Annotated in this window: 101 protein-coding genes, 1 pseudogene and 2 riboswitches (1 of these 104 running past the window's edge); of the genes and pseudogenes, 38 read left to right on the top strand and 64 right to left on the bottom strand. The window is 70.6% G+C overall.

What is annotated here, in order from left to right; all coding sequences use genetic code 11:
• A protein-coding gene (locus ACWD02_RS31105) for a purple acid phosphatase family protein (RefSeq protein ID WP_451216281.1) crosses the window boundary here: on the top strand, nt 1–163 show its 3' portion. It extends 1,451 nt beyond the left edge of the window; the window shows 163 of its 1,614 coding nt (coding positions 1,452–1,614); the start codon falls outside the window, past its left edge; the stop codon is at nt 161–163.
• 4 nt (nt 164–167) lie between these two features.
• Here ACWD02_RS31105 and ACWD02_RS31100 read toward each other — a convergent pair whose 3' ends face one another.
• Entirely contained in the window at nt 168–296 is a 129-nt protein-coding gene (locus ACWD02_RS31100; RefSeq protein ID WP_344520127.1) for a hypothetical protein, read from the bottom strand.
• Between the two features lie 195 nt (nt 297–491).
• Nucleotides 492–1,394, bottom strand: coding sequence for a LysR family transcriptional regulator (locus tag ACWD02_RS31095; protein ID WP_451216278.1), 903 nt, complete (start codon nt 1,392–1,394; stop codon nt 492–494).
• Nucleotides 1,395–1,492: 98 nt separating this feature from the next.
• On the opposite strand from ACWD02_RS31095, the gene ACWD02_RS31090 reads away from it, so the two are divergent.
• Nucleotides 1,493–2,482 carry a zinc-binding dehydrogenase gene (locus tag ACWD02_RS31090; RefSeq protein WP_451216275.1) on the top strand — a complete coding sequence of 330 codons (990 nt, stop codon included), beginning with the start codon at nt 1,493–1,495 and terminating at the stop codon, nt 2,480–2,482.
• Here the strand turns inward: ACWD02_RS31090 and ACWD02_RS31085 are convergent.
• Nucleotides 2,479–3,084 carry a GNAT family N-acetyltransferase gene (locus ACWD02_RS31085; protein ID WP_451216272.1) on the bottom strand — a complete coding sequence of 202 codons (606 nt, stop codon included), beginning with the start codon at nt 3,082–3,084 and terminating at the stop codon, nt 2,479–2,481. The genes ACWD02_RS31090 and ACWD02_RS31085 overlap by 4 nt on opposite strands.
• Here ACWD02_RS31085 and ACWD02_RS31080 point away from each other — a divergent pair.
• From ACWD02_RS31080 to ACWD02_RS31065, 4 genes are all read left to right on the top strand, one after another.
• The gene (locus tag ACWD02_RS31080) at nt 3,083–3,679 is read left to right on the top strand and encodes a CDP-alcohol phosphatidyltransferase family protein (protein WP_451216269.1); all 597 of its coding nucleotides are present in this window, start codon (nt 3,083–3,085) and stop codon (nt 3,677–3,679) included. The genes ACWD02_RS31085 and ACWD02_RS31080 overlap by 2 nt on opposite strands.
• The gene (locus ACWD02_RS31075) at nt 3,676–4,539 is read left to right on the top strand and encodes a phosphatidate cytidylyltransferase (RefSeq protein WP_451216266.1); all 864 of its coding nucleotides are present in this window, start codon (nt 3,676–3,678) and stop codon (nt 4,537–4,539) included. Before ACWD02_RS31080 ends, ACWD02_RS31075 begins: the two co-directional genes overlap by 4 nt.
• A gap of 122 nt (nt 4,540–4,661) precedes the next feature.
• A complete protein-coding gene (locus tag ACWD02_RS31070) occupies nt 4,662–5,873 on the top strand; it encodes a lysophospholipid acyltransferase family protein (protein WP_451216263.1) in 1,212 nt (403 codons plus the stop codon).
• Nucleotides 5,874–5,892: 19 nt separating this feature from the next.
• The gene (locus ACWD02_RS31065) at nt 5,893–6,600 is read left to right on the top strand and encodes a nitroreductase family protein (protein ID WP_451216260.1); all 708 of its coding nucleotides are present in this window, start codon (nt 5,893–5,895) and stop codon (nt 6,598–6,600) included.
• On the opposite strand, the gene ACWD02_RS31060 is transcribed toward ACWD02_RS31065, so the two are convergent.
• Nucleotides 6,579–7,706, bottom strand: coding sequence for an alkene reductase (locus ACWD02_RS31060; protein WP_451216257.1), 1,128 nt, complete (start codon nt 7,704–7,706; stop codon nt 6,579–6,581). The genes ACWD02_RS31065 and ACWD02_RS31060 overlap by 22 nt on opposite strands.
• Nucleotides 7,707–7,780: 74 nt before the next feature.
• On the opposite strand from ACWD02_RS31060, the gene ACWD02_RS31055 reads away from it, so the two are divergent.
• Nucleotides 7,781–8,149, top strand: a complete 369-nt coding sequence (locus tag ACWD02_RS31055; RefSeq protein ID WP_451216254.1) for a MerR family transcriptional regulator — start codon at nt 7,781–7,783, stop codon at nt 8,147–8,149.
• 129 nt (nt 8,150–8,278) lie between these two features.
• Nucleotides 8,279–9,160, top strand: coding sequence for an alpha/beta fold hydrolase (locus tag ACWD02_RS31050; protein ID WP_451216252.1), 882 nt, complete (start codon nt 8,279–8,281; stop codon nt 9,158–9,160).
• Nucleotides 9,161–9,237: 77 nt separating this feature from the next.
• Here the strand turns inward: ACWD02_RS31050 and pruA are convergent, their stop codons facing one another.
• Nucleotides 9,238–10,869, bottom strand: coding sequence for an L-glutamate gamma-semialdehyde dehydrogenase (pruA, locus tag ACWD02_RS31045; RefSeq protein WP_451216249.1), 1,632 nt, complete (start codon nt 10,867–10,869; stop codon nt 9,238–9,240).
• Between the two features lie 50 nt (nt 10,870–10,919).
• Nucleotides 10,920–11,846, bottom strand: a complete 927-nt coding sequence (locus ACWD02_RS31040; protein ID WP_451216246.1) for a proline dehydrogenase family protein — start codon at nt 11,844–11,846, stop codon at nt 10,920–10,922.
• Nucleotides 11,847–12,026: 180 nt separating this feature from the next.
• Between ACWD02_RS31040 and ACWD02_RS31035 the strand changes: the two genes are divergently transcribed.
• Nucleotides 12,027–13,196, top strand: coding sequence for a PucR family transcriptional regulator (locus ACWD02_RS31035; RefSeq protein ID WP_451216240.1), 1,170 nt, complete (start codon nt 12,027–12,029; stop codon nt 13,194–13,196).
• A gap of 93 nt (nt 13,197–13,289) precedes the next feature.
• A complete protein-coding gene (locus ACWD02_RS31030) occupies nt 13,290–13,670 on the top strand; it encodes a hypothetical protein (protein ID WP_344522952.1) in 381 nt (126 codons plus the stop codon).
• 171 nt (nt 13,671–13,841) lie between these two features.
• On the opposite strand, the gene serA is transcribed toward ACWD02_RS31030, so the two are convergent.
• The 6 genes from serA to ACWD02_RS31000 form a co-directional block, all read right to left on the bottom strand.
• The gene (gene serA / locus ACWD02_RS31025; protein WP_365823957.1) at nt 13,842–15,446 is read right to left on the bottom strand and encodes a phosphoglycerate dehydrogenase; all 1,605 of its coding nucleotides are present in this window, start codon (nt 15,444–15,446) and stop codon (nt 13,842–13,844) included.
• 227 nt (nt 15,447–15,673) lie between these two features.
• Nucleotides 15,674–16,672, bottom strand: a complete 999-nt coding sequence (gene ilvC, locus ACWD02_RS31020; protein WP_451216236.1) for a ketol-acid reductoisomerase — start codon at nt 16,670–16,672, stop codon at nt 15,674–15,676.
• A 109-nt stretch (nt 16,673–16,781) separates the two neighbouring features.
• Nucleotides 16,782–17,309: an acetolactate synthase small subunit gene (gene ilvN, locus ACWD02_RS31015; protein WP_160507374.1), complete on the bottom strand. Its 528-nt coding sequence runs from the start codon at nt 17,307–17,309 to the stop codon at nt 16,782–16,784.
• Between the two features lie 27 nt (nt 17,310–17,336).
• Nucleotides 17,337–19,184: an acetolactate synthase large subunit gene (locus ACWD02_RS31010; RefSeq protein WP_451216233.1), complete on the bottom strand. Its 1,848-nt coding sequence runs from the start codon at nt 19,182–19,184 to the stop codon at nt 17,337–17,339.
• Nucleotides 19,185–19,417: 233 nt separating this feature from the next.
• Nucleotides 19,418–22,351 (bottom strand): putative bifunctional diguanylate cyclase/phosphodiesterase, encoded by a 2,934-nt coding sequence (locus ACWD02_RS31005; RefSeq protein ID WP_451216807.1) that lies wholly within the window; start codon nt 22,349–22,351, stop codon nt 19,418–19,420.
• A gap of 301 nt (nt 22,352–22,652) precedes the next feature.
• On the bottom strand, nt 22,653–23,603 hold the full coding sequence (locus tag ACWD02_RS31000) for a 2-hydroxyacid dehydrogenase (RefSeq protein ID WP_451216230.1): 951 nt from the start codon (nt 23,601–23,603) through the stop codon (nt 22,653–22,655).
• 97 nt (nt 23,604–23,700) lie between these two features.
• Here ACWD02_RS31000 and ACWD02_RS30995 point away from each other — a divergent pair, with 97 nt between their 5' ends.
• The gene (locus ACWD02_RS30995; protein ID WP_451216227.1) at nt 23,701–24,693 is read left to right on the top strand and encodes an aldo/keto reductase; all 993 of its coding nucleotides are present in this window, start codon (nt 23,701–23,703) and stop codon (nt 24,691–24,693) included.
• A gap of 135 nt (nt 24,694–24,828) precedes the next feature.
• Nucleotides 24,829–26,010: a PQQ-dependent sugar dehydrogenase gene (locus ACWD02_RS30990; protein WP_451216804.1), complete on the top strand. Its 1,182-nt coding sequence runs from the start codon at nt 24,829–24,831 to the stop codon at nt 26,008–26,010.
• Nucleotides 26,011–26,045: 35 nt separating this feature from the next.
• On the opposite strand, the gene ACWD02_RS30985 is transcribed toward ACWD02_RS30990, so the two are convergent.
• The 17 genes from ACWD02_RS30985 to ACWD02_RS30905 all read right to left on the bottom strand — a co-directional run bounded on the left by ACWD02_RS30985 (nt 26,046) and on the right by ACWD02_RS30905 (nt 48,096).
• A complete protein-coding gene (locus ACWD02_RS30985; protein ID WP_451216224.1) occupies nt 26,046–26,306 on the bottom strand; it encodes a DUF6191 domain-containing protein in 261 nt (86 codons plus the stop codon).
• A 79-nt stretch (nt 26,307–26,385) separates the two neighbouring features.
• On the bottom strand, nt 26,386–29,496 hold the full coding sequence (locus tag ACWD02_RS30980; RefSeq protein ID WP_451216221.1) for a helix-turn-helix transcriptional regulator: 3,111 nt from the start codon (nt 29,494–29,496) through the stop codon (nt 26,386–26,388).
• Nucleotides 29,497–29,573: 77 nt separating this feature from the next.
• Complete coding sequence (locus ACWD02_RS30975; RefSeq protein WP_451216218.1) at nt 29,574–29,759, bottom strand: hypothetical protein; 186 nt, start codon at nt 29,757–29,759, stop codon at nt 29,574–29,576.
• Between the two features lie 239 nt (nt 29,760–29,998).
• A complete protein-coding gene (locus ACWD02_RS30970; RefSeq protein ID WP_451216215.1) occupies nt 29,999–30,589 on the bottom strand; it encodes a hypothetical protein in 591 nt (196 codons plus the stop codon).
• 35 nt (nt 30,590–30,624) lie between these two features.
• On the bottom strand, nt 30,625–31,215 hold the full coding sequence (locus ACWD02_RS30965; protein WP_451216212.1) for a GNAT family N-acetyltransferase: 591 nt from the start codon (nt 31,213–31,215) through the stop codon (nt 30,625–30,627).
• A complete protein-coding gene (locus ACWD02_RS30960) occupies nt 31,184–33,427 on the bottom strand; it encodes an MMPL family transporter (RefSeq protein WP_451216209.1) in 2,244 nt (747 codons plus the stop codon). The genes ACWD02_RS30965 and ACWD02_RS30960 overlap by 32 nt, the downstream gene beginning before the upstream one ends.
• Nucleotides 33,428–33,641: 214 nt before the next feature.
• Nucleotides 33,642–35,747 carry a phosphocholine-specific phospholipase C gene (locus ACWD02_RS30955; protein WP_451216207.1) on the bottom strand — a complete coding sequence of 702 codons (2,106 nt, stop codon included), beginning with the start codon at nt 35,745–35,747 and terminating at the stop codon, nt 33,642–33,644.
• Nucleotides 35,748–35,891: 144 nt separating this feature from the next.
• Nucleotides 35,892–37,145, bottom strand: coding sequence for an SLC13 family permease (locus tag ACWD02_RS30950; protein ID WP_451216801.1), 1,254 nt, complete (start codon nt 37,143–37,145; stop codon nt 35,892–35,894).
• A 134-nt stretch (nt 37,146–37,279) separates the two neighbouring features.
• Complete coding sequence (gene gatB, locus ACWD02_RS30945; protein ID WP_451216204.1) at nt 37,280–38,791, bottom strand: Asp-tRNA(Asn)/Glu-tRNA(Gln) amidotransferase subunit GatB; 1,512 nt, start codon at nt 38,789–38,791, stop codon at nt 37,280–37,282.
• Between the two features lie 16 nt (nt 38,792–38,807).
• Nucleotides 38,808–39,050 carry a hypothetical protein gene (locus ACWD02_RS30940; protein ID WP_451216201.1) on the bottom strand — a complete coding sequence of 81 codons (243 nt, stop codon included), beginning with the start codon at nt 39,048–39,050 and terminating at the stop codon, nt 38,808–38,810.
• Complete coding sequence (gatA, locus tag ACWD02_RS30935) at nt 39,047–40,552, bottom strand: Asp-tRNA(Asn)/Glu-tRNA(Gln) amidotransferase subunit GatA (RefSeq protein ID WP_451216198.1); 1,506 nt, start codon at nt 40,550–40,552, stop codon at nt 39,047–39,049. The genes ACWD02_RS30940 and gatA overlap by 4 nt, the downstream gene beginning before the upstream one ends.
• A gap of 5 nt (nt 40,553–40,557) precedes the next feature.
• The gene (gatC, locus tag ACWD02_RS30930) at nt 40,558–40,854 is read right to left on the bottom strand and encodes an Asp-tRNA(Asn)/Glu-tRNA(Gln) amidotransferase subunit GatC (RefSeq protein ID WP_016642027.1); all 297 of its coding nucleotides are present in this window, start codon (nt 40,852–40,854) and stop codon (nt 40,558–40,560) included.
• A 123-nt stretch (nt 40,855–40,977) separates the two neighbouring features.
• Nucleotides 40,978–43,374 (bottom strand): putative bifunctional diguanylate cyclase/phosphodiesterase, encoded by a 2,397-nt coding sequence (locus ACWD02_RS30925; RefSeq protein ID WP_451216195.1) that lies wholly within the window; start codon nt 43,372–43,374, stop codon nt 40,978–40,980.
• Nucleotides 43,375–43,623: 249 nt separating this feature from the next.
• Nucleotides 43,624–45,807 carry an NAD-dependent DNA ligase LigA gene (gene ligA / locus ACWD02_RS30920; protein ID WP_451216192.1) on the bottom strand — a complete coding sequence of 728 codons (2,184 nt, stop codon included), beginning with the start codon at nt 45,805–45,807 and terminating at the stop codon, nt 43,624–43,626.
• 30 nt (nt 45,808–45,837) lie between these two features.
• A complete protein-coding gene (locus ACWD02_RS30915; protein ID WP_451216189.1) occupies nt 45,838–46,833 on the bottom strand; it encodes a methionine synthase in 996 nt (331 codons plus the stop codon).
• On the bottom strand, nt 46,830–47,519 hold the full coding sequence (locus tag ACWD02_RS30910) for an SDR family oxidoreductase (RefSeq protein WP_451216186.1): 690 nt from the start codon (nt 47,517–47,519) through the stop codon (nt 46,830–46,832). The genes ACWD02_RS30915 and ACWD02_RS30910 overlap by 4 nt, the downstream gene beginning before the upstream one ends.
• Before the next feature lie 31 nt (nt 47,520–47,550).
• Nucleotides 47,551–48,096, bottom strand: coding sequence for an LOG family protein (locus ACWD02_RS30905; RefSeq protein WP_365823920.1), 546 nt, complete (start codon nt 48,094–48,096; stop codon nt 47,551–47,553).
• 75 nt (nt 48,097–48,171) lie between these two features.
• Between ACWD02_RS30905 and ACWD02_RS30900 the strand changes: the two genes are divergently transcribed.
• Nucleotides 48,172–48,522, top strand: a complete 351-nt coding sequence (locus ACWD02_RS30900) for a DUF427 domain-containing protein (RefSeq protein ID WP_451216798.1) — start codon at nt 48,172–48,174, stop codon at nt 48,520–48,522.
• 13 nt (nt 48,523–48,535) lie between these two features.
• On the opposite strand, the gene mnmA is transcribed toward ACWD02_RS30900, so the two are convergent.
• Entirely contained in the window at nt 48,536–49,672 is a 1,137-nt protein-coding gene (gene mnmA, locus ACWD02_RS30895) for a tRNA 2-thiouridine(34) synthase MnmA (protein ID WP_451216182.1), read from the bottom strand.
• A gap of 61 nt (nt 49,673–49,733) precedes the next feature.
• On the opposite strand from mnmA, the gene ACWD02_RS30890 reads away from it, so the two are divergent.
• Nucleotides 49,734–50,411, top strand: coding sequence for an N-acetylmuramoyl-L-alanine amidase (locus tag ACWD02_RS30890; RefSeq protein ID WP_451216179.1), 678 nt, complete (start codon nt 49,734–49,736; stop codon nt 50,409–50,411).
• A gap of 12 nt (nt 50,412–50,423) precedes the next feature.
• Here the strand turns inward: ACWD02_RS30890 and ACWD02_RS30885 are convergent, their stop codons facing one another.
• The 4 genes from ACWD02_RS30885 to ACWD02_RS30870 form a co-directional block, all read right to left on the bottom strand.
• Nucleotides 50,424–51,713 (bottom strand): cytochrome P450, encoded by a 1,290-nt coding sequence (locus ACWD02_RS30885; RefSeq protein WP_451216176.1) that lies wholly within the window; start codon nt 51,711–51,713, stop codon nt 50,424–50,426.
• 219 nt (nt 51,714–51,932) lie between these two features.
• Nucleotides 51,933–53,096, bottom strand: a complete 1,164-nt coding sequence (locus tag ACWD02_RS30880) for a cysteine desulfurase family protein (RefSeq protein WP_451216173.1) — start codon at nt 53,094–53,096, stop codon at nt 51,933–51,935.
• 48 nt (nt 53,097–53,144) lie between these two features.
• Nucleotides 53,145–53,456, bottom strand: a complete 312-nt coding sequence (locus tag ACWD02_RS30875) for a DUF4190 domain-containing protein (RefSeq protein WP_451216170.1) — start codon at nt 53,454–53,456, stop codon at nt 53,145–53,147.
• 53 nt (nt 53,457–53,509) lie between these two features.
• The gene (locus ACWD02_RS30870) at nt 53,510–53,665 is read right to left on the bottom strand and encodes a hypothetical protein (protein WP_451216167.1); all 156 of its coding nucleotides are present in this window, start codon (nt 53,663–53,665) and stop codon (nt 53,510–53,512) included.
• Between the two features lie 116 nt (nt 53,666–53,781).
• Between ACWD02_RS30870 and ACWD02_RS30865 the strand changes: the two genes are divergently transcribed.
• Both ACWD02_RS30865 and ACWD02_RS30860 read left to right on the top strand, forming a co-directional pair.
• Complete coding sequence (locus tag ACWD02_RS30865) at nt 53,782–54,423, top strand: TetR family transcriptional regulator (protein ID WP_451216164.1); 642 nt, start codon at nt 53,782–53,784, stop codon at nt 54,421–54,423.
• A gap of 68 nt (nt 54,424–54,491) precedes the next feature.
• Nucleotides 54,492–55,334, top strand: a complete 843-nt coding sequence (locus ACWD02_RS30860) for an alpha/beta fold hydrolase (protein ID WP_451216161.1) — start codon at nt 54,492–54,494, stop codon at nt 55,332–55,334.
• Here the strand turns inward: ACWD02_RS30860 and ACWD02_RS30855 are convergent.
• Nucleotides 55,306–56,283, bottom strand: coding sequence for a helix-turn-helix transcriptional regulator (locus tag ACWD02_RS30855; RefSeq protein WP_451216158.1), 978 nt, complete (start codon nt 56,281–56,283; stop codon nt 55,306–55,308). The genes ACWD02_RS30860 and ACWD02_RS30855 overlap by 29 nt on opposite strands.
• A gap of 52 nt (nt 56,284–56,335) precedes the next feature.
• Here ACWD02_RS30855 and ACWD02_RS30850 point away from each other — a divergent pair, with 52 nt between their 5' ends.
• The 3 genes from ACWD02_RS30850 to ACWD02_RS30840 all read left to right on the top strand — a co-directional run bounded on the left by ACWD02_RS30850 (nt 56,336) and on the right by ACWD02_RS30840 (nt 59,012).
• On the top strand, nt 56,336–57,241 hold the full coding sequence (locus ACWD02_RS30850; RefSeq protein ID WP_451216155.1) for a LysR substrate-binding domain-containing protein: 906 nt from the start codon (nt 56,336–56,338) through the stop codon (nt 57,239–57,241).
• Nucleotides 57,242–57,393: 152 nt separating this feature from the next.
• Nucleotides 57,394–57,963 (top strand): cysteine dioxygenase, encoded by a 570-nt coding sequence (locus ACWD02_RS30845; protein WP_451216152.1) that lies wholly within the window; start codon nt 57,394–57,396, stop codon nt 57,961–57,963.
• Nucleotides 57,963–59,012: a YeiH family protein gene (locus tag ACWD02_RS30840; RefSeq protein WP_451216149.1), complete on the top strand. Its 1,050-nt coding sequence runs from the start codon at nt 57,963–57,965 to the stop codon at nt 59,010–59,012. Before ACWD02_RS30845 ends, ACWD02_RS30840 begins: the two co-directional genes overlap by 1 nt.
• 120 nt (nt 59,013–59,132) lie before the next feature.
• Here the strand turns inward: ACWD02_RS30840 and ACWD02_RS30835 are convergent, their stop codons facing one another.
• The 11 genes from ACWD02_RS30835 to ACWD02_RS30785 form a co-directional block, all read right to left on the bottom strand.
• On the bottom strand, nt 59,133–60,002 hold the full coding sequence (locus ACWD02_RS30835; protein WP_451216146.1) for a thioesterase family protein: 870 nt from the start codon (nt 60,000–60,002) through the stop codon (nt 59,133–59,135).
• A gap of 51 nt (nt 60,003–60,053) precedes the next feature.
• Nucleotides 60,054–60,722, bottom strand: a complete 669-nt coding sequence (locus tag ACWD02_RS30830) for a trimeric intracellular cation channel family protein (protein WP_451216143.1) — start codon at nt 60,720–60,722, stop codon at nt 60,054–60,056.
• 75 nt (nt 60,723–60,797) lie between these two features.
• Complete coding sequence (locus ACWD02_RS30825; protein ID WP_451216140.1) at nt 60,798–62,189, bottom strand: M1 family metallopeptidase; 1,392 nt, start codon at nt 62,187–62,189, stop codon at nt 60,798–60,800.
• A 108-nt stretch (nt 62,190–62,297) separates the two neighbouring features.
• Complete coding sequence (locus ACWD02_RS30820) at nt 62,298–63,554, bottom strand: ABC transporter ATP-binding protein (protein ID WP_451216795.1); 1,257 nt, start codon at nt 63,552–63,554, stop codon at nt 62,298–62,300.
• Between the two features lie 35 nt (nt 63,555–63,589).
• Entirely contained in the window at nt 63,590–64,687 is a 1,098-nt protein-coding gene (locus ACWD02_RS30815; RefSeq protein ID WP_451216137.1) for an ABC transporter ATP-binding protein, read from the bottom strand.
• Nucleotides 64,684–65,685, bottom strand: a complete 1,002-nt coding sequence (locus tag ACWD02_RS30810; protein ID WP_451216792.1) for an ABC transporter permease — start codon at nt 65,683–65,685, stop codon at nt 64,684–64,686. The genes ACWD02_RS30815 and ACWD02_RS30810 overlap by 4 nt, the downstream gene beginning before the upstream one ends.
• Before the next feature lie 128 nt (nt 65,686–65,813).
• Nucleotides 65,814–67,583 (bottom strand): ABC transporter substrate-binding protein, encoded by a 1,770-nt coding sequence (locus ACWD02_RS30805; protein WP_451216135.1) that lies wholly within the window; start codon nt 67,581–67,583, stop codon nt 65,814–65,816.
• A gap of 102 nt (nt 67,584–67,685) precedes the next feature.
• Nucleotides 67,686–68,690, bottom strand: coding sequence for an ABC transporter permease (locus ACWD02_RS30800; protein WP_451216132.1), 1,005 nt, complete (start codon nt 68,688–68,690; stop codon nt 67,686–67,688).
• Nucleotides 68,691–69,054: 364 nt separating this feature from the next.
• Complete coding sequence (locus ACWD02_RS30795) at nt 69,055–69,828, bottom strand: enhanced serine sensitivity protein SseB C-terminal domain-containing protein (RefSeq protein ID WP_451216129.1); 774 nt, start codon at nt 69,826–69,828, stop codon at nt 69,055–69,057.
• A 125-nt stretch (nt 69,829–69,953) separates the two neighbouring features.
• Nucleotides 69,954–70,757: an enhanced serine sensitivity protein SseB gene (locus ACWD02_RS30790; RefSeq protein WP_451216126.1), complete on the bottom strand. Its 804-nt coding sequence runs from the start codon at nt 70,755–70,757 to the stop codon at nt 69,954–69,956.
• Between the two features lie 61 nt (nt 70,758–70,818).
• A complete protein-coding gene (locus ACWD02_RS30785; protein ID WP_451216789.1) occupies nt 70,819–71,493 on the bottom strand; it encodes an AAA family ATPase in 675 nt (224 codons plus the stop codon).
• Between the two features lie 153 nt (nt 71,494–71,646).
• A riboswitch (glycine riboswitch) is annotated at nt 71,647–71,752 on the top strand.
• A riboswitch (glycine riboswitch) is annotated at nt 71,753–71,863 on the top strand.
• 36 nt (nt 71,864–71,899) lie between these two features.
• On the opposite strand from ACWD02_RS30785, the gene gcvT reads away from it, so the two are divergent.
• From gcvT to ACWD02_RS30765, 4 genes are all read left to right on the top strand, one after another.
• Nucleotides 71,900–73,033 carry a glycine cleavage system aminomethyltransferase GcvT gene (gene gcvT, locus ACWD02_RS30780; protein ID WP_451216123.1) on the top strand — a complete coding sequence of 378 codons (1,134 nt, stop codon included), beginning with the start codon at nt 71,900–71,902 and terminating at the stop codon, nt 73,031–73,033.
• A 58-nt stretch (nt 73,034–73,091) separates the two neighbouring features.
• On the top strand, nt 73,092–73,469 hold the full coding sequence (gene gcvH / locus ACWD02_RS30775) for a glycine cleavage system protein GcvH (RefSeq protein WP_363314537.1): 378 nt from the start codon (nt 73,092–73,094) through the stop codon (nt 73,467–73,469).
• A 30-nt stretch (nt 73,470–73,499) separates the two neighbouring features.
• Nucleotides 73,500–74,759, top strand: coding sequence for a serine hydroxymethyltransferase (gene glyA, locus ACWD02_RS30770; protein WP_451216119.1), 1,260 nt, complete (start codon nt 73,500–73,502; stop codon nt 74,757–74,759).
• A gap of 161 nt (nt 74,760–74,920) precedes the next feature.
• Entirely contained in the window at nt 74,921–76,291 is a 1,371-nt protein-coding gene (locus ACWD02_RS30765) for an L-serine ammonia-lyase (RefSeq protein WP_451216786.1), read from the top strand.
• Nucleotides 76,292–76,313: 22 nt separating this feature from the next.
• Here the strand turns inward: ACWD02_RS30765 and ACWD02_RS30760 are convergent, their stop codons facing one another.
• Nucleotides 76,314–76,973 (bottom strand): GNAT family N-acetyltransferase, encoded by a 660-nt coding sequence (locus ACWD02_RS30760; protein ID WP_451216116.1) that lies wholly within the window; start codon nt 76,971–76,973, stop codon nt 76,314–76,316.
• 81 nt (nt 76,974–77,054) lie between these two features.
• Between ACWD02_RS30760 and ACWD02_RS30755 the strand changes: the two genes are divergently transcribed.
• A complete protein-coding gene (locus ACWD02_RS30755) occupies nt 77,055–77,270 on the top strand; it encodes an EF-hand domain-containing protein (RefSeq protein WP_363212409.1) in 216 nt (71 codons plus the stop codon).
• Nucleotides 77,271–77,328: 58 nt separating this feature from the next.
• On the opposite strand, the pseudogene ACWD02_RS30750 reads toward ACWD02_RS30755, so the two are convergent.
• Nucleotides 77,329–77,589, bottom strand: a pseudogene (locus ACWD02_RS30750) (ABC transporter ATP-binding protein); the annotation flags it as partial.
• Here ACWD02_RS30750 and ACWD02_RS30745 point away from each other — a divergent pair.
• Nucleotides 77,479–77,850, top strand: coding sequence for an FCD domain-containing protein (locus tag ACWD02_RS30745; RefSeq protein ID WP_451216783.1), 372 nt, complete (start codon nt 77,479–77,481; stop codon nt 77,848–77,850). The pseudogene ACWD02_RS30750 and the gene ACWD02_RS30745 sit on opposite strands and share 111 nt — an antisense overlap.
• Nucleotides 77,851–77,892: 42 nt before the next feature.
• Here the strand turns inward: ACWD02_RS30745 and ACWD02_RS30740 are convergent, their stop codons facing one another.
• On the bottom strand, nt 77,893–78,543 hold the full coding sequence (locus ACWD02_RS30740) for a MerR family transcriptional regulator (RefSeq protein ID WP_451216113.1): 651 nt from the start codon (nt 78,541–78,543) through the stop codon (nt 77,893–77,895).
• Nucleotides 78,544–78,695: 152 nt separating this feature from the next.
• On the opposite strand from ACWD02_RS30740, the gene ACWD02_RS30735 reads away from it, so the two are divergent.
• Both ACWD02_RS30735 and ACWD02_RS30730 read left to right on the top strand, forming a co-directional pair.
• Entirely contained in the window at nt 78,696–79,682 is a 987-nt protein-coding gene (locus ACWD02_RS30735) for a hypothetical protein (RefSeq protein ID WP_451216110.1), read from the top strand.
• Nucleotides 79,679–80,134: an ABA4-like family protein gene (locus tag ACWD02_RS30730; protein WP_451216107.1), complete on the top strand. Its 456-nt coding sequence runs from the start codon at nt 79,679–79,681 to the stop codon at nt 80,132–80,134. Before ACWD02_RS30735 ends, ACWD02_RS30730 begins: the two co-directional genes overlap by 4 nt.
• Here ACWD02_RS30730 and ACWD02_RS30725 read toward each other — a convergent pair.
• Genes ACWD02_RS30725 through ACWD02_RS30715 form a run of 3 tightly spaced genes read right to left on the bottom strand, consistent with a single transcriptional unit; the run spans nt 80,098 to nt 82,877 of the window.
• Nucleotides 80,098–81,213 carry a CU044_5270 family protein gene (locus tag ACWD02_RS30725; RefSeq protein ID WP_451216104.1) on the bottom strand — a complete coding sequence of 372 codons (1,116 nt, stop codon included), beginning with the start codon at nt 81,211–81,213 and terminating at the stop codon, nt 80,098–80,100. The genes ACWD02_RS30730 and ACWD02_RS30725 overlap by 37 nt on opposite strands.
• Nucleotides 81,210–81,878, bottom strand: coding sequence for an RNA polymerase sigma factor (locus ACWD02_RS30720; protein WP_451216101.1), 669 nt, complete (start codon nt 81,876–81,878; stop codon nt 81,210–81,212). The genes ACWD02_RS30725 and ACWD02_RS30720 overlap by 4 nt, the downstream gene beginning before the upstream one ends.
• A 45-nt stretch (nt 81,879–81,923) precedes the next feature.
• Nucleotides 81,924–82,877, bottom strand: coding sequence for an AraC family transcriptional regulator (locus tag ACWD02_RS30715; RefSeq protein WP_451216098.1), 954 nt, complete (start codon nt 82,875–82,877; stop codon nt 81,924–81,926).
• Nucleotides 82,878–82,978: 101 nt separating this feature from the next.
• On the opposite strand from ACWD02_RS30715, the gene ACWD02_RS30710 reads away from it, so the two are divergent.
• Nucleotides 82,979–84,013, top strand: a complete 1,035-nt coding sequence (locus tag ACWD02_RS30710) for a zinc-dependent alcohol dehydrogenase family protein (protein ID WP_451216095.1) — start codon at nt 82,979–82,981, stop codon at nt 84,011–84,013.
• A gap of 98 nt (nt 84,014–84,111) precedes the next feature.
• Nucleotides 84,112–84,771, top strand: a complete 660-nt coding sequence (locus ACWD02_RS30705) for an NADPH-dependent F420 reductase (RefSeq protein WP_451216092.1) — start codon at nt 84,112–84,114, stop codon at nt 84,769–84,771.
• 27 nt (nt 84,772–84,798) lie between these two features.
• On the opposite strand, the gene ACWD02_RS30700 is transcribed toward ACWD02_RS30705, so the two are convergent.
• The 7 genes from ACWD02_RS30700 to ACWD02_RS30670 form a co-directional block, all read right to left on the bottom strand.
• Nucleotides 84,799–85,350: a glycoside hydrolase family 25 protein gene (locus ACWD02_RS30700; RefSeq protein WP_451216089.1), complete on the bottom strand. Its 552-nt coding sequence runs from the start codon at nt 85,348–85,350 to the stop codon at nt 84,799–84,801.
• Between the two features lie 95 nt (nt 85,351–85,445).
• Nucleotides 85,446–86,633 (bottom strand): YncE family protein, encoded by a 1,188-nt coding sequence (locus tag ACWD02_RS30695; protein WP_451216086.1) that lies wholly within the window; start codon nt 86,631–86,633, stop codon nt 85,446–85,448.
• On the bottom strand, nt 86,633–87,460 hold the full coding sequence (locus ACWD02_RS30690; protein WP_451216083.1) for a polysaccharide deacetylase family protein: 828 nt from the start codon (nt 87,458–87,460) through the stop codon (nt 86,633–86,635). Before ACWD02_RS30690 ends, ACWD02_RS30695 begins: the two co-directional genes overlap by 1 nt.
• Before the next feature lie 395 nt (nt 87,461–87,855).
• The gene (locus ACWD02_RS30685) at nt 87,856–88,359 is read right to left on the bottom strand and encodes an ATP-binding protein (protein ID WP_371527060.1); all 504 of its coding nucleotides are present in this window, start codon (nt 88,357–88,359) and stop codon (nt 87,856–87,858) included.
• 275 nt (nt 88,360–88,634) lie between these two features.
• Nucleotides 88,635–89,405, bottom strand: a complete 771-nt coding sequence (locus ACWD02_RS30680; protein WP_451216080.1) for an enoyl-CoA hydratase/isomerase family protein — start codon at nt 89,403–89,405, stop codon at nt 88,635–88,637.
• Between the two features lie 67 nt (nt 89,406–89,472).
• Nucleotides 89,473–90,717 (bottom strand): L,D-transpeptidase, encoded by a 1,245-nt coding sequence (locus ACWD02_RS30675; RefSeq protein ID WP_451216077.1) that lies wholly within the window; start codon nt 90,715–90,717, stop codon nt 89,473–89,475.
• A gap of 157 nt (nt 90,718–90,874) precedes the next feature.
• Nucleotides 90,875–92,089 (bottom strand): Ig-like domain-containing protein, encoded by a 1,215-nt coding sequence (locus ACWD02_RS30670; RefSeq protein ID WP_451216074.1) that lies wholly within the window; start codon nt 92,087–92,089, stop codon nt 90,875–90,877.
• Between the two features lie 206 nt (nt 92,090–92,295).
• Between ACWD02_RS30670 and glgX the strand changes: the two genes are divergently transcribed.
• The 3 genes from glgX to ACWD02_RS30655 all read left to right on the top strand — a co-directional run bounded on the left by glgX (nt 92,296) and on the right by ACWD02_RS30655 (nt 97,215).
• Nucleotides 92,296–94,632, top strand: coding sequence for a glycogen debranching protein GlgX (glgX, locus tag ACWD02_RS30665; protein ID WP_451216071.1), 2,337 nt, complete (start codon nt 92,296–92,298; stop codon nt 94,630–94,632).
• A 68-nt stretch (nt 94,633–94,700) separates the two neighbouring features.
• Nucleotides 94,701–95,654, top strand: coding sequence for a LysR substrate-binding domain-containing protein (locus ACWD02_RS30660; protein ID WP_451216068.1), 954 nt, complete (start codon nt 94,701–94,703; stop codon nt 95,652–95,654).
• A 196-nt stretch (nt 95,655–95,850) separates the two neighbouring features.
• The gene (locus tag ACWD02_RS30655) at nt 95,851–97,215 is read left to right on the top strand and encodes a carbohydrate-binding protein (protein ID WP_451216065.1); all 1,365 of its coding nucleotides are present in this window, start codon (nt 95,851–95,853) and stop codon (nt 97,213–97,215) included.
• A gap of 68 nt (nt 97,216–97,283) precedes the next feature.
• Here ACWD02_RS30655 and ACWD02_RS30650 read toward each other — a convergent pair whose 3' ends face one another.
• Genes ACWD02_RS30650 through ACWD02_RS30635 form a run of 4 tightly spaced genes read right to left on the bottom strand, consistent with a single transcriptional unit; the run spans nt 97,284 to nt 100,891 of the window.
• Complete coding sequence (locus tag ACWD02_RS30650) at nt 97,284–97,913, bottom strand: response regulator (RefSeq protein ID WP_451216062.1); 630 nt, start codon at nt 97,911–97,913, stop codon at nt 97,284–97,286.
• Nucleotides 97,906–99,141, bottom strand: coding sequence for a sensor histidine kinase (locus ACWD02_RS30645; protein ID WP_451216780.1), 1,236 nt, complete (start codon nt 99,139–99,141; stop codon nt 97,906–97,908). Before ACWD02_RS30645 ends, ACWD02_RS30650 begins: the two co-directional genes overlap by 8 nt.
• A 56-nt stretch (nt 99,142–99,197) precedes the next feature.
• Complete coding sequence (locus tag ACWD02_RS30640; protein ID WP_451216059.1) at nt 99,198–99,992, bottom strand: ABC transporter permease; 795 nt, start codon at nt 99,990–99,992, stop codon at nt 99,198–99,200.
• On the bottom strand, nt 99,989–100,891 hold the full coding sequence (locus ACWD02_RS30635; protein ID WP_451216056.1) for an ABC transporter ATP-binding protein: 903 nt from the start codon (nt 100,889–100,891) through the stop codon (nt 99,989–99,991). Before ACWD02_RS30635 ends, ACWD02_RS30640 begins: the two co-directional genes overlap by 4 nt.
• Nucleotides 100,892–101,098: 207 nt before the next feature.
• On the opposite strand from ACWD02_RS30635, the gene ACWD02_RS30630 reads away from it, so the two are divergent.
• The 4 genes from ACWD02_RS30630 (at nt 101,099) to ACWD02_RS30615 (ending at nt 109,325) form a co-directional block, all read left to right on the top strand.
• Nucleotides 101,099–103,000 (top strand): ABC transporter ATP-binding protein, encoded by a 1,902-nt coding sequence (locus ACWD02_RS30630; protein WP_451216053.1) that lies wholly within the window; start codon nt 101,099–101,101, stop codon nt 102,998–103,000.
• Nucleotides 102,997–104,970 carry an ABC transporter ATP-binding protein gene (locus ACWD02_RS30625; protein WP_451216050.1) on the top strand — a complete coding sequence of 658 codons (1,974 nt, stop codon included), beginning with the start codon at nt 102,997–102,999 and terminating at the stop codon, nt 104,968–104,970. Before ACWD02_RS30630 ends, ACWD02_RS30625 begins: the two co-directional genes overlap by 4 nt.
• Before the next feature lie 358 nt (nt 104,971–105,328).
• Nucleotides 105,329–107,386, top strand: a complete 2,058-nt coding sequence (locus tag ACWD02_RS30620; RefSeq protein ID WP_451216048.1) for a M4 family metallopeptidase — start codon at nt 105,329–105,331, stop codon at nt 107,384–107,386.
• 304 nt (nt 107,387–107,690) lie between these two features.
• The gene (locus ACWD02_RS30615; protein ID WP_451216045.1) at nt 107,691–109,325 is read left to right on the top strand and encodes a M4 family metallopeptidase; all 1,635 of its coding nucleotides are present in this window, start codon (nt 107,691–107,693) and stop codon (nt 109,323–109,325) included.
• A gap of 117 nt (nt 109,326–109,442) precedes the next feature.
• On the opposite strand, the gene glgP is transcribed toward ACWD02_RS30615, so the two are convergent.
• Nucleotides 109,443–112,073 carry an alpha-glucan family phosphorylase gene (gene glgP / locus ACWD02_RS30610; protein ID WP_451216042.1) on the bottom strand — a complete coding sequence of 877 codons (2,631 nt, stop codon included), beginning with the start codon at nt 112,071–112,073 and terminating at the stop codon, nt 109,443–109,445.
• A gap of 335 nt (nt 112,074–112,408) precedes the next feature.
• Here glgP and ACWD02_RS30605 point away from each other — a divergent pair, with 335 nt between their 5' ends.
• Nucleotides 112,409–113,623, top strand: a complete 1,215-nt coding sequence (locus tag ACWD02_RS30605) for a S8 family peptidase (protein WP_451216039.1) — start codon at nt 112,409–112,411, stop codon at nt 113,621–113,623.
• A 353-nt stretch (nt 113,624–113,976) separates the two neighbouring features.
• Nucleotides 113,977–114,788, top strand: an 812-nt coding sequence (locus ACWD02_RS30600; RefSeq protein ID WP_451216036.1) for a maltotransferase domain-containing protein, incomplete at its 3' end; no start/stop codon positions are given.

The raw sequence follows: 114,788 nt of genomic DNA, 5'->3' as shown, positions 1-114,788 counted from the left end.
CACGGTGGAGTGGTCACGGGTGCGGTACACCGGCTTCTCGTTCCTCGCGGTGGAGGTGACGGCCGGCGCCCACCCGAAGCTGACGGTCTCCGCGCTCGCCGAGAGCGGAGAGCGCGTGGACCACTTCGAGGTGGTGCGCGGTGAGCAGGGGCTCAGGGACTGACGGGTCAGTGCCCTGTCTCGCCGCCGTTGTCCCTGCGGTCGAGTGCGCGCTGCAGGGCCGCCGCGGCGTTCTTGCGCTCGGAATCGGTCTTGCGGGAGGCGTGTCGGACTCGGCGTGCGGTCGTCTCGGCCATGAGGGATCCACTCCTTGAGGGGAAGGGTGATTCGTGTTTACGAGACGCCGGGGGCGGGGAGCGGCGGGGCCACAGGGGTTGCCTGCACGGGGCTCCGGCTCACGACCGCCATTCGCTTGATCGAGCGAGACGTTCGGCTCCTACAAAGCTAAGCGAGGACGGAGCGTCTGTCTCCACAATTACTCGGACTTCCTACTATCTGAGACGGCCTTCGCTTCCGGCCCCTCCTCCGGCGGCCCTGAGCTCGCGGATGAGGGCGCGGACAGCGACGGTGGAGGCCAGCTCAGGCGTGGTGACGTAGCCCACGGAACGCGACGGGCGCTCCGGACCGAGATCGGTGATCCCGATTCCGTCCGGTGCTCCGTTCAGCGAGAGCGCGGGCATGATCGCCATGCCGTGTCCCCTGCTCACCATCGAGAGCACCGCTCCGTCGTCCTCGGTCAGCACGGTCGCCTTCGGGATCCAGTCCTGTCCGGCCCACCACTGCCGGGTGTAGGAGCCGCAGTTCTCGTGCCAGTCCACGAGGGGCAGGGAGCGCGGGTCGGGGTGCCCCGCCGGGTGCACCAGCGAGTAGGGCTCCTCGATGAGTACGTCACCGATGAGCCCGGCGGGCACCGGCGAGGTCGCCCCGATCGTCGCGATGCCGACGTCCGCGCGCCCCTCCGCGACCTCCCCCGCGGTGCCCGCGCCCAGCTCACGGACGACGCGTACCTCCGGCTCGATTCCGGGATGGCGGGCGGTGAGGCGCTCCAGGACGGGCGGCAGCAGGTGCAGGGCCACGCTGCGGAACGCGGCGATGCGCAACACTCCCGCGACCGTGCCCTGTGCGGCGCCCCGGGCCTCGGCGGCCAGCGCGTCAAGGAGCCGCAGGACGCGCCGGGCGTGCGCGGCGGCGACCACGCCGGCCGGGGTCGCACCCTTGCGGCCACGCTCGAAGAGCACCGCCCCCACCTTGCGTTCCGTCCCGCGGATGGAGTGCGAGACGGCCGACTGGGTCACCCCGAGCGCCTCGGCCGCCGCCGAGAACCCGCGCTCGCGGTCGACGGCGACGAGGATGCGCAGTTCGTGCGGTGCGAGGTCGGTGGCAGCGGCCATCATGGGTCCCACCTGCTTCTATGAGGGCTCTTCATGGTTCGGGGCGTTCCATGAGCGCAACCCACTCCCCGGCCCCCGCATTCCTCCGTACGGTCACCGCCATGACCGAGACCGCGCTCACCGTGCACCAGACCGCCCGCCCCCACGGCTACCCCACCCGCGAGCACTTCGCCTTCGTCGAGTCGGCGCCGCCCCGGCCCACGCCGGGCACCGCCCTGGTGGAGAACCTGTACTGGTCGGTGGACCCCTACCACCGGGAAATGATGGACGGGGACTTCGCCCTGAACGCTCCCCTGGAGGGCCGTACCCTCGGCCGCGTCACCGAGTCCCGCGACCCCGCGCTCCGCGAAGGCGAGATCGTCTTCCACCGGCAGGGCTGGCGCACCCACACCGTCGTCACCCCCGGCGAGACACGCGCCGTCCCCCGCTTCGAGGGCGTACCGCTCTCCGCGCACCTGAGCATCCTCGGCGGCACGGGCCTCACGGCCTACGTCGGTCTCACCCGCATCGCCGAACTCCGCGAGGGACAGGACGTGTTCGTCTCCGCGGCGGGCGGCGGCGTCGGCACGGCCACCGGGCGGCTCGCCCGGCTGATGGGCGCGGGACGGCTCGTCGGCAGCGCGGGAACAGCGGCGAAGGCGGCGTACCTGACGGAACACGTCGGCTACGACGAGGTCTTCGACCACCACGCGGGCCCGACGGCCGAGCTGCTCGCGAAGGCGGCGCCGGACGGGATCGACCTCTACATGGACAACGTCGGCGGCGAGCACCTCGAAGCGGCGATCTCCTCGCTGCGCGCGTACGGACGGATCGTACGCATCGGCACGATCGCCCAGTACAACAGCACCGGCACGCCATACGCCCTGCGCAACCTCCCCGACATCGTCGAGAAGAGCCTGCGCATGGAGGGCTTCCTGGTCAGCAACTACCGCGACGTACAGGAGGAGTTGTACGAGTTCGTGGTGCCGCATCTGCAGAGCGGGCGCATCGGGCTCGACGAGACCGTGGTGGGAGGCTTCGGCTCCATCGTGGACGCGTTCCTGGGGATGCTGCGGGGCGAGAACCTCGGCAAGATCATCGTCGCCGCCTAGAAGACGTCCCCGTCACGCCAGTCGATGAGGATCTCGTGCGCCGGATCGAGGTCGGCGCCCCACAGGAGCGGGGGTTCCTCGTCCGGCATCGGGACCACGCCCCGCGGGCCGAGGGTGCCGACCGCGCCCTTCCACTGCTGCCAGCCGCGCCCGAGGTACAGCCGCTCCCCCTCGTCGGACGCCGACAGCGCGCCCAGGACGTACGCCCGGTCGATCACCCGCTCCAGGGCGCCCATCACCTGCCCGCCCAGACCCTGCCGCTGCCGGTCCGGGAGGACGGCGACCGCTTCGACGTAACCGATGCGCAGCGAACGGCCGTCGTGCACGATCCGGCGCTGGACCACGGAGCCGTGCGCGAGGAGGAGGCCGGAGTCGTCGTGCACCAGGGCGTGCATGCCGCCGAGGCCGTGCTCCCAGTCCTGGTCGCTGAAGTCCCCGTCGAACGCCTCGTCCATCAGGGCGCGGGCGGCACGGAGTTCGGTCGGGTCGAGATCGCAGGTGTGGGCCGTACGCAGCGTGGTCACCTCTCCACCGTACTCAGGCCATATCTGAGTACGCACGCCGATTTCCCCGCGGCGGGGCGGCGGCAGAGTCAGTGCCATGAACGGCCTCTACGCTCTCAAGCCCTGGTACGCGGACCGGTTGTCCGGCGTACGCGGCGCGCTCGCCCGCCGCGAGGTGTCGCCCGACACCCTCACCGCGGCGGGTGTGCTCTGCGCGGCGGGCGCGGCCGCGGCGCTCGCCTGGCTGCCGGCGCCGCTCGCGGCGCTCCCGGTGGCCGTGCTGCTCGCCGCGCGTCTCGCCTTCGCGAACCTCGACGGAGCGCTGGCCCGTGACACGGGCCGCACGTCACGGCGTGGCGCGCTCCTGAACGAACTGGGCGACCGGGCGGCCGATCTGGTCATGCTCGCGGGTTTCCTGACCCTGGCGCCGCTGTGGCTGGTGGCGACGGCGGGCCTCGCGGCGACGCTCCCTTCCTGGGTGTCCCTCGCGGGCGCGGCGGCGGGCGCGCCCCGCCTGAACGGGGGCCCGGTCGGCAAGACGGAGCGCTGCGCCCTCGTGGTCCTCGCGGCGGCTTCCGGGTGGTTCGTGCCGGTGCTCGTGGTGATCGCGGCGGGCTCGGCGCTGACGGCGGGGCTGCGACTCGCGGGGCTGTGGCGGGAGTTGGGGCAGCAGCACCCGGAGGCCCTGCGATGAGCGCCGCGTTCATCGCCGGGGAGGCCGCCGGGCGTGCCGTGCCCGTGGTGGCCGGGGTGCTCGGCGTCGGCGGAGTGGCCGTCGCCGCGCTGCCCTCGCGGGTGCGGATGCGGGCCGAACTGCGCAAGCGGTGGCGTACCTGGGCGCTGGCCGCGCCGCTCTTCCTCGGGGCCTTCTTCCTTGGCCGGGCGGGGGCGTTCGCGCTCGCGGCCGGGCTCGGAGTGGTCGCCGTGGGCGAGTACGCGCGGATGGCGGGGCTCCCGCGGGGTGAGCGGTCCGTGCTCGCGGTGTCCGCCGTGGCGGTGCCGGGCATCGCCTGGGGGGCGCCCGATGCCCTCGACCTGCGGACGGCGGGTGCGCTGCTGATCGCCGCCGCCGGGGTGGCCCTCTTCCGCGGGGACGCCGCGCAGGGGTTCACGCGGGCGAGCCGTACGGTTTTCGGGCTGCTCTGGATCCCCGTCTCGCTGAGCGGTCTCGTGCTGCTCGGCGACACGGCCGTGGCGGTGGGCGTGGCGGTGGCGTTCGGGGACGTGGGGGCGTGGTGCGGGGGTACGGCACTGGGCCGCAGGGGGCTTCTGTCCCGGCCGCTCTCGCCCCTCTCCCCCAACAAGACCTGGGCGGGCGTCGCGGGAGCCGCCGCCGCGACCGGCGCCGCGCTGGCCGCGGTCGGCGCGTTCTCCCCGGTGCTGTGGGCCGCGGTGCTCGTCGGCTGCGTGCTCGGGGATCTCCTGGAGTCGATGGTCAAGCGGGAGGCCGGCGTGAAGGACGCGGGGAGCTGGTTGCCGGGGTTCGGCGGCCTGCTCGACCGGATCGATTCGTTGTTGGTCGCGCTGTTGCTGACGATGGTGGTGACGCTGTGAGGGTTCGTCCAAGGACTCGTTCGACCGGGCTCTGCCGCAACCGGCGGCGGACCGCCCCGCCCCGGGCCTCCGCCCCAGACCCCGCGGGACACACGCCGAGCGGGCCCAACTCTCCTGGCCGGATGCCGGATCACACCGACGGGGGCGAACTCGGCGGAGCCGGTGTCGAACGGCGGCCGAAGCCGGGCGCGGTCCTGCGACGTGCCCTGTGGTGGACCCTGCTCACCCTCACCGGCGGAGTCGAGCGGCGCGGCCGGCTGCCGCGCGGCGGTTGCGTGGTCGTGGCGAACCACTCGTCGCACGCGGACACCGCCGCCCTGCTCGCCGCACTGGACGCCCGCCACGCGCCCGCGATCGGCGCGGCCGCGGACTACTGGTTCGCCTCCCCCTGGCGGCGGCGGATCTGCAGCCGCCTGGCCGCGGGCTTCCCCGTACGCCGCACGGGAGGCGGCACGGACGACCTGCTGTCCAGGGCGGACGCCCTGCGCGCGGGCGCAGCCGTCGTCCTCTTCCCCGAGGGCACCCGCGCACGGGCGGGCGAACTCGGCGCCTTCCACAAGGGCGCTCTCGTCCTCGCGCGGCAGGCGGACGTGCCCGTCGTCCCGGTCGCCATCGACGGCACCGCCCGCCTCCTGCCCAAGCACGGAAAACTCCGCCCCACCCTGGTCAGGGTCCGCATCGGAGCCCCGCTGCCGCCGGACACGACCCCCGAGGCGGCCCGTGACGCGGTGGTCGAGCTGCATCGCCGTACGGCGCGGGAGCCCCTCAGGGACTCCGTCACCCGCAGGCGCGTCGCGGCTTTCATCAGCTCACGCCGGGGTCTCGCGGCAGCCTTCGCCTGGGCCTTCGCGGAGGCGCTGAGCTGGCCCCTGATGCCGGAGCTGTTCCTGGCGATCGCCTGCGTGGCGGTACCGCGCCGGGCCCTGAAGCTGTCCCTCACGGCACTCGCGGGCAGCCTGGCGGGCGGCCTGCTTGCCCTGCAACTGGCCGCCTCCGGAGCCCAGTTGCCGCACCCCCTGACCACGGACCGGATGCGCGCCGAGGTACGCGCCGAGCTCGCCGTCGAAGGCGCGGCGGCCGTCCGACACCAGCCCTGGAACGGCATCCCCTTCAAGGTGTACGCACGCGAGGCGGGCCGCGCCGACATCGCGCCGCAGGACTGGCTGGCCCACTCGGCACTCTCGCGCGGCTCCCGCACCCTCACGGTGGGCCTCGCCTTCGGGGCCTTCGGGTTCCTCGTGCACAGGCTCCGGCGGTTCTACGGGCTGTATCTGGCCTTGCTGGGTGGCGGATTCACGCTCGGGCTCTCATTGATCGTGACGGGATGGAGCTGACCGGGGCACACTCGGCAACATGGCTGACGAGACCGCACAACGGCCCTGGACCCCCATCCACGGCGAGCCCTACCGCTCCGTTCCGTACCGCCCGGAGCGCATGCCCGAGCCCGCATCCCTCGCGCAGGCGGCCGAGTTGAGGGCACGGATGCAGGAGCGCCGTACGGTACGGCAGTTCGCGCCCGACCCCGTGCCCGCACAGGTCGTGCGGGACGCCATCGCGTGCGCGGCGACCGCACCGTCCGGCGCGCACCAGCAGCCGTGGACCTTCGTCCTCGTCCAGGACCCGGAGGTACGCCGCCGCATCCGCGAGGCAGCCGAGCACGAGGAGCGCGTCTCGTACGACGGCCGTCTCGGCGAGGAGTGGCTCGCGGCCCTGCGCCCGCTCGGCACGGACGAGGTGAAGGCGCACCTGACGGACGCGCCCGCGCTGGTCGTCGTCTTCCAGCAGCGCTACTGGCTGGGCGAGGACGGCACCAAGCACAAGCACTACTACGTCGACGAGTCGGTGGGCATCGCGGTGGGGATGCTGCTGTCCGCGCTGCACCTGTCGGGTCTCGCCGCGCTGATCCACACGCCGAGCCCGATGCGGTTCCTGTCGCAGGTGCTCGGCAGGCCGGAGAACGAGAAGGCGTTCGCGGTGATCCCCGTGGGCTATCCGGCTCCGGACTGCCAGGTCCCCGACCTCGTACGGAAGTCCCTTGATCAGGTGCTCGTGGAGGTCTGAGCGGAGACCAACCGGCTCTCCAGGGACGGGTAGTCGGTGTAGCCCTCGGCACCGTGCGTGTAGAGGTGTGCCGCGTCGATCTCCTGGAGCGGCGCGTTCACCGCGAACCGCTCCGGCAGGTCGGGGTTGGAGATGAAGGCACGGCCGTACGAGACGAGGTCCGCGAGGCCCTCGGCCAGGACCGCCTCGCCCGCCTCGCGCGTGGTCGGGTCGCCGTTCTCGCCGACGTTGCCGATGAGCGTGCCGTGCCAGTGGGGGCGCAGATCGGTGAGGGCCGGGTAGCTGTCGTTGTCGGTGAGGTGGAGGTAGGCGAGGCCCAGGCCGTCGATCTCGTCGAGCAGCGCGCGGTAGACGGGGCCGGGGTCCGCCTCCGCCATGCCGAACTGCGGGTTGCCCGGCGACAGGCGCAGGCCGAGCCGCTCGGCACCGATGGCGTCGGCGACGGCGCGTACGACCTCCACGACGAAGCGGATGCGGTCGGCGATCGTGTTTTGGCCGTACTCGTCGTCGCGGAGGTTGGAGTTGTCCGCGAGGAACTGGTGGATCAAGTAGCTGTTGGCGCCGTGCAGTTCGACGCCGTCGAAGCCCGCGGTGACGGCGTTGCGGGCGGCGGTCGCGAAGTCCCGGACCGCCGTGTGGATCTCGTCGACGCTCATCTCGCGCGGGGTCACCGGGTCGGCCTTGCCGCCGTCGCGCACGTGGACGCGGCTCGGGTCGACGAGCACGGCGGACGGCGCGGCGGGCACGTCCTCGTCGATCCGGGACAGCGGGTGCCCGTGCCGGCCGCCGTGCATCAGCTGGGCGTAGATCCGGCCGCCCGCGGCGTGCACGGCCTCGGTGACCCGCCGCCATCCCTCGATGTGCGCGGCGGTCTCCAGGCCGGGGAAGCGCCAGCCACTCTGGCCCCGGCTGCTGGGCCAGATGCCCTCGGTGACGATGAGGCCGGCGCTCGCACGCTGGGCGTAGTGGTCGGCGACCACGGGCAGCGGGGTGCCGTCCTCGGTGGCGCGGTGGCGGCTCATGGGGGCCATGACGATGCGATTGGGCAGACGCAGGCCGTGGGCGGTGGGCGCGGAATACGGTGTGAGGAGCTTGGTGTTCGTCATGCCGGAACGGTAGAAGCTGACACCGGTGTCAGATTCAAGTGCGGAGGCGCTTCGAGTGCGGAGGTACGTGTGACATGAGGATCGGCGAGCTGGCGAAGCGTACCGCTGTGAGCGAGCGGTCCCTGCGCTACTACGAGAAGCAGGGCCTGCTGTACGCGGACCGCACACCGGGCGGCCACCGCGAGTACCCGGAGGCCGCGGTCGACCGGGTCGTGCACATCCAGGAGCTGTTCGCGGCGGGCCTGTGCAGCGCGAAGATCGTGCAGCTGCTGCCCTGCATGCGGGACCAGGACGGCGGCCCGTCGAAGACGGCGACCCCCTGGCTGGTGGAGGAGCTTTCGGTGGAGCGGGCCCGGATCGACGGCATGGTCGAGGAGTTGCTGCGGGCAAGAGACGTGCTGGACGAGGTGATCACCGCGGCGGCGGGCGGGAGCGACGCCTGACTGCTCCTCCGACTCCGCGAGTTCCCACCCCTTGACGTTCTAACCCCTTAACGCGCATTGACCGGTTAGGTTGACGCGTGCTCTACTCATTCCTGAGGCAACCACCAAAACGCGCCTGAGAGGTTAGACATGAGCAGCAGGACCCACCACCGCTCCATCACCGTCCGCGGCCACGAGATCGCCTACCGCGAGGCAGGCCCCGTCGACGCCCCCGTCCTCCTCCTGCTGCACGGCTTCCCCTCCAGCTCGCACATGTTCCGCGACCTCATACCGCTCCTGGCCCACCGCTACCGCGTCATCGCCCCCGATCACCTCGGCTTCGGCCGCTCCGCCGCCCCGTCCGCACCCGACTTCACGTACTCCTTCGCCGAACTCGCCGAACTCACCGCGGAGTTCACCGAGGAACTGGGCCTGACGCGCTTCGCGCTCTACATCCAGGACTACGGCGCTCCCATCGGCCTGCGCCTGGCCCTCGCGCACCCTGAACGCGTGACCGCGATCGTCACGCAGAACGGCAACGCCTACGAGGAAGGTCTCGGCACCGAGGCCTGGGCGCCCGTCCTCGCGTACATCGCGGACCCGACCGAGAAGACCGCCGCGCCCGTACGGGAGATCCGCTCCCTCGAAGGCATCAAGTGGCAGTACACGCACGGCGTTGTGGACCAGACCCTGGTCAGCCCCGACGCCTGGCTGCACGACGCCGCGCTGATGGCACGCGAGGGCCAGGACGAGATCCAGCTCTCCCTGATCGGCGACTACGGCAGCAACATCGCGCTGTACCCCGCGTTCCAGGAGTACTTCCGCGCCTCCCAGGTCCCGCTGCTCGCCGCCTGGGGTGCCCACGACGAGATCTTCGTGCGGGGCGGCGCCCTCGCCTTCCTCCGTGATCTGCCGGAGGCCGAGGTGCACCTCCTGCCCGCCGGCCACTTCGCCCTGGAGACCCACGCGGCGCAGATCGCCGCCCTGATCGACGACTTCCTGACCCGGCGCCTCGACGCACCGGCGCGGTGAAACAGCACCGCCTCCGACCGGGGTGGGGCCCAGGTCGGAGGCGGGGTTCAGAGGGGGCGTCGAAGCCCCGGGGGGCGTCAGCCCATGTGCGGGTACGGGTAGTCCGTCGGCGGGACCAGCGTCTCCTTGATGGCGCGGGTCAGCGTCCAGCGCTGCAGGTTCTGCGGGGCGCCGGCCTTGTCGTTGGTGCCGGAGGCGCGGCCGCCGCCGAAGGGCTGCTGGCCGACGACGGCGCCGGTCGACTTGTCGTTGATGTAGAAGTTGCCCGCCGCGTAGCGGAGCTTCTCCATCGTGTACGCGGCAGCGGCGCGGTCGCCCGCGATGACCGAGCCGGTGAGGGCGTAGTCCGAGGCCGACTCCATCTGGGTCAGCATCTCCTCGTACTTGTCGTCCTCGTAGACGTGGATCGCCAGGAACGGGCCGAAGTACTCGGTCGTGAAGACCTCGTTGGCCGGGTCCGAGCACTCTACGACGGTCGGGCGCACGAAGTAGCCCACCGAGTCGTCGTACGTGCCGCCCGCGACGATCGTGCAGGTCGGATCGGCCGCGGCGCGGTCGATGGCCGCCTTGTTCTTGGCGAACGCGCGCTCGTCGATGACGGCGCCGATGAAGTTCGACAGATCGGTGACGTCACCCATCTTGATGCCGTCGACCTCGGCCGCGAACTCCTCCTTGAAGCCGTCGTTCCAGATCGAGGCGGGAACGTACGCACGCGAGGACGCGCTGCACTTCTGGCCCTGGAACTCGAAGGAACCGCGGGTCAGGGCCGTCTTGAGGATCGCGCGGTCGGCGCTGGGGTGCGCGACGACGAAGTCCTTGCCGCCGGTCTCGCCGACCAGGCGCGGGTACGTGCGGTAGTTGGCGATGTTCTCGCCGACCGTCTTCCACAGGTGCTGGAAGGTCGGGGTCGAGCCGGTGAAGTGGATGCCCGCCAGGTCGCGGTGGGTCAGGGCCACCTCGGAGACGGCGATGCCATCGCCGGTCACCAGGTTGATGACGCCCTTGGGAAGACCGGCTTCCTCGAGGAGCTGCATGAGCAGCACGGCGGCGTGCGTCTGCGTCGGGGACGGCTTCCACACGACCACGTTGCCCATGAGGGCCGGGGCGGTGGGGAGGTTGCCCGCGATGGCGGTGAAGTTGAAGGGGGTGATCGCGTAGACGAAGCCCTCGAGCGGGCGGTGGTCCAGGCGGTTCCAGACGCCGGTCGCGTTCGCCGGGGGCTGCTCGGCGAGCAGGTCACGGGCGTACTTGACGTTGAAGCGCCAGAAGTCGATGAGCTCACAGGGCGTGTCGATCTCGGCCTGCTGGGCGGTCTTCGACTGGCCGAGCATCGTCGAGGCGGCGAGCGTCTCGCGCCACGTCGTGGAGAGCAGCTCGGCGGCGCGCAGGATGATCGCGGCGCGGTCGTCGAAGGACATCGCGCGCCAGGCCGGGGCGGCGGCCAGGGCGGCGTCGACCGCGTCCTGGGCGTCCTGCTTCGTGGCACCGCGGCCGGTGCCGATGACGGCCTTGTGGTTGTGCGGCTGCACGACCTTGAAGGGCTCACCGCCACCGAGGCGCTTGACGCCGCCGATGGTCATCGGCAGCTCGATGGGGTTCTCGGAGAGCTCCTTGAGCTTGGTCTCGAGGCGGGCACGCTCCGGGGAACCGGGGGCGTAGCCGTGCACCGGCTCGTTGACCGGCGCGGGGACCTGGGTCACAGCGTCCATGAGTTCCGTATCTCCTTGGGGGGGGTCGGGGGAAGTCGGGAAAGGAGCGCTCAGCCCTTGGTGAGGATGGAGCGGGCGAAGAAGAGCAGGTTGGCCGGCTTCTCCGCGAGGCGGCGCATGAAATATCCGTACCAGTCGGTGCCGTAGGCGGTGTAGACGCGCATCCGGTGGCCCTCGGCCGCGAGCCGCAGGTGCTCGTCGCTGCGGATGCCGTACAGCATCTGGAACTCGTACTCGTCCAGTTTGCGCCCCGCACGCCGACCGAGCTCCTGCGCGATGGAGATCAGACGCGGGTCGTGGGACCCGATCATCGGGTACCCGTCGCCCTCCATCAGGATGCGCATGATCCGCACGTACGCCTTGTCGATCTCCGCCTTGTCCTGGTACGCGACCTCGGCGGGCTCCTTGTAGGCGCCCTTCACGATGCGCACGCGGCTGCCCGCGGCGGCCAGGCGGCGGGCGTCGTCCTCGGTGCGGAAGAGGTAGGACTGGATGACGCAGCCGGTCTGCGGGAAGTCCTTCCGCAGCTCCTCGTGGATGGCGAACATCGAGTCGAGGGTGGTGTGGTCCTCGGCGTCCAGGGTGACCGTGGTGCCGATGGCGGCGGCGGCCTCGACGACGGGCCGGACGTTGGCGAGGGCCAGCTCGTGGCCGCCTTCGAGCGCCTGGCCGAACATGGACAGCTTGACGGACATCTCGGCCTTGGTGCCGAGGCCGAGGTCCTTGAGGCGCTCGACGAGCTCCAGGTAGGCGTCGCGCGCGGCGGCGGCCTGCTCGGGCGTGGTGATGTCCTCACCGACGACGTCGAGGGTGACCTCGAGGCCCTTGTCGGCGGCGTCCGTGATGATCGGCACGACCTGGTCCACCGTCTCACCGGCGATGAAGCGGGCGACGACCTGCTTGGTGCCCGGGGCCGCCGAGACGAATCGGCGCATCTGGTCGCTGCGCGACGCGGCGAGGATCACGGGACCCAGCACGGGCACCTCCACGGAGAGTAGAAACAGGGCCGTACCTGGATATGCGTAACGAAGCGGTACGGCACGGAGAACCACCGTGAAACCTAAGGATCCCTCCGATCCGGTGCCATCGACACCTGTCACGCATCCGTGCCCTGGATCTCAGACATCTGTCTGAAGCAGGGGGCGAACTACGTCAGAATGGACAACGTGAAAGGCGATTACCAGGAACTGGTCGATGAGATCTCAGCCCTGCTCGGCGCGCCCGCGACGCTGGAGAACCGCGATTTCGAGCTGATCGCCTTCGGCGCGCACGACAGCGGGGGCGACAGCGACTTCGACGCGGCGGCGCTGGACCCGGTGCGCACCCGCTCGATCCTCACGCGCCGCTCGACGGCGGGGGTCCGCACCTGGTTCGAGAGCTTCGGCATCACGCGCGCCACGGCCCCGGTCCGCATCCCGCCCACTCCGGAGGCGGGCGTCCATCGCGGGCGGATCTGCCTTCCCGTACGGCATCGGGGGTTCGCCCTGGGGTACGTATGGCTGCTCGACGACGATCCGGGCCCCACGGACGCCCAGCTGACCGCCGCCATGGAGGTCGCCGCCCGCATCGGCGCACTGCTGGCCGACGAGGTGCAGGCGGGCGCCGATCTGACCCGGGAGTTCCGGGCCGTCCTGACCGCCGAGCGCGGCTGGCAGCGGGACATGGCCGTGGCCGACCTGCGCACGGCACTCGGCCCGCGCGGCGAGGGCCTGCACGCGGTGGTGTGCGTGGCCCCCTGGCCCTCCGCCGACCCGGACTCCGCCCCCTCGGTCCGTACGGTGCAGGGGGCGACCGCCCTGTGCACGGTGCCGTGGGGCACCGCGGGCCAGAGCCTCGCGGTCCTGGTCAGGCTGCGCTCGGCGGACGTGACGACCCCGGCGGTGTCGGCGGCCACGCGGCTCCTGGAGTCGGCGAAGGACGCGGCGGCGGGCATCGCGAATGCCCGCCGCGGCCTGGACGAGCTGGGCGCCGCCTGGTGGGAGGCGTCGACGGCGGCCCGCGCTGCCCGGGCCGAACCCCGCTTCGCTCCCGTGGCCCAGTGGTCGGATGTGGGCCCCTACCGCCTCCTGACCTCGCTGCCCGCGGAGGCGGCCGAGGACCCGGCGGCCCGCGCCCTCCTCTCCCCCGCCCACCGCGAACTCGCCCGTACCGCCGAGGTGTTCCTGGACTGCGCGGGCCAAGCGGGCCGCGCGGCCGCGGAGTTGGGAATCCACCGCCAGACGCTCTACTACCGCCTCTCCCGCGTGGAGCAACTCACGTCCCTGGACCTGGACGACGGCGAGGACCGCCTCCTCCTGCACATGGTCCTGAAAGCGTCACGACTGTAAGGGCACGGACACAGAAGGCGAGTGACGTGATCATGGCGAGGTAGCGTCTCACCCGACCACGCACGCAACTCCACAGGGGAGAACTGACACCCGATGAAATTCAAGTTGTTGGGACCCGCCGTCGCCGCCGCAGCCCTCGTCGGCACCACCCTCACCGGCGGCATCGCCGTGGCGCAGACGCCCTCCGCGCCGGTGTCCGCCGCCGCGGCGCCCAGCTGCCTCAACGGACTCACGAACGTTCCCGCCAAGCAGACCGTGAAGGTGCGCACGCACGCGAAGGTGAACGCCACCGCCAAGGGCCAGTGGAACAAGGGCAAGAAGGGCTTCCTCTGCAACGACGGCAAGTCGATCACGGGGCAGAAGTACACCCTCTGCGGCAAGACGAGCACCAAGTGGCAGTACGGCATCACGAACGGCACGAACGTGAAGGGCTACGTCCCCGAGGCGTGCCTCAAGTGGGGCATCGGCGCCTGATCTGAAGGCATCTCCCCAGGTGGTGCGGGTGGCGCGACGCCACCCGCACCACTGACGTTCCAGGCCTCCGACGCCGGAAAACGCCGGACGGGCTGGAGATCTCCAGCCTGTCCGGCGTTTGAGGACGAACTCGGCGCAGTCGGTGATGGCGGCGCCCAGGGCTCTGGAGCCCTAGTCCGTGAGGTTCACCGCGCGAGCGGACTCCGCACCGATCTCCTCGGCCAGTTCGTTGAGGACCGCCTGCGGCACGGTGTCGTCCACCGTGAGGACGGCGAGCGCCTCCCCGCCGACGTCGGCGCGAGCGACCTGCATGCCGCCGATGTTGATGCCCGCCTCGCCGAGGACACGGCCGACGGTGCCGACGACACCGGGACGGTCCGCGTAGCGAAGGACGACCATGTGCTCGGCGAGCGCCAGGTCCACGTCGTACCCGCCGATGGCGACGATCTTCTGCAGGTGCTTCGGGCCGGCCAGCGTGCCGGAGACCGAGATCTCCTCGCCGCCGGTGAGCGTGCCGCGCACCGTCACGACGTTCCGGTGATCCGGGGACTCCGAGCTCGTGGTGAGGCGGACCTCGACACCGCGCTCCTGGGCGAAGAGAGGCGCGTTCACGTAGGACACGGTCTCGTCGACGACGTCCTCGAACACGCCCTTGAGCGCGGACAGTTCGAGCACCTTCACGTCGTGCTGGGTGATCTCGCCGTACACCTCGACGTCGAGACGGGCCGCCACCTCGCTCGCGAGGGCGGTGAAGATGCGGCCGAGCTTCTCGGCGAGCGGCAGACCGGGACGCACGTCCTCGGCGATGACGCCGCCCTGGACGTTCACGGCGTCCGGGACCAGCTCGCCCGCGAGCGCGAGACGCACGGACTTGGCGACGGCGATGCCGGCCTTCTCCTGCGCCTCGTCCGTCGAGGCACCGAGGTGCGGGGTGCAGACGACCTGGTCGAACTGGAACAGCGGGGAGTCCGTGCAGGGCTCCTTCGCGTACACGTCCAGACCGGCGCCCGCGACGCGGCCCTCCTTGAGCGCCGAGTACAGCGCCTCCTCGTCGACGATCCCGCCGCGCGCGGCGTTCACGATGCGGACGGCGGGCTTGACCTTGTGCAGGGCCTCGTCGCCGATCAGACCGACCGTCTCCGGGGTCTTGGGCAGGTGCACGGTGATGAAGTCCGAGACCTCGAGCAGCTCGTCGAGCGTGAGGACCTTGACGCCCATCTGCGCGGCACGCGCGGGCTGGACGTACGGGTCGTAGGCGACGACCTTCATGCCGAAGGCGCTCATGCGCTGGGCGACCAGCGCGCCGATGCGGCCGAGGCCGACGACGCCGAGGGTCTTCTCGGCGAGCTCGACGCCCGTGTACTTCGAGCGCTTCCACTCGCCGGCCTTCAGGGCCTGGCTGCCCTGGGGGATGTTGCGGGCGGTGGCGATGAGCAGGCCACAGGCGAGCTCGGCTGCGGTGACGATGTTCGAGGTGGGTGCGTTCACCACCATCACGCCGGCCTTGGTGGCGGCCGACACGTCCACGTTGTCCAGACCGACGCCCGCACGGGCGACGACCTTCAGCTTCTTGGCGGCCGCGATGGCCTCGGCGTCGACCTTGGTCGCGGAGCGGACCAGAATCGCGTCGACGTCGGCGATGGCGGGCAGCAGCTCGGCGCGGTCCGCGCCGTTGCACTGCCGGATCTCGAAGTCCGGGCCCAAAGCGTCGACAGTGGCGGGCGACAGCTCTTCAGCGATGAGTACGACCGGTTTGCCGTTGGCAGCAGTGCTCACGTGAGTCCTCACAAGTCCAATGCGGACGGCCGTCCCGACGGCCGCATGCGGTGTCGCTTAGCCGCGTGGAAGACGCACGACGCTGTGGGCCCGACGCGAATGTTGAAAGCAGTCTAGTGGCGTAGTGACGAGTGTCTTACGCCACTGCGGAAGGATCACCCGTCCGTGGCTGGACGAGGTGGACAACGCCGGAGGGAGAGCGCCCCCTCCGGCGTTTCCGGGGTGCCTCAGGCCTCGTCGTTGACCCACGACATGAGCTTGCGGAGCTCCTTGCCGGTGGTCTCCAGGAGGTGGTTCTCGTCCTGCGTCTTGTACTCGTTGTACTTCTTCAGACCGCCGTGGTACTCGTCCATCCACTGCTTGGCGAAGGTGCCGTCCTGGATCTCGGTCAGGACCTTCTTCATCTCGGCCTTGGTGGCGTCCGTGATGATGCGCGGGCCGGTGACGTAGTCGCCCCACTCGGCGGTCTCGGAGATCGACCAGCGCATCTTCTCCAGGCCGCCCTCGTACATGAGGTCGACGATGAGCTTCAGCTCGTGGAGGCACTCGAAGTACGCGATCTCGGGCTGGTAGCCGGCCTCGGTCAGCGTCTCGAAGCCCGCCTTGACCAGCGCGGCGGTGCCGCCGCAGAGCACGGCCTGCTCGCCGAACAGGTCGGTCTCGGTCTCCTCGGTGAAGGTCGTCTTGATGACGCCCGCACGCGTGCCGCCGATGCCCTTGGCGTACGAGAGAGCCAGCGCGAAGCCGTTGCCGGTCGCGTCCTGCTCGACGGCCGCGATACACGGAACGCCGCGGCCCTCCTCGTACTGACGGCGGACCAGGTGGCCCGGGCCCTTGGGGGCGACCATGCAGACGTCGACGCCCTCGGGGGCCTTGATGAAGCCGAAGCGGATGTTCAGGCCGTGACCGAAGAACAGCGCGTCGCCGTCCTTGAGGTTGTCCTTGATGGACTCCTCGTAGACCTGGGCCTGGATCGGGTCCGGGACCAGGATCATGATGACGTCGGCCTCGGCGGCGGCCTCCGAGGGGGTCACCACGCGCAGGCCCTGCTCCTCGGCCTTGGCCTTGGACTTGGAGCCCTCGTGCAGACCGACACGGACGTCGACACCCGAGTCACGGAGCGACAGCGCGTGGGCGTGGCCCTGGCTGCCGTATCCGATGACCGCGACCTTGCGGCCCTGGATGATGGACAGGTCGGCGTCGTCGTCGTAGAACAGCTCGGCCACTGGAAATCTCCTATGTGTGCTGGTGTTGCGACCCACCGTACGGCGGTCTTGCGGAAGAAAGTTTTCAGGTCTCGCCATACGGGCGGGCCCTGCGGCTCGTGCGGGTTGTTCAGGCCGAGCGGTCGAGCGCCCGCAGGCTGCGGTCCGTGATGGAGCGGGAGCCGCGGCCGATGGCGATGGTGCCGGACTGGACGAGTTCCTTGATGCCGAAGGGTTCCAGCATCTTGAGCATCGCCTCCAGCTTGTCGCTGGATCCGGTGGCCTCGATGGTGACCGCCTCGGGCGAGACGTCCACGGTCTTGGCGCGGAACAGCTGGACGATCTCGACGATCTGCGAGCGCGTCTCGTTGTCGGCGCGGACCTTGGCGAGGACCAGTTCGCGCGCCACGGCGCCGGCCGGCTCCAGTTCGACGATCTTCAGGACGTTGACGAGCTTGTTGAGCTGCTTGGTGACCTGTTCGAGCGGCAGGTCCTCGACGTTCACGACGATGGTGATGCGTGAGATGTCGGGGTGCTCGGTGACGCCCACGGCCAGGGAGTCGATGTTGAAGCCGCGGCGGGAGAACAGTGCGGTGATCCGTGCGAGGACACCGGGCTTGTTCTCGACCAGGACGGAGAGCGTGTGCTTGGTGGACATGACTCGTGGTCTCTCTTTCGCTCTCGCCTAGTCGTCTTCGTTGTCGCCGAAGTCGGGGCGGACCCCGCGGGCGGCCATGACTTCGTCGTTCGAGGTGCCGGCGGCGACCATCGGCCACACCTGGGCGTCCTCGTGGACGATGAAGTCGACCACGACGGGGCGGTCGTTGATGGCGTTGGCCTCGGCGATGACCTTGTCGAGGTCCTCGGGACGCTCGCAGCGCAGCGCCACGCAGCCCATCGCCTCCGACAGCTTCACGAAGTCCGGGACGCGGGTGCCCTTGTTGGGGCCGATGTCCTCGGGGCCGCTGTGCAGGACGGTGTTGGAGTAGCGCTGGTTGTAGAACAGCGTCTGCCACTGGCGGACCATGCCGAGGGCGCCGTTGTTGATGATGGCGACCTTGATCGGGATGTTGTTCAGGGCGCAGGTGGTCAGTTCCTGATTGGTCATCTGGAAGCAGCCGTCACCGTCGATCGCCCAGACCGTGCGGTCGGGCGCACCGGCCTTGGCGCCCATCGCGGCCGGGACCGCGTACCCCATCGTGCCCGCGCCGCCGGAGTTGAGCCAGGTGGCGGGCTTCTCGTACTGGATGAAGTGGGCGGCCCACATCTGGTGCTGGCCGACGCCCGCCGCGAAGATCGTGCCTTCGGGGGCGAGTTGCCCGACGCGCTCGATGACGTGCTGCGGGGAGAGCGAACCGTCCTCGGGCTGGGTGTAGCCGAGGGGGTAGGTGTCGCGCCAGCGGCTGAGGTCGGCCCACCAGGCGGAGTAGTCGCCCTGCACTCCGGCGGTGTGCTCGGCCTGGACTGCCTGGATCAGGTCGGCGATGACCTCGCGGGCGTCTCCGACGATCGGCACGTCGGCGGCGCGGTTCTTGCCGATCTCGGCCGGGTCGATGTCGGCGTGGACGATCTTCGCGAAGGGCGCGAAGCTGTCCAGCTTGCCGGTGACGCGGTCGTCGAAGCGGGCTCCGAGGGCGACGATCAGGTCGGCCTTCTGCAGCGCGGTGACGGCGGTGACCGCTCCGTGCATGCCCGGCATTCCCACGTGCAGCGGGTGGCTGTCGGGGAATGCGCCGAGCGCCATCAGTGTGGTGGTGACGGGCGCTCCGGTGAGTTCCGCGAGGACCTTCAGCTCTGCGGTGGCCTGGGCCTTCAGGACGCCGCCGCCGACGTAGAGGACGGGCCGCTTGGCGGTGGTGATCAGCTTGGCGGCCTCGCGGATCTGCTTGGCGTGCGGCTTGGTCACCGGGCGGTAGCCGGGCAGGTCCTGGGTGGGCGGCCACTGGAAGGTGGTCTGCGCCTGGAGCGCGTCCTTGGCGATGTCGACGAGGACCGGTCCGGGGCGGCCCGTGGAGGCGATGTGGAAGGCCTCCGCGATCGTCGCCGGGATGTCCTCCGCCTTGGTGACCAGGAAGTTGTGCTTGGTGATCGGCATCGTGATGCCGACGATGTCCGCCTCCTGGAAGGCGTCCGTGCCGATCGCCTTGGAGGCCACCTGGCCGGTGATCGCGACCAGCGGAACGGAGTCCATGTGGGCGTCGGCGATCGGGGTGACGAGGTTGGTGGCACCGGGGCCGCTCGTCGCCATGCACACCCCGACCTTGCCGGTGGCCTGCGCGTAACCGGTGGCGGCGTGGCCCGCGCCCTGCTCGTGCCGGACGAGGACGTGACGGACGCGGGTGGAGTCCATCATCGGGTCGTACGCGGGAAGGATGGCACCGCCGGGAATGCCGAATACCGTGTCGGCCCCGACTTCCTCGAGAGAACGAATGAGGGACTTCGCACCCGTGACGTGCTCGACGGGTGCGGACTGCTGTCCTGAGGATCGGGGCCGCGGCTGCGGATGGTGGGCCCCGGTGGCCTGCTCGGTCATCGGCATTCTCTTCTCGAAGCTGAGGGTTTTTGCGGGGTGTTTGCGGGGATTTGGCAGGTGCCTGTGCAACAAAAAACCCCTCGTGCCGTGAGGCAAGCGAGGGGAGCGCGTCGGAGCGGGTGCAGGGATTCCGGAGTTCGGACCGGTGAGTCCCAGCTTCAGCCGACGCGCTTTCCAAGTACGAGAATTCGGGTGCGCATGGCATTGACCCTCTCCCCGGCGCACTGTGCCTGTCAAGTAGGTGGGACGGGGGTCTCATTATGTGAGCGGGCGAAGGACTCGACACCTCCTCCGTACGCCACCGGCGGACCGCCCGCGAGGACCGGCTCCGCGGGCCCGTGCGGGACCGGATACTGCCCGATCGACAGCGCGCGGCGCAGGCGGTATTCGTCGAGCGGCCCGGAGAACGCCATGCCCTGCCCGTGCGTACAGCCCATCGCGCGCAGGGCGATGACCTGCTCCGGGAGGTCGACGCCGTCGGCCACCGAGCACAGCCCCAGATCGCCGGCGATGCGCAGCAGGCCAGAGGTGATCTTGTGCAGCCGCGCGGACTCGACGACGCCCTCGATGAGACCGCGGTCCAGTTTCAGTACGTCGACGGGGAGCCGCCGCAGCGCGGTGATGGCGGCATAGCCGCTCCCGAAGCCGTCCAGGGCGATCCGTACACCGAGCCTGCGCAGGGAGGTGAGCCTGCGCTCCAGGTCGTCGAGCGACACACGGGGGTCGCTGTCGGCGAGCTCGATGATGAGCGCCCCGGAGGGCAGTCCGTAGCGCGTGAGGAGCGCTTCGATGGACCCGAGCGGCATGGAGCGGTCCAGGAGGCGGCGCGCGCTGATGCGGACCGCGACGGGCGTCGTATGACCCGTACGGCCGCGCTCGGCGGCCTGCTGGACGGCTTCCTCGATCACCCAGCGGCCCAGCTCGGCGGTGCGGGCGCCCTCCTGGGCGTCCGAGGAGTCGGCCACGCGCAGGAACTCGGCGGGCGTGAAGAGGATGCCCTGCGCCGAGCGCCAGCGCGCCTGGGCGGCGACGGAGGTGATGCGGCCGTCGTCCAGGGAGACCACCGGCTGGTGCAGCAGCGCGAACTCGCCGTCGTGCAGGGCGGTGCGCAGCCGTGTCGCCAGCTCCGCCTTGCGCACGACGTCGGCCTGCATCTGGGGTGCGTACAGCTCGACGCGGCCCTTTCCGGCGGCCTTGGCGCGGTACATCGCGAGGTCGGCGTTGCGCAGCAGCTCGCCCGCGCCGATGCCGGGTTCGGCGAAGGCCACGCCGATGGAGGCCGCCACGCGTACGTCGTTCCCGTCGATCGCGTAGGGCTGGGAGAGGGTGATTCTGAGACGGTCGGCGAGTTCGTAGATGTGCTGCTCGCGTGCGGCCTGGTCGCGGGTGCCGTCACCCACGATGAGCGCGGCGAATTCGTCGCCGCCAAGCCGGGCCGCGCAGTCCCCGGACCTGACGGCCTCCTGAAGGCGGCGGGCCGCCTGGATCAGGAGTTCGTCTCCTGCTTGGTGGCCGATGGTGTCGTTGACCGCCTTGAAGCCGTCCAGGTCGATGAAGAGCACGGCCGTGCCCCGGTCGGTGACTCTGCGGCCGGTGAGCGCCTGGCCCACCCGGCGGGTGAACAGGGAGCGGTTGGGCAGGTCGGTGAGGGGGTCGTGCTCGGCGTTGTGCTGCAACTGAGCCTGGAGGCGCACCCGTTCGGTGACGTCGCGGCTGTTGAAGAGGAGCCCGCCCTGGTGGCGGTTGACCGTGGACTCCACGTTCAGCCAGTCGCCGTGGCCGGACTTGAAGCGGCACTCGATGCGGGTCGTGGGCTCTTCGGCGGGGTTCGCGGTGAGGAATCTGCGGACCTCGTGGACCACGCGGCCCAGGTCCTCGGGGTGCATGAGCGAGGCCAGTTCGGAGCCGACGAGCTCTTCGGCCTCGCGGCCGTAGACCCCTGAGGCGGCCGGGCTGACGTAGTGGAGTATGCCGTTCGGGGCGGCGATCATGATGACGTCGCTCGAACCCTGGACCAGGGAGCGGAAGTGGTTCTCCTTCTGGGCCAGTTCCTGGGTGAGGGTGATGTTGTCCAGGAGCATGATGCCCTGGCGCACGACCAGGGCGAGCACGACCGTGCCGGCGGTGAAGAGGACCACTTCGTCGACGCTGCGGCCGCTTAGCACGTTGTAGAGGATTCCCAACGTGCAGACGGCCGCGGCCAGATAGGGGGTCAGCGCGGCCAGCGACCCGGCGATGGGCCGGGTGGCGGCGGACCGCGCGTCCTTGGGGACGTCGTCGTGCCGCACGCGCGCGTGCTGTTGCGCGTCGTCCCCCTGCTTGTGCCAGGGCACCGCCCAGGGCGCGTACGCGAGGAGCAGTGAGCCGGCGAACCAGCCCGCGTCCAGCATCTGCCCCGAGCGGTAACTGGCGTGCAGGAGGGGCGAGGTGAACATCGCGTCGCACATGACGGTCAGCGCGAGGGCGCCGATCGCCGTGTTCACCGCCGTGCGGTTGGCGGACGACCGTCTGAAGTGCAGCGCGAGCACCATGCTGACCAGCGCGATGTCGAGAAGCGGATAGGCGAGCGAGAGCGCGGCGTGCGCGACGCTCTGGCCCTCGAACTGTGCCGTGTGCGCGAGCGCGAGGCTCCAGGAGAGCGTGAGCAGTGAGCCGCCGATGAGCCAGGCGTCCAGTGAGAGGCAGACCCAGCCGGCCTTGGTCACCGGGCGCTTGGCGAGCACGAGCAGGCCGATGATGGCGGGCGGCGCGAAGCAGAGGAAGAAGAGGTCGGCGAGGCCCGGGCTCGGCACCGGCTGCTCCAGCACGACCTCGTACCAGCCCCATACGCCGTTGCCCAGGGCCGCCATCGCGGAGGAGAGCGCGAACAGCAGCCATGCGGGTCGAAAGCGGCTGCGCCGGGTGCGTGAGTAGCGGAAACAGGAGACCGCGGCGGCCGCCGCCGCGATGCTCAGACCGAAGTCGCCCATGATCAGGGCGGCCCGGGGTGATCCCCAGCCGAACGCGGCCCCGGTGGCATACCCGCCGCAGACCACGAGGAGCGCGATCTGCGAGACCAGGCCCGCGCCGGAGGCGGGGCGCCGGGTCAGCGGCGAGCCGGTCGGCATCTGCGCCGCCAGCCCTCCGCCGCCCTCCAGGGCGGTGGCGGGTGACGGGCGGGTGCTCACCGGGCCGCCCTGATCCGTGGCGCCGGTCCGCGTGAGTGTCGTCGTCGGCGGCCTCGCCGCGTCGGATGGTTCGCCCATTGGCCGTCCATCGCCCGTCGCCCCCCTCGCGTCTGCTGTCTCGTCCCCGGCGCCGACGAACTCTCCACGGCGCAGCCCCTGTCGGGACGATACACCAGTCTCGTCACTCAGGGACATAGCTTCTCTACGCTCCGTGACTGTCGGAGGTGTTGTGGACACGGGGCGCACACAAACAGGTGCGGAGTGTGCTCGAACGGTCCCGGAGTGATCGTGACTTGGTGGCCTACTCGGTCGTCAGGACGACGTTGCCGAGGGGTTCCCCGGCCACGTAACGGGTCAGCTGGGCGGCGAGCAGGCGCTTGGCGCGTGGCTGGAAGGCGGAGGTCGATCCGCCCACGTGCGGGCTGATGAGCACTCCAGGAGCCTGCCACAGGGGGTGACCTGCGGGCAGCGGTTCCGGGTCGGTGACATCGAGGGCGGCGGTGATCCGGCCGCTCTCCAGTTCGGCCAGCAGCGCCTTGGTGTCGACGACGGGGCCGCGCGCGACGTTCACGAGCAGTGCGCCGTCCTTCATGCGGGCCAGGAAGTCGGCCCCCACCAGGCCTCGGGTGGTGTCGGTGAGGGGCGTGGAGAGGATGACCACGTCGGCGTCGGGCAGCAGCGACGGCAGTTCGGCGAGCGGGTGCACGGGGCCGCGCTCCGTGGCACGGGCAGAGCGCGCGACGCGCGCCACCCGCGCGCACTCGAAGGGGGCGAGCCTGTCCTCGATGGCGGAACCGATCGATCCGTATCCGACGATCAGCACGGACTTGTCGGCGAGCGCGGGGTAGAAGCCGGACCGCCAGTCCTCCTGCCGCTGTCCTTCGACGAACCGGGGGATGCCCCGCAGCGACGCGAGGACCAGGGCGAGCGTCAGCTCTGCCGTACTGGCCTCGTGCACCCCCTTGGCATTGCACAACTGCACGCCGGGCGCCAGGAATCGGAGTCCGGAGCGCATCTGGTCGACGCCCGCGGAGAGCGTCTGTACGGCGCGTACGGATGTCATCTCCGGCAGCGGTCGTACGGCGACCTCAGGACCCTTCAGATAAGGCACCACATAGAACGCGCAGTCGGCCGGGTCCGCTGGGAAGTCCGGGCCGCCGTCCCAGAAGCGGTAGTTGATCCCCGCTTCGGCCGCCCGGGGCAGGCCTTCGATCTCGTCCTCGGCATAAGGGAGCCATACATCTGTCGTCATGGTCAGGAGGCTAATGCGCGGAGGCCGCACGCCGTGTGGAGGGAGGCAGAGGTTACGTTGGGGGCCGCTCGGACATGAGGTGGGAGGGCACGGCCAGGTGGACCGCAGGACGATCGGCGCCGCAGCGCTCGAGGTGGGTGCGGTCGGGCTCGGCTGCATGCCGATGAGCTGGGCGTACACCGGCTCACGGCAGCGGGGCGAGGAGTCGCTGCGCACCGTGCACGCCGCGCTCGACCAGGGCTCGACCCTCCTCGACACCGCGGACATGTACGGGCCGTTCACCAACGAACTCCTTGTGGGCAGGGCGTTGAAGGAGCGGCGGGCCGAGGCCTTCGTGTCCACCAAGTGCGGGCTGTTGGTGGGCGAGCAGCACATCGTCGCCAACGGCCGCCCCGGTTATGTGAAGCGGGCCTGCGACGCGTCGCTGCGGCGGCTGCAGACCGAGACGATCGACCTGTACCAACTGCATCGCGCCGATCCCGAGGTGCCTGTCGAGGAGACGTGGGGCGCGATGGCCGAGCTCGTCGCCGCCGGGAAGGTACGGGCGCTGGGGCTGTGCGCGGTGGGGGCGCGGGCCTCGCGGCGCGAGGGCAGGGGGTTGCACGAGGGGACGATCCGGCAGCTGGAGCGGATCCAGCAGGTCTTTCCGGTCAGCGCCGTGGAGGCGGAGCTCTCGGTGTGGTCGCGCGAGGCTCTGGAGACGCTGCTGCCGTGGTGTGCGGCGCGTGGGATCGGCTTCCTCGCGGCGATGCCGCTGGGGAACGGTTTCCTCACGGGGACGCTGACGCCGGGGCAGGGCTTCGAGCCGGACGATCTGCGGGCCCGGCACCCGCGTTTCACCGCCGAGATGATGGCCGCCAACCAGCCGCTGGTGGTGGGCCTGCGCCGGGTGGCCGAGCGGCATGGGGCGACCCCCGCGCAGGTGGCGCTGGCGTGGGTGCTCGCGCAGGGCCGCGATGTGGTGCCGATCCCGGGGGCCAAGCGGGAGCGGTGGGCGGTGCAGAACGCGGGGGCCGCGGAGGTGCGGCTGACCGGGGCGGACCTGGCCGAGATCGCGGCGCTGCCGTCGGCGATGGGATCCTGGGAGTGACGTCCGCTCGTCAGTGAGGTCCGCTCGTCGGATACGGCCGCGCGTCTGTGCCGGTCGTGAGTCGGTGGAGCGGGGTTGGGAACCTGCGGGGGCCGAGCGGTGTATGAACAGTAGAAGCGCTGCGTCGAAGGGAACCTGATCGTGCAACGACCTGCTGTCACGGCCGCATTGGCTGCCGCCGCCCTCGTGCTCACGGCCGGTTGCTCGTCCGGGGGCTCGGACACGCCGGACAACGGAAAGAGCGCCGAGTCCGGCCCCGCGAAGTCGGAGGGGGCGGACGGGACGCCCTCGAGCAAGTCGCGGGCCGGCGACGCCCCGCCGGAAAAGGGTTCGGCCTCGGTCACCAAGACACTCACCGAGAACCTGAAGTCACCATGGGGTCTGGCGCCGCTGCCGGGCGGGGACCTGCTGGTGTCCTCGCGCGACGAGGGGACCATCACCCGCGTCGACGGCGAGACGGGCAAGAAGACGGAGCTGGGCGAGGTCCCCGGCGTCTCCCCTGCGGGCGAGGGCGGCCTGATGGGCCTGGCCGTCTCTCCCTCATACGCATCGGACCACATGGTCTACGCGTACTTCACCACCGAGTCGGACAACCGCATCAGCCGCATGTTGTACGACGAGAAGAAGCCCTCCGGCAAGCAACTGGGCGCGCCCGACACGGTTTTCAAGGGCATCCCCAAGGGCGTGGTCCACAACGGCGGCCGGATCGCCTTCGGCCCGGACAAGATGCTGTACGCGGGCACGGGCGAGACAGGTGACACCGGTCTGGCGCAGGACAAGAAGTCGCTGGGCGGCAAGATCCTGCGCCTGACCGCGGACGGAGACCCGGCCCCCGGCAACCCCTTCGACGACTCCCCCGTCTATTCGTACGGCCACCGGAACGTGCAGGGACTGGCCTGGGACGAGGAGAAGCGGCTCTGGGCGGCGGAGTTCGGCCAGGACACCTGGGACGAGCTGAACGAGATCAAGGCCGGCGACAATTACGGCTGGCCGGAGGTGGAGGGCAAGGGCGACGAGGAGGGCTACAACGACCCGGTGGCCCAGTGGAAGACCTCGGACGCCTCTCCCAGCGGCATCGCCTACGCCGAGGGGTCGGTCTGGATGGCGGGCCTGCGCGGCGAGCGCCTCTGGCGCATCCCGGTGCGCGGCGTGGAGGGCACCGTGGAGCCGCAGTCCTTCCTGGAGGGCAAGCACGGCCGCCTGCGCACGGTCGTCGCCGCGGGCAAGGACAAGCTCTGGCTGGTGACGAACGAAACGGATTCCCGGGGCACCCCGGAGAAGGGGGACGACAAGATCCTTGAGGTGAAGGTGAAGTAGGTGAAGGCGAAGCAGGGGTGAAGCAGGACGCGGGGCTAGCGCTCGTGCGCGGTGTCCGCCGGGGAGTCCGCCCCGGTGTCCGGGGTCGTGTCGCCGGCCTTGGCGGGAGCGGCCACGTCGGCCGATCCCTGAATCGGCTGCTGGGGCACCCTCACCACCACCTTGCCGGAGGTCAGGTCTATGGGGCCACGGCTCGGGTCGCCGTCGGCCACGTCGACCCGGCTCAGCTCCAGCCGCTTCTGCTCGTCGTCCGTGTGTTTGCGGCCGGGCTGGAAAAGCTCGATCGGGTTGAACACTGCGCCTCCTGGCGGCCGGGTTCCTCCTTCCAGCGTAAGCGAGCGCCCGCGAAACCCTTCGGAGACGGGAAAGCGCAGGTCAGCCCGTGGACTGGACGCGTTCCGCGGGGAACAGGCGCAGGCGGTGGGCCAGGGCCGCCGCCTCGCCCCGGCCGGCGACGCCCAGCTTGGCGAGGATGTTGGAGACGTGGACGCTCGCCGTCTTCGGGGAGATGAAGAGCTCCTCGGCGATCTGACGGTTGCTGCGGCCCGCGGCGACACGGCGGAGCACGTCGCGCTCCCGGCTGGTGAGGCCGAGTGCCTCGGCGGGGTCGACCGGCGTGAGGTGCGGGTTCGCGGTGTGGTGAGCGTCCTCGTTCAGGACGAGGCGGGCACGCTGGGCGAGCCCGGCGACGGACTCGGCGAGGGGCCGGGCCCGCAGCCCCTCGGCAGCCTCGAGTGACTGCCGCAGCAGCCCGGCGGCGCGCTCGCGATCCGCGTCGGTGCCCGTCCCCGCGGTGCTGGCGAGGAGGGACTCGGCGAGGCGGAGGCGGACCCGGGCCAAGTCGTAGGGGCGGCCGAGGGGTTCGAACGCGGTGACCGTGGCGGACCAGTCGTCGGGGGTGTCGCGGTCCTCGGCGCGCAGGAGTTCCGCGCGTACCCACTTCTCGTGGGCGACCCAGACCGGCACGGGTGAGGGGAGGTTCTTGGCGACCCGGCGGATGCTGTCGATGGCCTCGGCCCGGCCGGGCTCGGCGGCGGGCAGGCCGCGCGTATCGGCCTCCGAGGTGGCGGCGGCGAGCAGCACGAGCCAGGTGTAGCGCTGGGTGCCGGGCGGGAAGCCCACGGCCAGGGCCCGTTCGAGTTCGGCGCGGGCCTCGGCGACGCCGGCCGCGCGGTCGGGGTCGGCGGCCGCGATGCCGATGGCGGCGGTGACCATGGGCAGGGAGTACTGCGGCATGAGGTCGTGCGAGCCGTAGTGCGCGCGGGCCGTGGCCAGTTGGGCGGCGGCTTCGCCCATGTCACCGCGGCCGAGGGCGACGGAGGTGATCTGCAGGGCCGCGCCGCCCCGCGGTTTGACGCTGAGCGCACCGCGGCGGGCCGCCTCTGACGCGTCGACGGCCTCGTCCCAACGGCCCAGCGAGACAAGGGTCTCCGCCTTGTTGACCTGGACCCAGCTCTCGGTGTCCGTGAGGCCGTACTTCCGGCAGAGCGCGAGGCCCTGATCGCTGACCTCCAGGGATTCGAGGGAGCGGCCCGCTCCTTCGAGCACGGACGGCAGGTTGACGTGGATGTGCGGGATGCGGGAGACGAGGCCGGGCGGCGCCACGCAGCGGTCCCGCACCTCGTACATCTCCGCGAGGCCCTGCTCGACGTCGCCCGCGTCGACCATGAGGCCGCCGAGGATGAGCCGGGCGTTGAGTTCGATCTCCTCGGCCTTGACCATCCGGGCGTATTCGACGGCGCGTTGGGCCGCGGCCAGGGTCTCCGCGCCGGGGTTGTGGAGCATGCCCCAGGAGGCGACGTTCGTGAGGACCTCGGCGTGCACCTCGGACGGCGGCAGGCCGCGGACCAGGTCCTGCGCGGTGGCGATCTCCGCCCAGCCGTCGCCGCGGGCGAGCGTCGAGGTGAGCCGGGAGCGCTGGATCCAGAACCAGGCGGCGCGCAGGGGGTCCTGCTCCTCCTCGAGGAGCCGCAGCGCACGCTTGGTGATCTTCAGGGCGCGTTCCCGCTCCCCGCAGAGGCGGCCCGCGACGGCGGCCTCCGCCATGAGATCGAGGTAGCGCAGAGGGGTGGTGGCGGGGTCGCAGCCGCAGGGAGGGTAGACCTCGGCGTAGTCGAGGGGGCGCAGCGCGAGGCGGATGTCCTCGGGGGCGTCGTCCCACAGTTCCATCGCCCGTTCGAGGAGGCGCAGTTGCTCGGAGTACGCGTAGCGGCGGCGGGCCTCGACGGAGGCCCGCAGGACCGCGGGGAGCGCCTTCGCCGCGTCGTGTGCGTGGTACCAGTAGCTGGCGAGGCGGGCGGCGCGCTGGTCGGCGGCGACGAGTGAGGGGTCGGCCTCGAGGACCGTGGCGAAGCGGCGGCTGATACGGGAGCGCTCGCCGGGCAGCAGGTCGTCGCCCACGGCCTCGCGCACCAGGGAGTGCCGGAAGCGGTAGCCGTCCCCGTCGGGCGACGGCAGCAGGATGTTGGCGCCGACGGCGGCCCGCAGCGCCTCGATCAGGTCGTCCTCCGCCAGCCCCGCGACGGCGGCGAGCAGCGGGTACTCGACGGTCGAGCCGCCCTCGGCGACGATCCTGGCCACGCGCTGGCTGTCCTCGGGCAGCTCTTCGACGCGTACGAGCAGGAGGTCGCGCAGGGAATCCGTGAGGCTCGCGCAGCTGCCGCCGTGCGAGGCGACCGCGAGCTCCTCGACGAAGAAGGCGTTGCCGTCCGAGCGGTCGAAGATGTCGTCCACCAGGGTCTGCGCGGGCTCGGCGCTGAGGATTCCCGCCATCTGGCGGGCGACCTCGCCCTTGCTGAAGCGGGACAGTTCGATGCGCCGCACCGTGCGCAGGCGGTCGAGTTCGGCCAGGAGCGGGCGCAGCGGGTGGCGGCGGTGGATGTCGTCGGCGCGGTACGTCGCGACGACGACGAGGCGGCCGCTGCGCAGCGTGCGGAAGAGGTAGGCGAGGAGGTGGCGGGTGGAGGCGTCGGCCCAGTGCAGGTCCTCCAGGGCGAGGACCACCGGGCGGTCGGTGGCCAGGCGCTCAAGGAGGCGGACTGTCAGCTCGAAGAGGCGGGCCATGCCTTCCTCGTCGTGATGCGCGTCGGTGCCACGGCGGCGCTGCGGTGCCTCGCCGAGTTCGGGCAGGAGCCGGGCGAGCTCGCCCTCCTGGTCGGCGGCAGCGGCGTCCACCTCGTCGGGCAGCTGGCGGCGCAGGGAGCGCAGGGCGCTGGAGAAGGGGGCGAAGGGCAGGCCGTCCGCGCCGATCTCGACGCAGCCGCCGAGGGCGACGACCGCCCCTTCCGCGCACGCGGCCGCCGTGAACTCCTCGATGAGGCGGGTCTTGCCGACACCGGCCTCGCCGCCGAGCAGCAACGCCTGCGGCTCGCCCGTGCCGGGGGTCGTCCCCTTGGCACGGGCGAGTGCGTCTTTCAGTACGCCCAGCTCGTCGGAACGGCCGACGAACACGGGGCTTACGGACCTGGTCTCCACAGCGGTGAGCATTGCACAGAGTGAGTGCTTGGTGGCAGCGGATATCCCGAGGGCAGAAACCGGGGCTCCGTTCGCCCCCGCCGCGCTCATCACGCGGCCCGGGAGAAGCGGCTTCTCCACTGGGCCTCGCTCACCCGCCCCTCGGTTCCTTGGCGGGCGGAGCGGCGGGCGGCGCGGGCCGCCTTGGCCTGGCGGGCCTCGCGCAGGAGGCGGCGGCGGTCGGCCTCACGGATGAGGTCGGCGGCGCGCAGCTGGTGCATCTCGTACTCGAACATGAGAACTCCCTGGCTTTGACTGGCTTCTGGCCGGCTGCCGACTGGCTGCTGCCTTCGTTCTGACCGCTACTTTCGTCTGCCAGGGAGGGGTGGCACATCGGGAGAGTGCCGCATCTTGAGGGGTTGGGGGGCCTTAGGAGGGTGGGAGGGGGCCTTAGGGCTCTCGTTCCTCAGGTACGCAAAAACGCCGGAGGGGCTGCGATGCAGCCCCTCCGGCGTTCTGAGTACCCAGCGCGCCATCAACTCGTCGACGGCAGCCCGTAAATCAGGTCCGAGTACTTGGCGATGGCCAGCAGCAGGCCGATGACGCCCAGGGCGACACCCGCCCACGCGATCGACTTGATCCACGGTGCCTGCACCTGGTCGGGCGCACCGAACGCGGGCCTGACAAGGACGACGAACCCGACGACCAGCGCGGCGAGCGCGAAGGCTCCGGCGATCAGCGCCGTGACCTGCCAGGAGTCGGCGTACAGGGCCTGGACCTGGTCAGCGACACCAGCCGACTGGTTCTTCTGCAACTCCAGCTGCCCGACGATGTTCGAACGAGCCGCGGCGACCGTGCCGAGCCAGCCGCCGGACAGGCCGATCACGCCGAGAGCGGCGGAGACGACGGCCGCGGCGCCCTGGAACACGCCGGTGGACTTGGCCGGAGCGACCTCTTCCACCACGACGAGCTCATCGGCGTCGTCGGCGTCATCGGCCTCGACGGCGTCCGCCTTGGTGGCGTCCACCTTCGTGACGTCCTTGGTGTCAGCGGTGTCCGCGGCCTCCGGCTCTGCGGGCTTCGCGGCCGCCTCGGCCGCGGTCTCGTCCTCTGTCTTAGTTCCCATGCCCCGCACCGTACGGACGGAGTCTGAGAGCTTTCTTAACGAGCCGCCGAGTCCCCGGCACCCGCTGTGTCACGTGCCTCTCGCGCCTTGCGCCACTCCGGCGCGAGCACCGACCACACCTCCATGTCGTGCCGCACTCCCTGCCAGGGGAAGCTCTCCCGCAGCACGCCGTCCTTGGTCATCCCGAGCCGCTCGGCCACCGCCTTGCTGCGGTCGTTGGCCGTGGAGACCAGCCACTCCACGCGGTGCATGCCGCGCTGGTCCACGGCCCAGTCGATGAGGATCCGGCTCGCCTTGGTGATCAGACCGCGCCCGGCGGCCGAGGGCTCCAGCCAGACGCCCACCTCGCAGCTCTCCATGGCCGTGTCGAAGATCCGGAAGAGCACTCCCCCGACGAGCGTGCCGTCCAGCCAGATGCCGTACAGGCGCCCCGTGTCGGCGGCCTGCCTGTCCGCGAACATCTGAAGCAGCTCCCGGGCCGAACCGAGGTCCTTCGTCCGCACGGTCAGGGGCACCCACGGCCCCGCGTACTCGCGCGCACGCTCCACGTGCGCGAGGAACTCCTCCGCCTGCCACGGTTCGATCGGCCGCAGCTCAGCGCCCTCGCCCAGCGATATCGCGAACATCCCGCTCCTTCAGTCCGTCCGGCAGTACGGGGATCCTCGCACCGGGGACGGAATTACTCGACCGACATTCCGGCGGCTCGATGCTGATGCGCGGGAGCCAGCGGTCGACGCCACGCGGCAGCCACCAGTTGGCGCCGCCGAGCATGTGCATCAGGGCGGGCACGAGCAGCGTGCGCAGGACGAAGGCGTCAAGGGCGACCGCGGCGGCGAGGCCGATGCCGAACATCGCGATGACCCGGTCGCCGCTCAGGACGAAGGCGAGGAAGACCGAGATCATGATGACGGCCGCGGAGTTGATCACGCGGCTGGTCTCGGCGAGGCCGACGCGGACGGCCCGCCGGTTGTCACCGGTCTCCAGCCACTCCTCGTACATCCGGCTGACCAGGAAGACCTGGTAGTCCATGGAGAGCCCGAAGAGGACCGACACCATGATCACGGGCAGGAAGGGTTCGATCGGTCCTGCCGAGCCGAGTCCGAGCAGCTCGCTCCCCCAGCCCCACTGGAAGATCGCGACGACGACCCCGAAGGCGGACGCCACCGCCGCCACGTTCATCGCGGCGGCCTTCAGGGGGATGCCGATGGACCGGAAGGCGAGCAGCAGCAGGACGCAGCCGAGGCCGATGACCACGCCCACGAAGAGCGGCAGCTTGCCGACGATGATCTCCGCGAAGTCGTCGTAGCTCGCCGTGACACCGCCGACCTGAAGGTCGAGCGAGGTGTCGGCCTCGGCCCGCGGAAGCACGTCGTCGCGCAGCCGGTCGACGAGGTCGCTGGTCCGCTGCGACTGGGGGGACGAGTCCGGCAGGACGGTGACGTGGGCGACCGTGCCGTCGGCGCCGTACGTGACGGGGCTGACGGAGGCGACGCCCTGGGTCGATTGGAGGGTGTCGCCGAGGTTGGTGAGGGCGAGCCGGTCGCCCGCTCCGTCGACGTCCGTGACGAGCGTGAGGGGGCCGTTCACGCCGGGGCCGAAGCCGTCCGCGAGCAGGTCGTAGGCCTGCCGGGTGGTGGCGGAGGCCGGGTTGTTGCCCTGGTCGGACGTGCCCAGGTGCAGGGAGAGCGTGGGCAGGGCGAGCAGCGCCATCACGGCGACGGCGACGCCGCCGAGCAGCTTCGGGTGCCGCTCGACGAAGGCGGACCAGCGGGCGGCGAGCCCGGTGGGCAGCTCCGGTGCCGGGCCGTGTTCGGCGAGGGCACGGCGCTCGCGGCGGCTGAGCGCGCGCGGTCCGATCCAGGACAGGAGCGCGGGCAGCAGGGTCACCGAGGCGGCGACGGTGAGGAGCACGGTCAGCGATCCCGCGATGGCGACGCCGTTGAGGAAACTGAGCCGCAGGATGAGCATGCCGAGCAGCGCGATGCACACCGTGGCGCCCGCGAAGACGACCGCGCGCCCGGTGGTGGCGACCGCGCGTTCGGCGGCGACGGCCACCGGAAGGCCCTGCTTGAGGCCCTTGCGATGTCTGGTGACGATGAACAGCGCGTAGTCGATGCCGACGCCGAGCCCGATCAGCGTGCCCAGCATCGGCGCGAAGTCGGCGACGGTCATGACGTGCCCGAGCAGCACGATGCCCGCGTACGCCGTGCCGACCGACACCAGCGCCGTGGCGATGGGCAGGATCGAGGCGGCGAGCGAGCCGAAGGCGAGGAAGAGCACCACGGCGGCGACGGCGACCCCGACGATCTCGGCGGTCTGCGCGCTCTTGGACTCGGTGAGGGCGACGGCGCTGCCGCCGAGCTGGACGTCCAGGCTGTCCGAACCGGCGGCCTTCGCGGTGTCGACGAGGGCCTGCGCGTCCGCCTTGTCGATGGCGTCGGCCTGTGCGTGGAAGGTGACGGTCGCGTACGCGATGCGCGCGTCGTCGCTGATCTGGGCGGCGCCTCGCTCCCCGTACGGACTGCTGACGGAGGCCACCGCCGGCATCTTCTCGATCTTGTCGAGGGCGCCGGTCATCGTCTGCTCGACGTCGGCGGCGCGCACCGTCGTGCCCGCCTCGGTCCGCCAGACGACGGTGTTGCTGTCGCCGCCGAGACCCTCGAACCCCTCGTTCAGGAGCTCGGTCGCCCGGCCGGACTCGGTGCCCGGCACCTCGTAGTCGTTCGAGTACGCGGACCCGGCGAGCGCCGCGGCACTCGCGGCACCGGAGAGGGTGATGAGCCAGAGCAGTACTGCGAGGAGGCGGTGCTTCACACACCACCGTGCGAGTGCTGCCACTGACCGGCTCCCTGGGATGGTTCGTGGATCTTTATCGGGAACAGTCGTGAATGAACTGAACAGCCCGCAAAGAACGCATGAGCGACGACATATGCGCCAGAGACACTTTGACAGGGCCTGGAGATCGTTGGTCCGGTTCGTGGGTTTCCTCACAAGGGCACAAAAGGTGTGCGAGGCCCCACCGGGACCTCGCACACCCTGAGAACTGAGGGCTTCAGCCCGATACGCTCGCGCGTCCGTTCTCTATGTGCCCCATCAGACGGCGCCGAAAGGCGGGCTCGCCCGCGGACGTGACCTGGAAGTCGTACCAGCCGTGCTCGTCGTCCGTGTGCCAGGCGATCGTGCGGCTGCTGCCCGCCTTCACCCGGACGGTCCTGGTGCGCTTCCTGACGTCGTCCTCGTCCACGTAACCGAGCGGCTTGACCGTGAAGACGAGCTCCTTGCGCCCCCGGTTGGCCAGCGTCACGTGGAGCTCACGGCGGGTGATCGCGGAAGCGAGCTGCGCGCCCCCGTCCTTGCCGCCCGCGAACTCGCGCCGGAAGCCGTTCGGCCCCGTGACCGTGAAGGCGTACGCGTCCTTGGCCACCGGCACGGTCCAGGAACCCTCGCGCACGACGTCCTGGTGCTGCGGGACCGCGAACTCGCCGGCGTACGGATAGAGCGCGAAGTGCGCGCTGGAACGCCCGCCGTTGCGCAGCCGCACGGAGAGGGCGCCGTCACGCCCCGGCTTCACGTAGGCGTCGGGCTGGTAGGGCAGCGGGCGGGCGCGGCGGCTGCCCGGCTCCTGGACCGGCATGGACTGCTTCAGGGGCGGCTGCGGGGACCAGCGGCCGCTGAACTCCGGGATGGCGCCGGGCTGTTCGACCTCGGGCTGCCGGTGGCCGCGCTTGAAGTCGAAGGCGCCGGTGAGGTCGCCGGTGACCTTGCGGCGCCAGGCGCTGATGTTGGGTTCCTTGACGCCGGTCCACTTCTCCAGGAAGCGCACGACAGAGGTGTGGTCGAAGACCTCGGACGTGACGTAGCCGCCGACGGTCCAGGGCGAGACGACGAGCATGGGGACGCGCACGCCGAGGCCGGTGGGCTTCCCCTCCCAGCGCTCCTCCTGGTCCTCGGGGGAGTCGGTGCCGGGCACGGGCGGCGGGACGTGGTCGAAGAAGCCGTCGTTCTCGTCGTAGTTGATGAAGACGGCGGTGCGCCGCCAGACCTCGGGGTGCGAGGCGAGGGCGTCGAGGACCTTGTAGACGATGGTCGCGCTGTGGATCGGCGAGGAGACGCTGGGGTGCTCGGAGTCCAGGGCGGACGGCACCAGGTAGCTGACCTTCGCGAGCTTGCCGCCCGCGACGTCCTTGGCGAACTCCTCGGCGAGCTTGCCGGTGGGCACGCGCCGCAGGCCGCGCTCGAACAGCGACTTCTCCGCCTTGGTGAGGGTGGCGACGCCCTCCTCCAGGGTGGCGAGCAGCTTCGCGCGCTCGGCCTCGTCCTTGGCGTCGCGCACCTTGGCGTAGAAGGCCTCCATGAAGGTCAGGCCGGTCTTGGCGAGGACCTTGCGGGCGATGGTCTTGAAGGTGGTGAAGAACTCGATCTGGTTGTCGGTGAAGTTCTCCCACTCCGTGTACGTCTGCCAGCTCACGCCCGCCTTCTCCAGGCGCTCGGCGTACGTCCCCCAGTCGTAGCCGGGGTGCTTGCCCTCGTCGTACGCGTCGTTGCCGACGGCGCGCTTGCCGTTCGCCTCGTAGCCCGTCCTGCCGCTCCACAGGTGGTTGCGGTTGGGGCTCGTGGAGGTGTGGACGGACGAGTGGTAGGCGTCGCAGACGGTGAAGGTGTCGGCGAGTTCGTAGTGCAGCGGGATGTCGTCGCGCGTGTAGTACGCCATCGTCGCGGCGGTCTTGGCGGTGATCCAGCCGTCGTTCCAGCCGTCGTGCCAGGCCTTGGCGCCGCCGCTCCAGGAGTGGTCGAGGGCGCCGATGTACTGCAGGTCCTTCTTCTGCGCCGCCGCGGCCTCGCGGACGGGGAAGGGCATGACGGTGCGCAGCGCGCCCGGCTGCTCGAACACGGACTTGCCGCTCGGGAGCCGGATGGCGTTGCGGTCGCCGAAGCCGCGTACGCCGCGCAGGGCGCCGAAGTAGTGGTCGAAGGACCGGTTCTCCTGCATCAGGATGACGACGTGCTCGATCGAGTCGAGCCCGCCGCTGCCGGGTTTGTGCCGGTCCTGTGCCAACGCCTGCTGCAAGGACGGCGGCAGGAAGGATCCGGCGGCGGCGACGCCGAGTGCGCCACCGCCGACTGCCATCAGCCGCCTGCGTGAAATCTCCGGGGACACGTAACGACCTCCAGTCGACAGCCAATGGTTCTCTGCTGATCCATTGACCTGCTCCGCCGGGACGGTAGTGAAGTCTGGTTTCCCTGTGAAGACTTGGGGACGAAGTCGACGTGAACGGCTGTACGAGGCAGCGGGGACCGGTGCTCAGGCGCCGATCCGCAGCCCCGCCCAGAGGGCCACGGTGGACGCGGCGAGCGTGAGGGGCACGGTCAGCAGACCGAGGCGGGTGAAGGTCCCCAACTCGGCGTCCGTGCCGTGGTCGTGCAGGATGCGGCGCCACAGCAGGGTGGCCAGCGAGCCGACGTACGTCAGGTTGGGGCCGATGTTGACGCCGATCAGCGCGGCGAGGACGGGGCCGGGACCGGCGGGCGCGACGGCGGGCAGGAGGGCCAGGATCGCGGGCAGGTTGTTGATCAGGTTGGCGAGTACGGCGGCGACGGCCGCCACGGCGAGCAGCGCGGGCAGCGAGTCGCCGTCCGGCAGGATCCACTCGATGCCGGAGCCGAGGCCGTTGTCGACGACCGCCTTGACGACGATGCCGAGCGCGAGCACGAACAGGCAGAACAGCGGACTCGCGGAGCGGACGAGTGCGGTGGCGCTCGTACGTTTGCGCAGCAGCGCGCGGCCCGCGAGCACCGCGGCCCCCGCGAGAGCTGCCCACAGGGGTTCGAGGCCCGCGAGCGAGGTGCCGACGAACCCGGCGAGCGTGAGGCCGAGGACGGTGAGGGTGAACACCGGCACGGGCGTCGGCTCGGTCTCCTTGGGCTCCAAGGCGCCCGCGTCCAGATCGGCGGCGAAGTACCGCCGGAAGGCGACGTACTCGATCCCGATGGCGACCAGCCACGGCAACGCCATGAGCAGCGCGAACCGCGTGAAGCTCAGCCCGCCGGCGGTGAGGGCGAGGAGGTTGGTGAGATTCGAGACCGGCAGCAGGAGCGACGCCGAGTTGGCCAGGTGGGCGGTGGCGTAGACGTGCGGGCGCGGTCTGGCCCCGACGCGGGCGGCGGTGGCGAAGACGACCGGCGTGAGCAGGACAACGGTGGCGTCCAGGCTCAGCACGGCGGTGATCGCCGCGGCCACCCCGAAGACCCCGCCGAGCAACGCCCTGGTCCGCCCACCGCAGAGCCTGGCGACGAGATCCCCGGCGGCGGCGAAGAGGCCGTCGTCGGCGCAGAGTTGAGCGAGCACGAGGACGGCGGCAAGGAACCCCACGACCGGCAGCAGGCTCTTGACCTCGGCGAGCGCGTGCTCCGGCGAGACGGCCCCGAGCCCCACGACGATCCCGGCGGCGGGCAGCGCGGCGGCGGCCTCCGGCCACTTCTTGGGCCGTATGACGGCAAACGCGAGCACGGCGAGCAGCAGGCCGACGGAGAGGATCTCGGCGGGGAGGGTGTTCAGGGGAGGCTCCGGGGCCCGGTGGGGGGGCGAACAGCACCCCGCCCACCCACTCGATCGCTCCGGGGCAATCGGGTGGGTGGGCGCGGGGCAGATCCGCCGCGAAGCGGCGGTTCAGGCCGTACCGGCGAGAGGGCTCAGCCCTCCACGCCCAGCTTCTGAAGGATCAGCTCCTTGACGCGGGCGGCGTCGGCCTGACCCCTGGTGGCCTTCATGACCGCGCCAACCAGTGCACCCGCCGCAGCGACCTTGCCACTGCGGATCTTGTCCGCGACCCCGGGGTTACCGGCGATCGCTTCCTCCACGGCAGTGGACAGCGCGCCCTCGTCCGAGACGACCTTCAGGCCCCGCTTCTCGACGACCTCGTCCGGCGTGCCCTCACCGGCGAGGACGCCCACGAAGACCTGCCGGGCCAGCTTGTCGTTCAGGTCGCCCTTGGCGACGAGCTCGGCGACCCTGGCGACCTGCGCCGGGGTGACCGGGAGCTCGTCGAGCGCCTTGCCCGACTCGTTGGCACCGCGGGCCAGTTCGCCCATCCACCACTTGCGCGCGGCGGCCGAGTCGGCCCCCGCCTCGATCGTGGCGACGATCGGGTCGACCGCACCCGCGTTCAGGATCGACTGCATGTCGTGCTCCGAGACACCCCACTCCTCGCGGAGGCGGTTACGGCGCACGCGCGGCATCTCGGGGAGGCCGGCCCGCAGCTCCTCGACCCACGTACGGGCCGGGGCGACGGGGACGAGGTCGGGCTCCGGGAAGTACCGGTAGTCCTCGGCGTTGTCCTTGATGCGGCCCGACGTCGTGGAGCCGTCCTCCTCGTGGAAGTGACGGGTCTCCTGGATGATCGTGCCGCCGCCGTTCAGGACGGCCGCGTGACGCTGGATCTCGAAGCGCGCCGCACGCTCCACGGAGCGGAGCGAGTTGACGTTCTTCGTCTCCGAGCGCGTGCCGAACTCCTCGCGCCCGTGCGGACGCAGCGAGAGGTTCACGTCGCAGCGCATCTGGCCCTTGTCCATCCGGGCCTCGGACACGTCGAGCGCCTTGATGACCTCGCGCAGCTCGGCGACGTACGCCTTGGCGACCTCGGGAGCCCGCTCGCCCGCACCCTCGATCGGCTTGGTGACGATCTCGATGAGCGGGATGCCGGCGCGGTTGTAGTCCAGGAGCGAGTGCGAGGCGCCGTGGATACGGCCCGTCGCGCCACCGACGTGCGTGGACTTGCCGGTGTCCTCCTCCATGTGGGCGCGCTCGATCTCCACGCGGAAGACCTCGCCGTCCTCCAGCTGGACGTCCAGATAGCCGTTGAAGGCGATCGGCTCGTCGTACTGAGAGGTCTGGAAGTTCTTCGGCATGTCCGGATAGAAGTAGTTCTTCCGGGCGAAGCGGCACCACTCGGCGATCTCGCAGTTCAGCGCGAGACCGATCTTGATGGCGGACTCGACGCCGATCTCGTTGACGACCGGCAGCGCGCCGGGCAGTCCGAGACAGGTCGGGCAGGTCTGGCTGTTGGCGTCCTGCTTGAGCTCGGTGGAGCAACCGCAGAACATCTTGGTCTTGGTGCCCAGCTCGACATGGACCTCAAGGCCCATGACGGGGTCGTACGTCGCGAGGGCATCCTCGTACGACACCAGGTCAGTCGTGACAGTCACGGTGAAACTTTCCCTCTCAACCCAGCAGGACGTCGTCGTCGCCGAGCTTCTTCAGCTCGCGATAGAGCAGAGCAAGACCGGTGACGATGGCGGCGGCGGAGACAGCGGCGTCGATGAGACGGAGCGTGTCGTTCTCCTTGCGGGCCAGCCTGGCCTGCTTGACGACGGAGATCGCGCCGAAGGCGGTGGTGCCCATCGACAGGTACGCGCCGGGCTTCGACTTCCTGAAACCCTGGGCCTTGGCGGTCATAGGACTCATAGTGACGGTGCCTCCTCAAGCAGCGGGTGACCCCACTTTTGCACGAAGGCTGCCTCTACGGCGGCTCCCACCTTGTAAAGGCGGTCGTCCTTCATGGCGGGGGCGATGATCTGCAGTCCGACGGGCAGGCCGTCCTCCGGTGCGAGACCGCAGGGCAGCGACATGGCGGCGTTGCCGGCCATGTTCGACGGGATGGTGCACACGTCCGCGAGGTACATCGCCATCGGGTCGTCGGCGCGCTCGCCGATCGGGAAGGCGGTGGTGGGCGTCGCGGGCGAGACGATCACGTCGACCTGCTCGAAGGCCTTCTCGAAGTCCTTCGTGATCAGGGTGCGGACCTTCTGGGCGCTTCCGTAGTACGCGTCGTAGTAGCCGGAGCTCAGTGCGTACGTGCCCAGGATGACGCGGCGCTTGACCTCGTCGCCGAAGCCGGCCTCGCGGGTCAGCGCGGTGACGTCCTCGGCGGACTTCGTGCCGTCGTCGCCGACGCGCAGGCCGTAGCGCATGGCGTCGAAGCGGGCCAGGTTGGACGAGCACTCGCTCGGCGCGATCAGGTAGTACGCGGAGAGCGCCAGGTCGAAGGACGGGCAGTCCAGCTCGACGATCTCGGCGCCGAGCTCCTTGAGCAGGGCGACCGACTCCTGGAAGCGCTGGACGACACCGGCCTGGTAGCCCTCGCCCGCGAACTGCTTCACGACACCGACGCGCATGCCCTGTACGGAGCCGTTGCGCGCCGCCTCGACGACCGCCGGGACCGGGGCGTCGATGGACGTCGAGTCGAGCTCGTCGTGCCCGGCGATGGCCTCGTGCAGGAGGGCCGCGTCCAGGACGGTGCGGGCGCAGGGCCCGCCCTGGTCCAGGGAGCTGGAGAAGGCGACCATGCCGTAGCGCGAGACGCCGCCGTAGGTGGGCTTGACGCCGACCGTGCCGGTGACGGCCGCGGGCTGGCGGATGGAGCCGCCGGTGTCCGTGCCGATGGCGAGGGGGGCCTCGTACGACGCGAGGGCGGCGGAGGAGCCGCCGCCGGAGCCGCCGGGGATGCGGGTGAGGTCCCACGGGTTGCCGGTGGGGCCGTACGCGCTGTTCTCGGTGGAGGACCCCATGGCGAACTCGTCCATGTTGGTCTTGCCGAGGATGACGACGTCGGCTTCCTTCAGCCTGCGCGTGACGGTCGCGTCGTACGGCGGGATCCAGCCCTCGAGGATCTTGGAACCGACCGTGGTCGGTACGCCCTCGGTGGTGAAGATGTCCTTGAGCGCGAGCGGGACGCCGGCCAGCGGGCCGAGCTTCTCGCCGTTCTCCCGCTTGGCGTCGACGGCGCGGGCCTGCGCGAGGGCGCCCTCTCGGTCGACGTGCAGGAAGGCGTGCACCTTCTCGTCGACGGCCTCGATGCGGGCGAGGTGGGCCTCGGTGACCTCGACGGCCGTCAGCTCGCCGGAGGCGACCTTCGCGGCGATGTCGGCGGCCGTGAGCCTGATGATGTCGATCTTGCTGTCCGTCATGGTGGTTAGTCCTCCCCCAGGATCTGCGGCACCTTGAAACGCTGCTGCTCTTGGGCCGGGGCGCCGGAGAGCGCCTGCTCGGGGGTGAGCGACGGACGGACCTCGTCCGCGCGCATGACGTTCGTCAGCGGCAGCGGGTGGGAGGTCGGCGGTACGTCTTGGTCGGCGACCTCGGAGACGCGGGCGACCGCGCCGATGATGTCGTCGAGCTGTCCGGCGAAGTGGTCGAGCTCCTCGTCCTTCAGCTCAAGACGTGCTAGGCGGGCGAGGTGGGCGACCTCCTCGCGCGTAATGCCAGGCATGCGGCGATCCTCTGGGGGTGAGTGTGTGGTTTGTGGCCCCAATCCTATGGGGCCACACCCCATGCCCGTGAAACGGATTGCCCCGGCCGGGCCGGGGCGCTGTCTCGCGGCGTCCGCCCCGGCCTACTTCGCGATGTCGGCCCCGGCCTCGGCGGCCGCCGCTGCGGCCGCCTCCTCGGCTGCGACATCCACCGGGCGGCGCCACCCACGGGAGCCCCGGGCCCGCAGCCAGGCGGTGGTCTCGTCCGGCGGCATCGCGGCGGCGACCAGCCAGCCCTGCACCGCGTCGCACCCCAGGTCGCGCAACCGCTCCCACGTCTCGTCGTCCTCGACGCCCTCGGCGACGACGAGCAGGCCGAGGGAGTGCGCGAGGTCGACCGTGCAGCGGACGATCTCCGCGTCCTCGTTGTCGACGGCCAGCCGCGCGACGAACGAGCGGTCGATCTTCAGCTCGCTCACCGGCAGCCGCCGCAGGTGCACCAGGGACGAGTACCCCGTGCCGAAGTCGTCCAGCGACATCTTGACGCCATGGCCGGTCAGGCCGGCGAGTGTGTCCGCGGCCCGCTGCGGGTCCTCCAGGAGGACGTGTTCCGTTATCTCCAGTTGGAGCGCTCCCGCGGGGACTCCGTGGCGGGCCAGGCGTGCGGCGACGGCGCCCGCGAAGCCGGGCGTGTGCACGTCACGCGGCGAGACGTTCACGGCGACGGGGACCTTGAGGCCCATCGCCTGCCACTTCGCCACCTGGCAGAGGGCCGTCTCCAGGACGTACTCCGTGAGGTGCGGCATGAGGCCGGAGGACTCCGCGATGGCGATGAACTCGTCCGGCGGCACCTTCCCGCGCTCGGGATGCACCCAGCGCACCAGCGCCTCCAGCCCGGCCACCCGTCCGTCGAACTGGACCTTCGGCTGGTAGTGGAGCTCCACGTCGCCCGCGTCGAGCGCCCGGCGCAGATCGCCCAACAGGCCCAGGCGGTCGGGGGTGTTGGAGTCCCGCTTGGACTCGTACACCTCGACGCCCGTGCGGTCCCGCTTGGCCTGGTACATCGCGACGTCCGCCCGGCGGAGCAGTCCTTCGGCGTCCATGGCGTGGTCGGGGAAGACGGCGAGTCCGGCGCTGGCCTCCAGGACCAGCGACAGGCCGTCGAGGTCGAGGGGTGAGCCGAGGGCGGCGACGAGGGACCGTGCCACGCGGGTGGCGGACGTCGTGGAGTCGGCGACGGGCAGCAGGACGGCGAACTCGTCACCGCCGAGCCGCGCGGCCTCCGCACCGCGCGGCAGGGCGAGCCGCAGCCGGTCGGCGATCTGCAGCAGTAAACGGTCGCCCGCGAGGTGACCGAGGGTGTCGTTCACCGACCGGAAGCGGTCCATGTCGATCAGCATCAGGGCCGACCGGGCCCCGATGCGCTCGGCGTCGTCCAGTGCCGTCCAGGTCCGTTCGAGGAGCCACTGGCGGTTGGGCAGGCCGGTGAGCGGGTCGCGCAGCTGCTCCTCGGCCCTGGCCCGCGCTATCCACAGCGTCGAGTCGAGCGCGACGAGAGGGATCGCGAAGAGCGGCAGCAGTATGGGCGTCGAGGCGGCGACCACGCAGATCAGCGGCGCGATGCCGAGCAGCGCGACGCCGACGAGTCCTTGCCGGACCAGGGCCGTACGGGTGACCGTGGGCAGGGCGCCGGTGCGCGGCGCGTGGACGTACCAGAGCAGGACGCGGGTGACCACGAGGTAGGCCGCGGCGGCGAGGGCCACCTCGGGGGCGGAGTACAGGTCCCAGGTCTCGGGCAGCCAGGGCGACTCGGTCGTCGGGGCGGTGCCGAACGCGGCCATGGCGAGCGCGCCCGCGCCGATGCCGAGGATGTCGACCGCGCCGTGCAGGATGCCCTGGCGCCAGCGGTGGCGGCGCGCGACGCCGACGAGGACGACGACGGTGAGGCTGACCATTCCGGCGGGCACCCAGCCGTACAGCAGGAGCACGGCGACCGTGAGCGCGCCGCCCGATCCCGTGCCGCCCCACCAGCGGTCGCGGCCGAGCGCCACGAGATGGCCGACGATGAGCCCCGTGAGGATGGCGAGGGACCAGCCGACCGTGCCGGAGGGGAACAGGTCGCCCCGTCCGGTGAAGGCGTGGAAGAAGCCCGTGCCGAGCACCACCGCGGCGATCGTCACGACGACAACCGGAAGCACCGGCCAGGGGTCGCGATCGCCCGATCCGTCATCCGGGCCGTGTGCCTCGGCGCCGCGCCAGAGCGGCCTGCGGCGTCCCTCGACGCCCGTCTGGGTGGAACAGGGCCCCGCGTCCCGCCCGCCCGCGCTCTCCCCCACACCGAGCTCCTGCGTGCCGTACCCGCCGACGGTGCTCCATGCGCGTTCGCGCCGCTCAACTGCCGTGCTCGGGACGGCGGGGCGCTCTCTGTCCGCTTCGCGCGTCCCCCGTGCCGCTCTGCGTCCGCTGAGCCACGCGCCCGGTCCGCGCCGCAGGCGCGCGCGCAGCCGGGAGTCCGGTGCGGCGCTCTCGGTCGGTTCCATTCCCGTCCCTCTCACAGCCGGCGGTGCCCAAGCCACGCGGACTCGCTCCAGAAGTCAGCCGCGTCTGAAACTCCTTCCCCGTGCTCCCAATGAGCAGGGGATACCCCAATCGCAGCGGGGCACGGCAGGCGCACACCTCAACAGTAGGCCGCAGAAGGCTTCTACGGGCAGCGGTCCACAACGGTTGCCCGAATGCGACCCGGCCACCCGTATGCATCTGGTATGCGCTGAACGGGTGGCCTTCAACCGCTACTCCTCGGTCGGAAGCGCAACTTCCGCTGCCGCGTCCGGTCCTTGTTCCAGCAGGACGGCGAAGCCTTCCTCGTTGAGAACCGGAACCTTCAGCTGCATCGCCTTGTCGTACTTCGAGCCGGGATTGTCACCCACGACCACGAAGGCCGTCTTCTTCGAAACGGAACCGGTGACCTTTGCTCCCCGGCTCTGCAACGCATCTTTTGCGCCATCCCGCGTGTGGTGCTCGAGCGTTCCGGTCACGACGACGGTGAGGCCTTCGAGCGGTCGCGGCCCCTGGTCCTCTCCCCCGCCCTCTTCCTCCATGCGGACCCCGGCGGCGCGCCACTTGCGCAGGATCTCCCGGTGCCACTCCTCCTCGAACCACTGCTTCAGGGAGGCGGCGATGGTCGGGCCCACACCCTCGACGGCGGCGAGCTCCTCCTCCGTGGCCTGCTCGATCCGGTCGATGGACCGGAACTCGCGGGCCAGGGCCTCGGCGGCGACCGGACCCACGTGGCGGATGGACAGGCCCGTGATGACGCGCGCGAGCGGGCGCTCCTTGGCCGCCGCGATGTTCTCCAGCATGGAGAGGGCGTTCTTCTTCGCCTCGCCCTGCTGGTTGGCGAAGACCGTGGCGATCTTCTCCTCGCCCGTCTTCGGGTCACGCTTGGGCAGGCCGCTGTCCTGATCCAGTACGTACGCCTTGATCGGCAGGAGCCGGTCGATGGTGAGGTCGAAGATGTCGCCCTCGTCGAGGACCGGCGGCTCCGACGGCTCCAGGGGCTTGGTCAGCGCGGCCGCCGCGACATAACCGAAGTTCTCGATGTCCAGGCTCTTGCGGCCCGCCAGATAGAAGAGGCGCTCGCGCAACTGGGCGGGGCACGACTGGGCGTTGGGGCACCGGAGGTCGATGTCGGCCTCCTTCATCGGCCGCAGCGCCGTCCCGCACTCGGGGCACTCGGCGGGCATCACGAACTCCCGCTCGGTGCCGTCGCGCAGGTCGACGACGGGGCCGAGGATCTCCGGGATGACGTCGCCCGCCTTGCGCAGGACGACCGTGTCCCCGATGAAGACGCCCTTCTTCTTCACCACGTCCTGGTTGTGCAGGGTCGCGAACTCGACCTCGGAGCCCGCTACCGTGACGGGCTCCACCTGGGCGTACGGCGTGACGCGGCCGGTGCGGCCGACGCCCACGCGGATGTTCACCAGCTTGGTGTTGACCTCTTCGGGTGCGTACTTCCAGGCGATCGCCCAGCGCGGCGCCCGCGAGGTGGAGCCGAGGCGGCCCTGCAGCGGGATCTCGTCCAGCTTCACGACGACGCCGTCGATCTCGTGCTCGACGGAGTGGCGGTTCTCGCCGAAGTACGTGATGAAGTCCCGGACGCCGTCGAGCCCCTGGACGACCTTGTTGTGCTGGGCGGTGGGCAGGCCCCAGGCCTTCAGGAGTTCGTACGCGTGGCTGAGGCAGTCGATGTCGAAGCCCTCGCGGGCGCCGATGCCGTGCACCACCATGTGCAGCGGGCGGGTGGCGGTGACGCGCGGGTCCTTCTGGCGCAGTGAACCCGCCGCCGCGTTGCGCGGGTTGGCGAACGGCTTGTCACCGGCCTCCACCAGACGGGCGTTGAGCTCCTCGAACTTCTCCATGGGGAAGAAGACCTCGCCGCGGATCTCGACGAGGGCGGGGATGTTCTCGCCCTTGAGGCGGTCCGGGATGTCGGCGATGGTGCGGACGTTCGGAGTGATGTCCTCCCCGGTGCGGCCGTCGCCGCGGGTGGCCGCGCGCGTGAGCTTGCCGTCCTCGTACGTGAGGTTCACGGCGAGGCCGTCGACCTTGAGCTCGCACAGGAAGTGGTGGTCGCTGGTGCCGACCTCCTTGCCCACGCGGTCGGCCCAGGCGGCGAGCTCCTCGTCGTCGAAGGCGTTGTCCAGGGAGAGCATGCGCTCGCGGTGCTGGACCGAGGTGAACTCGGTCTCGTACGCCCCGGAGACCTTCTGGGTGGGCGAGTCGGGCGTGCGCAGCTCGCTGTACTCCTCCTCCAGGGCCTCCAGCGAGCGAAGGAGCTTGTCGAACTCGGCGTCACTGACGACCGGTTGATCGTTCACGTAGTACCGGAAGCGGTGCTCCTCGATCTGTTCGGCCAGCTGGGCATGCTGATCCCGTGCCTCGGCGGGCACAGAGCCTTGCTGTTCGACAGCCACCGTTACATCCTCCCGTTACGTCATACCCAATTACTCAGGGTTGTCCGCGAGTGATCTCGCCGCCCGGGCGCAGTGGGCGAGGACCGCGCGTGCGTACGCGGGAGAAGACCCCGCGAGGCCGCACGACGGAGTGACCACGACCGACTCCGCGAGAGAACCCGGATTCAGCCCCAGCCTGCGCCACAACGTCCTGACACCCATGACGCTACCGGCAGGGTCTGACAATGGGCCGTCCACGCCCGCCACGACACCGGCGAAGAGCTTCGTGCCGGCCTCGACGGCCTCACCGATCGCCTCGTCGTCACGCTCGGTGAGCAGCGAGAAGTCGAACGAGATCGCGTCGGCGCCGGCCCGTCGCAGGAGCGCGAACGGTACGTCCGGCGCGCAGGAGTGCACGACGGAGGGCCCGTCGTGCACACCGAGCACCTCGCGCAGGGTGCTCTCCACGAGCTGGCGGTCCACGGCGCGGTGGGTGCGGTACTCGCTCGCGGTCTTGATGTGCCCGCGCAGCACGCCGATGAGCGAGGGCTCGTCGAGCTGGAGCACGATCTGGGCGCCGGGGACGCGGCGGCGTACGTCCGCGAGATGGACGCGCAGGCCTTCGGCGAGCGATCCGGCCAGGTCACGGCAGGCACCGGGGTCGGAGAGCGCGGCCTCGCCGTTCCTCAGCTCCAGGGCGGCGGCGAGCGTCCACGGTCCGACGGCCTGCACCTTGACCGGACCTTCGTACCCCTGGGTGAACTCCTCGAAGGCGTCCAGGTCCTCGCCGAGCCAGGCCCTCGCGCGGCGGGTGTCCCGCCCCGGCCGGTCGCCGATCCGCCAGCCGCTGGGCTCCACGCGCGCGTAGAGCTCGACGAGCATCCCGGCGGTCCGCCCGATCATGTCGGCGCCGGGGCCCCGGGCGGGCAGCTCGGCCAGATACGGGAAGTCCTCGAAACTGCCGGTGACGGTCTTCGCGGCCTCGCGGGCGTCACCGCCGGGCATGGACCCGATGCCGGTGGCCGGGCCCCAACTGATCGCGTTCACTGTCCGGGCCGCACCGTCAGGTCGTTGACCTCGGCATCGCGCGGCAGGTCGACGGCCATCAGGATCGTCGTGGCGACGGACTCCGGGTCGATGAAGCGGGAGGGGACGTACTCCTTGCCCTCCTGCTGGTGGACCTTGGCCTGCATGGCGCTCGCCGTGCGTCCCGGATAGACGGAGGTGACGCGGACGCCGTTCGCGTGCTCCTCGGCGCGCAGGGAGTCCGCCAGGGCCTTGAGGCCGTGCTTGGAGGCGGCGTAGGCGGACCAGGCGGGGCTCGCGCTCAGGCCGGCGCCGGAGTTCACGAAGACGACGTGGCCCCGGGTGGCGCGGAGTTGGGGCAGGAAGTGCCGGGTCAGCTCGGCGGGGGCGATGAGGTTGACGTTGAGCTGGTGGCGCCAGGACTTCGTGGTGAGGTCGCCGACCGGGCCCAGGTCGACGACGCCCGCGATGTGCAGCAGGGAGTCCACCCGGTCGGGCAGCGACTGGTGGCCGAACGCCCAGGAGAGCTTGTCCGGGTCGGAGAGGTCGCCCACGAGCGTGGCCGACCCGGGGAATTGCGCCGCGAGTTCCTTGGCCCGGCCGGCGTCCCGTGCGTGCAGGACAAGGGCGTCGCCGCGTGCGTGGAGGCGGCGGGCCACGGCCGCGCCGATGCCGGAGCCGGCCCCGGTGATCACATGTGTTGCCATGCGCCCATCGTCGCACCCCGGAGGGCGCGGCTCAGCGCGTGCCCATGCTCTCCTCCAGGTAGGCGAGGGCTCCCACGGGCTCCTCGGCGAAGAAGACGAGGCCGGTCAGCGGAACCGGCAGGAAGCCCTCGTCCTCCATGCGCTGGAACTGCTCCTTCAGGCCGTCGTAGAACCCCGCCGAGTTGAGCAGGACCACGGGCTTCGTGTGCTTGCCGTGCTTCTTGAGTTCGAGGATCTCGGTGGCCTCGTCCAGGGTGCCCGTGCCGCCGACCATGATCACGATCGCGTCGGACTTCTCCAGGAGCAGCGCCTTGCGCTCGGCGAGGTCACGCGCGATCACCATCTCGTCGGGCGCGGTCACGGCCCTGGCCTTGGCGGCGAGGAAGTCCACCGAGACGCCGACGAGACGCCCGCCCGCCTCCTCCACACCATCGGCGACGACCTTCATCAGGCCGCTCTCCGAACCGCCCCACACCAGGGTGTGGCCGCCCTTGCCGAGCAGTTCGGCGAACTCGCGGGCGGGGCGGGTGTAGCGCTCGGGGAGGTCGGCGGCGGAGAGGAAGACGCAGATGTTCATGGCCTCACCGTACGATCCGGCACACACTGGGTGGGACGCGGCCGTTCACAGAGCCTTTGTCGCACACAGAAGGAGATCACGGTGACAGCAGGGCACAAGATCACCATCGAGCCGGGCACCGACCTCGTACGGGTGGTGCGGGACGGCCAGGTCGTGGCCGAGAGCAGCCGTCCGCTGCTCCTGCGCGAGACGGGCTGCCCGGTGCGGTACTACCTCCCTCCGGAGGATGTCCGCACCGACCTCCTGACCGCGTCGGACACGACGACCTACTGCCCGTTCAAGGGAACGGCGTCCTACTGGTCGCTGCCGGGCACCGAGGACGGCAAGGACGGCAAGGACGCAGTCTGGGCCTACCCGGAGCCCAAGGACGCGGTGGCGCAGATCAAGGACCACTTCTGCTTCTACGAGGTAGAAGCAGCCGGGTGATGCCCGGGAGGGCCTAGGCCGCCGCCGTCGCCCGCTCCGTCGTGGCGATCGTCGCCGAGCCCACCACGCGCGTGCCGTCGTACAGCACGATCGCCTGGCCGGGGGCCACGCCGCGTACGGGCTCGTCGAAGGAGACCCGCAGCTCCGTGCCGTCGACCAGCTCCGCGCTGACCGGCGTCTCGCCGCCGTGCGCCCGCAGCTGCGCCGTGTACGTGCCGGGCCCGGTGGGGGCCGCGCCGCACCAGCGGGGCTTGATCGCCGTCAGGCCCGTGACGTCGAGGGCGGCCGCGGGGCCGACCGTCACGGTGTTGTTCACCGGGGAGATGTCCAGGACGTAGCGCGGCTTGCCGTCGGGGGCCGGGGTGCCGATCCGCAGGCCCTTGCGCTGGCCGATGGTGTAGCCGAAGGCGCCTTCGTGGGTGCCCAGCTTGTTGCCGTCGGCGTCGACGATGTCGCCCTCGGCCTTGCCCAGGCGGTCCGCGAGGAAGCCCTGGGTGTCGCCGTCCGCGATGAAGCAGATGTCGTGGCTGTCGGGCTTCTTCGCGACGGCGAGGCCGCGCTCCTCGGCCTCCGCGCGGATCTCCTCCTTGGTGGTGAGCGTGTCACCGAGGGGAAACATCGCGTGGGCGAGCTGACGGTCGTCCAGGACCCCGAGGACGTAGCTCTGGTCCTTGGCCATGTCCGATGCGCGGTGCAGCTCGCGGGTGCCGTCCTCGTTCACGACGACCGTGGCGTAGTGGCCGGTGACGACCGCGTCGAAGCCCAGGGCGAGCGCCTTGTCCAGGAGCGCGGCGAACTTGATCTTCTCGTTGCAGCGCAGGCACGGGTTGGGGGTGCGCCCCGCCTCGTACTCGGCGATGAAGTCCTCGACCACGTCCTCGCGGAAGCGGTCGGCCAGGTCCCAGACGTAGAACGGGATGCCGATGACGTCCGCGGCGCGGCGGGCGTCGCGGGAGTCCTCGATGGTGCAACAGCCTCGCGCGCCCGTGCGGAACGATTGCGGGTTCGCCGAGAGCGCCAGGTGCACTCCGGTCACGTCGTGGCCTGCTTCGGCGGCACGCGCGGCGGCGACGGCGGAGTCCACGCCGCCCGACATGGCGGCGAGCACGCGGAGGGGGCGGGGGTGCTGCGGGGTCCGGTTCTCAGTCATAGCTCTAACAGGGTACGGGCCCGCGGGAACCAGCCGCCCGTGAGTAAGCGTTGACGATCATATGGGGGAAGAACAGGACTCGACAGCGGAGCAGGGCCAGGGGCGCCGGGGCGTCAACCGGCGGACGCTCCTGATCGGCGGCGCCGCGGCTGCCGTCGGCACGGCCGTGCTCGCGTCGGACGAGCTGGGGCGCCTGTGGTGGCGGATGCCGGGCGTGGTGAAGAAGCGCAAGGAGGGCGAGGTCGACGCCCGGGGCGCGCAGTGGACAGCCGCCTCCGACTACAACTGGCGCCGCGCGGACCGCCCCGACGACTACGGCATCGACATGGTCGTGATCCACGTGGTGCAGGGCGGGTACGCGACGGCGCTGAAGGTGTTCAAGGACCCCGGACACGGCGCCGCGGCCCATTACGTGGTGCGCAAGGACGGGCACATAGCCCAGATGATCCGCGAGCTGGACGTGGCGTTCCACGCGGGGAACAAGAGCTACAACGAACGGAGCATCGGCATCGAGCACGAGGGCTTCGTCGACAAGAAGTCCTCGTTCACCGACGCTATGTACGAGTCGTCGGCGCGGCTGACGGCAGGCATCTGTGAGCGGTACGACATCCCGGTGGACCGCGAGCACATCGTCGGGCATGTGGAGGTGCCGGGCACGGACCACACGGACCCCGGGCCGCACTGGGACTGGGACCGGTACATACGGCTGGTGAAGAAGGCCCGCACCGCCCTCGGGTGACCCGCGCGGCAGCTACCGAAGGTGCACCGGCAGCGACTCCACCCCGTACACGATGGACAGCTTGCGGAAGGCGAGTTCCTCGGGGGCGACCGCGAGCCGCATGTCGGGGAAGCGCTTCACCAGGGCCGGGTATGCGGCGCGCAGCTCCATGCGGGCCAGTTCGGCGCCGATGCAGCGGTGGATGCCGTACCCGAAGGCGAGGTGGCCCGAGGCCTTGCGGTGCGGGTCGAAGCCGCCGCCGTCGGGGGTGTACTTGGCGTCGCGGTTGCCGCCGCTCAGGGAGCACAGGACCAGGTCGCCCTTGGGGATGCGCACCCCGGCGACCTCGATGTCCTCGCGGGCGAACCGCGGGAAGGCCACCTGCACGACGGTGAGGTAGCGCAGCGCCTCCTCGACGAAGGGTGCGGCCGCCCCGTCGTCCTCGCGCAGCCGCGCGGCGGTCTCCGGGTGCTGCAGGAGGAGCAGGGAGCCGAGGGCCACCATGCTCGCGGTCGTCTCGAAGCCGCCGGTGAGGACGCCGTCGGCGAGTCCGGCGAGCTCCTCGTCGCCGACCGTGTCGCCGTGCTCCTTCACGATCATGCCGAGCAGTCCGTCGCCCGGGTTCTCGCGCTGTTTCTTGACGACGTCCCGGAAGTAGGAGAGCGAGGCGGATATCGCCCCGAAGGGAGCGGTCGCGCCGCCGAAGAGGTCGAAGCGCTCCATGGCCAGCTGCTGGAAGTCGTGGCGGTCCTCGTAGGGCACGCCGAGCAGCTCGCAGATCGTCAGGGAGGGGATCGGCAGCGCGAAGGCCTGGACGAGGTCGACGGGCCCTTCCATGGCCTCCATCACGTCGAGCCGCTCCTCGACGATGGCCTCGATCCTGGGCGTGAGGCGGCGCAGCCTGCGCATCGTGAACTCGGGCGTGAGGATGCGGCGCAGATGCGTGTGGACCGGGGGGTCGCTGAAGCCGAGGCCGCCGGGGTGGTGGTCGTCGACCACTCCCGCGTTGCCCGCGAGGTTCATGAAGTCGTTGCTGAAGCCGTCGGTCGCGCCGAGGACCGCCTTCACCTCGTCATAGCCGGTGACCACCCACGCGTCCATGCCGAACGGCAGCGGCACCTTGGATATCGGCTGCTCCGCCTGGTGCTCGGTGAGCCTGGCGACCGGGTCGAGCCCGTCGCGGCGCATCGGCGCGAGCAGAGGCTCGGGGAGCTTGGAGATCGTGGAGGCGCTGATCCCGTTCCGCTGGATACGGGAGAGGTACATGCGTCCGAGCCGCGCGGCGATGCGAGAGCGGAGGTTCGCCTTCAATGTGAACTCCATGAGGGGGTTGTCGTGCAGCCCCGAAGAGGGGGGTGTCGTGCAGCCCCGAACGCGCGGAGCGGACTCGCGAGCGGCAAGCATAGATCGGCGGGCTGTGGGCCCCGTCGCCCGCTCCAGTGCCTGTCCGACCTATAGCGGCCGAAACCGGCATCAACTCAGGGGGAGGTCAGCCCAGTCCGGTGTTGGCCTCATCACGTACTGCCGTAAAGCGGGCAGGTCTCAGCTCAGTCCCGCCGTCCGGGCCCGTTCCACCGCCGGGCCGATCGCCTGGGCCACCGCGGCCACGTCGGCCTTGGTCGAGGTGTGCCCGAGGGAGAAGCGGAGCGTGCCGCGGGCCAGGTCGGGGTCGGTGCCGGTGGCGAGCAGGACGTGGCTCGGCTGGGCCACGCCCGCCGTGCAGGCCGAGCCGGTGGAGCACTCGATGCCCTGGGCGTCCAGCAGCAGGAGAAGGGAGTCCCCCTCGCAGCCGGGGAAGGTGAAGTGCGCGTTCGCGGGCAGCCGGTCGACCGGGTCGCCGCCCAGGATCGCGCCGGGGACCTCCGCGCGCACCGCGGTGATCAGGTCGTCCCGCAGGCCGCCGATCTCCTGGGCGAACCACTCGCGCTGCCCGGCGGCGTGCTTCCCGGCCACGGCGAAGGCGGCGATCGCGGGCACGTCGAGCGTCCCGGAGCGCACATGACGCTCCTGCCCGCCGCCGTGCAGGACGGGCACGGGGCTGTACTCGCGCCCCAGGAGCAGCGCCCCGATGCCGTAGGGACCGCCGATCTTGTGCCCGGACACGGTCATCGCGGCGAGCCCGGACGCGCCGAAGTCGACGGGCAGCTGGCCGAAGGCCTGCACCGCGTCGGCGTGCAGCGGGATGTCGAACTCCCGCGCCACGTCGGCCAGTTCACGGATCGGCTGGATGGTGCCGATCTCGTTGTTGGCCCACATGACGGTGGCGAGGGCGACGTCGTCGGGGTCGCGCTCGATCGCCTCGCGCAGCGCTTCGGGGTGCACGCGGCCGTACGTGTCGACGGGGAGGTACTCGACGGTGGCGCCTTCGTGCTCGCCGAGCCAGTGCACGGCGTCGAGGACGGCGTGGTGCTCGACGGGGCTGGAGAGGACCCGGGTCCGCGCGGGATCGGCGTCGCGCCGCGCCCAGTACAGGCCCTTCACGGCGAGGTTGTCGGCCTCGGTGCCGCCCGCGGTGAAGACGGTCTCGCTGGGGCGCGCGCCGAGCGACTCGGCGAGCGTCTCGCGGGCCTCCTCGACGGTGCGTCGCGCCCGGCGCCCCGCGGCGTGCAGTGAGGAGGCGTTGCCGGTGACGGCGAGCTGGGCGGTCATCGCCGCGATCGCCTCCGGGAGCATCGGAGTGGTCGCTGCGTGGTCGAGGTAGGCCATGGTGGGCACGATTCTACGAGCCTCGCCGTGCCCCGCGTCCAAGCGGTGTCAGCCCGCGAGACCCCAGGACACGGTGTTGTCCATGGACATCAGCACGGCGAGGACGACGAGATCGGCCACACCGAGCCCGAGTCCCAGCATCGCGCGGCCCTTTCGGCTGGTCCCGCGCAGGAGCGCGATGCTCGCGAGGACGATCGCGATCGGGCCGAGGAAGAGGTTCAGGACGAGCAGTCCGAGCAGGCCGAGGACGAACGAGGCGACGGCCATGCCGTCGGTGTCGCGCCGGCCGGTGGGGGCGGGAGCGGAAGAGGTGGAGCTGGCGTCGGCGGTGGCCTTGGGCCTGGTGGTGGTGAGTGCCATGGTGCGACTCCTTTCAGGGGCCGTGCGGATCGGTCACGGATGCGGTGGCGCGCTCAGAAGTGGCGGCGCGAGCGCCGCTCGCGGATCGCGAACACCATGAGCCACACGCCGATCACGACGGCGGCCACGAGGCTGACCGGGAGCGGCGCGTGGGCGACGGAACCCAGGGCGACGCCGAGCAGCAGGAGGGCGGCTACGAGGAACAACATGGGGTGCCTCTCGTCGGGGACTTCGGTGAACGCTTGTGGTAACAACTGTTCACTGACATAGAGAGTACCGCCTGCGCGGCTTTTCAATCCCGGAGAACAGTTGTTAACTGCATGGCATGAGTCACACTCTCGGCATCCGGCAGGCCCAGAAGCAGAAAACCCGGCGGGCACTCCTCGACGCGGCGCTCCAGCTGCTCGAGGAGCAGAGCCTGAGCAGCCTGGGACTGCGTGAGGTCACCCGTGCCGTGGGCGTGGCCCCCACCGCCTTCTACCGGCATTTCCGCGACATGGCCGACCTGGGCGTGGCGCTGGTCGAGGAGGCGCTGAGCAGCCTGCACACCACACTCGTCTCGCTCCTCGCGGCGACCGGTGAAAGCAGCGGGGACAGTGACGGCGAGGAACGCATCGCGGCCACGGTCGAGCTGATCGTCGCCTATGTGCGCACCCACCCCGCGCACGTCCGCTTCATCGCGCGCGAGCAGCACGGCGGGGTGCAGGCCGTGCGGTCCGCGATAGGCGATCAACTCGCCCTGTTCGCCCAGGAGGTGAAGGACCAGTTCGCCCTGGAACCCGAGTCCGCGGGCTGGGACGAGGACGATCTCCTGATGCTGGCCAGGATGTACGTCGACCACATGGTGATGACCGCGTCCGCACTCCTGGAGGCGGCGCCCGGCACCGAGGAGCGAGTGGCGGCCGGCGCGCGCAGGCAGCTGCGCCTGGTCTCGCTCGGGCGGCGCCACTGGCTCGACGAGCAGTGACCTGCGGCGCGCCACGGTGGCGGCCGCGACCCTCGACACTCCCGTAAGGAGCTACTAGCCTTACGGTCATGACGACCGATCGCGACTGGACGCTCGACCAGACCTTCGCGGGACCGACCGGCGCCGTCCGCTGGACCGCCGTCGGCCCCACGGACGCGCCGCCCGTCGTCCTGGTCCACGGCACCCCTTTCTCGTCCTACGTCTGGCGGGGCGTGGCCCGCGCGCTCTCCCGCGAACACCGCGTGTACGCATGGGACCTGCCGGGCTACGGCGCCTCCGAGATGCACTCCCAACAGGACGTGTCCCTGGCCGCGCAGGCCCGCGCCCTCACCGAGCTCCTCGCCCACTGGGGCCTTGACCGCCCGGCGGTCGTGGCCCACGACTTCGGCGGCTGCGTCTCCCTGCGCGCCCACCTCCTGCACGGCGCACGCTATGAACGCCTCGCACTCGTCGACCCGGTGGCTCTCGCCCCCTGGGGCTCCCCCACCTACCGCCTGCTCGGCGCGCACGCCGATGTCTTCTCCCAGCTGCCGCCCGCCCTGCACGAGGCGCTCGTGCGCGAGTACGTCGGTTCGGCGAGCCACCGCGGCCTGCACCCGGCGGTGCTCGACCGCCTGGTCGAGCCCTGGTGCACCGAGGAGGGCAGGCCCGCGTTCTACCGGCAGATCGAGCAGAACGACCAGCGGTTCACCGATGAAGTCCAGGGACGCTACGGGGAGTTGGAGCTGCCCGTCCTCATCTGCTGGGGCACGGACGACACCTGGATCCCGGTGGAGCGCGGCCACGAGCTCGCCAAGCTGATCCCCGGCGCCGAGCTGCGGCTGATCGAGGGCGCGGGACATCTCGTACAGGAGGACGCGCCCGCCGAACTCACCGGCGAGCTCAGCCGGTTCCTGCGTACAGGTCACTGACCGCGGCGGCAGCGCCCGCCAGCTCGGCACGGGCCTCGGGCGGCGACAGAACCTCCACACCGGCGGCGAACGGGAGCAGCGTGCGGGTGTCCCCGACCTCGCCGAACCCGAGCCGGACAGTGATCCACTCGCTCTCCCCGTCGTCCTCGGGGGGCGCGCTCAGGAACTGCCCCTTGAGGCGCAGGAACTGGGCGTAACGGCCCCGCGCGACCCGCGCCGTCACGTCGACGCCGACCGGCCGGTCCTCGACCTGGCGCTTCAGCACGCCCCAGACATCGGCGAGTTCCACGCCGGGCCTGCGCCGGACGGGCTGGTCCGCGAGGGTCGCGGCCTGCACGCGGTCGGCGCGGAAGAGTTGCGGGGCGCCGCGCCGGTCGGCGACGAGATACCAGACGCCCGCCTTGGACACGAGGCCGTACGGGTCCACCGTGTAGGCGCTCGGCTCCGCGTCGCCGCTGTGCCGGTAGCGCAGCCGCAGCCGCCGGTCGCTGAAGACGGCGTCCTGCAGTACGTCGAGGTCGACGATGACCGGATCCGAGCCGCGGGGCCCCGGCATCCAGCGTGCCGAGTCGACGAGGATGCGCCGGCTCGTCAGCTCGGCGGCGGGGCGGTGCGGCGCGGGCAGTGCCGCCATGACCTTGCGCAGCGCGGAGCCGAGCGCCTCGTCGAGGCCGAGCGCGGCGTGCGCGCCCTGCGCGGCCAGGATGAACAGCGCCCGCGACTCGTCCGCCGTGAGCCCCGTGACGTCCGTACGAAAGCCGGGCAGGAGCGCGATGCCGCCGTGCCGCCCGCGCTCCGCGTAGACCGGGACGCCGGAGGCGGAGAGCGCCTCGATGTCGCGGTAGATGGTGCGTACGGAGACTTCGAGACGATCGGCGAGTTCATGGGCGGGGACCTGCCCGCGGGTCTGGAGCAGCAGCAGGATCGAGAGCAGCCGGTCGGATTTCACGCGGTCAAGGATGACCTGTCGGCCCTCTCCGGATCATGCTTATGATTCAGGCGTGTTCGATTCCCGGCACATCAGGTCATTCCATGAAGTGGTCCGGACCGGCTCCTACTCCGCCGCCGCCCGCTCGCTCGGCTATACGCAGCCCGCGATCACCCAGCAGATGAAGGCGCTGGAACGGTCCGTCGGCACGGTCCTGTTCACCCGCGTCGGCCGCAGGATGCGGCTGACCGAGGCGGGCGAGGCGCTGTCCCGGCACGCGGGGATCATCCTCGGCAACATCGACGCCGCCCAGCAGCAGATGAACGCCATCACGGGCCTGCGCACCGGCCGCGTCCGCATCTGCGCCTTCCCCAGCGCCAACGCCACCCTGATCCCCGAGGCGCTGTCCCGGCTCGCGTCGAGCCACCCGGGGGTGCGGGTCGAACTCCAGGAGAACGAGCCGCCCGAGTCCCTCCAGCGCCTCGTCGACGGTGACTGCGATGTCACCCTGGCCTTCCACTATCCCGGCCTGCACGAGGACGTACCGGATGAAGTGGTGGAAATTCCGCTGATGGAGGACCAGTTGACGGTCCTCCTGCCGTCCCGGCATCCGCTGGCCCGGCGCCGTTCCGTCCGGCTCGTCGACCTCGCGGGCGAGCGCTGGATCGCGGGCTGCCTGCGCTGCCGCGCCAACTTCCTGCACGAGTGCGCCGAGCAGGGCTTCACGCCCGACATCGCCTTCACCACGGACGACAACCTCGTCATCCAGAGCCTGGTCGCCGAGGGGCTCGGCATCGCGATGATGCCGGGGCTCGTCCTCGACTTCCTGCGCCACCGTCAGGTGACGGGACGGGCTCTCGACCCGGCGTCACGGCGGCAGGTGTCGGCGTACGCGCTGCGGGAGCATCTGCGGATACCCGCGACGGCGCTGGTCCTGGAGGAACTGAAGGCGGTCGCGGCGAACCGTGTGGGCTGCTGAGCGGGCCCACCCCCTCCCCCCGCTCCCCCGCTCCCTCACTCCCTCACTCCCTCACTCCCTCACTCCCTCACTCTCCACCCATAAGCAGAAGTTGGGGAGTGGCTTAGAAACTGTCGTTGGACGTGATGGAAGGGCGGCAGGACGCTGCCCCTATGAGTGCCTCCACCACCGCGTACCGAGCAGCCCGCACCACCGGGCGCCTGGACGCCCTCGTCTCCGGCGTACGCGAGGCCGTCGGCCGGGGGCTTCCGCCGGACCTGACGGCCCACCTGGTCGGTGAACTGCTCGCGCCGCACCTGGGCGCAGCCGATCTGCTCACCGACGAACAGCGCTCCGGTGACCCCGAGCGCTACCGGCAGCACCTGTTGCACGCCGAGCACGACGGCAGCTTCTCGGTGGTCGGCATCGTCTGGCTGCCGGGCCAGCACACGCCGGTCCACGACCACGTCTCCTGGTGCGTCACCGGCGTCCACGAGGGCACGGAGCACGAGCGGCGCTACCGCCTCGTCCCGGCGTCGGACAACACCCCGGCACGGCTCGCCGCCACGGAGGACCTGGTCAACCGGCAGGGCACGGTGTGCGGTTTCGCGCCACCCGGCGACATCCACCGGGTCTGGAACGGCGGCACGGAGCGTGCGGTCTCGCTCCATGTGTACGGCGCGGACATCTCCCGCCTGGGCACCAGCGTGCGCCGGGTCTACGAACTGCCGGCCGACCGCTGATGGCACTCCTGGGACAGCGCCAGCAGATCACCCCGGTCGCGCCTCGCCGGCATCGACCTCATCCCCGCCCGCTGCCGGGACTCGGCCTGGCCGCGCTCGGGGTCGTGGCGGCCTGGGCGATCCATGCCCTGCTTCCCGCCGTGCCGATGCTGACGGCGGCCGTGGTGCTCGGCCTCGCGGCGGCGCATGTGCCGGGTGTGCGCGCGTTCGTACGCGGTCCCGGCAAGGCGGGCCTCTCCCTCGCCGGGAAGCGGCTGATGCGGCTCGGCATCGTGCTGCTCGGCCTGAAACTGAGCCTGGACGACGTCCTAGGCCTCGGCTGGGCGACGGTGGTGATGGTGCTCGGGGTCGTCGCGGCCACGTTCTTCGGGACGTGGTGGCTCGGCCGCCGCATGGGGTTGCCCGGGGATCAGCCGCTCCTGATCGCCACCGGGTACTCGATATGCGGGGCGTCCGCGATCGGCGCGGTCAGTGAGGTGACCGAGAGCGAGGAGCGGGACGCGGCGGTCTCGGTGGCGCTCGTGACGCTGTGCGGGACGCTTGCCATTGCCGTACTGCCGCTGTTGCAGGGGCCGTTGGGGCTGAGCGACGCGGAGTTCGGCCGCTGGGTCGGGGCCGGTGTCCATGACGTGGGTCAAGTGGTGGCCACCGCTCAGACCGCCGGGCCGGGCGCGCTGGGGGACGCGGTCCTGGTGAAGCTGATGCGGGTTGCGGCGCTTGCGCCGCTGGTGGCGGGGGTCGCCTTCGCCCTGCGGGCGCGGTCCGCTGCTCCGGGTGGGGCCCGGAGACGTCCCCCTGTGCTGCCGCTGTTCGTGGCGGGGTTCCTGGTGATGGTGGCGGTACGGAGTACGGGGTGGGTTCCGGGCTCGCTCCTGGACGCGGCGGGCCACGCCCAGGAACTCCTGCTGGCGGCAGCCCTGTTCGGCCTCGGGGCCGCGGTGGACCTGCCGTCGCTCACCCGAACCGGGGGGCGGGTTGCGGTGCTTGGATTGTGTGCGTGGGTTGTGGTGGCGGGGGTTTCGTATGCGGGTGTGTCGGTGGTGGGGTAAACGGGCTTGTCCCCAACCCCGCCCCTTCCCGAAAACTCGCCGGCGCGAGGGCCTTCGCTCGGTTGCCGTCATCACCGGCTGCGCCGAGTTCGCCCTCACACGCCGGACGGGCTGAGAATCTCAGCCCAACCGCACCCGCGCCAGCTGACGCGACTGGGCCACCAGGCGGTCCGCGGAGTCCCAGACCTCCGCGTCCTCCTCCAGAAAGCCACCGGCGAGGTTCCGCGTGGTGATGGACACCCGCAGCGGACCGGGCGCGGGCTTCGCCCGGACATGTACCGTCAGCTCCACCGTCGGCACCCAGCCGGAGATGCCCAGCTCGAAGGCGGTCGGCGGCAGCGCGTCCACCGTGAGCAGCAGCGACAACGGATCCGCGTCACGCCCGTCCGCGAGGCCGAACCAGGCGCGCATCTCCCCCTTGCCGGAGGGCCGGCCGAGGGCCCACCCCAGGGTGGAGGGGTCCAGCTTCAGGAAGAGCCGGTCGCTGATCGCGGAACTGCCGGGCACCGGCCGGTGGTCCGGGGCGTCCTGGGGGCCGAAGCACTGCTCCAGCGGCGGCAGCTCCGGCGGCTTGGCCGTCGTACGGACGTCGTCGGGAAGCCCCGCCAGATCGCCGTACGAGGCGAGCACGCGGATCCGTTCGACCTCGCGCCCCTCCTCGTCGTACTGGAAGAGCGAGGCCTGCCCGGTCGACAGGGTCCGCCCGGCGCGTGCCGTGTCCGTGCGGATCACGGCGGGCCCGGGGTGGGACGCCGTCAGATAGTGCGCGGAGACCGTGAAGGGGTCCGCGTGCGGCAGTGCGTCGGCCAGCGCGCGGCCTAGGACCGCGAGGAGGTAGCCGCCGTTGACGGCGTTGATGATCGTCCAGCCCGCGGAGAGATCGATGTCGTAGACACCGGGCTCCCGCCGTGTGACCGCGGTGTCGCGGTCGAACTCGCTGTCGCCGATGCTCGCGAGCACCGCTGCCGGTATGGATGCTGCCTCTGCCATGCCAGCAACGTACAACATCTAATTACTGAGCGGTAGCTTTTTCGGGGTCGGCTACGCGGCGTCCTCCACCTCCACCGCCGTCGACCGGCGGTGCCAGGCCCGGGGCGCCCGCCAGTGGTACCGCAGCGCGAGCAGCCGCAGGACGAAGGTCGTGATCACGGCGAGGGTGCTGGTGAAGGCGTTCACCATGTCGTAATTGATGCAGAGCGCGACCATCGCGGATCCGACGATGGCGGGCACGGCGTACAGGTCGCGGTCCCAGCGCACCAGCGAAGGCACTTCGTTGGCGATGATGTCGCGCAGCACGCCGCCGCCCACCGCGGTGGCGAGCCCCAGGGCCGCCGACGCGGTGAGGCCGAGGCCGTAGTCGTACGCCTTGGTCGTCCCGGTGACACAGAAGAGGCCCAGACCCGCCGCGTCGAAGACGTTCACCGCGAGCTGGGTGCGCTCCACCTCCGGGTGCAGGAAGAACACCAGGGCGGCGGCGAACAGCGGCGTGATGAAGTAGCCGAGGTCGACGAAGGCGGCGGGCGGCACCGCCCCGATCACCACGTCACGGAAGATCCCCCCGCCCAGCGCGGTGACCTCGGCGAGCACGACGATGCCGAAGACGTCGAAGTTCTTGCGTACGGCGAGCAGGGCGCCGGAGATCGCGAAGACGAAGATTCCGACGATGTCGAGCGCGTGCTGGACGGAGGGACTGAACAGATCCTGGATCACGCGACATTCTTACCTGCCCGCCGTCGCGGGCCTCACCAGGGCGGCACCGCGCGGCGGCAGCGGTGCCGGAGTCGGCTACAGGGCGGGCTTGCCCTTCGTGAACAGCCACGTCTCGAACAGCGCGTCGAGCTGCTTGCCCGAGATCTTCTCGGCGAGCCGGATGAACTCGGCGGTCGTGGCGTTGCTGTGGCGCTGCTGCGCGGCCCAGGCGGGGAGCAGTTTGAAGAACGCCTTGTCACCGATGCGCTCGCGCAGGGCCTGGAGCGTCATGGCGCCGCGCTGGTAGACGGCGGAGGCGAACATCGTGTCGCGCTGCGGATCACCGACGACGATCTGCCAGAAGGGCGCGTCGGCCGGGCGCGAGTTGTAGCCGGCGAGGAAGGCCTCGCGGGCGGTCTGGGTGCCCTTGTGCTCGCTCCACAGCCACTGGGAGTAGGTCGCGAAGCCCTCGTTGAGCCAGATGTCGTTCCACTTCTCGGGCGTGACGGAGTCGCCGAACCACTGGTGGGCGAGCTCGTGGGCGATGGTCGACTCGCTGCGGATCGCGGAGTAGACCGGCTTGGTCTGTGTCTCCAGGGAGAAGCCCGCCTGCGGCATGTCGTCGACGATCGCGCCGGTCTCCTCGAAGGGGTACGGGCCGAAGATCTTCGACCAGTAGTCGGTGACCTCGGCCGTGACGCCGTACACGTCGACGTTGTTGCTGTTCTCCAGGACGGGGTCGATGGCGACGTAGATCGGGGTGCCGCCCGGGGTCCTGCCCTTCCGCACGTCGAACTTGCCGATGGTCGCGGTCGCGAGGTACGTCGCCATGGGCTTGGACTCGCGCCAATGGGCGACGGTCTGCCCGCCCTTGGAGTACGTGTCGACGAGTCGGCCGTTGGAGACGCCGGTCAGGCCCTTGGGGGCCTTGATGCGGATGTCGAAGGCGGCCTTGTCCGAGGGGTGGTCGCTGGAGGGGAACCAGGTCGAGGCGGCGTTGGGCTCGCAGGCGACGAAGACACCGTCGGTGGTCTTCATCCAGCCGTAGTCGGAGCCGAAGACGATGGGGCCGCTCAGCGGCTCGGGCACGCCGCCGTAGGTCACGGTCGCGGTGAACGACTTGTTCTTGCGCAGGTGGTCGCGGGGGCTGATGCGGATCTCGTCGCCGTCGCGGGTGAACTTCGCCCGTCTGCCGTTCACCTCGATCTTCGTCACCTCCAGTTTCTGGAGGTCGAGGTCGAAGGAGGAGAGGTTCTGGGTGGCGCGCGCGGTGATCGTGGTGCGGCCGTCGAGGCGGTCGGTGTCGGGGTTGTACGCCAGGTCGAGGCCGTAGTGGCGTACGTCGAACCCGCCGTTGCCGAGCAGCGGGAAGTACGGGTCGCCGACGCCGGGCGAACCGGGGTGCGGTGCGGGTGCGGCGGCGATCAAGCAGAAGGAGGCGGCGGCGGTGGCCAGTGCCCCCAGACGTGCCGAACGGGAGAGTGCCATGAGTCATCCCTTCGCGCGTGTTCCGGTGAGACGGACACGCAGACTCTGCACTCTCCCGTATGGGCGTGTACATGACCTGGTGACTGATTTTTACCAAGTCATCAGGTGCTACTTGTCAGTTGACGCCTGACCCTTGACTTCCGCTTCCGGGGCGTCCTTGGAGGCGGCCTTCGCGGCGTCCTCGGAGGTCACCTTCACGGCGGCCTTCGGGGTGTCTTCCGAAGCTTCCGTCGCGACGGTCTTCTTCGGGGTGGCGGCCTCCTCGGCCGTCTCCTCCGCCTTGCTCACCACCGACACCACGTCGATCGCCTCCTTGGCGACCTGCAGCAGCTTGGTGTCGCCCGGCTGCTGGTCCTCGGCGTTCTCCGGGTGGTGGCACGCCACCTGGTGACCGGAGGCCAGGGGGATCAGCGGCGGCTCGGTCTTCGCGCAGATCTCCGTCGCCTTCCAGCAGCGCGTGTGGAAACGGCAGCCGGTGGGCGGGTCGATCGGCGAGGGGACGTCACCGCGCAGCAGGATGCGCTCGCTCTTGACGCCACGCCGCTTCGGGTCGGGTACGGGCACCGCGGAGAGCAGCGCCTTGGTGTACGGGTGCATCGGCGTGGAGTAGAGGTCCTTGCGGTCCGCCAGCTCCACGATCTTGCCGAGGTACATCACCGCGATGCGGTCCGAGACGTGCCGGATGACCGAGAGGTCGTGCGCGATGATCACGTACGTGAGACCGAGCTCGTCCTGCAGGTCGTCCAGGAGGTTGACCACCTGCGCCTGGATGGAGACGTCCAGGGCGGAGACGGGCTCGTCGGCCACGACCAGCTTGGGCCGCAGGGCGAGCGCACGCGCGATGCCGATGCGCTGGCGCTGACCGCCGGAGAACTCGTGCGGGTAGCGGTTGTAGTGCTCGGGGCTGAGCCCCACGCGCTCCAGCATCTCCTGCACGTGCTTCTTCAGGCCGCCTTCGGGCTTGACGCCCTGCAGCTTGAACGGCGCACCGACGATCGTGCCGATGGTGTGCCGCGGGTTCAGCGACGAGTACGGGTCCTGGAAGATCATCTGCACGTCGCGGCGCAGCGGCCGCATCTTGCCGGTGTTCAGGTGCGTGATGTCCACGCCCTCGAACTCCACGCGGCCCGCGGTCGGTTCGAGCAGACGGGTGATCAGGCGGCCCATCGTCGACTTGCCGCAGCCCGACTCGCCGACGACGCCCAGCGTCTCACCGGGACGCACGTCGAAGCTGAGCCCGTCGACGGCCTGGACGGCCGCCACCTGGCGCTTCAGCAGCCCCTTCTTGATGGGGAAGTGCTTCACCAGGCCGTCGACCTTGAGCAGCGGCTCGACCGAGCTCTTCGCCTGCGCCGGGATCGTCATCTCCTGGCCCTTCGCCTGGTCCTTCTTGTCGTCTTTCACAGCTTCGGCGCAATCTCTTCGGTCCAGATCCGGGTGCGCTCGTCCTGCGACATGTGGCAGGCGGTGAAGTGCCCGGGCTCGACCTCACGCAGGTCGGGGCGCTCACGGCGGGTGATCTGGTCCTTGGGGATGTCCGCGTACGGGCAGCGCGGGTTGAAGGCGCAGCCCGTAGGCAGGTTGATCAGGCTGGGCGGGGAGCCCTTGACCGGCACGAGGCGGTCCATCTCCTCGCGGTCGATGCGTGGCATCGACCCCAACAGGCCCCAGGTGTAAGGGTGCTGGGGCTCGTAGAAGACCTTCTCCGCGGTGCCGCGCTCGACGCAGCGCCCGCCGTACATCACGAGCAGCTCGTCCGCCATCTCGGCGACCACGCCCAGGTCGTGCGTGATCATGATGACCGCGGAGCCGAACTCCTTCTGCAGATCCCGGATGAGGTCGAGGATCTGCGCCTGGACGGTGACGTCGAGGGCGGTCGTCGGCTCGTCCGCGATGAGCAGCTCGGGGTTGTTCACCAGGGCCATCGCGATCATGGCGCGCTGGCGCATGCCGCCCGAGAACTCGTGCGGGTAGCTGTCGACCCGCTTGTCCGGCTGGGGGATGCCCACCCGGTCGAGCATCTCCACGGCACGCTTGCGGGCGACCTTCTTGTCCACCTTGTGGTGGACCCGGTACGCCTCGGTGATCTGCTGGCCGATGGAGTAGTACGGGTGCAGCGCGGACAGCGGATCCTGGAAGATCATCGCCATTTCGCGGCCGCGCAGCTTGCGCACCTCGTTCGGGTCCGCGCCGAGCAGCTCCGTGCCGTTCAGCCAGATCTCGCCGGACAGCTGCGGCTTGCGGCTGCCGTACTGCCCGGCGGTGTGCAGGCCGAGGATGCCGAGCGAGGTGACCGACTTGCCGGATCCTGACTCGCCGACGATGCCGAGGGTCTTGCCCTTCTCCAGCTTGAAGCTGAGCCCGTCGACGGACTTGACCAGGCCGTCGTCGGTCGGGAAGTGCACCTTGAGATCGCGTACTTCGAGGAAGGCGGTGGGGGCGACCGAATCAGCGACGGGTTCTCCGACCGCCGCTCCGGTCTTGTGCAGTTCGGTCATCCCAGCCTCACTCGCGGGTCGATGACGGCGTACAGAAGGTCGACGACGAGGTTGGCGAGGGCGATCGCGAGCGATGCGCACAAGGTGACGCCGAGGATCACCGGCAGGTCCTTGTTGCTGATGGCCTTGACCGCCTCGAGGCCGAGCCCCGGCAGGTTGAAGGTGGACTCGGTGAGGACGGCGCCGCCCATGAGCACGCCGAGGTCCAGACCGAAGACGGTGAGGATCGGCGTCATGGCGGAGCGCAGCGCGTGCCGTCTGATGACGGTGGTCTCGCCGAGCCCCTTGGCGCGCGCGGTGCGGATGTAGTCCTCGCCGAGCACTTCCAGCATGGTGGCGCGGGTGAGTCGCGCGTACATGGCGGCGTTGAGGAACGCGAGCACGATCCACGGAAGGATCAAGGTCTCGAACCAGATGTTGATCGGGTCTTCCGTGGTGAGGGTGTCCTCGATCTTCACCCAGCCCAGGGTGTGGACGAAGAGCCCCATCGCGATCATGCCGGTGAAGAAGACGGGAAGCGAGACGCCGGCGAGGGCGGTGATCATCGCCGTGCGGTCCCAGATGGTGCCGCGCTTGAGCGCGGAGAGCACACCGGTGGCGACACCGGCGACCAGCCACAGCACACACGCACCGGCGGCGAGCGCGGCGGTGACGGGCAGGGCGTCCTTGAGGGTCTCCCAGACGGGCGCCTCGGTACGGAAGGAGTATCCGAAGCAGGGGGCCGGGCAGTGGGTCACGTCGGCCCCGTTGGCGTAGTCACGCCCCATCGGGATGCCCTTGACGAAGTCCCAGAACTGGACGAGCAGAGGGTCGTCAAGTCCCAGTTTGATCCGGATGCCCGCGAGCTGCTCGGCACCGGACGACTTTCCGGCGAAGAGGACGGCGATGTCCTGTCCCGCCCACTTGGGCAGCATGAAGAAGACGGTGAAGGTCGCGAGCAGTACGACCAGCACCATGATGACAACGGCGATCAGGCGCCGGATGAGATAAGCAAGCACTGTGCGCGGCCCGGCGGTGGCCGGGACCCCCTTGTGAGGAGTCCCGGTCACCGCCCGGGGCCATCACCTGCCCTTCGGACTGGCGGGATTCGGCGGTGGGACAACGGCCTTGCGGCGACTGCTACTGACTACTTCGCGTCCTCGACACCGAGGGAGACGTAGTCGTAGCGACCGCTGTAAGCGGCGGACGAGTAGACGTTGGTCGCCCGCGAGGAACGCCACGAGATGTTCTTCTCGTAGATGAAGGGCATCCAGTACGCCTTGTCGACGATCTCGTGGGCCAGATCGGTGTAGATCTCACCGGCCTTGTTCGGGTCGACCGTGCCGATCGCGTCGTCGAAGAACTTGTCGATCTTCGGCTCGTCGATCTGCGACTCGTTGTAGTTGCCGTTCTCGTTGATGAAACGGCTGTCGAACAGCGGCTGGGCGTAGCCCTGGCCGGTCGGGAAGTCAGGACCCCAGCCCGCCATCGTCATGCCGATGCCGCGCTTCTTCACGACCGAGGGAGAACCGGTGATGCTGGAGGAGTCGGCGCCGTCGATCTGGTCGACCTGGGCGTCGATGTTGACCTTCTTCAGCTGCTCCTGGAGCGCCGTGGCGGCGTCCACCTCACCCGGCTGGTTGGTGCGCGCCGAGATCTTGGTCGAGAAGCCGCCGGGCTTGCCGCACTCCTTGAGCTGGGCCTTCGCCTTGGCGACGTCCGGCTTGCCCTTGCGCTCCTTGATGCCGTACGGGTCGTAGTCGTCGTGACCCTTGATCGACTTCGGGAAGACGTTGGTGGCGATCTCGCCGGCGGCGACCTCGCCGCCACGGGTCTTCTGCAGGCTCGCGAAGTCCGTGGCGTAGAAGACGGCCTTGCGGCAGGCCTCGTTGTCGAACGGCTTCGTCTTGGTCACCAGGGCGACGTAACGGACGAAGTCCGTCTGCATGTTGTCGACGTTGTCCTTGTGGTCCTGAATGGCGGTGGTACGACCCGACTGGGTCATGCCGGTGCCATTCATGTCGATGTCGTAGTCACCTTCCATCAGGCGCTTGTCGTTCTCTTCGAGGTTCGCCGAGATGGTGACCGAGATCTTGTCCGGCAGCGCGGGACGGACCGGGTCCGACGACTTCTTCCAGTTCTTGTTGCGGACGAGCGTGATGCTCTTGCCCGCGCTGTAGTTCTGGAACTTGTACGGGCCGGAGGAGAACGGGCGCTGGGTGTACTTGGCGCCGGTGTCCTCGGACTGCTTCACCGGGGTGCCCGACGGCATCGCGAGCATCTGCTCGAAGTCGCCGTTCTTCTTGGGCAGCTTGAAGATGATGGTGTTGTCGTCCGGCGTCTCGATCGCCTTCAGACCGAGCTTGTCCTTCGACTTGTCCTCGTAGGGGCCCTTGTACTCGCCCTTGGGGTCAAGCGTGGACTTCAGGTAGCCGGGACCACCGGTGATGACCTTGGTGGCCCAGATGCGCTCGATGCCGTACTTGATGTCCTTGGAGGTCAGCTTCGAGCCGTCCTCCCAGGTGAGACCGTCACGCAGCTTGTACGTGTAGGTCTTGCCGTCGTCGCTGATCTTCGCCGTGTCCTGGGCGAGGTCGGGGACGAGCTTGTTGGACGCGGCACCCGGCTTGGTGTCGTACGTGATCAGCGTGCGGGTGTAGAACCGCATGAAGTCCCACGTCATGCCGTAGTACGCGCGCTGCGGGTCGGCCGAGTCCAGGTCCTGCTTGGCGATGAACTTGAGCGTTCCGCCCTTTTTCTTCGACTCGTTCGCGACCTTGCCGATCGCCGCGTTGTAGCCGGCGCCCTTGCTGTCGTCGTCGTCGCTGCCGCCGCCGCACGCCGTGGTGGTCACCAGCGCCGCCACGACGAGGGCCGCGCCTGCGGTCAACCGTCGTTTAGAGGAACCTGTGGGCATTTCTCGCATCCTCCGAGATTCGCGGTCCTTGGCATTGACTGCCTTGAGAACCATGGGAAGAGCCACCTGACGCTGCGGCAGGGGCAAGCCAGTTGGAGCTGTTTAACGAGTTCCCTTGGGGTCCAGGGCGTCGCGCAGCCCATCACCGAAGAGGTTGAAGGCAAGCACGGTCACGAAGATCGCCAGGCCGGGGAAGACCATGAACATCGGATCGTGCTCGTACGTCGCCAGGGCGTCCCGGAGCATGCCGCCCCAGGAGGCCGTCGGCGGGCGTACACCTGCGCCGAGGAAGCTGAGCGCCGCTTCGGTGAGGATGTTGGTGGGGATCATGAGGGTCGCGTACACCGTGATCGGTGCGATCAGGTTCGGCAGCAACTCACGGAACAGGATGTGGCGTTGGCCGCCGCCGAGGCTGCGGGCCGCCTCCACGTACTCACGTTCGCGCAGGCTGAGGGTCTGACCGCGGACGATGCGCCCGACGTAGGGCCAGCCGAAGAAGCCGATCACCAGGATCAGTACGGCGATGCGGACGCCGCTGCCGGTCAGGCCGAGCAGGTCGTCGGGGAGGACCGAGACCAGGGAGATCACGAAGAGCAGCTGCGGGAAGGCGAGCAGCACGTCCATGACCCGGCTGATCGCCGCGTCGACCCAGCCGCCGAAGTAACCGGCGATGATGCCGAAGAAGGTCCCGAGCGCCACGGCCACCACGGCGGCGAGGAACGCCACCAGGAGCGAGATGCGGGCTCCGTAGACGATGCGGCTGAAGACGTCGCGGCCCTTGTTGGGCTCCACTCCGAAGAGGAAGTCCCAACTCATGCCGCCGAAGGCACCCTTGGGCAGGTTCGTCAGGTCTTCCAGCTCTTCCTGATGGAACTCGTTGGGCGGGTGGCCGAGGAGGGAGACGATCAGGGGCGCGAAGACGGCGACAAAGACCAGGACGAGCACGGTGATGCCGCCGGCCAGCGCGACCTTGTCCCGCTTCAGGCGGTTCCAGGCGATCTGCTTGAGGGACCGCCCCTCGACCTTCCTCACCCCTGCATCAGCTGCGGGAGCGACGTCCGCCGTCGGGTCCGCGTCCGCAGGTGTGTCATGCAATGGTGCCGTCATCGTGGCAGGGACCCCTCTCAACCGGTGGTGACCGGCCCGCACTTGTCGCTGTAGCGATGTGATCAGTCCGTCGTACACAGGGGCGAAGCACCCCTGGTGCGGGAGTCTTCATCGCGGTCGCGATCTGTTACCAGCCTTGACGGTGAATGGATGCGCAACCGTGATGCTGATCGAGGTGTTCCGTTATCCGGACGCACGTGAACGAGGGGCGAACACGGGGCAGTTGGGTCGCAAGGTGCCACGGGAGCCCTTAAGCCCCCTCCACCACCAGAACGGACATCGTGACGGTCAGGGCAGGTATACGAGCCGCGGTGGCCGGTTCCAGGCCCTTTCGATCACGTCCGGTCAGGACCGAGGCACCGCTTCAGTACTGCGCGGGGTAGCCGTAACCGCCCGCGGGCGCCGGTGCGGGCTGGGCCTCGCGGTCGTAGAACGGGCGGGCGTTGGCGCGCAGCCACATGGCCACCGGGTCGAACCCGTCGGACATCGCGACCGTCGACACGGGCAGGCCGTCGGGGACCGCGGCGATCGACTGCTGCATCATCGTGCGCACCCCGTCGACCGATGCCGGCGAGGTGTCGTACACATCGAGACCGATCGCCAGATACGGGGCGCCGAGCGCGGGCTGCACCCAGGCGCGGCGCAGCGAGCGGACCGCGGGGGTGCGGTGGGCGTTCTGCGTGAGCAGGGCGTAGAACTGGGGGATCTCGATGGCCGGCTCGGTGAGTCTGAGCGGCCCCGCGGGCAGCAGGTCCAGGCCCGACGCGATGCGCCGCAGGTCGAGCCAGGGGATGCCGACGCCGCCGCCGGGCGCGTGGGGGTTGAGCCAGAGGCCGTAGTGGTCCGGGAAGAGGGTGCGGGAGATGTCGAGACCGGCAACCACTTCGTACGAGCGGTTCCAGCCACTGGCGGAGAGCTCCTGGGCCGAGGTGACACACGGCGCGTACCCCAGGCCCTCGACCTCCATGTTCCCGTACTGGGCGTCGGGGGAGCCGGCCTGACCGTGCCAGAGCAGCATCCACACCTGGTCGGCGGCGAGCGCCCGCAGGAGCGCCTCGTAGGCGTCATAGCGCCCCGGCGTCACCTGGCGCAGCATGTGCTCGACCTGCCCGGCCGCAGCCGTGCCCGACGCACTCACCCTTAACCGCCCCTTCGCGATGACCCGCTGACCCGGTGGAACTCCGGCTCATGAAACCAGCTTAAGCGGCGATCCTGACACCGACTTGACGTACGGCACCCTCACACACGTACCTGCACATGTCCTTACACATGTCCGTGCTCGTGTCCCGGAGTCCGGCCGAAGAAGGGCCGGACCCGCTCGCGCATCCAGTCGGCGACCGGGTCCTGGGCCACGTCGAGCAGCACCAGGTTCACCGGCCAGGCCACCGGGGCGTGCCCCAGGGCCCGGCCCACGGCCTCCATCGGGAGCTCGCGCGCGTTCCCCTCCCAGGAGGTCAGTTCGACGCCGACGAACAGCGAGGGGTCACCGCCTTCGACGCTGGCCAGGCAGCGGCGGGCGCTCAGGACGATGCCGGTGGCCTCGAACTCGCGGGCGGCGGCGGACAGGAAGTCCACCGGGTCCTCCTGCCAGTCCGGTTCGAAGAGGCGTACGCGGCCGCCGGTCGCGGGCCCGTCCAGCGGCGTGCGTCCCGACCGGCAGAGCTCGGCGACGGCGGGCGGCGGCAGCGGCACACCGACCGTGCCGTCCGGGTTGACCGCGATGCCCAGCTGCGGGGGAAGCCCGCGCGCGAACTCCACGGCGGGCGCCACGGTGCAGCCCATGCGCCCGCCGGTGGCCTGCTGGAACTGCTGCTCGGAGCTGAAGACGGGGACATAGGCCTGGCCGTCGATCTCCAGCGTGGGCAGGTCGAGGGTGCCGCTGTCCGGGGCTCCGCCGTTCGGCAGCGGGACCCAGACGTGGCTGCGGCCGAGCACCTCGACGATGCGGGCCCCCGCGGACGCCTGGGGCGCGCCGGGGGTGCCCAGGGACGCCGCGAGCACCTCTTCGAGTTCGTTGCCCGGCCATCCTCCGTAGGGATGGGCGTGCGCCTGCGCCGGAATGTCCATCTCTTCTAACCCCTGCTCTGTCCCGCTCTGCCTGCGGCACGACCCTAACGTGGCGGGCGGCTCAGCCCCCGAAGCCGATCCCCCGCAGCACCCCGGCCGCCGTCCGGTCCAGGAGCACCGCCGAGCCGCAGCCGCGCGGCAGGTCACCGCGCTCGGCCGCGCCGACGAGCCGGCCGACCGTCCTGCGGTGCCGCGCGAAGGCGTACCGCGACACGCCGCGTCCGCGCGCGAGCTGCCCCTCTATGGCGGTCTCCGGCTCCACGTCGAGCAGCAGCAGGTGCAGGGTCGTGCCGCGCCGCGCGGCCTCGCGCGCCAGCCAGCGGCGCACCCAGGCCTGGGTGCCGCAGTCGTGCACCACGACGCCCTCGCCGGAACGCAGGGCCCTGCGCAGACCGGCGTAGTGCGCGATGCGCACCAGGGGGCGGTACACCGCGTACGGCAGCAGGTCCGGCATGCGCCGGGCCCAGCGGTCGCGGGTGTCCTGCGAGTCGATGCGCGGGCCCGTGACGGCTCGGCGCATCAGCGTGGACTTGCCGCTGCCCGGAAGCCCGGAGACGACGATCAGGTCGCCCTCGCCGAACGTCAGTCGGTGCGGGCTGTGGCCGGTCCGCTGCCGCAGGTCGCGGACGACGGCCGCCGGCAGGGGGCCGCAGCTCTCCCTGGTGGGGGCGGCGGCCTGTTTGGGCAGGGCCACCCCTGTGTTGGTCGCGTAGACGCTCGTCCTGCGCACCGTGATCGGCCTCCCCTTAGCGGTCACGTACCTGCTTCCCGCAGCTTCCCCGGCAAGTGTAAAGAGAAGGTAATGCGGCACAACAGCATTACTGGACTGGCACTGCCCTGTGACGGAGGCGCGTGCAATGATGTGCGCGCAAACTCCATACAGGCCGTTTAAATCCGCGCGGGAGAGTTCCCGGTCACCGTCGTACGACGCACCGGGGCGCCGAAGGAGCAAGTCCCTCCCTTGAATCTCTCAGGCCCCGTACCGCGCGGGCGAGGCACATCTGAAAAGCGGGCCGCCTGCGCGGCTCCACCCAAGGTGCAAGTCATGACCCTCATACGTACGGGTCGTGGTGAACCTCTCAGGTTCCGATGACAGATGGGGAGGATCGACCTCGCCCGTCATGCCCCTGGGAGTTCCACGAATGAGTACTGTCCCCCGTCTGACCGCACTCGATGCCGCGCATCGTGCGCTCGGCGCGACCATGACCGACTTCGCGGGCTGGGACATGCCGCTGCGCTACGGCAGCGAGCGCGACGAGCACGTCGCCGTGCGCACCAAGGCCGGTCTCTTCGATCTCTCCCACATGGGCGAGATCACGGTCTCCGGACCCGAGGCCGTGGACTTCCTGAACTTCTCGCTGGTCGGCAACATCGGCTCCATCGGTGTCGGCCGCGCCCGCTACACGATGATCTGTGCCGAGGACGGCGGCATCCTGGACGACCTGATCGTCTACCGGCTCGGCGAGCCCGAGGCCCCCGAGTACATGGTGGTCGCCAACGCCTCGAACGCACAGGTCGTGCTCGACGCGCTCACCGCCCGCGCCGACGGCTTCGACGCCGAGGTCCGCGACGACCGCGACGCGTACGCCCTGCTCGCCGTCCAGGGTCCCGAGTCCCCCGGCATCCTGAAGTCACTCACGGACGCCGACCTGGACGGCCTGAAGTACTACGCGGGCCTGCCCGGCACCGTCGCGGGTGTGCCCGCGCTGATCGCCCGCACGGGCTACACCGGCGAGGACGGCTTCGAGCTCTTCGTCGCGCCCGGCGACGCCGAGAAGCTCTGGAACGCGCTCATGGAGGCGGGCGAGCCCGTCGGCCTGGTCCCCGCCGGGCTCTCCTGCCGCGACACGCTGCGCCTGGAGGCGGGCATGCCGCTGTACGGGCACGAGCTGACCGCGGACCTCACGCCCTTCGACGCCGGTCTCGGCCGGGTCGTGAAGTTCGAGAAGACCTCGATGTCCGACCGCTTCGTGGGGCGCGAGGCGCTCGCTGCCGCCGCCGAGCGCGCCGAGACCGCTCCCCCGCGCAAGCTGGTGGGCCTGATCGCCGAGGGCCGCCGCATCCCGCGCGCGGGCTTCGCCGTGGTCGCCGACGGCAAGGTCATCGGCGAGGTCACCTCGGGTGCCCCGTCCCCGACCCTGGGCAAGCCGATCGCCATCGCGTACGTCGACGCGGCGCACGCGGCCCCCGGCAGCGAGGGTGTCGGAGTGGACATCCGGGGCACGCACGAGCCGTACGAGGTCGTGGCGCTGCCGTTCTACAAGCGCCAGAAGTGACACCCCGCACAACAGCCTCGTCCATCAGCACTCCCCCGCGTACAGGAGAATTCAGGTCATGAGCAACCCCCAGCAGCTGCGTTACAGCAAGGAGCACGAGTGGCTCTCGGCCGCCGAGGACGGTGTGGCGACGGTCGGTATCACGGAGCACGCGGCCAACGCGCTCGGTGACGTCGTCTACGCCGACCTGCCCGAGGCCGGTGCCGCGGTGACCGCGGGCGAGACGTGCGGCGAGCTCGAGTCGACCAAGTCGGTCAGCGACCTGTACTCGCCGGTGACCGGTGAGGTCGTCGAGTCGAACCAGGACGTCGTGGACGACCCGTCGCTGGTCAACTCCGCCCCGTTCGAGGGTGGTTGGCTCTTCAAGGTACGGATCACGGAGGAGCCGAAGGACCTGCTCTCCGCGGACGAGTACACCGAGTTCTCCGGCAGCTGAAGCCCCCCGAAGACCCTTAGGGACCACCTGATGTCGCTTCTCAACACCCCTCTCCACGAGCTGGACCCGGACGTCGCCGCCGCCGTCGACGCCGAGCTCCACCGTCAGCAGTCCACCCTGGAAATGATCGCCTCGGAGAACTTCGCTCCGGTCGCCGTCATGGAGGCCCAGGGCACGGTCCTCACCAACAAGTACGCCGAGGGCTACCCCGGCCGCCGTTACTACGGCGGCTGCGAGCACGTCGACGTCACCGAGCAGATCGCGATCGACCGGATCAAGGACCTGTTCGGCGCCGAGTACGCCAACGTCCAGCCGCACTCCGGTGCCTCCGCCAACCAGGCCGCCCTCTTCGCGATCGCCCAGCCCGGCGACACGATCCTGGGCCTCGACCTGGCGCACGGCGGCCACCTCACCCACGGCATGCGCCTGAACTTCTCCGGCAAGCAGTTCAACGTGGTCGCGTACCACGTGGACGAGGCCGGCCTGGTCGACATGGCCGAGGTCGAGCGCCTGGCCAAGGAGAACAGCCCCAAGGTGATCATCGCGGGCTGGTCCGCCTACCCGCGCCAGCTGGACTTCGCGGAGTTCCGCCGGATCGCCGACGAGGTCGGCGCGAAGCTGTGGGTCGACATGGCGCACTTCGCCGGTCTCGTCGCCGCCGGTCTGCACCCCAACCCGGTGCCGTACGCGGACGTGGTCACCTCCACCACGCACAAGACGCTCGGCGGCCCGCGCGGCGGCGTCATCCTGGCCCGCAACAAGGACTTCGCGAAGAAGCTGAACTCCGCGGTCTTCCCCGGCTTCCAGGGCGGCCCGCTGGAGCACGTGATCGCGGCCAAGGCCGTCTCCTTCAAGGTCGCGGCCTCGGAGGAGTTCAAGGAGCGCCAGCAGCGCACCCTGGACGGCGCCCGCATCCTGGCCGAGCGCCTGGTGCAGGACGACGCGAAGGCCGTCGGCGTCGACGTCCTGTCCGGCGGCACGGACGTGCACCTGGTCCTGGTGGACCTGCGCAACTCCGAGCTCGACGGCCAGCAGGCCGAGGACCGCCTCCACGAGGTCGGCATCACGGTCAACCGCAACGCGATCCCGAACGACCCGCGCCCCCCGATGGTCACCTCGGGCCTGCGGATCGGTACGCCCGCGCTCGCGACCCGTGGCTTCCAGGAGGACGACTTCCGCGAGGTCGCCGACATCATCGCCGAGGCGCTGAAGCCGGGCTTCGACGCGGACTCCCTGAAGGCCCGCGTCTCCGCCTTGGCGGAAAAGCACCCGCTGTACCCCAACCTGTAGCATTTTCGTACGCTTTCTTTCGTACGAACCTTCGGGGCACCGCGCACACTGGACAACGAGGACAGTGAGTGCGGTGCCCCGGCCCATGCCCCGGCTCACGCCCTGCTTTCTGCACCACCCCGGCAGACGACGGCGTCTACCAACCACCATTGGAGTTTCTCGTGGCCCTCTCGGTCTTCGACCTGTTCTCGATCGGCATCGGCCCGTCCAGCTCCCACACGGTCGGTCCCATGCGCGCCGCCCGCATCTTCGCGAGCCGCCTCAAGAACGAGGGCCTGATGGCCCACACCACCGCCATACGGGCCGAGCTCTACGGCTCGCTCGGTGCGACCGGCCACGGCCACGGCACCCCGAAGGCGGTGCTGCTCGGCCTGGAGGGCGAGTCCCCGCGCTCGGTGGACGTCGAGTTCGCCGACGCCCGCGTCGAGGAGATCAAGTCGAGCGGCCGCATCAACCTCCTCGGCATGCACGAGATCGACTTCGACTTCGACGAGGACCTGGCCCTGCACCGCCGCAAGGCCCTGCCGTACCACGCCAACGGCATGACGATCTTCGCGTACGACCGTGAGGGCGCCCTCGTCCTGGAGAAGACGTACTACTCCGTGGGCGGCGGCTTCGTGGTCGACGACGACGCTGTGGCCGGCGAGAACCCGATCGTGCCGGACGACACGGTCCTCAAGCACCCCTTCCGCACCGGCGACGAGCTCCTTCGCCTGGCCGACGAGACCGGCCTCTCGATCTCCGCGCTGATGCTGGAGAACGAGAAGGCGTGGCGCACCGAGGAGGAGATCCGCTCGGGTCTGCTCGACATCTGGGGCGTCATGCAGTCCTGCGTCTCGCGCGGCATGTCCCGCGAGGGCATCCTGCCGGGCGGCCTGAAGGTCCGCCGCCGCGCCGCGAACTCGGCGCGCCAGCTGCGCGCCGAGGGCGACCCCCTTGCCCGCTCCATGGAGTGGATCACGCTGTACGCGATGGCGGTGAACGAGGAGAACGCGGCGGGTGGCCGGGTCGTGACGGCCCCGACGAACGGCGCCGCGGGCATCATCCCGGCGGTCCTGCACTACTACATGAACTTCATCCCCGGGGCCGACGAGGACGGCGTGGTGCGCTTCCTGCTCGCGGCGGGCGCGATCGGCATGCTCTTCAAGGAGAACGCCTCGATCTCCGGCGCCGAGGTCGGCTGCCAGGGCGAGGTCGGCTCCGCCTGCTCGATGGCCGCGGGCGCCCTCGCCGAGGTGCTCGGCGGCAGCCCCGAGCAGGTCGAGAACGCGGCCGAGATCGGCATGGAGCACAACCTCGGCCTGACCTGCGACCCGGTCGGCGGCCTCGTCCAGATCCCGTGCATCGAGCGCAACGGCATGGCGGCGGTCAAGGCCGTGACCGCGGCGAAGATGGCGATGCGCGGCGACGGCAGCCACAAGGTGTCCCTCGACAAGGTCATCAAGACCATGAAGGACACGGGCGCCGACATGAGCGTCAAGTACAAGGAGACGGCGCGGGGCGGGCTCGCGGTGAACATCATCGAGTGCTGAGGCCCCCGGCCGCCGGCAGCCTTCACCGCGCCACGAACAGCGCCTCCGCGCCCACCGGCCGGTACCCCGCAGCCTGGAAGACCCGCACGCTGCGCGCGTTGCCCGGGGACTGCTGCGCCCACACGTGGGACGCGCCGGGCACCAGGTGCCGGGCGGCGAGGGCGAGCGCCCGGCCGAGGCCCCGGTGACGTACGTCCTCGTCGACCTCGATGGCCGCCTCCCAGCGCCCGGCGAGTCCCCGGCCCAGGACCAGCACCCCGCCCCCGGCGGACGCCCACACCCGTACGTCGTCGCGGCGCTTGCGGGCCCGTGCCACCCGGGGGTGGTCGGGGTCGTCGATCTCGCGCAGGCCCAGGGCCGGGTCGGGGCCGCCCGGCAGGGCGTCGGCCACCGTCAGGAGGTCGGTGGTGTCCGTCGCGCGTCCGGTGCGCTCCAGGAAGGCGGCGAGGAACCGCGGGTTCATCGTGGCGGCCAGCGGATCGCAGTCGAGCGCGGCGAGGGTGGCGTGCACCCACCGCGGGTCCTCGTCCGTGAAGACCACCGAGTGCGCGGTGAAGGCGAGCACGCCCGCGTCGCGGTGACAGGGCTGCGGCACGACGGTGGTCGTGCCGTCGGGCGGCGGGAAGCGCCCGTGGGCCGCTGCGTCGAGGATGGTGCCGAGCGTCGCAGGGGTGCTGGCCATGGGCGTACTCCTTGTGATCGCGTCCTCGGACGGCCGATACCCTAACCCTCGTCAGCAGTGCACGAAGAAGGGGTGGATCCGGTGGCGGACATCGAGGAAGCGCGCAAGACGTTCGACCAGTTCGACGCGGACGGCGACGGCTTCATCACGGCGGCCGAATGGAAGTCGGCCATGGCGAAGATGGGGGACTTCTACGTCACCGAGACGGTCGCCGAGGCCGTGATCGGCACGAAGGACACCGACAAGGACAAGCGCCTCTCCTTCGACGAGTTCTGGGCGAGCCTGAACAAGAAGTAGTGGCCGTACGCAGGAGGGGCCCGGTACGCGAGAGCGCCGGGCCCCTCCCGCGTGTTCGGCGGGCGCGCCGCGCCGCCCGCACGCTCCACCGCCCTTCCGTGCGCTCCAGCCGCGCCGGGTGGTCGAAGCACTTGCTGATCTGGTCGCTCGTCAGTACGTCGTCCACGGGGCCGGAGGCGAGTACGCGGCCCTCGCGCAGCAGCAGCGCGTGCGTCGTGCCCGCCGGGAGCTCCTCCAGGTGGTGCGTGACCAGGACGGACGCGAGTTCGGGGTGCGTCGCGCGCAGGGTGTCCAGGCTTTCGAGGAGGCCTTCGCGGCCATCGCCCTGCACGCGACGGTCGTGGCGGCGGCCCGCAACCCCGTCCTCACGGACTTCTTCGCGGAGTTCGCCCCCGTACTGCGGGAGGGCCTGATCAACCTCCTCGACCTGATCGACGTACGGACGGAGGAGACGAACCACGGCGACGCCGCCCACGCCGCACTCGTACGGGCCGTCGAGGCGAGGGACGCGGAGGAGGCGGCGCGCGTGGCGCAGGCCGAACTCCAGGACACGCTCGGCCGGTTGCTGAGTCGCCACTAGACGGCGGGACGCCACCCCATTCCCCCCGGCCCTTCAGCCCCCCTACCCCTCTGGCCTCTCCTCCCCCGCCACCCCGTACAGCCGCGCCGACGCGTCCACATGCGCCATCCGTCGCATCGCGCTGAACACCGCCTCCCCCAGCACGGTGCCGATCACGACGCTCTCCACCACGTCCTCGACCGCCACGCGCCGGTCCACGTAGCCGAGGTCGGCGCGGGCGACCATTTCGGCGGCGTCGGCGTACTCGTCGAGCAGTTCCGTGAACGCCCCGTGACCGACCCGGCCCATGGCGGCCAGGGCCCGTGACAGGTCGGCCGCGGCGGGATTGGACTCGTGGGTCCGCCAGCCGCGGCGCGCGATCAGCTCGGCGACCGCCGCCTGCGCCGTAGCGGCCTCGGCGTCATCGTCGGCCTCCCCCGCCGTACCGAGCCGGTCAGCGGCGGCACCGAGCACCTTGTGCAGCGGGCGGTCGGGGTCGTCGACCGCGCCGAGCACGTCCGCGATCGCGGACACCTTCAGGCCGCCCACCTCGAGGAGCGCGCGGATGAGGCGCAGCCTGCGTTCATGCGTCTCGCCGTACTGCGCCTGGTTGGGGCTGCTCAACTCGCCCGACGGGAGCAGCCCTTCACGGACGTAGTACTTGATCGTCGGGACCGGCACACCGGTCCTGCGGCTCAACTCGCCAATACGCACGGCCTGCCCACTCTCGACTTTCCCGGTCGCGTTCGCGCTCCCGCCCGCCACTTTGTCACCGGCAGCGCCCTTGCCTTCCCTCACCCCCATCATAGATAGTGACGCTATCGGATAGCGGACAGCACCACTATCCATACACCTGGGGGATTTTCATGCCTTTATGGCGTTCCTGGCACCGGCCGCTCGTCCTGTTCTCCGCGTCCATGGCAGCCCTGGCCGTCATATCCGGCGTCGGACTCCTCGTAGACGACCGCGTGCTGACGGGGGCCCGGATCTGGTTCAAGCCGTTCAAGTTCTCGGTTTCGTTCGTCGCCTACGGACTCTCGCTCGCCTGGATGCTCTCGCTGCTCGACCGCGGCCGGAGGGCGGGCTGGTGGGCGGGCACGGTCGTCGCCGCGTCGAGCCTCGTCGAGATGGTGATCATCACCGGGCAGGTGGTGCGGGGAAAGCGCAGCCACTTCAACCACCAGACCCCGTTCGACGAGGCCCTGTTCAACGCGATGGCCGTCACCGTCGTCATCCTGTGGCTCGGCACCCTGCTCATCGCGATCCTGCTGCTGCGGGCCCGCATCGCCGACCGCGCGTCCGCCTGGGCCATGCGCTGCGGGATCGCCGTCGCGCTCGCCGGGGCGGCCGTCGGGTTCCTGATGACCCAGCCCGCGCCCGGCCAGGAGCGGGGCGGCTCCCCGATCGTCGGCGCCCACAGTGTCGGCGTACCGGACGGCGGCCCCTCCATGCCGCTGACCGGCTGGTCGACCACGGGCGGCGATCTGCGCATCCCGCACTTCGTCGGCATGCACGCGCTGCAGTTGCTCCCGCTGCTCCTGATGGGCCTGACGGTCCTCGCGGCGCGCCCCCGCTTCGGCCGGCTGGCGGACGACCGGGTGCGACTGCGGCTCGTCCTCATCGCCTCGGCCGCGTACGCCGCCGTCTTCGCCCTGGTCACCTGGCAGGCCCTGCGCGGCCAGCCCCTGATCCACCCCGACGGCGCGACGCTGACGGCCGCCGGCCTGATCATCGGCGCGACGGCCGCGAGTGCGTACGGAGTCCTGCGCTCCCCGACCGGCGGGGCAGAACGCCCAGTTCAGGCGGCCGGAAGCCTTCGGGAAGACGACGACAACAAGGAGCTCGTGTCATGACCGGTTTCCTCTTCGAACTCTCCTTCTGGCTGGCCGCCCCGGTCTGGCTGCTCATGATCTTCGCGCCGGGGTGGCGGACGACCGCCCGGATCGCCGCCTCCCCCCTCACCGTCCTACCGGTCCTTTCCGTCTACGTGGCGATGGCGCTGCCCGTCCTCCCCGAACTCTGGGCCGCCGTCAGCAGCCCCGACATCGACGGATTCCGCGAGTTGCTCGTCCTCGCCGGCGGGGCGGGCGCGATCTGGGCCCAGGTCATCGCCTGGGACCTGCTGATCGGACAGTGGATGTACCGCGAGGCGCGGCGCATCGGCATCCACCCGCTGGTCATGGGACCGCTCCTGGTCCTGACGATTCTCCTCTCGCCGTTCGGCCTGCTGCTCTTCCTGCTGCTGCGGGCCGTGCGGGAGAAGCGCGATCAGCCGCGGTCCTTGGCCGGTTCCACGCCGCGCTGATCGACCACCGCACGCTCCAGGACCGCGACTCTGCCGGAGAGGACCTCGGGGTTCCCCGCCTTGCCGGGCTTGCCGCCCGGCTTGTGGTCCTTGGTCAGGTAGCTGCGCGAGCCGAGGTAGGCGAAGGACTTTTTGTCGAAGATCCATTCACTGCGCATCGCGTACGAAGACTCCTCGAGGGTGATGCCGATCCCGTGGCGGCCCGCCGCGTCCACCGCGTCCGGGATCGCGGTCACCCCGGGGAGCTTCGCGACGGCCTTGTAGAACGCGGCGGCGTTCTCCGCCGGCATGATCGTCTCGGCGATCAGGTCGCCGATCCTGTCGAAGACCGCCTGCGCCTTCGTCTCCTCCCCTTCGATCACCGACGTCTCGGCGTACAGCTTCTTCAGCAGGGCGTCGGGGTCGGTGGGGAGCGAGGCCAGCCAGTCGTACGTCGGCCGCTCGGGCCCCTCCGGAACGGCACCGCTGTCATCGGAACCGTCCACGGCGGACGCCTCGATGGGCAGGTCCTGACCGGGCATCGACGCCCCCTTGCCGCTCTCCCGGATCAGGCCGATGTCCGTGACGGGGGCGGGGTTCTGCGCCATCCAGACCTGCCGCTTGAACGGCGTGCCGAGCTTCACCTTGCCGTAGAGCTCGCCCTTGTTCTCCTGGACCAGGCTGCGCACGTACACGAACTGGCTGTCCTTCACCCCCTGCGTGTCGGCCTTCAGGGACGCGGTGGCGATCCGGTCGAGCGTGACGGCCGCACCGGCGCCTCGGCCCGCCCCCATGTCACGGACACCGCCGGAGTCGCCGGAACCGGCCGGAAGCGTGGCGGCCAGCACCCCGGCCACCGCGAGCGCGGCGGCGGCCGGCATCAGCACGGCAGGGCGCAGGAGCCTGCGGCGGGGCGACGCGGGGGCGGGCTTTGTGCGGTCCACGGTGGCGTTGTCGCGGTCGATCTGCTGCATCAGGGTGTCCTTGTGGTGAAGGTGACGCCCCGGCGGAAGTTCCCATTCGTCTTCGTCCGACTCCGCGAGCAGGCGGGCCAGTTCAGCGGCCTCGTCCTCTCCCCGGGACGGGGTGGCGGCGTTCATCGGAATTCCTCCCGCAGGGGCAGGGCCGCGAACGCGGCCTCACTCTCCACCTCTCCGCGACCACGAAGAGGTTCCGTCACGTTCTTCACTTCCGGCACACCAACCCCGTCGGCCCCGTCCTCGCTGAGCCGCCGCAGCCGCGCACGCGCCCGCGACAGCCGCGAGCGCACCGTGCCGACCGGAACACCGAGCGCCTCCGCGGCCTGTGCGTAGTCGAGGCCTGACCACACGCACAGCACGAGCACCTCACGCTCAGGGCGGCGCAGCCTGCGCAGCGCGCCGTGCACCGCCGCGAGCCGCCGCGCGTCGTCCATCCGCCCCGCCGACTCCTCCGCGAAGTCGGCCACTTCGGGCGGCGGGGGCTGCCGGGACAGGAACGCGAGCCGCCGCCGCAGACCGCGGTTGGCGTTCTGCGCCTTGTGCGTCGCGATGCCGAGCAGCCACGGCTTGAGCGAACCGCCGTCCGGTTCGAGCCGCTCCCGGGTGCGCCAGGCCGCCAGGAAGGTCTCGGACATGACCTCCTCGGCAACCGACCAGTTGCCGGTCAGCCGAAGGGCGTGGTTGTAGACCGTCCGCGCATACGCCTCGTACAACTCTCCGAACGCCTCGCGCTCGCCTGCCCGGATCCGTGCATGGATGCCATCTCCCAGTTCAGTAGGCCTCACACCACGTATCTCTCCGCACTCCCGGACGAGTTCCTGTGCCCCTCGTCACACGCGACTTCCCGCTACGTCGTGTCCGGCGGCCCGCAGCCGCCGGTACTGTCCCGGCGCCACCCCGAACTCCCGCTTGAACGCCTTGGAGAAGGCGAACTCCGAGGTGTAGCCCGACCGTTCCGCGACCTGCCGCAGCGGCAGGTCCTCCTCGCGCAGCAGCCGCCCGGCCGCCGTCATCCGCCACCACGTCAGATACGCGAGCGGCGGGGTCCCCACCGTCGCCGCGAACCGGCGGGCGAACGCGGCACGCGACAGGCCCGCGAGCGCGCCGAGGTTCTCCACCGTCCAGGGATGCGCCGGGTCACCGTGCACCGCCCGCAGCGCGGCCGCCACCGCCGGGTCGGCGAGCGCGGCGGACCAGCCGGTCGGATGCCCGGAGCCGTGCCGCTCCTGGAGCCACCACGCCCGCAGGATGTAGAGCAGCATCGTGTCCAGCAGCGCGGGCACGACGGCGTCCGACCCCGGCTGCTCGTCCACGAGTTCGGCGCCGAGGAGCTCCACCGCGGCACGCAGCGATGCGTGCTCGCCGACCCTCGCCGGCAGGTGCACCACCTCGGGCAGTTCGGCGAGCAGCGGGTGGGCGCGCGCCTTGTCGAGCTGATAGGCCCCGCAGAGCAGCACCGTGGACGCGCCGTCACCCTCGCTCTCCCAGGTCGTCGGCCAGGACCCGTCCGGTTCGGGCGCGAAGCCCTCCAGGGGGACGTCGGGCGCACTCGCCAGCGCGTGCCCCCGCCCGTGCGCGAGGTAGACCACGTCACCGGGCCCGAGCGCCACCGGCCGCGCGCCGTCCCCGCCCGGAATCAGCCAGGCGGAACCCTGGAGCACCACGTGGAACCCGGCGCCGTTCGAGGGGGCGAACCCTAGCCCCCAGGGGGCGCGCCTGTGCGTACGGGAGGAGTGCGGGCGCCCCGTGCGCATGGCCGTGATCGCGTCACTGAGAACGTCCATGTCCGTACGGTAGCCCGGAGCGAGGGCAGCGAGACGTACGGGCAGGAAATAGAGACTGACAGGCATGGATCGTCTCGCACACCCCGCATAGCGTTCCCGGCATGACAACGACCGCAGCACCGTCCGCCACCACACCGTCCACCACCCGCGCCGTCCTCTTCGACGAGATCGGCGGCCCCGAGGTCCTGAAGATCCACGAGGTGGAGCTGACGCCACCCGCTCCGGGAGAACTCCTCATCCGCGTCGAGGCCCTGGGCCTCAACCGCGCCGAAGCCCTCTTCCGCTCCGGCGGCTACTACTACGAGCCCACCCTCCCCGGCTCACGGCTCGGCTACGAGGCCGCGGGCGTCGTCGAGCGGATCGGCGAGGGAGTCACCGAATTCGCCGTGGGCGACACGGTGTTCACCGGACCCGGCATCGAGATGAGCGCCCAGGGCGTGTACGCCGAACGCGTGGTCCTGCCCGCGTCCGCCGTAGTGCCTCGCCCCGCCGAGGTGGACGCGGCCACCGGAGCCGCCGCCTGGCTCACCTACACCACGGCGTACGGCGGCATGATCGAGACGGGCGGCCTCCGCCCCGGCGACCACGTATTGATCACCGGCGCGTCCAGCGGGGTGGGGACGGCCGCGATCCAGGTCGCCCGGCGCACAGGAGCCGTACCCATCGCCACGACGCGCACCGAGGCGAAGAGGCAGCAGCTCCTCGATCTGGGCGCGGCGGAAGTCATCGTGACCGGCGGCAAGGACCCCGAGGACGTCGTGAAGGAGACCAGGCAGGCCACCGGCGGGCGCGGCGTGGAGCTCATCTTCGACGCGATCGGCGGCCCCGGCTTCCGCACCCTGGCCGAGGCGCTCGTACCGGAGGGCGGCACCGTCGTCGCCTACGGCTGGCTCGACCCACGCCCCGCGGAGCTCCCGTGGATGGCGGGCCTGACGATCCACTTCTACGCCAACTCCACCCTGACCACCACGCCGGACGGCCGCCGCCGCTCCACGGCCTTCCTCAACCACGGCTTGCGGGACGGGGCCTTCCGTCCACCGATCGCCGAGGTCTTCGACGGCCTCGACCGCATCCAGGACGCGCACCGCCTGATGGAGGCCAATACCCACACCGGCAAGATCGTGGTGAGACTCTGAGGCGGTCCTGCGCACCCGTCCGAAATACCTCCCGCGTTCCGGAGGTTGGCTCCGGTATCGGTACGACACCAGCGCAACAACCCCCGGAAGGGCCAGTCATGAAGATCGGCATCATCGGCGCGGGCAACATCGGCGGCAACCTCACCCGCCGCCTCACGGCCGTCGGCCACGACGTCTCCGTCGCGAACTCCCGTGGCCCGCACACCCTCACGGACCTCGCCGCGGAGACCGGCGCGACGCCGGTCACGGTCGAGGAGGCCGCACGCGGCGCGCAGGTGGTGGTCGTCACGATCCCCCTGAAGGCCGTACCGAACCTGCCGTCGGGCTTCCTCGACGACGCCGCCGAGAACGTCGCCGTCATCGACACCGGCAACTACTACCCGCAGCAGCGCGACGGCAAGATCGCCGAGATCGAGGAAGGCCTGACGGAGAGCCGCTGGACGGAACGCCAGATCGGCCACCCGGTGATCAAGGCCTTCAACGGCACGTACGCCCAGGACATCCTCGACAAGCCCCAGCCCAAGGGCACGCCCGGCCGCGTCGCCCTGCCGGTGTCCGGCGACGACGAGGCCGCCAAGAAGGTCGTACGCGACCTCATCGACGAGATCGGCTTCGACACCGTCGACACGGGCGGCCAGGACGAGTCGTGGCGCCAGCAGCCGGGCACCCCGGTCTACGGCCTGGCCAAGGACACCGAAGCAATCACCAAGGCCCTGGCCGAAGCCTCCCCGGAGCGCACGGCGGAGTGGCGCGCCTGACGGGCGCCGGTCGCGCTGCGGGAGTGGCTACGGCTTGGCCCACTCCCTCAGCGCGTCCTCGCTCGCGAAGTCCGCGACGTTCTTGTCCAGTGGAGTCGACGTGTACTGGTGGATGCGCCACTTCGCCTTGATGCGTGGCTTGCCCGCCGTCACGTAGTCGGCGATCCACAAGGCGTCGCCCGCGTACGACGTGCTGTCGTGGTTGAGCCAAAAATCCCGATTGCAGTACAACATGACCCTGTGGTTGGGCCGGAGCTCCTTCACCTCGCGGATGAACCGGTCCTTCTCCGCGTTGCTCGCGCGCGTGCGGTCTCCCGTCCATTCCCAGTCCACCGCCAGCAAGTCCCCCGCTTTCTCCGGGGACTTGCTCACGAAGTACTCCGCCTGGGCCTTGATGTTCCCCGGCCACAGGAAGTGGTAGAAGCCGACCACGCAGCCGCCGTCCCGCGCTCGCTTCGTCTGTGCCGTCAGCCTTGGATTGACGTACGAGCGGCCTTCCGTCGCTTTTATGATGACGAAGGAGATGCCGTCCGTGTCGAACGTGGACTGGTACGAGCTGACGTCGATGCCTTTGAGCACGGGCAGCCTCCTGCGCGGCAGAGGGGAGGGCAGCTGGAGCAGCTGGATCTACCCTTGTGGTGCCCGGTGGCCGTGATGGTCAACCGTTGAACCGCTCAGCGGAAGATCCCCGTGTGTCCGAGCGAGTAGCGGCCGGGCTGCGGGTAGACCGCGAGGCCGTGCGGGCCGCCGCCGACCGGGATGCGGGCGGTCTGGACTCCGGTGCGGGTGTCGATGGCGTACACCTCGGAGTCGTAACGCCCGGACAGCCAGAGGGTGTTGCCGTCCGCCGACACCCCGCCCATGTCGGGGCTGCCGCCGTCGGGGAGTTTCCACTTCTTGGTGAGTTTGTTCTTCGGGAAGTCGAAGACGGAGACCGTACCCTCGCCGCGGTTGGACACGTACATCTCGCGTGAGTCCCGGCTGATGTACAGCCCGTGGGTGCCCTTGCCGGTCGGCAGGAGCTTCGGCTTGTCGAACTTGTCGCCGCTCAGGACCCACATGCCGTCGGCCATCATGTCGGCGACGTAGAAGGTCTTGCCGTCGGGCGAGATCTTCACGTCCTGCGGCATCGCGCCCTTGAAGGGGAGCTTCTGCTGGCCGATGACCTTCATCTTCTCGGTGTCGACCTTGAGGAGTTCGCCGGAGAACTCGCAGGAGACGATGAAGTAGCGTCCGTCGGCCGAGAAGTCGGCGTGGTTCACGCCGTAGCAGCTGACCGGTTCCGTCTTGACCTTCTTCATGGTGTGCGGGTCGCGGAAGACGAGCTCCCGGTCCATGGAGGCCATCACGATGGCGTGCTTGCCGTTGGGCGTGAAGTAGAGGTTGTACGGGTCGTGCACGTCGACCGGCTTTCCCGCCTTGCCGGTCTTGGGGTCGATGGGCGTGAGCGTGTGGCCGCGGTTGTTGTTGACCCAGAGCGTCTTCATGTCCCAGGAGGGGACGACGTGTTGGGGCTGGACCCCGACGTCGATCGTGTCGATGACCTCGTACGACTTGGGGTCGATGACCGAGACGGTGTTGGAGTTGGTGTTGGGGACGTAGATCCGGGAGGGGAAGTCCTTGACCACCGGGGAGAGCTTGCCCGGGCGGTCGGCCGCGTAGACGTCCTTGGGGTCGAGCACGGGCGGCATCCCCGGCAGGCCGTCCGCGGCCTTGGGTTTGGTGGGCTTCTGGATGCCCTTGGTGCCGAGGGCTTCGTCCTCGCGGGGCTCGCCGCCGCATCCGGCGAGCGCGGCGGAGACGACGACACCGGCGGCGATGACCGCTCCGGTGCGCCGGGTGAGGTTCAGGTGCAGGGTCATCAGGTCAGCAACTCCGTGGTCGTCACCGCGCGCAGGTCGCGGCGGTCCAGTTCTTCCAGGACGGCGGGGAGCGCGGCGACCGTGTCCGCGTACCCGAAGTGCAGGCTCACGACGGAGCCCGCGCGTACCTCTGTGGTGATCTTGCGGGCGACGGCCCCGGCCCCCGGCGAGGTGAAGTCGAGGGAGTCGACGTCGTACGAGAGGACGTGCGGGTATCCGGCGCGGCGGGCGAGGCGGGCGACGAGGGGGGTCGCGGTCTCGGCGCGCGAGGGGCGGAACCAGGTGCCGATGGAGCCGGTGAGGCGGCGCAGGCGATCGGCGCAGCCGGTGATCTCCGCGTAGGCGTCGGCCTCGGGCAGCTCGTTGATCGTGACGTGGTGGTGGGTGTGGTTGCCCAGTTCGTGGCCGCCGTCGAGGATGCGCCGGGCGAGGTCGGGGTGTTCGTCGAGCCAGCTGCCGACGGCGAGGACCGTGATCCTGGCGTCTGCTTTCTCGGCGATGGTGAGGATGGAGCGTGCGGTGGCCCGGTCGCCTTGGCCGTGGAAGGTGAGAGCGATCCGGGGCCGGCCGCGGGGGCCGTGCGCGATCTGGTCAGGGAGGCCGGGGAAGCGGCGGGGTGCGGGGGCTGCCCGGGGTGTCGCGGGGGCGCGGTGCCGGGTGGCGGGTGCGGCCCGGTGGTCGGCGGGGGCTTTCTCGCGGGCGGAGCAGCCGGTGGCGAGGGCGCCCGCGGTGAGGGCGCCCGCGGTCAGCACGCCCGGGGTGAGTGCGGCCGCGGCGGCAAGGCCGGCGCCCGTGCGCAGGGCTCCACGGCGGTCGGTCTCGGTCACCCGACCATTTAATGGGCAAAGAGGGCAAAAGGCGCTTATTGCCCGTACGCGTTCCTCGCGGGTCGGGCCCGAGAGGCGGGCGGCCACCTCGGCGCCCCTTGCGGAACACCTGTCACAGCCGGAACTTAACCAGCGTTTACCAGGCAGGTGTCCCAGCTCACCAAGGATTCACCTTTGAACTGACACGATTCGCACCCTTATGCCCGGATAGGGGCTTTTGGATCGTCGGCCCCCGTCTGCCATAGTCGAAACCACGACCCCCATTGACCCGGGCTCAGGTCGTCATCGGCGTCCGTGGAACACACCCCTTTGTCCACGGCCGCTCCGCGAAGGCCCCCGCAGCGCCGCACACCGGCGACCGGGGGCTTTCGCGCATCACCCCGGAACCACGCCTCTCAGCGGTCGGCGACCCGCATCTCGAACCAGGTCGTCTTGCCGCGCGGCAGCAGATCCACGCCCCAGCGGTCGGAGAGCTTGTCGACCAGGAAGAGGCCGCGGCCACTGAGGTCGAGTTCCTGGACGGGCATCAGACAGGGCAGCCCGCGCGAGGGGTCGCGCACCTCGATCCTGATCCAGCCGCGCCGCCGCATCATCCGCAGCCCGAAGACCCGGGCGCCGGTGTGCCGCACGGCGTTGCCGACGAGTTCGGAGGTGAGGAGCACCGCGTCCTCGGTCAGCTTCGGGGAGAGCCCCCAGTGGCGGAGCACCACGACCTGGGCGAGCCGGCGCGCGATGGCGGCGGACTCCGGGCGCGACGGCAGCGGAACCTCCGCGTCCGTCGGATTGCCGAACAGCTCGAGCGCCTTGAGCGCGTGTTCGTCCTCAACCGCCGGCGACCAGCGCGCCGCGGTCGCACTCCCGTGTCGCCGCGGCTGTTCGATACCCTCCAGCCCCGCCATGCCCCCCATCATGGCCGCACACAGCGAGTTCCGGGGCCGTTCCGACGGAATAAGCCCCCCGGAACCATCCATTCCGGGGGGCCGGGTAGGCATATGCCAGAGGCAGAGCGGACCCCGTCACACCCGCACTGACCTGCGATGACTGCACGCTTACGGGTGATCACTTACGGCCTCCGAGCCCTCAGACTTAAGGTTCTCTTAAGCCGCGCATAATCCGCTCCTTCGGGGGACACTTTGGCTGACGCGGCCTCAACTGGTCGCGCCACGGCGGAAATTCAGAGGAACTTCGCCTTGCCGGGGCCCTCTTCGACGAAGCTGCGCATGCCACGCTCACGGTCCTCGGTGGCGAACAGACCGGCGAACCAGGTGCGTTCAATCGCGAGCCCGGTGTCGATGTCCGTCTCCAGGCCCGCGTCCACGGACTCCTTGGCGGCGCGCAGCGCGAGCGCGGGCCCCTGGGCGAGCCGCGCGGCCCACTGGTGCGCCTGCTCGTACACCTCGGCGGCGGGCACGACCCGGTCCACCAGGCCGATGGTGAGCGCCTCGTCGGCCTTGACCATGCGGCCGGTGAAGATGAGGTCCTTGGCCTTGGAGGGGCCGACCAGACGGGACAGCCGCTGGGTGCCGCCCGCGCCCGGAATCAGGCCGAGCAGGATCTCCGGCTGGCCGAGCTTGGCGTTGTCGGCGGCGATACGGAAGTCGGCGCAGAGGGCGAGCTCGCAGCCGCCGCCGAGTGCGTAGCCGGTGACGGCGGCGACGACGGGCTTGGGGATACGGGCGACCGCGGTGAAGGAGTCCTGCAGGGCCCTGGACCGCACGACCATCGCGGTGTGGTCCATGGCCTGCATTTCCTTGATGTCCGCGCCCGCCGCGAACACCTTCTCGCCGCCGTAGATGATCACGGCGCGTACGTCGTCGCGCCGGGTCGCCTCTTCGGCCAGCTCCTTGAGCCGGTCCTGCAGGGCGATGTCGAGCGCGTTCATCGGGGGGCGGTCGAGGCGGATCGTGCCGACGCCCTCGGCGACTTCGAGATGCACAGATGTCATGCGAGGCACGTTAGCCGTGCCTCGCATGACGGGGACATGCGACCGGGGTGTGATCCCCGTCGGCCGGTCAGGCCTTCCACTTCTCCCAGGACATGTTCCAGCCGTTGTAGCCGTTCTCGGGCTGGATCGTCTTGTCCGCGGAGTTCTTCACGACGACGACGTCGCCGATGAGGGAGTTGGCGAAGAACCAGCCGGCGGGCGTCTTCTTGCTGTAGCCGCCGCGCACGTCGCTCAGGCCGATGCAGCCGTGGCTGGCGTTCGTGTTGCCGAAGGCGCCGCCCGACCAGTAGTTGCCGTGGATGAACGTGCCCGAGGTGGACAGGCGCATCGCGTGCGGGACGTCCTTGATGTCGTACTCGCCTCCGAAGCCGACGGTCTCGCCGTTCATGCGCGTGACGGCGAGCTTCTCGCTGATGACCATCTGGCCGTTGTACGTCGTCGTGCCGGGGGCGCCCGCGGTGATCGGGATCTTCTTGATCTGCTTGCCGTCCCGGACGACCTTCATCTGGTGCGACTTGGCGTCGACGGTGGAGACCTGGCTGCGGCCGATGGTGAACTTCAGGGTCTTGGCCTGCTCGCCGTAGACCCCGGGCCGGCCCTCGACACCGTCGAGGTTGAGGTCGACGGTGACCTTCGTCCCCGCCTTCCAGTACTTCTCGGGACGGAAGTCGATGCGGTCGTTGCCGAACCAGTGGGGCTCGACGTCCACGGCCGGCTCGGTCTTGATCCGGATGGCCTTCTCGACGTCCGCGGGCTCGGTGATGCCGCGGTTGAAGTGGACCGAGAACGGCATTCCCACGCCGACCTTCGAGCCGTCCTCCGGCGTGAACTGGCCTATGAAGGTGTTCTTCGGCGTCAGCGTCGTAAACGACGTGTCCTTGGCCGATTCACGTCCCTCGGAGTCCTTGGCTATCGCGTGGACCTTGTACTTCGTGGAGGCGGCGAGGTGATGCGCCGGCGTCCAGCTTGCGCCGCCCGAGGTGATCTTGCCCGGGACCGGATTGCCCTTGCTGTCCTCGACCTTGACCTGCGAGAGCTTGCCCTTGTCGGCGGCTATCTTCAGTGCGCCGCTGGTCGCCACCGAGTCGGCGCCGTCCTTCGGGGCTATGGTCACCACCGCGGTCGACGGAGCGTTCTTGTCGGCCGCCTTGCCCTTGCCGTCGCCGCCCGAGTCCGAGCCGCCTCCCCCGCCGCACGCCGTGACCAACAGCAGCGTCACACCCGATGCCACCGCAAAGAGGCCCTTGGTCCCCCGTCGTCGTGCACGCCCCCGCGCACCAACCGACGTCCCCGATATCGGTCGCCCGTTCAAGATGTGTCTCCCCTCGCACGGCCTGGTCAGGCCCGCACCCCAGTGCCTCAGCGCGCACAGACACGCGCCTGCGCTAGATAACCACACGGCCCTGACCGATGACTCCCCGCCAATGTCACTGTTCAGTCCCAACTGCGTATGGGGTGCGGGCCCTGCCTCAGCGCCCGTCCGTGGGCTCGGCCTTCGGCTGCGATCCGGGCTGCGCCGTCCAGTCCTTCCACTCCATGTTCCAGCCACCGAGGCCGTTGTCAGGAGCGACTTTCTTGTCATCGCTGTTGACGACTTCCACCACATCACCGATCAGGGTGCGGTCGAAGAACCACCCCGCCGGGGTCTGTGAGCTGCCGCCCTTCACGTCGCGCAGGCCCACGCAGCCGTGGCTGACATTCGTGTTGCCGGGGGCGTCCGGTGCCCAGTAGTTGCCGTGCAGGAAGGTGCCGGACGTCGTCAGACGGATCGCGTGCGGGACGTCGGGGATGTTGTACTCGCCGCCGAAGCCGACGGTGCGGCTGTTCATCCTGGTCACCTCCAGCATCTCGGTGACCACCATTTTCCCGTTGTACGTGGGGGTCTTGGGGGCCCCGGCGGTGATCGGCACCGTGGAGAGGACCTCGCCGTCACGGCGTACTTCCATCGTGCGCTCGGCGGCGTCGACCAGTGAGGTCTGGCTGCGGCCGACCGTGAACGAGAAGCTCTTGTCCTGGAGGCCGTAGACGCCGGGGGCGGCCTCGACGTCGCGCAGGCGCAGGCCGACGGTGACCTTCGTGCCGGGCTTCCAGTACTTCTCGGGGCGGAAGTCCACGCGGGTCTTGCCGAACCAGTGCGGCCGTACGTCGACAGCGGGCTTCGCGGTGACGCTGATGGCGCGCTGGACGGCCTGCAGGTTCTCGATCTCCTCGTTGAACTCGAGGGAGACGATCATGCCGGTGCCGACGGTGGAGCGGTCCTCCGGCGAGACGTAGGCGATGAACCGCTCGTCGGGGACGGCGGTCGTGAACGTCGTGTGCCGCGCCGAGCGGCGGCCGTGGCCGTCGAGGGCGACGGCGTCCACCGTGTACTTGGCGGCGAGCGCGAGGCCGCGCTCGTCCAGTGGCTTCCAGGTCATGCCGTCCTCGTCGATGCGGCCGGGCACGGTCTGCTCCCGCGCGTCCTGCACCCGGACGACCTTCACCGATTCGAGGCGTCCGTCGGGGACCTCGACCTGGAGCCTTTCGTCTCCCTTGACTCCCTTGCTGCCGTCGTCGGGCGTCACCCGGATCGCGTCGGCGGGCGACCGCGGCTTGCCCATCAGCCTGTCGATGCCGTCGCCGTCGCCGCTGCATCCCGTGGCCCCGGCAAGCAGTCCTGCCCATGTCACCACGGCGGCCAGCACGGCCCCTGCGCGCCGAGCGCGCCTCGCTACCTGTCTCACGTCCGTCCCAACGACCGTCCCCCTCCTGGGGAAACGTGAGTGCGACGCACACGCTGGGCAGAACAGTGGGGAGGACGGCACGGACCCGCGGGTCCGCACGCGCCGTCCGGTCGGGTACGCCACCGCCGCCGGGACGCGGCAGGGGTCGAGCCGCAGGAGGCGAATGGGTGTCCAGCGCAGCCGAACAGGAAGCACTCCGGGGTGGGCGGCGCGGGACGGACGCGGCCGCCGTGAACGGGGAGGCCGTTGTCGTGAACGGGACGTCCACGCAGTCGCGCGCCGTGCCGCGGCCCGCCTCGGTCGCGCGTGCGGCACCCGTGTGGCCGGGGGCGCCGACGCCGCTCGGCGCGCGGTTCCGGGTGGGGCCCGACGGGGTCGCGGGCACCAACTTCGCGCTGTGGGCGGGAGGGGCGCAGGCCGTCGAGCTCTGCCTCTTCGACGACCGGGGCATCGAGACGCGCGCGTCGCTGACCGAGCTGACGCACGAGATATGGCACGGCTTCGTGCCGGGCGTCCGTCCCGGCCAGCGCTACGGCTACCGCGTGCACGGCCGCTGGGACCCGTGGACGGGCGCCCGCTGGAACCCGGCGAAGCTGCTCCTCGACCCGTACGCGCGCGCGGTCGACGGCGACTTCGCGACGCGCGGGCTGCCGCCCGAGGTGTACGGGCACGTGCGGGACTGGCCGCAGCAGCACGTGGCCGACACCGTGCGGGACGACCGGGACTCGGCGCCGTACGTCCCCAAGGGGGTGGTCGTGCACGACGACGCGCCGGACGACGAGTGGGCGGACGACCGGCGCCCGAAGACGCCGTGGGCGGACTCGGTCATCTACGAGGTCCACGTACGCGGCTTCACCAAGCTGCACCCGGGGATTCCGGAGGAACTGCGGGGTACGTACGCGGGGCTCGCGCATCCGGCGGCGATCGGCCACCTCGTGCGGCTCGGCGTGACGGCGGTGGAGCTGCTCCCCGTCCACCAGTTCGCCCACGAGGACCATCTTCTGCAAAGGGGCCTGCGCAACTACTGGGGCTACAACTCGATCGGCTACTTCGCCCCGCACGCGGCGTACGCGGCGTCAGGGACGAGGGGCGAGCAGGTCGGGGAGTTCAAGCGGATGGTGCGGGCGCTGCACGAGGCCGGGATCGAGGTGATCCTGGACGTGGTCTACAACCACACGGCGGAGGCCGGCGAGCTGGGCCCGATGTTCTCACTTAAGGGCATAGACAACCGCGGCTACTACCGGCTCCAGCCGTCCGACGCGCGGCGATACGCGGACTACACGGGCTGCGGGAACACGCTCCAGGTGGTGCAGCCGCACGTACTTCGGCTGATCACGGACTCCTTGCGCTACTGGGTCACCGAGATGGGCGTGGACGGCTTCCGCTTCGATCTCGCGGCGGCCCTCGCGCGCTCGTTCCACGACGTCGACATGCTGTCGCCCTTCCTCGCGGTGATCGCGCAGGACCCGGTGCTCCGGCGGGTGAAGCTGATCGCCGAGCCGTGGGACGTGGGTTCCGGCGGCTATCAGGTGGGGGCGTTCCCTCCCCTGTGGACGGAGTGGAACGACCGCTACCGGGGTGCGGTGCGGGACTTCTGGCGGGGCGCGCTGCCCGATGTGCGGGATCTGGGGTACCGGCTCTCCGGGTCGAGCGACCTGTACGCGTGGGGCGGGCGCCGTCCGTACGCGTCGGTGAACTTCGTGACGGCGCACGACGGGTTCACGCTGCGGGACCTGGTGTCGTACGAGCGGAAGCACAACGAGGCGAACGGGGAGGGGAACAGGGACGGGTCGGACGACAACCGGGCCTGGAACTGCGGTGTGGAGGGCGAGACGGCGGACGAGCGGGTGACGGAGCTGCGGCGGCGCCAGCTGCGCAATCTCCTGACGACGCTGCTGCTCTCCACGGGGGTGCCGATGCTCGTCGCCGGGGACGAGATGGGGCGTACGCAGGGAGGCAGCAACAACGCTTACTGCCAGGACAACGAGGTCAGCTGGGTGGACTGGGGGTTGCTGGAGCAGCCGGGGTGGGCGGCCCTGTTCGACCTGACGTCCCGTCTGATCTCCCTGCGCCACCGGCATCCCGTCCTCCGTAGGCGGGCCTTCTTCTCCGGGCGCGCGCATTCGGCGGACGGGCTGCGGGACCTGGCGTGGTTCACGGCGCGCGGGACGGAGATGACGGAGGGCGACTGGTACGCGCCGGCCGCGACGCTCGGCATGTATCTGTCCGGCCGCGACATCCCCGGGCGGGACGCCCGGGGCGCGCCGATCGTCGACGACAGCTTCCTGGCGATCCTGCACGCGGCGGACCGTGCCGGGAGTTTCGTGCTGCCGGGGGCGCCGTGGGCACGGGCGTACGAGGTGGTGGTGGACACGTCCCTGGAGCAGCAGGGGGAGGCGCCCGGTACGGTCCTGCGCGCCGACGCGGCGGTCACGGTGACCGGGCGGTCGGTGCTGTTGCTGCGGGTCCTTGACGAGGTCGCGGAGGCGGACGCGGGCGGCTGACGTCGACTGAGGGGATTGGTCTGAACCTGCCCATTGCCGCGGTCCGCCGCACGGGTCAAGCTCGGCGCATGGACCTGGAGTTGAGGCACCTCAGGACGATCCGGGCGATCGCCGACGCGGGCAGCCTGACCAAGGCCGCCACCGTCCTCGGTCTCGCGCAGCCCGCCCTGAGCGCGCAGCTGAAGCGGATCGAGCGTGCCCTGGGAGGCGAGCTCTTCGAGCGGGGGCGGCACGGGGTGCGGGCCACCGCGCTCGGGGAGTTCGTGCTGGCCCGCGCCCGGGTGGTGCTGCCCGCGGTCAGCGGCCTGCGGGAGGAGGCACTGCGGTTCTCCACGGCCTGGGAGGGCGGCGCGGGGTTCCGGCTCGGCGCGACGCACGGGCCGTTGCTCGGTGCCCTGGTGGACCGGCTTGCCGCCGCGCATCCGGGGGTGCCGGTGACGACCCACATCTCCTGGTCGGAGGGGGAGATCGCCTCCCGCACGGCCGACGGGCGCCTCGACTTCGCGCTGGTGGGCACATGCGGGGCGAGCGCGCCGCCGGAGAGCGGGCTCCTGGTGTGGCGGGAGGTGGCCCGCGACCCGGTCTTCGTCATGCTGGCCACGGGCCATCCGCTGGCCGGCCGCCGGGAGATCGACCTGGCGTGGCTCGCCGACGAGGCGTGGACGGACGTGCCGGGCGACGGTTGCTTCGCGGACTGCTTCACGGCGGCGTGCGCCCGCGCGGGTTTCACGCCGGCCTCGGTGTACGAGACGGACGTGGCGTCCTGCGTCCACCTGGTCCAGGTCGGGCGGGCGGTGGGGCTCTGCCGCGCGACGTTCCCGCCGACGCCGGGCGTGGTGACCCGCCCCCTGTCGGGAACGCCGCTGTACTGGCGCCACCTCCTGGGCTGGCACCCGGCGACCGGTGCCGACACCACGGCCCCCACCGTGTACGCCCAGGCCCGCGCGGCCCACGCGGAGGCCACGGCCCGCAGCGAAAGCTACACGGCCTGGCTGGCGACACCTTCCCCTCAGCTGCCGTGACGGGGCGGCGGCCGCGGTGCGGGCCGCGGACAGCGGCTTCGGGGTGAGGGTGAGCGGGCGGGTCCGGGTTCCGGTATGTCCGATCCCGTGCTTTCCATAACGTCAGGGGCAGGGGTCAGCTGACAGCTACTGGTGGGCAGTTGAGGCTTCTACGGTGTGGGCGATCCGCTCGCCCTCGACACCGAGGAGATCCCCCGTGCTCCCCATCCATCGCAGACGTGCCGCGGCCGCCGCGCTCGCCGCCGCCGGTGCCCTGGTTCTCGCCGGACTGCCCGGCACCGCGCACGCCCAGGCCGATCCCGCCGCCTCCTCTTCGCCCTCCCCCGCCGAGACCGCCGCCGTCGACAGGACATCGCCCGAGGTCCTGAAGGCCATGCAGCGGGATCTCGGCCTCACGTCGGCTCAGGCCGGGGCCCGCCTGGTCAACGAGGCCGAGGCCGGCGCCGTCGCGGGAGCCCTGCGGGTCGCGCTCGGCCGTGACTTCGCGGGCGCCTGGGTGCACGGCGCCACCTCGGCGCGGCTCACCGTGGCCACCACCGACGCCTCCGATGTCCGGGCGATCGAGGCCCGCGGCGCGCGGGCCGAGGTCGTGCCGTACTCGGCCGGCCAACTGGACGCAGCCAAGGCGAGGTTGGACCGGGCCGCCCAGAAGACGGCCACGCGCGACGCTCCCGTCTGGTACGTCGACGTGCGGTCCAACGCGGTCGTGGTGCGAGCCGTGCACACCCCCGCCGCCAAGTCCCTCGTCACCGCCGCGGGGGTCGACTCCTCCCTCGTACGCGTCGAGAAGGCCAAGGAACGGCCGCGCCAGCTGTACGACCTCGTGGGCGGGGACGCGTACTACATGGGCGGCCGGTGTTCCATCGGCTTCCCGATCACCAAGGGCACCCAGCAGGGCTTCGCCACGGCGGGCCACTGCGGGCGCGCGGGCACCGCGACCAGCGGCTACAACCAGGTGGCCCAGGGCTCGTTCCAGGCGTCCGTCTTCCCCGGCAGGGACATGGCCTGGGTCGCCGTCAACTCCCAGTGGACCGCCACCCCGTACGTCAAGGGCCAGGGCGGGCAACGGGTCGGCGTCGGGGGCTCCACGCAGTCCCCGGTGGGTGCGTCGATCTGCCGTTCCGGCTCCACTACGGGGTGGCACTGCGGCACGATCCAGCAGCACAACACCAGCGTCACCTACCCCGAGGGCACCATCAGCGGCGTGACGCGTACGACGGTCTGCGCGGAGCCCGGCGACTCGGGCGGCTCCTACATATCCGGCAGCCAGGCGCAGGGCGTCACCTCGGGTGGGTCCGGCAACTGCTCCAGCGGCGGGACGACCTTCCACCAGCCGATCAATCCGCTGCTCCAGCAGTTCGGCCTGACGCTGAAGACGACGGGCGGCGGCGACCCCGGCCCCGGTGACCCCGAGCCCGGCGGCACGTGGGCCGCGGGGAAGGTCTACGCCGCGGGTGACACCGTCACCTACGGCGGGTCGACCTACCGGTGCCTCCAGGGCCACCAGGCGCAGTCCGGCTGGGAGCCGCCTCGTACGCCTGCGTTGTGGCAGTCCGCCTGACCGCCCGGCTGTGGGCCGCAGGTGGCTGAGCGCGCAGTTCCCCGCGCCCCTTACGGGGCCCTGCGGCCTCAGCCCAGGATTCCCCTGCTGTACGCCGTGGCCACCGCCGCCGCCCGGTCGTTGACGCCCAACTTGCCGTAGATGTGGGTGAGATGGGTCTTGACCGTGGCCTCGCTGATGAAGAGTTCCGCGGCGATCGCACGGTTCGACGTGCCCTTGGCGACGAGCGCGAGCACCTCCCGTTCACGGGTGCTCAGCGCTTCGTTGCCGGGGGCACGCACGCGTGAGACGAGCCGGGAGGCGACGGCGGGCGAGAGGACGGTGCGGCCCTGCGCGGCCGCGCGGACCGCGGTGAACAGGTCGTCGCGGGGCGCGTCCTTGAGGAGATAGCCCGTCGCGCCCGCCTCTATCGCGGGCAGGGTGTCCGAGTCCGTGTCGTACGTGGTCAGGACCAGGACCCGGGCACGGGAGCCGCGCCGGTTGAGCTCGGCGATCGCGTCGACGCCGTTGCCGCCGGGCATGCGCAGGTCCATCAGGACGACGTCCGGGTCCAGGCGCTCCGCGAGGGCGACGGCCTCGACGCCGTCGGCTGCCTCGCCGAGCACCTCGAAGCAGGGGTCGGAGCGGAACATGCCGCGCAGGCCGTCCCGTACGACGGGATGGTCGTCGACGATGAGCAGAGTGATCAGATCAGCCATGGCGGACCAACGGTACGCGAGCCGAGAGCGCGGTCCCGTGCCCCGGCTCCGCCTCGACGGTGAACGAGCCCGCGATGCGTTCGGCGCGGACCCGCATGCCGTCGAGGCCGAAGCCGCCGGAGCCGCTGCGCTGGACCAGGGCGATCGGGTCGAACCCGCGGCCGTCGTCGCGTACGTCCAGGGCCACTTCGTCGTCCATGTACGAGAGGGTGACGCCGAGGCGGGTGGCCGCCGCGTGCCGTGCGGTGTTGGACAGGGCCTCCTGGACGATCCGCAGCAGCGTCGCCTCGATCTCTTCGTGCAGCGGCTCGGCGGTGCCGGTGACCGTGAACTCGGCCCGGACGCCGGTGCGCTGGGACCACTCCACGACCGTCTTCTTCAGCGCCTCGGGGAGCGCGTCGTGCTCGAGGGCCGTCGGGGAGAGGTTGTGGACGGAGCGGCGGGCCTCGCCGAGGCTGTGCCGGGCCAGGTCGGCCGCGCGGCCCAGGTGCTCGCGGGCCAGGGTCTCGTCGGACGCGGACGCGACGACCTGGAGCTGGGCGATGATGCCGGTCAGGCCCTGCGCGATGGTGTCGTGGATCTCCGCGGCGAGTCGGCGCCGCTCGTCGGCGACGCCTGCTTCCCGCGCCTGGACCAGGAGTTGGGCGTGCAGGGCCGCGTTCTCGTCCATGGCCTGCTGGAGAGCGGTGTTGGTGTGCTCCAGTTCGACGATGGTGGCGGCGGCGTCGCGGGCCCGCTGGTCCTCCTGCGTCGCGAAGTGGGCGAAGACGGCGAGCAGCGCGACGTTCACCACGAGCAGCCCGCCGAAGACGCCCCAGCCGAGCTCCTCGTCCGGCGGGAGGCCACCGGACTGGGAGCCCGACATGGTGACGGCGGTGAGGAACAGGCCGGGTTTGACCAGGCGCGGGGGAAGCAGCCGCTCGGAGTCGAAGTAGGCGACGACGGCGTAGAACGCGAAGAACGGGTTGATCCAGGTGAGAACGAAGCCGATCGTCCAGCGCAGGCCGTAGTAGCCGATGCCCGCGGGCGAGGGGCCGGGCCGGGAGGCGGCCACCGCGCCCCACCCGAGCTGGAGCGCGAGCCCCGCGCCGACCAGGGCCCCGGCCACGTACCAGTCGCCCCGCGTCATGCCGACGACGCCGCTGGTGGCGAGGGACATGACCAGGCCGAACCCCATCAGGGCGTAGGGGCCCCAGCGGTGGAACAAGGCCCACCGCTGTTCGATCATCCTCGTCGCGTCCGCCGTGCTCACGCTCACCGCCCCAGTGTCCACGACGGCCCACGTCACTCCCAGCGGAACCAGCGCGAGGCGCCGGCCGTCAGGGCCACGGTCCACAGTGCGAGGACGCCCAGGTGGACCCAGCCGGGCCAGTCGCCCGCCGCGGCCTCGCCGAGGGCCTGGGAGGCGGCACCGAGCGGGGTGAACTCCACGACGCGGGCGAGCGCGTCCGGCATGGCCTGCACCGGCAGCCAGACGCCCGCACAGAACATCATCGGGAAGAAGACGGCGGAGCCGACAGCGGTCGCCGCCTTCGTCGTACGGGAGATCGCGGAGACCATGGCGCCGAGCGCGAGCCCGCACAGGACGGCGAGGAGCAGCGCGAGCGCGTAGCCGAATGCCTGGCGCGGCAGGGCCACGTCGAAGGCCAGCCGGCCCGCGGCCAGGGAGAGCAGGGACGAGACGAGCGCGGCGGTGCCGTGGATGCCCATCTGCGCGCCGAGCACGGCGGAGGGACGTACGGGCGTGGCCGACATGCGCCGCAGGATGCCGCGTTCGCGGTAGCCGGTGAGGAGCGGCGGCATGGCCTGCAGACCCGCCATGATCAGCGAGAGCAGCACGGTCACGGGGACGTACAAGTCGACCGTCCTGAGCCCGCCGAGCGAGTCCTGGGATTCCCGGAAGGAGGGGATCGAGCCGAGGATCAGCAGGAGGACCGTGGGGAACGCCATGATCCAGAAGAGGGAGCCGGGCTCACGGCAGAAGATCCGGAGCTCGGCCCTGAACACGGCGGCGGATGCCCTGCTCTTCGCGGGGGTCCGGGGTGCTGGGGCCCGGGGTGCGGTGACGGCGGTGCTCATGCCGATGCTCCCGTGAGGTCGAGGAACGCGTCGTCCAATGTGGCGTCGGAGACGCGGAGTTGGTGCGCGGTGATGTGATGCCGGGCGAGCAGCGTGATGGCGGCGTCGACGGTCTCGTCGGTGCCGTTCAGGGTGTAGCGGCCGTCGCGGTGGTCGACGGAGACCACCTGGGGCAGCGCGGCGAGTTCCCGCTCGTCGAGCGGCGCGGACGGCGTGAAGGACATGACGGTGGAGCCCGCGGCCCGGCTGATGAGGCCCGCGGGGCTGTCGAGCGCGGCGATCCGTCCCTGGTCGATGACCGCGATGCGGTCGCAGAGGCGCTGGGCCTCCTCCATGAAGTGGGTGACGAGCAGGACGGTGACCCCGCTCTCGCGTACGTCCTCGATGAGCTGCCAGGTGTCGCGGCGGGCGCGCGGGTCGAGGCCGGTGGTCAGCTCGTCGAGCACGACGACTCTCGGGTTCCCGATCAGGGCGAGTGCGATGAACAGGCGCTGCTTCTGGCCGCCGGAGAGCTTGCCGAAGCGGCTGTCCAGCTTTTCGGTCAGGCGCAGGCGTTCGGCGAGGGGTCGCCAGTCGGCGGGGTTCGGGTAGAACGCGGCGTACAGTTCGAGCGCCTCGCGCACGGTGAGCTTCGCCTGCAGCTCGCTCTCCTGGAGCTGGGCGCCGAGGATCTGCGTGACGCGGTCGTGGTCGGCGACGGGGTCGAGTCCGGCGACGCGGACGGTTCCGGCGTCGGGTACGCGCAGCCCCTCGACGCATTCCACGGTGGTGGTCTTGCCGGCGCCGTTGGGGCCGAGGACGCCGAAGATCTCGCCCTCCTCGACGGCGAAGGAGACGCCGTCCACGACGGTCCGTCCGCCGTAGGCCTTGCGCAGGTCGTGCACTTCGATGATGGGCATGGGTCGAGCCTCGCCGGTGGGCGGGGGCCGGGGCATCGCCCATCGCGCTCGAAGGGGCATCAGCCGATCGGTTGACGCAGGGGTACGACTTCGCTGGTGCGGACAGATTCCGAGGCGGGCGCGGCCCGGTCCTAGGACCAGCGGACGAACCGGGACGGGCCAAAACTCGGTGGGTTCTGTCAGTGGCCATCCGTAGGCTCGCTCCTGATGCCGAAACCAGATGCACCGACCAAGGAATCAGCGGATCCAGCGGGCGGAAAGTCCGCCGTACGGACGCTGCTGCGCCTGTGGCCGTACGTCCGCCCTGTCCGAACCCGCCTGTTCGGCGCGGCACTTGTGGCCGTCGTCGCATCCTGTACGGGGCTGGTCTTCCCCCTCGTGCTGAAGTGGCTCGTGGACGGCCCGGTGGCGGACCGGGACCTCGCGGGGGTCTGGTTCGGGGCGCTGCTCCTGCTGCTGCTCGGTGTCGCGGAGGCGTTGCTCTTCGGGCTGCGTCGGTGGCTGGTGGCGCGGCCGCTCGCCTCAGTGGAGGCGTCGATGCGGGCGGATCTCTACCGCCATCTGCAGCGGCTCCCGGTGGCTTTCCACGACCGCTGGGCCTCGGGCCAGTTGTTGTCGCGCGGCACCACGGACCTGATGCTGCTGCGGATGTTCCTCGCCTTCCCGCTGACGTTCCTGGTCGTGAACGGGGCGACGATCGTGGTCGGCATGGCGATCCTGCTGGCGCAGGACTGGGCGCTCGGTCTCGTGCTGCTGACCCCGCTGGTGCCGCTGATGATCGTCGGCGCGTACTTCGAGGGCAGGTACATGGCCGTGGCCCGGCGGGCGCAGGACCAGGTCGGCGATCTGACGACGGTCGTCGAGGAGAGCGTGCTCGGCATCCGCATCATCAAGGGCTTCGGCCGGCACCGCAGTCAGGCGCGGGCGTTCCGCGAGCTGTCGCACACGCTGCGGGGCACGGAGCTCGCCAAGGCGCGGCTGCTCGCCGCGATCAACGCGGTGATCATGACGCTGCCCGAGATCGCGATCGGTGCGGCGCTGGTCCTGGGGACGGTGCAGGTGGCGGACGGCGGCCTGTCCACGGGCACGCTGGTCGCGTTCCTCTCGACGGCCCTTGCGCTGCGCTGGCCGGTGGAGTCGATCGGGTTCCTGCTCGCGATGAGCCAGGAGTCGGCGACGGCCACGGAGCGGTTCTTCGAGGTCATGGACGCGGAGCCGGAGTCCGCCACCAAGGCCGCTCCCTCCTCGGGTGGCTCCGCCGCGACCGGACTCCGCTTCCACGGCGTGGAGTTCCGCTACCCGGACGCGCCTGCCGGGGCGCCGCCCGCGCTCGACCGCATCGACCTGCACGTCCGCCCCGGCGAGACGCTCGCGCTCGTCGGGGCGACGGGCAGCGGCAAGACGACGCTGACGGCGCTGGTGCCGCGGCTGCACGAGGTGAGCGGGGGACGCATCACGCTGGACGGCGAGGACATCGCGATGATGGATCGTGAGCGGCTGCGCACGCTGGTGGCGGTCGCCTTCGAGGAGCCGACGCTGTTCTCCGCGACGGTGGGCGAGAACGTCCTGATGGGAGCCGAAGAGGCGGCGGGCGATGCGGAGTTGGAGCGGGCCCTCGAAGTCGCCCAGGCCGAGTTCGCCCACGCGCTGCCGCAGGGTACGGCCACCCAGGTCGGCGAGCAGGGCCTGAGCCTCTCCGGCGGCCAGCGCCAACGCCTGGCCCTGGCCCGCGCGGTGGTGGGCCGCCCCCGCTTCCTGGTCCTCGACGACCCGCTCTCGGCACTGGACGTGCACACGGAGGCCCTGGTGGAAGCGGCCCTGCGCCGCGTACTGCGGGACACGACGGCCCTGGTGGTGGCCCACCGCCCCTCCACGGTCCTGCTCGCCGACCGCGTCGCCCTGCTCTCCGCGGGCCGGATCACCGCGCTGGGCACCCACCAGGAACTGCTGCGAAGCAACGCGGAGTACGCGTGGCTGATGTCGGGGGCGGGGGCCGCTCCCGCGACGGGGGAAGCGGACTCGGCATCCGTATCCGCATCCGCATCCGCATCCGCGAACGACCGGACAGCGGCGGACGCCGCGTCCGCGGAAGGTGAGGCCGCACGATGACCGCTTCGACACCGGCCTCACGGACGACGGCCACGGACGAAACCCCCGGCCCCGGCGATCAAGTGGCCGGGCAGCCCCCGGCGGGCGGCGAGCACGGCTCCGGCAAGGCGGCGGGAGGCAAGCCGGCGGGTGAGGGGGCCGCGGGTGAGGGGGCCGCGGGCGGCGGGGGTGTCGATCTGTTCGATCGGGATTCCCTTCCCGCACCCCCCGGCGCCACCTCCGCCCTGCTGCGGTCCCTGCTCTCGGCCCTTCGCGGACGTGTCGTCCTCGCGACCGTGCTGTTGCTCCTGCAACAGGCCGCCGTGCAGGGCGGGCCGCTGCTCGTCGCGTACGCCATCGACCGTGGCGTGCCCGCCGTCCGCGCCGACGACTACGGGCCTCTCGTCGCCATCGGCATCGGCTATCTGCTCTGCGCCGCCGCGTCCGGCGGGTTCCAGTACGCGTTCATCGTGGCATCCGCCCGCGTCAACCAGGACGTGCTGCTCGACCTGCGCGGACGCATCTTCCGGCACGCGCAGGCCCTCAGCGTGGACTTCCATGAGCGGTACACCTCGGGGCGGCTCATCTCCCGGTCCACCACCGACGTGGAATCCCTGCGGGAACTCCTCAGCGAAGGGCTGCAGGAGCTGATCACCGTCATCCTGTCCTTCGTCTACATCTCGGCGATGCTCCTCTGGCTCGACCTGAGCCTCGGCGCCATGGCCGTCGCGTCCTTCGTTCCGCTCTACCTCCTCGTACGCCGCTATCAGCGCCGCGCGGGCCCCCTCTTCGGAGAGCGGTCCACGGCGATCGCCTCCGTCATCGTGAAGTTCGCCGAGACGATGAACGGCATCCGACCGGTCCGCGCGTTCCGGCGCGAGCGCGCCAACGAGGCGGAGTTCGGCGTACTGAACCGGCGCCACGAGCGGGCCAACGGCGACGCCATGCTGGAGATGGCCCGTTACGTGGTCGGCTCCCGGCTCGTCGCCAACACCGCCGTCGCCGGCATCGTCCTGTGGGGCGCCTACCGCGTCACCGACGGCACCCTCGCGCTCGGCGTCCTCGCCGCAGCCGTGCTGTACCTGCGCCGCCTCTACGACCCGATCGACCGGCTGGGGATGTTCCTGAACTCCTACCAATCGGCCGCCGCGTCCCTGGAGAAGGTCGCCGGGCTGCTCGCCCAGGCCCCCTCCGTGCCCGAGCCGCACCCGGACCGCGCCCGGCCGCTGCCCGCCCTCGCCTCCGAACACCCCGGCCGCGAGGTCGACTTCGAAGGCGTGCGGTTCGCCTACCGGACCGGCGGCGAGATCCTGCCCCGCTTCGACCTGACACTGCCCGCCGGGCAGACCGTCGCCGTCGTCGGCTCCACCGGCGCGGGCAAGTCGACGCTCGCCAAGCTGCTTGCCCGCTTCTACGACCCGACGGACGGCCGGGTCCTGCTCGACGGCGTCGATCTGCGGGACCTCGCCAACGCCGAGCTGCGGCGCGGCGTGGTGATGGTGACGCAGGAGGCCTTCCTCTTCTCCGGGACCGTCGCCGAGAACATCGCCATCGGCCGCCCTGACGCCACCCGCGAGGACATCGAGCGGGCGGCGAGGGCCATCGGCGCGCATGACTTCATCGCGTCCCTGCCCGACGGGTACGACACCGACGTACGCAAGCGAGGTGGCCGTATCTCCGCCGGTCAGCGCCAGTTGGTCGCCTTCGCGCGAGCGCTGCTCGCCGACCCGGCTGTACTGATCCTGGACGAGGCGACCAGTTCGCTCGACATCCCGGGCGAGCGGGCCGTGCAGCGCGCCATGCACACGGTGCTGCGCGGGCGGACCGCCGTGGTGATCGCCCACCGGCTCTCCACTGTGGAGATCGCCGACCGGGTGCTCGTGATGGAGCACGGGCGGATCGTCGAGGACGGCACACCGGCCGAACTCATCAAGGGCAGCGGGTCGTTCGCGGATCTGCACCGGGCGTGGCGGGACAGCGTGGTGGGGTAGCCGCACACTTCAGGCCGTCTTCCGCACCCCGCGAGGGGTGCGGAATCAGCCACGCCGCTCCGGCCCGGTGGTGCCGGGCTCTCATCGAACAATCGGGAGCCCCTGACCTCGGGCGCCCCTTCCGTATATCGAACGTGGGCCACCGCGCAGCGGACCAGTTCCGGCCAACTCTTGACGCACCCCTGACAAACAATGCGCGCCGGTGCCACTCTTCCCCTCGATTCCCAGCGACACCTCGCTCCACCCCGCTCGACCCCTGAATTCCCAGCTCCACGTTCTGCCTTGTTCTGCCCGGACGGCACGACCGCGCCGCCCGGTCCCCCTGGCCGCGTATCCCGCGGCCACGCAGAAGGAGTCCGTGTTGAGAAGCACCTCTCACAGACCTGCCTCCCACAGACGCGCCACCGCCGCGGGCGCCCTGACCGCCGTCGCCGCACTCATCGCGGTGGCTTTCCAGACGGGCCCGGCATCCGCCGACGACCCCGCGATATCCCAGGCCAAAGCCCCGGCCGCCGCGAAAATAGGCAAGGCCGACCCCGGTTCCCTGCCCGTGAAGCTCACCCCCGCCCAGCGTGCGGCGCTCCTCAAGGACGCCAACGCCACCAAGGCGGAGACGGCCAAGGACCTGGGGCTCGGCGCCAAGGAGAAGCTCGTCGTACGTGACGTCACCAAGGACGGCGACGGCACGACGCACACCCGCTACGAGCGCACGTACGACGGACTGCCCGTACTCGGCGGCGACCTGGTGGTCGACGAGGCGAGGTCAGGGAAGACCGAGGGCGTCACCAAGGCCGCGAAGGCGCAGCTCAAGGGCGTCGACACCAGCGCCGAGGTGAAGGCGGCAAGCGCCGAGAAGCAGGCGCTCGGCGCGGCGAAGGCCGAGGGGTCGAAGAAGACCGACGCGGACCGCGAGCCGCGCAAGGTCGTCTGGATGGCCGGGGGCGAGCCGACGCTCGCGTACGAGACCGTGGTCGGCGGGCTGCAGCACGACGGCACCCCGAACGAGCTGCACGTCATCACGGACGCGGCGACCGGCAAGAAGCTCTTCCAGTGGCAGGGCATCGAGAACGGCACGGGCAACACCCAGTACAGCGGTCAAGTCCCGCTGGGAACGGCGCAGTCGGGGTCCAACTACACCCTGACCGACACCGGTCGCGGCAACCACAAGACGTACAACCTGAACCGCGGCACGTCAGGCACCGGCACGCTCTTCTCGGGCGCCGACGACGTGTGGGGCAACGGCCAGGCGTCCAACCTGGAGACGGCCGGTGCGGACGCCCACTACGGCGCCGCGCTGACCTGGGACTACTACAAGAACGTGCACGGCCGCTCCGGTATCCGGGGTGACGGCGTCGGCGCGTACTCGCGGGTCCACTACGGCAACAACTACGTCAACGCGTTCTGGTCCGACGCCTGCTTCTGCATGACGTACGGCGACGGCGCGGGCAACGCCAAGCCCCTGACGTCCATCGACGTGGCGGCCCACGAGATGACGCACGGTGTCACGGCGGCCACCGGCAACATGACGTACAGCGGTGAGTCCGGTGGCCTGAACGAGGCGACGTCCGACATCTTCGCGGCGGCCGTGGAGTTCCACGCCAACAACGCGCAGGACAAGGGCGACTACTACGTCGGCGAGAAGATCGACATCAACGGCGACGGCACGCCGCTGCGCTACATGGACAAGCCCTCCAAGGACGGCGCGTCCAAGGACTCCTGGTACTCGGGCATCGGCAACATCGACGTCCACTACTCGTCCGGTGTCGCCAACCACTTCTACTACCTCCTGAGCGAGGGCAGCGGCGCCAAGGTGATCAACGGCGTCTCGTACGACTCGCCCACCTCCGACGGCCTGCCCGTGACCGGAATTGGTCGTGACAAGGCGTCGCTCATCTGGTTCAAGGCGCTGACGACGAAGTTCACCACGACCACCAACTACGCGGCGGCCCGCACCGGGACCCTCGCGGTCGCCGGTGAGCTGTACGGCACCAGCAGCGCCGAGTACGCGGCGGTGGCCCACGCGTGGGCCGGCGTCAACGTCGGAGCGCGTCCCGGTGGCGGCGGTGGCACCGACTTCGAGAACACCACCGATGTCGCCATCCCGGACCGCGGCGCTGCGGTCACCTCGTCCATCAACGTCACCGGGCGCACGGGCAACGCGCCCGCCGCCCTGAAGGTCGGCGTCGACATCGTGCACACCTGGCGCGGTGACCTGGTCGTCGACCTGGTGGCCCCGGACGGCTCGACGTACCGCCTGAAGAACTCGAGTTCGTCGGACTCCGCCGACAACATCCAGGAGACCTACACGGTCAACGCCTCGTCCGAGGTGGCCAACGGCACCTGGAAGCTGAAGGTCCAGGACGTGGCCGCGCAGGACGTCGGCCGCATCAACAGCTGGAAGCTGACGTTCCCGTAGGCCGCCGGTAGGGCCTTGGTACGAGCAGACTGCGCCGCTCCGGGTGGATTCACTCCCCGGGGCGGCGCACCCATGTGTGCGGGCGTTGGACCGCCGACCGCGCAACTCCCCGTTCGCATTGCGTACATGGACCATCGCTCAACGGACGAATTCCGGCCAACCTGCGGTCAGGTACCTGACATGCACCTGGCCCACCTGACACTCTTCCCTCGCACGACACAACAGAACATCTGTACACCGCACCGCATCTTTCAGCCCGGACAGCTCCCCAACGCCGCCCGGGCCCCCCACAGAAGGAGCATGCGTGACCCCCCACATATCCCGGAAGCGCTCCACGCTGGCCATCGCCACCGCTGTCGCCGCCGGAGCACTGCTCGCCGGCGGTCTGGCCACCGGAGCCTCCGCGCAGCCCGACCGGGCCGCGGCGCCCGCCGGATCACAGATCGCGCTCTCCTCCACCGCCCGCGCCGGCCTGCTGCAGGACGCGAACGCGGACAAGGCCGCCACCGCCGAGAAGATCGGCCTCGGCGACAAGGAGAAGCTCGTCGTCAGAGATGTCGTCAAGGACCGTGACGGCACCACGCACACCCGCTACGAGCGCACCTACGACGGCCTGCCCGTCCTCGGCGGCGACCTGGTCGTCCACACCGCCAAGAGCGGCTCGGTCAAGAGCGTGACCAAGGCGGCCAAGGCCACCATCAAGGTCGCGTCCACCTCCGCGAAGGTCGGGGCCAGGTCGGCCGCGAAGTCCGCCGAGTCCACCGCCGCGAAGTCCGGCGACACCAAGAAGGCCGACGCGCAGACACCTCGCAAGGTCGTCTGGGCCGCGTCCGGCAAGCCGGTCCTCGCCCACGAGACCGTCGTCACCGGCGTCCAGAAGGACGGCACGCCCAGCAAGCTGCACGTCATCACCGACGCGGCCACGGGCAAGAAGCTCTTCCAGTACCAGGCCATCGAGAACGGCGCGGGCCACAGCCAGTACAGCGGCGACGTCGAGGTCGGCTCCAAGAAGGGTTCGAGCGGCTTCGACCTGACCGACGACGCGCGCGGCGGCCACTCGACGTTCGACCTGGCCCACGGCCAGAGCGGTGAGGGCAAGCTCGTCACGGACGACGACGACACCTGGGGCACCGGAAAGCCGGACGACGCCCAGACCGCCGCCGTCGACGCCGCCTACGGAGCCCAGTTGACCTGGGACTACTACAAGGGCGTGCACGGCCGTGAGGGCATCAAGGGCGACGGCAAGGGCGCCACGTCGCGGGTCCACTACGGCAACGCGTACGTCAACGCGTTCTGGGACGACAGCTGCTTCTGCATGACGTACGGCGACGGCGAGGGCGACAAGAAGCCGCTCACGTCGATGGACGTGGCGGCGCACGAGATGACGCACGGCGTCACGGCGGCGACGGCCAACATGGAGTACAGCGGTGAGTCGGGCGGCCTGAACGAGGCAACCTCCGACATCTTCGCGGCGGCGGTCGAGTTCAACGCCAAGAACCCCGAGGACATCGGCGACTACATGGTCGGCGAGAAGATCGACATCAACGGCGACGGCACGCCGCTCCGTTACATGGACAAGCCCTCCAAGGACGGCAACTCCCTGGACAACTGGAGCGCGGAGGCGGGCAACGTAGACGTCCACTACTCCTCCGGCATCGCCAACCACTTCTTCTACCTGCTGTCCGAGGGCAGCGGCGCCAAGGAGATCAACGGCGTCAAGTACGACTCCCCGACCGCGGACGGCTCCAAGGTCGAGGGCATCGGACGCGACAAGGCCGAGAAGATCTGGTTCAAGGCCCTGACGTCGTACTTCACGACGACGACGGACTACAAGGCGGCCCGCGAGGGCACCTTGAAGGCGGCGACGGACCTGTACGGCGCGGACTCCGCCGAGGCCAAGGGCGTGGCCGCGGCCTGGACGGGCGTGAACGTCAAGTAATTCCTGCTGGCCCCGGGGCCTTGCGCGCCGTCGGTCACCGGCTTCGCCGAGTTCGTCCTCAAACGCCGGACAGGCTGAAATCTTCAGCCTGTCCGGCGTTTGGGCGTAGAGCCCGCCCTACCGCAGCAACACCCCCGCCGCCTCCCCCGTCCCCTCGGAAGGCACCGTCACCAGCCCCAACTCCGCCCCGCTCGCCAGCAGTCGATGCGACGGCAGAATCCGCACCGTATAGCCGAACGGCCCCGTGCGGTCCAGGGCCAGCGGGCCCTCGTAGAGGCGGCGGCCCTCCGCGTCGGGCCCGCCCACCGGCTTCAGCGGAACGGGGCTCGCCTCGGCGATGACGTCCTCGGGGTCGACGCGGCCCGCGATCGTCTGCACCTCCACGTCGTCCGGGGTCAGGTCGCCCAGATGCACGCGGACCCGCAACGAGAGCGTGGCCCCCAGTTCGGCGGTGGCACCCGTCGCCGAGGCCTCGACGTGGTCGACGGCGACCCGCGGCCAGGCGGCACGCACCCGCGCCTTCCAGTCGGCCAGCTCCGCCGCGGCGTCCGCGCCCAGCGTGCGATGCGCCCGCGCGGCGGGAACGTACAGCTGCTCCACGTAGTCACGCACCATGCGCCCCGCGAGCACCTTCGGCCCCAGCCTGGTCAGCGTCCGCCGCACCATCTCGATCCACCGGTCGGGAAGACCCGCAGGACCCTGCTCGTAGAAGCGGGGGGCGATCCGGCGCTCCAGCAAGTCGTACAGCGCCGCGGCCTCAAGATCGTCCCGCCGGTCGTCATCCGTCGCCGCCCCGTCCGCCGTGGGGATCGCCCAGCCGAAGTCCGGCTCGAACCATTCGTCCCACCAGCCGTCCAGGACCGACAGGTTGAGGCAGCCGTTCAGCGCGGCCTTCATCCCGCTGGTCCCGCACGCCTCAAGCGGACGCAGGGGGTTGTTCAGCCAGACGTCGCACCCCGGATACAGCTTCTGCGCCATCGCCATGCCGTAGTCCGGCAGGAACACGATCCGGTCGCGGACCCGCGGATCGTCCGTGAAGCGCACCAGCTCCTGGATGAGCCGTTTGCCCCCGTCGTCCGCCGGGTGCGCCTTGCCCGCCACCACGATCTGGATCGGCCGTTCCGGATGGGTGAGCAGCTCCATCAGCCGGTCGCGGTCCCGCAGCATCAGCGTCAGCCGCTTGTACGAGGGGACGCGGCGCGCGAAGCCGATGGTCAGGACGTCAGGGCTCAGCACGTCGTCGATCCAGCCCAACTCGGCGCTGGCGGCGCCGCGTTGGCGCCAGGAGGCGTAAAGCCGCCGCCTGACCTCCGTCACCAGCTGGCCCCGCAGCTCGCGCCGCAGCTCCCAGATGTCCGCGTCCTGGATCTCGGCGACCGCGTCCCACCGGTCGGAGCCGCCCACCGACAGCGCGTCCTGCGTGCGCTGCGCGCCGATCTGCCGCGCGCCGAGGCGGAACACCTCGGGAGCGACCCAGGTCGGGGCGTGCACGCCGTTCGTGACGGAGGCGATCGGCACCTCCTCGGCGTCGAATCCCGGCCACAGGCCCGCGAACATCTCGCGGCTCACCTTGCCGTGCAGGGTGGAGACGCCGTTGGCGCGGCGCCCGAGCCGCAGGCCCATCACCGCCATGTTGAAGAGGTTGGGCTCGCCGCCGGGGTACGTCTCCATGCCGAGTCGCAGTATGTGTTCCACGTCGATGCGGGGCAGCTCGGCGTCCGGGCCGAAGTGCCGGGCCACCAGCTCACGGTCGAAGCGGTCGATCCCGGCGGGCACGGGCGTGTGGGTGGTGAAGACCGTCCCGGCGCGCACGGCTTCCAGCGACGCGTCGAAGTCGACTCCCTCGCGCGCGAGTTCATGGATGCGCTCGAGTCCGAGGAAGCCCGCGTGGCCCTCGTTCGTGTGGAAGACCTCGGGCTCGGCGTGCCCGCTCAGCCGGCAGTACGTCCTGATGGCGCGCACTCCGCCGATGCCGAGCAGCATCTCCTGGAGCAGCCGGTGCTCGCTGCCGCCGCCGTAGAGCCGGTCGGTCACCTCGCGGGCGCCCGCGTCGTTCTCCTCGACGTCCGAGTCGAGCATGAGGAGCGGTACGCGTCCGACGCTCGCCTGCCATACGTGCGCACGCAGCGAGCGCCCGCCTGGAAGGGCGATCGCGACCAGGCTCGGGGTGCCGTCCGCCTCGCGCAGAAGGGCGAGCGGCAGCTCGTTCGGGTCGAGCACCGGGTAGGTCTCCTGCTGCCAGCCGTCACGGGACAGGGACTGGTGGAAGTAGCCGTGCCGGTAGAGCAGACCGACCCCGATGAGCGGCAGCCCGAGGTCACTGGCCGCTTTCAGGTGGTCGCCCGCGAGGATGCCGAGCCCTCCCGAGTACTGCGGCAGGGCGGCGGTGATGCCGAACTCGGGCGAGAAGTAGGCGACGGCGCGCGGGAGCTCACCCCCGCGCTCGGCGGCCTGTTCCTGATACCAGCGCGCCCCGGTGACGTACTCCCGAAGCCCCTCCGAGGCCTCGGTCAGGCGGCGCAGGAAGGTGCCGTCCTGCGCCAGTTGCGCGAGACGGGCGGGCGACACGCCGCCGAGCAGGCGCACGGGGTCGCACCCGGACGCGACCCACTGCTCGGGGTCGACGGCCTCGAACAGATCACGGGTTTCCGTGTGCCAGGACCAGCGCAGATTGCGCGCCAGCTCCGAGAGCGGGGTGAGGGGTTCGGGAAGGGCGGGACGAACGGTGAACCGACGGATGGCCTTCACAGCGGCTCCACCTCTACGGGGGATGCGTTACCTATCGACCTACGCGTAGACGGTAGCGGTGCCCGCCCCTATGCAACTACGGCGCACGGACGCGCACGGCGGTCACCTCGTGGTCCCGCGCCTGACGGAGGCATCCCGAATCCGTCCGGAAATCGGCGCAACCCTTACAGCACCCCCACGGGCGGTATGGCCGATTCCCCCACGCCGTGTGGTCTTGTAGGCCCTCACGCCACACGAGAGGCTGCCAAGTGGCGCTCGTGGAGGATACGGGGAATCCGGCACAGACCGCTCCAACTCCGCGAGTCGCATGTCAAGTTGGGGAGGGAAACCAGCGTATGACTCTGTCGCGCACGAAGCGTCTGCGGTGGGCCGGGGCCGTGACCGCCGCCACCACGGCGGTGGTACTTTCGGCCATCACGCTGCCCGCACACGCCGATCCCGCCGGCCCCCCGCTCGGGGAGATACTCGGCGCCGGTGAGCCCGGTTCCATCAGCGGGAGTTACATCGTCACGCTCAAGGGCGGGACCACGGCCCCTTCGCGGGCGGGCAAGGGCCTCGCCGCGAAGTACGGGGCGAAGATACGTCACACCTACAGCACCGCGCTCAACGGTTACGCGGTGCGGGCCGGGTCGGCACAGGCCGAGAAACTCGCGGGTGACCCGAGGGTCGCCTCCGTCTTCCAGGACAGCACCGTGTCCCTGGATCACACCCAGAAGGACCCGCCTTCCTGGGGCCTCGACCGGATCGACCAGAAGAGTCTGCCGCTCGACACGTCCTACACCTATCCCGATTCAGCGGGGAAGGGTGTGACGGCGTACGTCATCGACACCGGGATCCGGGCCTCGCACGAGGACTTCGGCGGCCGCGCGAGCAGCGGCTGGGACTTCATCGACAACGACGCCACGGCACAGGACGGCAACGGCCACGGCACGCATGTGTCGGCGACCGTCGCGGGCGAGAGCCACGGCGTCGCCAAGCAGGCGGACGTCGTGGGCGTCAGGGTGCTCGACGACGCCGGGTCGGGGACGACCGCGCAGGTCATCGCGGGCATCGACTGGGTGACGAAGAACGCGAGGAAGCCCGCCGTCGCCAACCTGAGCCTCGGCGGCACGGCCAACGCCCAACTGGACGCCGCCGTGCGCAACTCGATCGCGTCCGGGGTCACTTACACGGTCGCGGCGGGCAACGACGGGCTTCCCGCGTTCCTGTTCTCGCCCGCCCGTGTGAAGGAGGCGATCACGGTCGGCGCGACCGACGTCAAGGACGCCAAGGCGAGCTTCTCCAACTGGGGCGGCAGCCTTGACCTGTTCGCGCCGGGTGTCGGCATCACCTCCGCGTGGAACACGGACGACAGCGCCACGGACACCATCTCGGGCACGTCCATGGCCTCGCCGCACGCGGCGGGAGCGGCGGCCCTCTACCTCGCCGATCACCCGTCGGCCGCCCCGGCCGAGGTGGGCAAGGCACTGACCGACCAGGCGGTGCCGGGGAAGGTGACGGGCGCCGGACTCGGCTCCCCGAACAAGTTGTTGCAGGTCAGCAACCCGTAGAGCACGACGCAGCACAGAACCGGCCCCGCCGAACCCGGCGGGGCCGGTTCTGTGTGTGCGGGTGCGGCCTTGCCTCCTGCGCGATCCCGAAGCACCCTCGATAGAACGCCGGTCTTGTTATGGGGCCTTACGCACCAGTAGCCGGTGAAGCACCGGATTGCCCACCCGAGATTGGTGGGAAGGCTCCCCCGGTACGCACACGGCTCAGTACGGTCGGTCACGACTCGGTACGGCAGTCATGGCCCAAGTACGGCAGTCACGGCTCAAGTACGGCCACAAGCGCGGCACGCAGTCGCTGAACCCCTCCAGAACCCCGTATCCGCCCCACTCATGTAACGCGGACAGGAGCGGTAATGCCCTCAATTCGCCCGTCGGCGACGCCCTCGGGACAAGCCTCGGGAAAGGCCTCCACAAGAGTGCCCACACCCCCGGCACCACGGCAGGACACGCGGGATCAGCACAACCCGCCGGACACGCAGGATCCGCCCCCCTCCCCCGCCCGGCCCGGCACGCTCACCGGCCGCATACCCGTCCTCGACATCGCGCCGCTCGTGCACGGCGGCCGGCGCCCCGCCAAAGCCGTGGTGGGCGAGACCTTCCAGGTCACCGCCACCGTCTTCCGCGAAGGGCACGAGGCGGTCGCCGCCAATGTCGTGCTGCGCGATCCGCGGGGGCGCCCCGGCCCATGGACGCCGATGCGCGAGCTGGCGCCCGGCACCGACCGGTGGGGCGCGGACGTCACCCCGGACGCGGAGGGACACTGGACGTACACCGTCGAGGCGTGGGGCGATCCCCTCACCCAGTGGCGCCACCACGCGCACATCAAGATTCCGGCGGGCATCGACACCGAACTCGTCCTGGAGGAAGGCGCCCGCCTCCACGAACGCGCGGCGGCCGCGGCCCCGGAGAGTGATCGCGCCACCCTCAGCGCCGCCGTCGAGGCCCTGCGCGACACGGCACGCCCCGCCACGGCCCGGCTCGCCGCCGCCCTCACCCCGGAGGTGGACGCGGTCCTCGCCGCGCGTCCGCTGCGCGAACTCGTCACGGAGTCGGAGCGGTTGCCGCTGCTTGTGGAGCGGGAGCGGGCGCTGTTCGGGTCGTGGTACGAGTTCTTCCCGCGCTCGGAGGGCGCGGTCGTGCGGGAGGGTGAGCCGCCGAAGTCGGG

It is taken from the genome of Streptomyces sp. NPDC002853 (genome assembly GCF_053591915.1).
This window is presented reverse-complemented; position numbering and strand designations above follow the sequence as displayed.

Bases quoted from the DNA above. Each gene is read 5' to 3' on its own strand.
- ACWD02_RS30880 (WP_451216173.1), bottom strand. From the start codon at position 53,096: ATGGCCTACCTCGACCACGCAGCGACCACTCCGATGCTCCCGGAGGCG.
- ACWD02_RS30645 (WP_451216780.1), bottom strand. From the start codon at position 99,141: ATGATCGAACAGCGGTGGGCCTTGTTCCACCGCTGGGGCCCCTACGCC.
- ACWD02_RS30605 (WP_451216039.1), top strand. From the start codon at position 112,409: ATGACTCTGTCGCGCACGAAGCGTCTGCGGTGGGCCGGGGCCGTGACC.
- ACWD02_RS30905 (WP_365823920.1), bottom strand. From the start codon at position 48,096: ATGAACATCTGCGTCTTCCTCTCCGCCGCCGACCTCCCCGAGCGCTAC.
- ACWD02_RS30730 (WP_451216107.1), top strand. From the start codon at position 79,679: ATGACCGGTTTCCTCTTCGAACTCTCCTTCTGGCTGGCCGCCCCGGTC.
- ACWD02_RS30940 (WP_451216201.1), bottom strand. From the start codon at position 39,050: ATGAGTCCTATGACCGCCAAGGCCCAGGGTTTCAGGAAGTCGAAGCCC.
- ACWD02_RS30875 (WP_451216170.1), bottom strand. From the start codon at position 53,456: ATGGCACTCACCACCACCAGGCCCAAGGCCACCGCCGACGCCAGCTCC.
- ACWD02_RS30975 (WP_451216218.1), bottom strand. From the start codon at position 29,759: ATGTTCGAGTACGAGATGCACCAGCTGCGCGCCGCCGACCTCATCCGT.
- ACWD02_RS30640 (WP_451216059.1), bottom strand. From the start codon at position 99,992: ATGAGCACCGCCGTCACCGCACCCCGGGCCCCAGCACCCCGGACCCCC.
- ACWD02_RS30705 (WP_451216092.1), top strand. From the start codon at position 84,112: ATGAAGATCGGCATCATCGGCGCGGGCAACATCGGCGGCAACCTCACC.
- gatA (WP_451216198.1), bottom strand. From the start codon at position 40,552: ATGACGGACAGCAAGATCGACATCATCAGGCTCACGGCCGCCGACATC.
- ACWD02_RS31090 (WP_451216275.1), top strand. From the start codon at position 1,493: ATGACCGAGACCGCGCTCACCGTGCACCAGACCGCCCGCCCCCACGGC.
- ACWD02_RS31010 (WP_451216233.1), bottom strand. From the start codon at position 19,184: ATGACCGAGCAGGCCACCGGGGCCCACCATCCGCAGCCGCGGCCCCGA.
- ACWD02_RS30695 (WP_451216086.1), bottom strand. From the start codon at position 86,633: ATGACCCTGCACCTGAACCTCACCCGGCGCACCGGAGCGGTCATCGCC.
- ACWD02_RS31095 (WP_451216278.1), bottom strand. From the start codon at position 1,394: ATGATGGCCGCTGCCACCGACCTCGCACCGCACGAACTGCGCATCCTC.
- ACWD02_RS30965 (WP_451216212.1), bottom strand. From the start codon at position 31,215: ATGTTCGCGATATCGCTGGGCGAGGGCGCTGAGCTGCGGCCGATCGAA.
- ACWD02_RS30845 (WP_451216152.1), top strand. From the start codon at position 57,394: ATGAGTGCCTCCACCACCGCGTACCGAGCAGCCCGCACCACCGGGCGC.
- ACWD02_RS30815 (WP_451216137.1), bottom strand. From the start codon at position 64,687: ATGACCGAACTGCACAAGACCGGAGCGGCGGTCGGAGAACCCGTCGCT.
- ACWD02_RS30680 (WP_451216080.1), bottom strand. From the start codon at position 89,405: ATGACATCTGTGCATCTCGAAGTCGCCGAGGGCGTCGGCACGATCCGC.
- glyA (WP_451216119.1), top strand. From the start codon at position 73,500: ATGTCGCTTCTCAACACCCCTCTCCACGAGCTGGACCCGGACGTCGCC.
- ACWD02_RS30760 (WP_451216116.1), bottom strand. From the start codon at position 76,973: ATGGCCAGCACCCCTGCGACGCTCGGCACCATCCTCGACGCAGCGGCC.
- ACWD02_RS30925 (WP_451216195.1), bottom strand. From the start codon at position 43,374: ATGGAACCGACCGAGAGCGCCGCACCGGACTCCCGGCTGCGCGCGCGC.
- ACWD02_RS30885 (WP_451216176.1), bottom strand. From the start codon at position 51,713: ATGGAGTTCACATTGAAGGCGAACCTCCGCTCTCGCATCGCCGCGCGG.
- ACWD02_RS30820 (WP_451216795.1), bottom strand. From the start codon at position 63,554: ATGACGATCCCGGCGCAGGCGAAGAGCTCGGTCGAGCCGCTGCTCAAG.
- ACWD02_RS31035 (WP_451216240.1), top strand. From the start codon at position 12,027: ATGGACAACGTGAAAGGCGATTACCAGGAACTGGTCGATGAGATCTCA.
- ACWD02_RS30805 (WP_451216135.1), bottom strand. From the start codon at position 67,583: ATGCCCACAGGTTCCTCTAAACGACGGTTGACCGCAGGCGCGGCCCTC.
- ACWD02_RS30625 (WP_451216050.1), top strand. From the start codon at position 102,997: ATGACCGCTTCGACACCGGCCTCACGGACGACGGCCACGGACGAAACC.
- ACWD02_RS31100 (WP_344520127.1), bottom strand. From the start codon at position 296: ATGGCCGAGACGACCGCACGCCGAGTCCGACACGCCTCCCGCAAGACC.
- pruA (WP_451216249.1), bottom strand. From the start codon at position 10,869: ATGGACGCTGTGACCCAGGTCCCCGCGCCGGTCAACGAGCCGGTGCAC.
- ACWD02_RS30790 (WP_451216126.1), bottom strand. From the start codon at position 70,757: ATGGACATTCCGGCGCAGGCGCACGCCCATCCCTACGGAGGATGGCCG.
- ACWD02_RS30890 (WP_451216179.1), top strand. From the start codon at position 49,734: ATGGGGGAAGAACAGGACTCGACAGCGGAGCAGGGCCAGGGGCGCCGG.
- ACWD02_RS30715 (WP_451216098.1), bottom strand. From the start codon at position 82,877: ATGGACGTTCTCAGTGACGCGATCACGGCCATGCGCACGGGGCGCCCG.
- ACWD02_RS31055 (WP_451216254.1), top strand. From the start codon at position 7,781: ATGAGGATCGGCGAGCTGGCGAAGCGTACCGCTGTGAGCGAGCGGTCC.
- ACWD02_RS31075 (WP_451216266.1), top strand. From the start codon at position 3,676: ATGAGCGCCGCGTTCATCGCCGGGGAGGCCGCCGGGCGTGCCGTGCCC.
- ACWD02_RS30660 (WP_451216068.1), top strand. From the start codon at position 94,701: ATGGACCTGGAGTTGAGGCACCTCAGGACGATCCGGGCGATCGCCGAC.
- ACWD02_RS31050 (WP_451216252.1), top strand. From the start codon at position 8,279: ATGAGCAGCAGGACCCACCACCGCTCCATCACCGTCCGCGGCCACGAG.
- ACWD02_RS31065 (WP_451216260.1), top strand. From the start codon at position 5,893: ATGGCTGACGAGACCGCACAACGGCCCTGGACCCCCATCCACGGCGAG.
- gatC (WP_016642027.1), bottom strand. From the start codon at position 40,854: ATGCCTGGCATTACGCGCGAGGAGGTCGCCCACCTCGCCCGCCTAGCA.
- ACWD02_RS30825 (WP_451216140.1), bottom strand. From the start codon at position 62,189: ATGGCACTCTCCCGTTCGGCACGTCTGGGGGCACTGGCCACCGCCGCC.
- ACWD02_RS30685 (WP_371527060.1), bottom strand. From the start codon at position 88,359: ATGGCGGGGCTGGAGGGTATCGAACAGCCGCGGCGACACGGGAGTGCG.
- ACWD02_RS31070 (WP_451216263.1), top strand. From the start codon at position 4,662: ATGCCGGATCACACCGACGGGGGCGAACTCGGCGGAGCCGGTGTCGAA.
- ACWD02_RS30800 (WP_451216132.1), bottom strand. From the start codon at position 68,690: ATGACGGCACCATTGCATGACACACCTGCGGACGCGGACCCGACGGCG.
- ACWD02_RS31085 (WP_451216272.1), bottom strand. From the start codon at position 3,084: ATGGCACTGACTCTGCCGCCGCCCCGCCGCGGGGAAATCGGCGTGCGT.
- ACWD02_RS30980 (WP_451216221.1), bottom strand. From the start codon at position 29,496: ATGCTCACCGCTGTGGAGACCAGGTCCGTAAGCCCCGTGTTCGTCGGC.
- ACWD02_RS30840 (WP_451216149.1), top strand. From the start codon at position 57,963: ATGGCACTCCTGGGACAGCGCCAGCAGATCACCCCGGTCGCGCCTCGC.
- ACWD02_RS30630 (WP_451216053.1), top strand. From the start codon at position 101,099: ATGCCGAAACCAGATGCACCGACCAAGGAATCAGCGGATCCAGCGGGC.
- gcvT (WP_451216123.1), top strand. From the start codon at position 71,900: ATGAGTACTGTCCCCCGTCTGACCGCACTCGATGCCGCGCATCGTGCG.
- ilvN (WP_160507374.1), bottom strand. From the start codon at position 17,309: ATGTCCACCAAGCACACGCTCTCCGTCCTGGTCGAGAACAAGCCCGGT.
- ACWD02_RS31060 (WP_451216257.1), bottom strand. From the start codon at position 7,706: ATGACGAACACCAAGCTCCTCACACCGTATTCCGCGCCCACCGCCCAC.
- ACWD02_RS31080 (WP_451216269.1), top strand. From the start codon at position 3,083: ATGAACGGCCTCTACGCTCTCAAGCCCTGGTACGCGGACCGGTTGTCC.
- ACWD02_RS31030 (WP_344522952.1), top strand. From the start codon at position 13,290: ATGAAATTCAAGTTGTTGGGACCCGCCGTCGCCGCCGCAGCCCTCGTC.
- ACWD02_RS30970 (WP_451216215.1), bottom strand. From the start codon at position 30,589: ATGGGAACTAAGACAGAGGACGAGACCGCGGCCGAGGCGGCCGCGAAG.
- ACWD02_RS30635 (WP_451216056.1), bottom strand. From the start codon at position 100,891: ATGCCCATCATCGAAGTGCACGACCTGCGCAAGGCCTACGGCGGACGG.
- ACWD02_RS30650 (WP_451216062.1), bottom strand. From the start codon at position 97,913: ATGGCTGATCTGATCACTCTGCTCATCGTCGACGACCATCCCGTCGTA.
- ACWD02_RS30910 (WP_451216186.1), bottom strand. From the start codon at position 47,519: ATGGCAACACATGTGATCACCGGGGCCGGCTCCGGCATCGGCGCGGCC.
- ACWD02_RS31000 (WP_451216230.1), bottom strand. From the start codon at position 23,603: ATGACGACAGATGTATGGCTCCCTTATGCCGAGGACGAGATCGAAGGC.
- ACWD02_RS30735 (WP_451216110.1), top strand. From the start codon at position 78,696: ATGCCTTTATGGCGTTCCTGGCACCGGCCGCTCGTCCTGTTCTCCGCG.
- gcvH (WP_363314537.1), top strand. From the start codon at position 73,092: ATGAGCAACCCCCAGCAGCTGCGTTACAGCAAGGAGCACGAGTGGCTC.
- ACWD02_RS30835 (WP_451216146.1), bottom strand. From the start codon at position 60,002: ATGGCAGAGGCAGCATCCATACCGGCAGCGGTGCTCGCGAGCATCGGC.
- ACWD02_RS30725 (WP_451216104.1), bottom strand. From the start codon at position 81,213: ATGAACGCCGCCACCCCGTCCCGGGGAGAGGACGAGGCCGCTGAACTG.
- ACWD02_RS30710 (WP_451216095.1), top strand. From the start codon at position 82,979: ATGACAACGACCGCAGCACCGTCCGCCACCACACCGTCCACCACCCGC.
- ACWD02_RS30870 (WP_451216167.1), bottom strand. From the start codon at position 53,665: ATGTTGTTCCTCGTAGCCGCCCTCCTGCTGCTCGGCGTCGCCCTGGGT.
- ACWD02_RS30865 (WP_451216164.1), top strand. From the start codon at position 53,782: ATGAGTCACACTCTCGGCATCCGGCAGGCCCAGAAGCAGAAAACCCGG.
- ACWD02_RS30860 (WP_451216161.1), top strand. From the start codon at position 54,492: ATGACGACCGATCGCGACTGGACGCTCGACCAGACCTTCGCGGGACCG.
- mnmA (WP_451216182.1), bottom strand. From the start codon at position 49,672: ATGACTGAGAACCGGACCCCGCAGCACCCCCGCCCCCTCCGCGTGCTC.